General features: G+C 60.2%; 113 protein-coding genes and 2 pseudogenes (2 of these 115 only partly in view). 60 read left to right on the top strand and 55 right to left on the bottom strand.

The window, feature by feature from the left end; all coding sequences use genetic code 11:
* A protein-coding gene (locus HX818_RS02130) for an AraC family transcriptional regulator (RefSeq protein ID WP_003212986.1) crosses the window boundary here: on the top strand, positions 1 to 16 show its final stretch. Its footprint begins 1,040 nt before the window's first position; only the last 16 of its 1,056 coding nucleotides appear in the window; its start codon lies beyond the left edge, outside the window; it ends in the stop codon at positions 14 to 16.
* Here the strand turns inward: HX818_RS02130 and HX818_RS02125 are convergent.
* From HX818_RS02125 to HX818_RS02095, 7 genes are all read right to left on the bottom strand, one after another.
* Positions 1 to 1,427: the 5' portion of a TrkH family potassium uptake protein gene (locus HX818_RS02125; protein ID WP_177019398.1), read on the bottom strand. 28 nt of this gene lie to the left of the window's left edge; the window shows 1,427 of its 1,455 coding nt (coding positions 1-1,427); it begins with the start codon at positions 1,425 to 1,427; its stop codon lies beyond the left edge, outside the window. The two genes, HX818_RS02130 and HX818_RS02125, sit on opposite strands and share 44 nt — an antisense overlap.
* Positions 1,428 to 1,691: 264 nt before the next feature.
* Positions 1,692 to 3,029 (bottom strand): imelysin family protein, encoded by a 1,338-nt coding sequence (locus HX818_RS02120; protein WP_003212990.1) that lies wholly within the window; start codon positions 3,027 to 3,029, stop codon positions 1,692 to 1,694.
* Between the two features lie 162 nt (positions 3,030 to 3,191).
* Positions 3,192 to 5,243, bottom strand: a complete 2,052-nt coding sequence (locus tag HX818_RS02115) for a bifunctional diguanylate cyclase/phosphodiesterase (protein WP_003212994.1) — start codon at positions 5,241 to 5,243, stop codon at positions 3,192 to 3,194.
* Between the two features lie 270 nt (positions 5,244 to 5,513).
* Positions 5,514 to 5,711 carry a hypothetical protein gene (locus HX818_RS02110; protein ID WP_177019397.1) on the bottom strand — a complete coding sequence of 66 codons (198 nt, stop codon included), beginning with the start codon at positions 5,709 to 5,711 and terminating at the stop codon, positions 5,514 to 5,516.
* A gap of 158 nt (positions 5,712 to 5,869) precedes the next feature.
* Positions 5,870 to 6,466, bottom strand: coding sequence for a superoxide dismutase (locus HX818_RS02105; RefSeq protein WP_003212997.1), 597 nt, complete (start codon positions 6,464 to 6,466; stop codon positions 5,870 to 5,872).
* Positions 6,467 to 6,641: 175 nt separating this feature from the next.
* Positions 6,642 to 7,244 carry a LysE/ArgO family amino acid transporter gene (locus tag HX818_RS02100; protein WP_177019396.1) on the bottom strand — a complete coding sequence of 201 codons (603 nt, stop codon included), beginning with the start codon at positions 7,242 to 7,244 and terminating at the stop codon, positions 6,642 to 6,644.
* A 5-nt stretch (positions 7,245 to 7,249) separates the two neighbouring features.
* Complete coding sequence (locus tag HX818_RS02095; protein WP_003213000.1) at positions 7,250 to 7,651, bottom strand: ACT domain-containing protein; 402 nt, start codon at positions 7,649 to 7,651, stop codon at positions 7,250 to 7,252.
* A gap of 98 nt (positions 7,652 to 7,749) precedes the next feature.
* Between HX818_RS02095 and HX818_RS02090 the strand changes: the two genes are divergently transcribed.
* From HX818_RS02090 to HX818_RS02045, 10 genes are all read left to right on the top strand, one after another.
* Positions 7,750 to 8,643, top strand: a complete 894-nt coding sequence (locus HX818_RS02090; RefSeq protein WP_177019395.1) for a LysR family transcriptional regulator ArgP — start codon at positions 7,750 to 7,752, stop codon at positions 8,641 to 8,643.
* Positions 8,644 to 8,695: 52 nt separating this feature from the next.
* Positions 8,696 to 9,694: an NAD(P)-dependent oxidoreductase gene (locus tag HX818_RS02085; RefSeq protein WP_003213003.1), complete on the top strand. Its 999-nt coding sequence runs from the start codon at positions 8,696 to 8,698 to the stop codon at positions 9,692 to 9,694.
* Positions 9,695 to 9,812: 118 nt separating this feature from the next.
* Positions 9,813 to 10,640 carry an ATPase gene (locus tag HX818_RS02080; RefSeq protein WP_177019394.1) on the top strand — a complete coding sequence of 276 codons (828 nt, stop codon included), beginning with the start codon at positions 9,813 to 9,815 and terminating at the stop codon, positions 10,638 to 10,640.
* 156 nt (positions 10,641 to 10,796) lie between these two features.
* Positions 10,797 to 12,056 (top strand): AGE family epimerase/isomerase, encoded by a 1,260-nt coding sequence (locus HX818_RS02075; RefSeq protein ID WP_177019393.1) that lies wholly within the window; start codon positions 10,797 to 10,799, stop codon positions 12,054 to 12,056.
* A 106-nt stretch (positions 12,057 to 12,162) separates the two neighbouring features.
* Positions 12,163 to 13,449, top strand: a complete 1,287-nt coding sequence (locus HX818_RS02070; protein ID WP_177019392.1) for an ABC transporter substrate-binding protein — start codon at positions 12,163 to 12,165, stop codon at positions 13,447 to 13,449.
* A gap of 88 nt (positions 13,450 to 13,537) precedes the next feature.
* Positions 13,538 to 14,446: a carbohydrate ABC transporter permease gene (locus HX818_RS02065; RefSeq protein ID WP_003213011.1), complete on the top strand. Its 909-nt coding sequence runs from the start codon at positions 13,538 to 13,540 to the stop codon at positions 14,444 to 14,446.
* Positions 14,439 to 15,284 (top strand): carbohydrate ABC transporter permease, encoded by an 846-nt coding sequence (locus tag HX818_RS02060; RefSeq protein WP_003213012.1) that lies wholly within the window; start codon positions 14,439 to 14,441, stop codon positions 15,282 to 15,284. Before HX818_RS02065 ends, HX818_RS02060 begins: the two co-directional genes overlap by 8 nt.
* Positions 15,285 to 15,286: 2 nt before the next feature.
* On the top strand, positions 15,287 to 16,447 hold the full coding sequence (locus HX818_RS02055) for an ABC transporter ATP-binding protein (RefSeq protein ID WP_003213014.1): 1,161 nt from the start codon (positions 15,287 to 15,289) through the stop codon (positions 16,445 to 16,447).
* Between the two features lie 105 nt (positions 16,448 to 16,552).
* A complete protein-coding gene (locus tag HX818_RS02050) occupies positions 16,553 to 17,899 on the top strand; it encodes a carbohydrate porin (RefSeq protein WP_003213016.1) in 1,347 nt (448 codons plus the stop codon).
* 178 nt (positions 17,900 to 18,077) lie between these two features.
* Entirely contained in the window at positions 18,078 to 18,923 is an 846-nt protein-coding gene (locus HX818_RS02045; protein WP_003213018.1) for a D-hexose-6-phosphate mutarotase, read from the top strand.
* Positions 18,924 to 19,065: 142 nt separating this feature from the next.
* Here the strand turns inward: HX818_RS02045 and HX818_RS02040 are convergent, their stop codons facing one another.
* A complete protein-coding gene (locus tag HX818_RS02040) occupies positions 19,066 to 19,926 on the bottom strand; it encodes a MurR/RpiR family transcriptional regulator (RefSeq protein WP_173406104.1) in 861 nt (286 codons plus the stop codon).
* Positions 19,927 to 20,144: 218 nt separating this feature from the next.
* On the opposite strand from HX818_RS02040, the gene zwf reads away from it, so the two are divergent.
* From zwf to HX818_RS02025, 3 genes are read left to right on the top strand one after another with little or no spacing between them, the layout of a single operon-like run.
* Entirely contained in the window at positions 20,145 to 21,611 is a 1,467-nt protein-coding gene (zwf, locus tag HX818_RS02035) for a glucose-6-phosphate dehydrogenase (protein ID WP_177019391.1), read from the top strand.
* Entirely contained in the window at positions 21,598 to 22,311 is a 714-nt protein-coding gene (gene pgl, locus HX818_RS02030; protein ID WP_177019390.1) for a 6-phosphogluconolactonase, read from the top strand. Before zwf ends, pgl begins: the two co-directional genes overlap by 14 nt.
* Before the next feature lie 17 nt (positions 22,312 to 22,328).
* Entirely contained in the window at positions 22,329 to 22,994 is a 666-nt protein-coding gene (locus HX818_RS02025; protein WP_003213027.1) for a bifunctional 4-hydroxy-2-oxoglutarate aldolase/2-dehydro-3-deoxy-phosphogluconate aldolase, read from the top strand.
* A gap of 99 nt (positions 22,995 to 23,093) precedes the next feature.
* On the opposite strand, the pseudogene HX818_RS31110 reads toward HX818_RS02025, so the two are convergent.
* The 3 genes and pseudogenes from HX818_RS31110 to HX818_RS02015 form a co-directional block, all read right to left on the bottom strand.
* Positions 23,094 to 23,201, bottom strand: a pseudogene (locus tag HX818_RS31110) (outer membrane lipoprotein carrier protein LolA); the annotation flags it as partial.
* A complete protein-coding gene (locus tag HX818_RS02020) occupies positions 23,192 to 24,373 on the bottom strand; it encodes an aminotransferase class V-fold PLP-dependent enzyme (protein ID WP_177019389.1) in 1,182 nt (393 codons plus the stop codon). The gene HX818_RS02020 and the pseudogene HX818_RS31110, both read right to left, overlap by 10 nt.
* A 12-nt stretch (positions 24,374 to 24,385) precedes the next feature.
* On the bottom strand, positions 24,386 to 24,622 hold the full coding sequence (locus HX818_RS02015; RefSeq protein WP_177019388.1) for a DUF3820 family protein: 237 nt from the start codon (positions 24,620 to 24,622) through the stop codon (positions 24,386 to 24,388).
* A gap of 206 nt (positions 24,623 to 24,828) precedes the next feature.
* On the opposite strand from HX818_RS02015, the gene HX818_RS02010 reads away from it, so the two are divergent.
* Positions 24,829 to 25,296, top strand: a complete 468-nt coding sequence (locus HX818_RS02010) for a PA2169 family four-helix-bundle protein (protein ID WP_003213033.1) — start codon at positions 24,829 to 24,831, stop codon at positions 25,294 to 25,296.
* A 55-nt stretch (positions 25,297 to 25,351) separates the two neighbouring features.
* On the opposite strand, the gene HX818_RS02005 is transcribed toward HX818_RS02010, so the two are convergent.
* Together HX818_RS02005 and HX818_RS02000 are read right to left on the bottom strand one after the other, a co-directional pair.
* Positions 25,352 to 25,822 carry a MaoC family dehydratase gene (locus tag HX818_RS02005; RefSeq protein ID WP_003213034.1) on the bottom strand — a complete coding sequence of 157 codons (471 nt, stop codon included), beginning with the start codon at positions 25,820 to 25,822 and terminating at the stop codon, positions 25,352 to 25,354.
* 58 nt (positions 25,823 to 25,880) lie between these two features.
* Positions 25,881 to 26,825 (bottom strand): alpha/beta hydrolase, encoded by a 945-nt coding sequence (locus HX818_RS02000; protein WP_177019387.1) that lies wholly within the window; start codon positions 26,823 to 26,825, stop codon positions 25,881 to 25,883.
* A gap of 209 nt (positions 26,826 to 27,034) precedes the next feature.
* Here HX818_RS02000 and fadD2 point away from each other — a divergent pair, with 209 nt between their 5' ends.
* Together fadD2 and fadD1 are read left to right on the top strand one after the other, a co-directional pair.
* Positions 27,035 to 28,723: a long-chain-fatty-acid--CoA ligase FadD2 gene (fadD2, locus tag HX818_RS01995; RefSeq protein ID WP_177019386.1), complete on the top strand. Its 1,689-nt coding sequence runs from the start codon at positions 27,035 to 27,037 to the stop codon at positions 28,721 to 28,723.
* Positions 28,724 to 29,117: 394 nt separating this feature from the next.
* Positions 29,118 to 30,809 (top strand): long-chain-fatty-acid--CoA ligase FadD1, encoded by a 1,692-nt coding sequence (gene fadD1, locus HX818_RS01990; RefSeq protein ID WP_003213041.1) that lies wholly within the window; start codon positions 29,118 to 29,120, stop codon positions 30,807 to 30,809.
* A gap of 182 nt (positions 30,810 to 30,991) precedes the next feature.
* Here fadD1 and HX818_RS01985 read toward each other — a convergent pair whose 3' ends face one another.
* Positions 30,992 to 31,369 (bottom strand): hypothetical protein, encoded by a 378-nt coding sequence (locus tag HX818_RS01985; RefSeq protein ID WP_003213043.1) that lies wholly within the window; start codon positions 31,367 to 31,369, stop codon positions 30,992 to 30,994.
* A gap of 199 nt (positions 31,370 to 31,568) precedes the next feature.
* On the opposite strand from HX818_RS01985, the gene HX818_RS01980 reads away from it, so the two are divergent.
* The 3 genes from HX818_RS01980 to def all read left to right on the top strand — a co-directional run bounded on the left by HX818_RS01980 (position 31,569) and on the right by def (position 33,423).
* On the top strand, positions 31,569 to 31,754 hold the full coding sequence (locus tag HX818_RS01980) for a CsbD family protein (protein WP_177019385.1): 186 nt from the start codon (positions 31,569 to 31,571) through the stop codon (positions 31,752 to 31,754).
* A gap of 181 nt (positions 31,755 to 31,935) precedes the next feature.
* A complete protein-coding gene (locus HX818_RS01975; protein WP_003213047.1) occupies positions 31,936 to 32,880 on the top strand; it encodes a YihY/virulence factor BrkB family protein in 945 nt (314 codons plus the stop codon).
* A 3-nt stretch (positions 32,881 to 32,883) separates the two neighbouring features.
* Complete coding sequence (gene def / locus HX818_RS01970) at positions 32,884 to 33,423, top strand: peptide deformylase (RefSeq protein ID WP_003213049.1); 540 nt, start codon at positions 32,884 to 32,886, stop codon at positions 33,421 to 33,423.
* Between the two features lie 136 nt (positions 33,424 to 33,559).
* Here def and HX818_RS01965 read toward each other — a convergent pair whose 3' ends face one another.
* Together HX818_RS01965 and HX818_RS01960 are read right to left on the bottom strand one after the other, a co-directional pair.
* Positions 33,560 to 34,378, bottom strand: coding sequence for a class I SAM-dependent methyltransferase (locus tag HX818_RS01965; RefSeq protein ID WP_177019384.1), 819 nt, complete (start codon positions 34,376 to 34,378; stop codon positions 33,560 to 33,562).
* 60 nt (positions 34,379 to 34,438) lie between these two features.
* Positions 34,439 to 34,876, bottom strand: coding sequence for a GNAT family N-acetyltransferase (locus HX818_RS01960; RefSeq protein WP_087693187.1), 438 nt, complete (start codon positions 34,874 to 34,876; stop codon positions 34,439 to 34,441).
* Positions 34,877 to 35,210: 334 nt separating this feature from the next.
* Here HX818_RS01960 and HX818_RS01955 point away from each other — a divergent pair, with 334 nt between their 5' ends.
* The 9 genes from HX818_RS01955 (at position 35,211) to HX818_RS01915 (ending at position 46,324) form a co-directional block, all read left to right on the top strand.
* Complete coding sequence (locus HX818_RS01955; protein WP_003213058.1) at positions 35,211 to 36,152, top strand: fatty acid desaturase; 942 nt, start codon at positions 35,211 to 35,213, stop codon at positions 36,150 to 36,152.
* A 9-nt stretch (positions 36,153 to 36,161) separates the two neighbouring features.
* A complete protein-coding gene (locus HX818_RS01950) occupies positions 36,162 to 36,941 on the top strand; it encodes a phosphate/phosphite/phosphonate ABC transporter substrate-binding protein (protein ID WP_177019383.1) in 780 nt (259 codons plus the stop codon).
* 218 nt (positions 36,942 to 37,159) lie between these two features.
* Positions 37,160 to 37,669: a sigma-70 family RNA polymerase sigma factor gene (locus HX818_RS01945; RefSeq protein ID WP_003213062.1), complete on the top strand. Its 510-nt coding sequence runs from the start codon at positions 37,160 to 37,162 to the stop codon at positions 37,667 to 37,669.
* Positions 37,666 to 38,601 (top strand): FecR domain-containing protein, encoded by a 936-nt coding sequence (locus HX818_RS01940; RefSeq protein ID WP_177019382.1) that lies wholly within the window; start codon positions 37,666 to 37,668, stop codon positions 38,599 to 38,601. Before HX818_RS01945 ends, HX818_RS01940 begins: the two co-directional genes overlap by 4 nt.
* A gap of 253 nt (positions 38,602 to 38,854) precedes the next feature.
* Complete coding sequence (locus tag HX818_RS01935; RefSeq protein WP_177019381.1) at positions 38,855 to 41,494, top strand: TonB-dependent receptor; 2,640 nt, start codon at positions 38,855 to 38,857, stop codon at positions 41,492 to 41,494.
* Positions 41,495 to 41,659: 165 nt separating this feature from the next.
* Positions 41,660 to 42,673 carry an ABC transporter substrate-binding protein gene (locus tag HX818_RS01930; RefSeq protein ID WP_177019380.1) on the top strand — a complete coding sequence of 338 codons (1,014 nt, stop codon included), beginning with the start codon at positions 41,660 to 41,662 and terminating at the stop codon, positions 42,671 to 42,673.
* On the top strand, positions 42,673 to 43,599 hold the full coding sequence (locus HX818_RS01925; protein WP_008431606.1) for an aliphatic sulfonate ABC transporter substrate-binding protein: 927 nt from the start codon (positions 42,673 to 42,675) through the stop codon (positions 43,597 to 43,599). The genes HX818_RS01930 and HX818_RS01925 overlap by 1 nt, the downstream gene beginning before the upstream one ends.
* 329 nt (positions 43,600 to 43,928) lie before the next feature.
* A complete protein-coding gene (locus HX818_RS01920) occupies positions 43,929 to 44,933 on the top strand; it encodes an ornithine cyclodeaminase family protein (protein WP_177019379.1) in 1,005 nt (334 codons plus the stop codon).
* The gene (locus tag HX818_RS01915; RefSeq protein WP_177019378.1) at positions 44,930 to 46,324 is read left to right on the top strand and encodes an aromatic amino acid lyase; all 1,395 of its coding nucleotides are present in this window, start codon (positions 44,930 to 44,932) and stop codon (positions 46,322 to 46,324) included. The genes HX818_RS01920 and HX818_RS01915 overlap by 4 nt, the downstream gene beginning before the upstream one ends.
* A 106-nt stretch (positions 46,325 to 46,430) precedes the next feature.
* Here the strand turns inward: HX818_RS01915 and gstA are convergent, their stop codons facing one another.
* On the bottom strand, positions 46,431 to 47,033 hold the full coding sequence (gstA, locus tag HX818_RS01910; RefSeq protein ID WP_177019377.1) for a glutathione transferase GstA: 603 nt from the start codon (positions 47,031 to 47,033) through the stop codon (positions 46,431 to 46,433).
* A 98-nt stretch (positions 47,034 to 47,131) separates the two neighbouring features.
* Between gstA and HX818_RS01905 the strand changes: the two genes are divergently transcribed.
* The 3 genes and pseudogenes from HX818_RS01905 to HX818_RS31430 all read left to right on the top strand — a co-directional run bounded on the left by HX818_RS01905 (position 47,132) and on the right by HX818_RS31430 (position 49,488).
* Positions 47,132 to 48,001: a LysR family transcriptional regulator gene (locus HX818_RS01905; RefSeq protein WP_177008465.1), complete on the top strand. Its 870-nt coding sequence runs from the start codon at positions 47,132 to 47,134 to the stop codon at positions 47,999 to 48,001.
* Positions 48,002 to 48,168: 167 nt separating this feature from the next.
* Positions 48,169 to 48,897: pseudogene (locus HX818_RS31435) on the top strand (PAS domain-containing protein); the annotation flags it as partial.
* 18 nt (positions 48,898 to 48,915) lie between these two features.
* Positions 48,916 to 49,488 carry a methyl-accepting chemotaxis protein gene (locus tag HX818_RS31430; protein ID WP_371315685.1) on the top strand — a complete coding sequence of 191 codons (573 nt, stop codon included), beginning with the start codon at positions 48,916 to 48,918 and terminating at the stop codon, positions 49,486 to 49,488.
* A 137-nt stretch (positions 49,489 to 49,625) separates the two neighbouring features.
* Here the strand turns inward: HX818_RS31430 and HX818_RS01895 are convergent, their stop codons facing one another.
* The 6 genes from HX818_RS01895 to HX818_RS01870 all read right to left on the bottom strand — a co-directional run bounded on the left by HX818_RS01895 (position 49,626) and on the right by HX818_RS01870 (position 54,887).
* The gene (locus HX818_RS01895) at positions 49,626 to 50,135 is read right to left on the bottom strand and encodes a hypothetical protein (protein WP_008431614.1); all 510 of its coding nucleotides are present in this window, start codon (positions 50,133 to 50,135) and stop codon (positions 49,626 to 49,628) included.
* A 135-nt stretch (positions 50,136 to 50,270) separates the two neighbouring features.
* Positions 50,271 to 51,680, bottom strand: a complete 1,410-nt coding sequence (locus HX818_RS01890) for an MFS transporter (RefSeq protein ID WP_177019375.1) — start codon at positions 51,678 to 51,680, stop codon at positions 50,271 to 50,273.
* A gap of 11 nt (positions 51,681 to 51,691) precedes the next feature.
* The gene (locus tag HX818_RS01885; RefSeq protein ID WP_177019374.1) at positions 51,692 to 52,429 is read right to left on the bottom strand and encodes an NAD(P)-dependent oxidoreductase; all 738 of its coding nucleotides are present in this window, start codon (positions 52,427 to 52,429) and stop codon (positions 51,692 to 51,694) included.
* A 16-nt stretch (positions 52,430 to 52,445) separates the two neighbouring features.
* Positions 52,446 to 53,078: a glutathione S-transferase family protein gene (locus HX818_RS01880; RefSeq protein ID WP_177008461.1), complete on the bottom strand. Its 633-nt coding sequence runs from the start codon at positions 53,076 to 53,078 to the stop codon at positions 52,446 to 52,448.
* A gap of 199 nt (positions 53,079 to 53,277) precedes the next feature.
* A complete protein-coding gene (locus tag HX818_RS01875) occupies positions 53,278 to 53,514 on the bottom strand; it encodes a DUF6124 family protein (RefSeq protein ID WP_003213089.1) in 237 nt (78 codons plus the stop codon).
* 341 nt (positions 53,515 to 53,855) lie between these two features.
* Positions 53,856 to 54,887 carry a LacI family DNA-binding transcriptional regulator gene (locus tag HX818_RS01870; protein WP_167665540.1) on the bottom strand — a complete coding sequence of 344 codons (1,032 nt, stop codon included), beginning with the start codon at positions 54,885 to 54,887 and terminating at the stop codon, positions 53,856 to 53,858.
* 212 nt (positions 54,888 to 55,099) lie between these two features.
* On the opposite strand from HX818_RS01870, the gene HX818_RS01865 reads away from it, so the two are divergent.
* Together HX818_RS01865 and HX818_RS01860 are read left to right on the top strand one after the other, a co-directional pair.
* Positions 55,100 to 55,633 (top strand): gluconokinase, encoded by a 534-nt coding sequence (locus HX818_RS01865; RefSeq protein ID WP_008431624.1) that lies wholly within the window; start codon positions 55,100 to 55,102, stop codon positions 55,631 to 55,633.
* 84 nt (positions 55,634 to 55,717) lie between these two features.
* On the top strand, positions 55,718 to 57,073 hold the full coding sequence (locus HX818_RS01860) for a GntP family permease (RefSeq protein WP_008431626.1): 1,356 nt from the start codon (positions 55,718 to 55,720) through the stop codon (positions 57,071 to 57,073).
* A 134-nt stretch (positions 57,074 to 57,207) separates the two neighbouring features.
* On the opposite strand, the gene alaC is transcribed toward HX818_RS01860, so the two are convergent.
* On the bottom strand, positions 57,208 to 58,425 hold the full coding sequence (gene alaC / locus HX818_RS01855; protein ID WP_003213096.1) for an alanine transaminase: 1,218 nt from the start codon (positions 58,423 to 58,425) through the stop codon (positions 57,208 to 57,210).
* A gap of 196 nt (positions 58,426 to 58,621) precedes the next feature.
* Here alaC and HX818_RS01850 point away from each other — a divergent pair, with 196 nt between their 5' ends.
* Positions 58,622 to 59,107 (top strand): GyrI-like domain-containing protein, encoded by a 486-nt coding sequence (locus HX818_RS01850; protein WP_177019373.1) that lies wholly within the window; start codon positions 58,622 to 58,624, stop codon positions 59,105 to 59,107.
* 46 nt (positions 59,108 to 59,153) lie between these two features.
* Here HX818_RS01850 and HX818_RS01845 read toward each other — a convergent pair whose 3' ends face one another.
* Both HX818_RS01845 and HX818_RS01840 read right to left on the bottom strand, forming a co-directional pair.
* Positions 59,154 to 59,759, bottom strand: a complete 606-nt coding sequence (locus HX818_RS01845) for a pyridoxamine 5'-phosphate oxidase family protein (protein ID WP_063027754.1) — start codon at positions 59,757 to 59,759, stop codon at positions 59,154 to 59,156.
* 20 nt (positions 59,760 to 59,779) lie between these two features.
* Positions 59,780 to 60,265, bottom strand: a complete 486-nt coding sequence (locus HX818_RS01840) for an N-acetyltransferase (RefSeq protein ID WP_177008457.1) — start codon at positions 60,263 to 60,265, stop codon at positions 59,780 to 59,782.
* A gap of 146 nt (positions 60,266 to 60,411) precedes the next feature.
* On the opposite strand from HX818_RS01840, the gene HX818_RS01835 reads away from it, so the two are divergent.
* The 4 genes from HX818_RS01835 to HX818_RS01820 are packed head-to-tail and all read left to right on the top strand — an operon-like array spanning position 60,412 to position 62,944.
* The gene (locus HX818_RS01835) at positions 60,412 to 60,831 is read left to right on the top strand and encodes a nuclear transport factor 2 family protein (protein ID WP_003213104.1); all 420 of its coding nucleotides are present in this window, start codon (positions 60,412 to 60,414) and stop codon (positions 60,829 to 60,831) included.
* A 42-nt stretch (positions 60,832 to 60,873) separates the two neighbouring features.
* Complete coding sequence (locus tag HX818_RS01830; RefSeq protein ID WP_003213107.1) at positions 60,874 to 61,218, top strand: YciI family protein; 345 nt, start codon at positions 60,874 to 60,876, stop codon at positions 61,216 to 61,218.
* Between the two features lie 29 nt (positions 61,219 to 61,247).
* Complete coding sequence (locus tag HX818_RS01825) at positions 61,248 to 61,730, top strand: SRPBCC family protein (RefSeq protein WP_003213108.1); 483 nt, start codon at positions 61,248 to 61,250, stop codon at positions 61,728 to 61,730.
* Between the two features lie 2 nt (positions 61,731 to 61,732).
* Entirely contained in the window at positions 61,733 to 62,944 is a 1,212-nt protein-coding gene (locus HX818_RS01820) for an RNA polymerase sigma factor (RefSeq protein WP_032898801.1), read from the top strand.
* A 138-nt stretch (positions 62,945 to 63,082) separates the two neighbouring features.
* Here the strand turns inward: HX818_RS01820 and HX818_RS01815 are convergent, their stop codons facing one another.
* The gene (locus HX818_RS01815) at positions 63,083 to 63,808 is read right to left on the bottom strand and encodes an SDR family oxidoreductase (protein ID WP_177019372.1); all 726 of its coding nucleotides are present in this window, start codon (positions 63,806 to 63,808) and stop codon (positions 63,083 to 63,085) included.
* A 111-nt stretch (positions 63,809 to 63,919) separates the two neighbouring features.
* Between HX818_RS01815 and HX818_RS01810 the strand changes: the two genes are divergently transcribed.
* Complete coding sequence (locus tag HX818_RS01810) at positions 63,920 to 64,762, top strand: LysR family transcriptional regulator (RefSeq protein WP_003211429.1); 843 nt, start codon at positions 63,920 to 63,922, stop codon at positions 64,760 to 64,762.
* 137 nt (positions 64,763 to 64,899) lie between these two features.
* Here the strand turns inward: HX818_RS01810 and HX818_RS01805 are convergent, their stop codons facing one another.
* Positions 64,900 to 65,754 (bottom strand): LysR family transcriptional regulator, encoded by an 855-nt coding sequence (locus HX818_RS01805; protein ID WP_102369744.1) that lies wholly within the window; start codon positions 65,752 to 65,754, stop codon positions 64,900 to 64,902.
* Positions 65,755 to 65,843: 89 nt separating this feature from the next.
* Between HX818_RS01805 and HX818_RS01800 the strand changes: the two genes are divergently transcribed.
* A complete protein-coding gene (locus tag HX818_RS01800; RefSeq protein ID WP_177019371.1) occupies positions 65,844 to 66,281 on the top strand; it encodes a multidrug/biocide efflux PACE transporter in 438 nt (145 codons plus the stop codon).
* Positions 66,282 to 66,338: 57 nt separating this feature from the next.
* Here HX818_RS01800 and HX818_RS01795 read toward each other — a convergent pair whose 3' ends face one another.
* Entirely contained in the window at positions 66,339 to 67,247 is a 909-nt protein-coding gene (locus tag HX818_RS01795; protein WP_003211434.1) for a LysR family transcriptional regulator, read from the bottom strand.
* A 57-nt stretch (positions 67,248 to 67,304) separates the two neighbouring features.
* Positions 67,305 to 68,063 (bottom strand): SDR family NAD(P)-dependent oxidoreductase, encoded by a 759-nt coding sequence (locus tag HX818_RS01790; protein ID WP_003211435.1) that lies wholly within the window; start codon positions 68,061 to 68,063, stop codon positions 67,305 to 67,307.
* A gap of 112 nt (positions 68,064 to 68,175) precedes the next feature.
* Between HX818_RS01790 and HX818_RS01785 the strand changes: the two genes are divergently transcribed.
* The gene (locus tag HX818_RS01785) at positions 68,176 to 69,147 is read left to right on the top strand and encodes a LysR family transcriptional regulator (RefSeq protein WP_177019370.1); all 972 of its coding nucleotides are present in this window, start codon (positions 68,176 to 68,178) and stop codon (positions 69,145 to 69,147) included.
* On the opposite strand, the gene HX818_RS01780 is transcribed toward HX818_RS01785, so the two are convergent.
* On the bottom strand, positions 69,068 to 69,985 hold the full coding sequence (locus tag HX818_RS01780; RefSeq protein ID WP_177019369.1) for a LysR family transcriptional regulator: 918 nt from the start codon (positions 69,983 to 69,985) through the stop codon (positions 69,068 to 69,070). The two genes, HX818_RS01785 and HX818_RS01780, sit on opposite strands and share 80 nt — an antisense overlap.
* Before the next feature lie 232 nt (positions 69,986 to 70,217).
* On the opposite strand from HX818_RS01780, the gene HX818_RS01775 reads away from it, so the two are divergent.
* From HX818_RS01775 to HX818_RS01765, 3 genes are all read left to right on the top strand, one after another.
* On the top strand, positions 70,218 to 71,006 hold the full coding sequence (locus HX818_RS01775; protein ID WP_177019368.1) for a 5-oxoprolinase subunit PxpA: 789 nt from the start codon (positions 70,218 to 70,220) through the stop codon (positions 71,004 to 71,006).
* Between the two features lie 153 nt (positions 71,007 to 71,159).
* On the top strand, positions 71,160 to 72,038 hold the full coding sequence (locus HX818_RS01770) for an allophanate hydrolase subunit 1 (protein WP_008432967.1): 879 nt from the start codon (positions 71,160 to 71,162) through the stop codon (positions 72,036 to 72,038).
* A complete protein-coding gene (locus tag HX818_RS01765; RefSeq protein ID WP_003211445.1) occupies positions 72,035 to 73,009 on the top strand; it encodes a biotin-dependent carboxyltransferase family protein in 975 nt (324 codons plus the stop codon). The genes HX818_RS01770 and HX818_RS01765 overlap by 4 nt, the downstream gene beginning before the upstream one ends.
* Positions 73,010 to 73,132: 123 nt before the next feature.
* Here HX818_RS01765 and HX818_RS01760 read toward each other — a convergent pair whose 3' ends face one another.
* The 4 genes from HX818_RS01760 to HX818_RS01745 form a co-directional block, all read right to left on the bottom strand.
* On the bottom strand, positions 73,133 to 74,749 hold the full coding sequence (locus HX818_RS01760; protein ID WP_008432964.1) for an inorganic phosphate transporter: 1,617 nt from the start codon (positions 74,747 to 74,749) through the stop codon (positions 73,133 to 73,135).
* Between the two features lie 216 nt (positions 74,750 to 74,965).
* The gene (locus HX818_RS01755) at positions 74,966 to 75,988 is read right to left on the bottom strand and encodes a transporter (RefSeq protein ID WP_177019367.1); all 1,023 of its coding nucleotides are present in this window, start codon (positions 75,986 to 75,988) and stop codon (positions 74,966 to 74,968) included.
* Between the two features lie 100 nt (positions 75,989 to 76,088).
* Positions 76,089 to 77,264 carry a GAF domain-containing sensor histidine kinase gene (locus HX818_RS01750; protein ID WP_087693151.1) on the bottom strand — a complete coding sequence of 392 codons (1,176 nt, stop codon included), beginning with the start codon at positions 77,262 to 77,264 and terminating at the stop codon, positions 76,089 to 76,091.
* A 185-nt stretch (positions 77,265 to 77,449) separates the two neighbouring features.
* Positions 77,450 to 77,755 carry a PepSY domain-containing protein gene (locus HX818_RS01745; RefSeq protein ID WP_177019366.1) on the bottom strand — a complete coding sequence of 102 codons (306 nt, stop codon included), beginning with the start codon at positions 77,753 to 77,755 and terminating at the stop codon, positions 77,450 to 77,452.
* A gap of 140 nt (positions 77,756 to 77,895) precedes the next feature.
* On the opposite strand from HX818_RS01745, the gene HX818_RS01740 reads away from it, so the two are divergent.
* Positions 77,896 to 78,825, top strand: coding sequence for a sterol desaturase family protein (locus tag HX818_RS01740; RefSeq protein ID WP_177019365.1), 930 nt, complete (start codon positions 77,896 to 77,898; stop codon positions 78,823 to 78,825).
* On the opposite strand, the gene HX818_RS01735 is transcribed toward HX818_RS01740, so the two are convergent.
* Both HX818_RS01735 and HX818_RS01730 read right to left on the bottom strand, forming a co-directional pair.
* Positions 78,766 to 79,443 carry a helix-turn-helix domain-containing protein gene (locus tag HX818_RS01735; protein WP_177019364.1) on the bottom strand — a complete coding sequence of 226 codons (678 nt, stop codon included), beginning with the start codon at positions 79,441 to 79,443 and terminating at the stop codon, positions 78,766 to 78,768. The genes HX818_RS01740 and HX818_RS01735 overlap by 60 nt on opposite strands.
* On the bottom strand, positions 79,444 to 80,571 hold the full coding sequence (locus tag HX818_RS01730; RefSeq protein ID WP_008432958.1) for a glycerophosphodiester phosphodiesterase: 1,128 nt from the start codon (positions 80,569 to 80,571) through the stop codon (positions 79,444 to 79,446).
* Positions 80,572 to 80,803: 232 nt separating this feature from the next.
* Here HX818_RS01730 and HX818_RS01725 point away from each other — a divergent pair, with 232 nt between their 5' ends.
* Positions 80,804 to 81,127, top strand: a complete 324-nt coding sequence (locus HX818_RS01725) for a DUF2025 family protein (protein ID WP_008432956.1) — start codon at positions 80,804 to 80,806, stop codon at positions 81,125 to 81,127.
* A 293-nt stretch (positions 81,128 to 81,420) separates the two neighbouring features.
* Here the strand turns inward: HX818_RS01725 and HX818_RS01720 are convergent, their stop codons facing one another.
* Together HX818_RS01720 and HX818_RS01715 are read right to left on the bottom strand one after the other, a co-directional pair.
* Positions 81,421 to 81,744 carry an antibiotic biosynthesis monooxygenase gene (locus HX818_RS01720; RefSeq protein WP_087693147.1) on the bottom strand — a complete coding sequence of 108 codons (324 nt, stop codon included), beginning with the start codon at positions 81,742 to 81,744 and terminating at the stop codon, positions 81,421 to 81,423.
* The gene (locus HX818_RS01715; protein WP_177019363.1) at positions 81,741 to 82,436 is read right to left on the bottom strand and encodes a CTP synthase; all 696 of its coding nucleotides are present in this window, start codon (positions 82,434 to 82,436) and stop codon (positions 81,741 to 81,743) included. The genes HX818_RS01720 and HX818_RS01715 overlap by 4 nt, the downstream gene beginning before the upstream one ends.
* Before the next feature lie 79 nt (positions 82,437 to 82,515).
* Between HX818_RS01715 and HX818_RS01710 the strand changes: the two genes are divergently transcribed.
* A complete protein-coding gene (locus tag HX818_RS01710; RefSeq protein ID WP_177019362.1) occupies positions 82,516 to 83,400 on the top strand; it encodes a LysR family transcriptional regulator in 885 nt (294 codons plus the stop codon).
* 105 nt (positions 83,401 to 83,505) lie between these two features.
* Here HX818_RS01710 and HX818_RS01705 read toward each other — a convergent pair whose 3' ends face one another.
* The 4 genes from HX818_RS01705 to HX818_RS01690 form a co-directional block, all read right to left on the bottom strand.
* Positions 83,506 to 84,021, bottom strand: coding sequence for a DUF1003 domain-containing protein (locus HX818_RS01705; protein ID WP_003211469.1), 516 nt, complete (start codon positions 84,019 to 84,021; stop codon positions 83,506 to 83,508).
* 80 nt (positions 84,022 to 84,101) lie between these two features.
* The gene (locus HX818_RS01700; RefSeq protein WP_177019361.1) at positions 84,102 to 85,421 is read right to left on the bottom strand and encodes a PAS domain-containing methyl-accepting chemotaxis protein; all 1,320 of its coding nucleotides are present in this window, start codon (positions 85,419 to 85,421) and stop codon (positions 84,102 to 84,104) included.
* A gap of 239 nt (positions 85,422 to 85,660) precedes the next feature.
* Entirely contained in the window at positions 85,661 to 86,719 is a 1,059-nt protein-coding gene (locus HX818_RS01695; RefSeq protein WP_003211472.1) for a diguanylate cyclase, read from the bottom strand.
* 188 nt (positions 86,720 to 86,907) lie between these two features.
* Entirely contained in the window at positions 86,908 to 87,528 is a 621-nt protein-coding gene (locus HX818_RS01690; RefSeq protein ID WP_003211473.1) for a TetR/AcrR family transcriptional regulator, read from the bottom strand.
* 124 nt (positions 87,529 to 87,652) lie between these two features.
* Between HX818_RS01690 and HX818_RS01685 the strand changes: the two genes are divergently transcribed.
* From HX818_RS01685 to HX818_RS01675, 3 genes are all read left to right on the top strand, one after another.
* On the top strand, positions 87,653 to 88,711 hold the full coding sequence (locus tag HX818_RS01685; protein ID WP_177019360.1) for an MBL fold metallo-hydrolase: 1,059 nt from the start codon (positions 87,653 to 87,655) through the stop codon (positions 88,709 to 88,711).
* A 123-nt stretch (positions 88,712 to 88,834) separates the two neighbouring features.
* A complete protein-coding gene (locus tag HX818_RS01680) occupies positions 88,835 to 89,599 on the top strand; it encodes a hypothetical protein (RefSeq protein ID WP_177019359.1) in 765 nt (254 codons plus the stop codon).
* A 235-nt stretch (positions 89,600 to 89,834) separates the two neighbouring features.
* A complete protein-coding gene (locus HX818_RS01675; protein WP_256346392.1) occupies positions 89,835 to 91,217 on the top strand; it encodes an amidase family protein in 1,383 nt (460 codons plus the stop codon).
* 6 nt (positions 91,218 to 91,223) lie between these two features.
* On the opposite strand, the gene HX818_RS01670 is transcribed toward HX818_RS01675, so the two are convergent.
* On the bottom strand, positions 91,224 to 92,018 hold the full coding sequence (locus tag HX818_RS01670; RefSeq protein WP_008432939.1) for an SDR family oxidoreductase: 795 nt from the start codon (positions 92,016 to 92,018) through the stop codon (positions 91,224 to 91,226).
* Positions 92,019 to 92,134: 116 nt separating this feature from the next.
* Here HX818_RS01670 and HX818_RS01665 point away from each other — a divergent pair, with 116 nt between their 5' ends.
* Positions 92,135 to 93,073, top strand: a complete 939-nt coding sequence (locus HX818_RS01665; RefSeq protein ID WP_008432938.1) for a GlxA family transcriptional regulator — start codon at positions 92,135 to 92,137, stop codon at positions 93,071 to 93,073.
* Between the two features lie 17 nt (positions 93,074 to 93,090).
* Here HX818_RS01665 and HX818_RS01660 read toward each other — a convergent pair whose 3' ends face one another.
* Entirely contained in the window at positions 93,091 to 93,471 is a 381-nt protein-coding gene (locus tag HX818_RS01660; RefSeq protein WP_177008444.1) for a helix-turn-helix transcriptional regulator, read from the bottom strand.
* A gap of 104 nt (positions 93,472 to 93,575) precedes the next feature.
* Positions 93,576 to 94,346, bottom strand: coding sequence for a helix-turn-helix transcriptional regulator (locus HX818_RS01655; protein ID WP_177019358.1), 771 nt, complete (start codon positions 94,344 to 94,346; stop codon positions 93,576 to 93,578).
* Positions 94,347 to 94,461: 115 nt separating this feature from the next.
* On the opposite strand from HX818_RS01655, the gene HX818_RS01650 reads away from it, so the two are divergent.
* Positions 94,462 to 95,268, top strand: coding sequence for a sulfite exporter TauE/SafE family protein (locus HX818_RS01650; RefSeq protein ID WP_177019357.1), 807 nt, complete (start codon positions 94,462 to 94,464; stop codon positions 95,266 to 95,268).
* Here the strand turns inward: HX818_RS01650 and HX818_RS01645 are convergent.
* From HX818_RS01645 to argH, 6 genes are all read right to left on the bottom strand, one after another.
* Complete coding sequence (locus HX818_RS01645) at positions 95,265 to 96,212, bottom strand: hypothetical protein (protein ID WP_177019356.1); 948 nt, start codon at positions 96,210 to 96,212, stop codon at positions 95,265 to 95,267. The two genes, HX818_RS01650 and HX818_RS01645, sit on opposite strands and share 4 nt — an antisense overlap.
* A gap of 64 nt (positions 96,213 to 96,276) precedes the next feature.
* Positions 96,277 to 97,446 carry an MFS transporter gene (locus HX818_RS01640; RefSeq protein ID WP_003211499.1) on the bottom strand — a complete coding sequence of 390 codons (1,170 nt, stop codon included), beginning with the start codon at positions 97,444 to 97,446 and terminating at the stop codon, positions 96,277 to 96,279.
* A gap of 147 nt (positions 97,447 to 97,593) precedes the next feature.
* Entirely contained in the window at positions 97,594 to 98,415 is an 822-nt protein-coding gene (locus HX818_RS01635; RefSeq protein WP_177019355.1) for an ABC transporter substrate-binding protein, read from the bottom strand.
* 25 nt (positions 98,416 to 98,440) lie between these two features.
* Positions 98,441 to 99,205, bottom strand: coding sequence for an amino acid ABC transporter ATP-binding protein (locus HX818_RS01630; RefSeq protein WP_003211502.1), 765 nt, complete (start codon positions 99,203 to 99,205; stop codon positions 98,441 to 98,443).
* A gap of 24 nt (positions 99,206 to 99,229) precedes the next feature.
* Positions 99,230 to 100,108 (bottom strand): amino acid ABC transporter permease, encoded by an 879-nt coding sequence (locus tag HX818_RS01625; protein ID WP_177019354.1) that lies wholly within the window; start codon positions 100,106 to 100,108, stop codon positions 99,230 to 99,232.
* Between the two features lie 138 nt (positions 100,109 to 100,246).
* Complete coding sequence (argH, locus tag HX818_RS01620) at positions 100,247 to 101,674, bottom strand: argininosuccinate lyase (RefSeq protein WP_087693115.1); 1,428 nt, start codon at positions 101,672 to 101,674, stop codon at positions 100,247 to 100,249.
* A gap of 262 nt (positions 101,675 to 101,936) precedes the next feature.
* On the opposite strand from argH, the gene HX818_RS01615 reads away from it, so the two are divergent.
* From HX818_RS01615 to HX818_RS01605, 3 genes are all read left to right on the top strand, one after another.
* Positions 101,937 to 102,896 (top strand): LysR family transcriptional regulator, encoded by a 960-nt coding sequence (locus HX818_RS01615; protein ID WP_177019353.1) that lies wholly within the window; start codon positions 101,937 to 101,939, stop codon positions 102,894 to 102,896.
* Between the two features lie 284 nt (positions 102,897 to 103,180).
* Positions 103,181 to 103,420 (top strand): type II toxin-antitoxin system VapB family antitoxin, encoded by a 240-nt coding sequence (gene vapB / locus HX818_RS01610; RefSeq protein WP_008432930.1) that lies wholly within the window; start codon positions 103,181 to 103,183, stop codon positions 103,418 to 103,420.
* Positions 103,413 to 103,817, top strand: coding sequence for a type II toxin-antitoxin system VapC family toxin (locus tag HX818_RS01605; protein WP_008432929.1), 405 nt, complete (start codon positions 103,413 to 103,415; stop codon positions 103,815 to 103,817). Before vapB ends, HX818_RS01605 begins: the two co-directional genes overlap by 8 nt.
* 41 nt (positions 103,818 to 103,858) lie before the next feature.
* Here the strand turns inward: HX818_RS01605 and HX818_RS01600 are convergent, their stop codons facing one another.
* Both HX818_RS01600 and HX818_RS01595 read right to left on the bottom strand, forming a co-directional pair.
* Positions 103,859 to 104,500 carry an HAD-IB family hydrolase gene (locus HX818_RS01600; protein WP_087693117.1) on the bottom strand — a complete coding sequence of 214 codons (642 nt, stop codon included), beginning with the start codon at positions 104,498 to 104,500 and terminating at the stop codon, positions 103,859 to 103,861.
* A 275-nt stretch (positions 104,501 to 104,775) separates the two neighbouring features.
* Positions 104,776 to 105,309 carry a Bro-N domain-containing protein gene (locus HX818_RS01595; protein WP_177019352.1) on the bottom strand — a complete coding sequence of 178 codons (534 nt, stop codon included), beginning with the start codon at positions 105,307 to 105,309 and terminating at the stop codon, positions 104,776 to 104,778.
* 573 nt (positions 105,310 to 105,882) lie between these two features.
* Between HX818_RS01595 and dcm the strand changes: the two genes are divergently transcribed.
* The 4 genes from dcm to HX818_RS01575 all read left to right on the top strand — a co-directional run bounded on the left by dcm (position 105,883) and on the right by HX818_RS01575 (position 110,192).
* Positions 105,883 to 107,319 carry a DNA (cytosine-5-)-methyltransferase gene (gene dcm / locus HX818_RS01590; RefSeq protein WP_177019351.1) on the top strand — a complete coding sequence of 479 codons (1,437 nt, stop codon included), beginning with the start codon at positions 105,883 to 105,885 and terminating at the stop codon, positions 107,317 to 107,319.
* 162 nt (positions 107,320 to 107,481) lie between these two features.
* On the top strand, positions 107,482 to 108,693 hold the full coding sequence (locus HX818_RS01585; RefSeq protein WP_177019350.1) for a type II restriction endonuclease: 1,212 nt from the start codon (positions 107,482 to 107,484) through the stop codon (positions 108,691 to 108,693).
* A gap of 79 nt (positions 108,694 to 108,772) precedes the next feature.
* Entirely contained in the window at positions 108,773 to 109,231 is a 459-nt protein-coding gene (locus HX818_RS01580) for a very short patch repair endonuclease (RefSeq protein ID WP_371315684.1), read from the top strand.
* Between the two features lie 514 nt (positions 109,232 to 109,745).
* The gene (locus HX818_RS01575) at positions 109,746 to 110,192 is read left to right on the top strand and encodes a hypothetical protein (protein ID WP_218173968.1); all 447 of its coding nucleotides are present in this window, start codon (positions 109,746 to 109,748) and stop codon (positions 110,190 to 110,192) included.
* An 85-nt stretch (positions 110,193 to 110,277) separates the two neighbouring features.
* On the opposite strand, the gene HX818_RS01570 is transcribed toward HX818_RS01575, so the two are convergent.
* The coding region (locus HX818_RS01570) for a ribonucleotide-diphosphate reductase subunit beta (RefSeq protein ID WP_177019348.1) at positions 110,278 to 110,828 on the bottom strand (551 nt) is incomplete at its 5' end.

The following is a 110,828-nucleotide window of genomic DNA, read 5'->3' as shown; positions in this document are numbered from 1 at the left end:
AGCACAAACACCGTAATGATCTCCAGCCGGCCCAGCAGCATGCCGAATGACAGGATCCACTTGGCAGCGTCCGGCAGGGTGGAGAAGTTACCGGCCGGGCCGATGGTTTCCCCCAGGCCCGGGCCCACGCCGGACACGGTACTGGCGGCGCCGGTCAGTGCGGTCATCCAGTCCAGGCCCAGCAGTGACAGGGCCAGGGCGATGGCGCAGATGGTGATGGCGAAGAAAAACGAGAAGGTCAGGATCGACCGCACGATTTCTTCATCGAGGCGATGGCCGTTGTACTTCTGCTTGATCACCGCCCGTGGGTGAATCAGCTGGTTCAAGTTGGCCTTGAGCAGGATGTAGGCGACCTGGAAACGGAAGATCTTGATCCCGCCAGCCGTGGAGCCGGAGCAACCGCCCACAAAGCCCAGGTAGAAGAACAGCATCAGCGAGAAATTGCCCCAGATGCTGTAGTCCCCCAGCGCAAAACCTGTGGTAGTGACTACCGAAGTGACATTTACCGCCACGTGGCGCAGCGCGTCCAGCCAATGCAGGTTGGTGGTCCACCAATACCAGGTGCCGAGCACCAGCCAGGTCACCAGCAGCAAGCCGAGCATGCCTTGCACCTGCTGATCCTTGATCAGTGCCCGGCGGTTGCCACGCATCGTGGCCACATACAGGGTGAACGGCAGGCTGCCCATGATCATCACCACCACGGCCACCCAGTGCACCGCCGGCTGTTTCCAGTGGGCCAGGGATTCGTCGGAAGTGGAAAACCCGCCGGTGGAAATTGCCGACATCGCATGGTTGATCGCATCGAACAGCCCCATCCCGGCCCACCAGAACGCCAGGCTGCCGAGGATGGTGATGCCCACGTACGCCGCCACGATCAGGCGCGCCACCATGTGCGAGCGGGGCATGACCTTTTCCGAGCGGTCGGAGGATTCGGTCTGGAACAGGCGCATGCCACCGATGCGCAGCAGCGGCAGGATCGCGACCGCCATGCCGATAAAGCCGATGCCGCCGAGCCAGTGCAGCAGCGAGCGCCAGATGAGGATGCCCGGGGACATGGTGTCCAGGCCGCTGAGCACCGTGGAACCGGTGGCTGTGATACCGGACATGCTTTCGAAGAACGAGTCGGTGTAGCTGATGTGCTGGGTCAGCAGGAACGGCAGTGCGGCGAAGATGCACACCACCAGCCAGCTGGAGACGGTCAGCAGGTACATGTCCCGCGGGCGCAGGTGCACGTGTTCCGGGCGGCCGGGGATGACCAGTGCCAGGCCTGCGATAAAGGTAATCAGGCTGGCCCAGAGGAACGACGGCAGGTCGCTGGTGCGTTCAAAAAACACCAGGGTCGCCATGGGGATGACCATGGCGATCGCCAGCGTGATCAGGAAGATGCCGATAATGAAACCGATTATCCGTAAGGTCGGCAACGCCATGAGGTCCGCTCGGGGTGACAGGAAAGGCGCCATTCTACCTGCGGTGCAGGGCAAGTAAACCGGGGGGGCGTTGGAGACGTGGCAGATCAAGTGTGGGAGCGGGCTTGCTCGCGAAAGCGGTGTATCAGTCAACGGATGCATTGGCTGACCCACCGCTTTCGCGAGCAAGCCCGCTCCCACAGGAGATTTGTGCTGGTTGATGGAGCTTGGAGGGCAGGCACAAAAAAGGCGACCCGAAGGTCGCCTCATTCAACGCGGCACTGATCAGAACTCGTGATCAGCGTTATCCGGGTTCAAGTCACTGATGCCCAGCTTGCCAGCAGCCTGTTCGATCGAACCGGTCTGCTTCACCAATGCGGCGATGGCGTCACGTACGATCTGGTTGCCTTTGTCGTTACCGGCAGCAATCAACTGGTCGTAGTGTTCGCCGTTGTTGGCGTGGTCCACCATCACCTGGATCTTCGCTTCGGTGGAGGCCAGGTCAGCCTTCAACGCTTCATCGGCCGCCGGGTCGGCCTTGGCCACCAGGGAAGACAGGCTGGCGCCGGTCATCTTGGTACCGTCGGTGCGGGTGTACTCACCCAGGTAAACGTTACGAATACCCTTGGCGTCGTAGAAGTGCGAGTTGTGGGTGTTGTCGCTGAAGCAGTCCTGTTCGTCTTCCGGCGAGTTGGCTTCCAGGGAAACCTTCATGCGCTCACCGGCCAGCTCGCCCAGGGACAGGCTACCCATGCCGAACAGCATCTTGCGCAGGCCATCGGTCGCAGGTTCTGCTTCCAGCGTGGCGCGGTAGTTGTCTTCGACGTTGGGCTTCCAGTTGCCGACCATTTCTTCCAGGTCGCTGACCAGCAGCTGAGTCACGGCGCGCAGGTAGGTGCGGCGGCGCTCGTTGTGGCCGCCAGTGGCGCCATCACCGGTCATGTAGTCCGACGCTGGGCGGTTGCCGGCGCCCGGGCCGGTGCCGTTCAGGTCCTGGCCCCAGAGCAGGAATTCAATTGCGTGGTAGCCGGTGGCTACGTTGGCTTCGGAACCGCCCAGCTCATTCAGGCTGGCGAGTTTTTCCGGGGTGATGTCTTTTACATCGACCTTGTCTTCGCCGACCTGGATCTCGTTGTTGGCGATGATGTTGGCGGTGGCGCCAGGGTTGCCCAGGGCGTGTTCGTAGGTCTTGTCGACGTAGTCGATCAGGCCTTCGTCCAGCGGCCAGGCGTTCACCTGGCCTTCCCAGTCGTCAATGATGGTGTTGCCGAAGCGGAACACTTCACTCTGCAGGTACGGCACGCGCGAGGCGATCCAGGCGGTACGGGCCGCTTTCAGGGTGTCGTCGTTCGGGTTGGCAAGGAAAGTGTCGATCGCGGTTTGCAGGGTTTTCGCGGTGGACTCGGCATCGCTGTACACCGCGAACACCATGTCAGCGTAATGCGCGACCACGGCCTTGGCGGCGGCCTCGTCTACCTGGCCTGCCGGGGCAGCCGCCGGGGCGGTGGTGCTGGCGGCGGCCGGGGCTTGAGGCGCGGCGGCCTTGTCTTTGCCTTCACCGCAACCGGCGAGCGAAATGGCAATGGCGAGAAGGCTGGCGGTGGCCAGGGGCATACGAATCATGGCGAACATCCTGCTTCGGTTGTTGATGGGGCACGCGGGGGGCGCGCAAAACTGCGACATAATGCGAAAGATTTGCATTTTGTGTAAAGCGTTATAAGCAGGAAATATTTAGTATCGATTTGCCGGCCATCGGTGCGCGTGGCCCCGATGGCCGGCATCGCTTCAGAGGATGGCGGCGTTATTGCGCTGGGCCTGTTTCAAGTAGGCCACCAACTCCCGTGCCGGCAAGGGTTTGCTGTAGTGGTAGCCCTGACCCTCGTGGCAACCCTCGGAGATGATGTAGGCCTCCTGTTCGGCGGTCTCCACACCCTCGGCGATCACCTGCATGCCAAGGCTTTTGCCGAGCTGGATGATCGCCCGCACGATGGTCGCATCGTCGTCGTCATCCAGCAGGTCCTGGACGAAGCTCTTGTCGATCTTGATCTTGTCCAGCGGCAGGCTTTTCAGATAGCTCAGGGACGAATAGCCGGTGCCGAAGTCATCAATCGCAATCAGTGCCCCGGAGCGGCGCAGGCTCAGCAGGTGCTGGGCGGCGGTGCTGATGTCTTCCATCAGGCCGGTCTCGGTGACTTCCAGCTCCAGGCTACGCGGCGGCAAGCGGTAGATTTGCAGCAGGTTGTTGACCACCCGTGGCAGCTCGGCGTGGTGCAACTGTACGGTCGACAGGTTGACCGCCATGCGCAGCTCGGTGAAGCCCAGGTCATGCCATTCCCGCAGTTGCCGGCAGGCCTGGTCCAGTACCCATTCGCCGATGGCAATGATGGTGCCGTTCTGTTCGGCCAGGGGGATAAACAGGTCGGGCGGCACCAGGCCGTGCTCCGGGTGCTGCCAGCGGATCAACGCTTCGACACCCACCACACGGTGGTCGAGATAGCTGATCTGCGGCTGGTACACCAGGTGAAACTGCTCGCGGCTCAAGGCGTCGCGCAGATCCTTTTCCAGCTCGCGGCGGCGGCGCATTTCGCTGTCGACGCTGGCGATATAGAACTGGTAGCGGTTGCGCGAGCGGCTCTTGGCCAGGGTCATGGTCTGTTCGGCTTTTTGCAGCAGCTTCTCGGTGCTGTCGCCGTCTTCCGGGAACAGGGTAATGCCGATGGTGGCACGCAGGCGGATCTGTTCGTGATCGAGGGCGAATTCGGCTTCCAGGTCGTCGAGGATGCTTTGTGCCAATTCGGCGGCTTCGTAGGGCTGCTCGATATCGGCCTGCACCAGGGCGAACTGGTCGCCGCCGAGGCGGGCGAGGGCGCCGAGGCGGCCGCTGTGGGCGCGCAGGCGGTCGGCCAGGGCCAGCAGCAACTGGTCGCCGGCCTGGTAGGTGAACTGCTCGTTGACGCTTTTGAAGTCATCCAGCCCCACGCACAACACCGCGACCCGACGTTGCCGGCGGCCGGCGTCGATCAGGATCTTGTCCAGTTGCTCCTGCAGTTTCTGGCGGTTCGGCAGGCCGGTCAGGAAGTCGTACTGGGCCATGCGCAGCAGGCTGTTTTCCGCCTCATGGCGCAAGTGCGTATTGCGCTCGATGGATTCGAGCAACTGGTTGGCGGTGTTGATCCAGAGCCCCAGCTCGTTTTTCTCGTGGCCCTTGAGCTGCGGGATCTTGTGCTCGCTGGGGCGGTCGGGGTTGATCGAACTCAGGTGCTCGATGATGCGCGAGAGCGGCTTGGTCAGCAGCCAGTGATAGACCAGGTACAACACCAGCCCCATGGCCAGCGCCCGCAGCACCCCGGAGATGAAAATGATCACCGAACTGACAAGAAACCCTTTGCCATAGGTGGCGGTGTCGAGGGTGATGCTCAGGTCACCGTAGTACTCGCTGTAAGGCCCGCGCCCCACCAGCGGCGTGGTGAACGTGCGTTCCTGGCCCAGGATCAGGTCGGTCAGCCAGCGGCTCGGGGATTGTTGCAGGTCGCGGGTTTTTTCCGCGAGCATGGTTTCGTTGGGGTGGCCGATGGAGGCCATGCGCACGGCATCATCCTGGAATAGGCCTTCGATGACCTGCATGCCCATCTCCCGGTCCAGGCTGTAGACGGCCTGGGTGGACGGGTCGCGAAACATGTCGAGGATGCGCTGGGCATCACCGGCCACGGCCTGGCGCGTCTTGTACGCATCAAAGACGATCTGCGCCGCGCTCAGTACCACGCCCACGGCCAATGCCGAAAGCAGTACCACCCGTAGCAACTTCACCGACAAGCTGTTTTTGAGTTCCAGCTTCAAAGGGTTATTCCTTGTTCCATGCGGGTAGCCTCAATATGCCATGAGTATTGGCAATCCCGTGAGGGCAGTCAAAGGGACATTGCGGCCAGGGCAGGTTTTGCAGTTTAGATGAGCGCGTCCGGGGGTAAGACGTTGGGAGGGGGAATGGAAAGGCAGGCCTGGCATGGAGTGAAGTCGGCGGATCGTACGTGCCGACTTCTTGTACTGTCTTTTCAGGACGAGCGCGGGTTTTTCAGGCCAGCGAAACAAACCGTCGAGCGTCAGCGCCCATCAGGTAAACGGAATTTTCGGCGGTTGTGGCTGGTCTTGCGCCTGAGGGTCGATTTGCCCCAAGGCCTGTCGAGCTATGTCCACGGTCTTATCAAGGATGCCCAGGCTTTTGTCCAGGACGTCCAGGCCCTTATCTGTCACGTTATCGAACACGTTAAGTGCTTGAGGGCCCATGCCGATCAAAGATGCTAGATCCATATCAAGTTCTCCTGCAGTGAATCAGAGGGACATTCCTCTTACATGCTGCGTGGCGAAATCCTTTTGATGAGTTCCAGCGTTTTCCTGGCATTTTTCCATTTGTAATCGCCCACAAAAAAGCCCGGCAATCGCCGGGCTCTTTCTACTGCAAGCGGTACTTAAGCGGTGAAGGTCTTGCCTTCGAACTGCTCAGCCACGAACTTCCAGTTGACCAGGTTCCAGAACGCTTCCACATACTTTGGACGCACGTTGCGGTAGTCGATGTAGTAAGCGTGCTCCCAGACGTCGCAGGTCAGCAGCGGGGTGTCGCCGCTGGTCAGCGGGTTGCCGGCGCCGATGGTGCTGGCCAGGGCCAGGGAACCGTCAGCCTTTTTCACCAGCCAGCCCCAACCGGAACCGAAGGTGCCGACGGAAGTCTTGGTGAACTCTTCCTTGAACTTGTCGAACGAACCGAAGGCAGCGTTGATCGCCTCAGCCAGTGCGCCGGTAGGTTGGCCGCCAGCGTTTGGCGCCAGGCAGTTCCAGTAGAAAGTGTGGTTCCAGACCTGAGCGGCGTTGTTGAAGATGCCGCCCGAAGAAGACTTGACGATTTCTTCCAGGGTCTTGCCTTCGAACTCGGTGCCAGGCACCAGGTTGTTCAGGTTCACGACATAGGTGTTGTGGTGCTTGTCGTGGTGGTATTCCAAGGTTTCCTTGGAAATGTGCGGCTGCAGGGCATCGTGTGCGTAGGGCAGCGGCGGCAATTCGAAAGCCATGATGATTCTCCTAATCAGGTCAGTTGCGGTGAGCGCAAGGCCGATCACGGGCGGCCAAACAAGCGCCGGGGAGTTTGTACTCTTTGCGGCGCAGGGGCTGGATCATAGCACCGGGGGTGCGGCAAAACCACGCAACAACTGTGTGGGATAGAGGTTCCAGAGCGTTTTGGAATATCTACGCTGCGCTGATTAATTGATAGGCCACGCTGAACATCATGGCGGCTACCAGCAGGTCCAGAATCCGCCAGGTGGCGGGGCGCGCCAGCCACGGTGCCAGCCATGCGGCGCCCAGGGCCAGGGTCATGAACCACAGGAATGAAGCGCTGGCAGCCCCGGCCACGTAGGCGCCCGGTTCGGTTTGCTGAGCGCCGAGGGAGCCGATCAACAAGACGGTGTCCAGGTACACGTGGGGGTTGAGCAACGTCACTGCCAGGGCGCTGAGCATTACCGCCTTCAACGAGCGTACCTTGAGGTTTTCGCCCTCGCCCAGGCTCTGCTTCGAGCAGGCCCGGCGCAGGGCGAGGGTACCGTACCAGAGCAGGAACGCTGCGCCACCCCAGCGGGCAATCGCCAGCAATACCGGGTTATGCGCCAGCACGGTGGCCAGGCCGAACACGCCGGCGGCCACCAGGATCGCGTCGCATGCCACGCACAGCGCTGCCACCGGCAGGTGATGTTCGCGCCGCAGGCTTTGCGCCAAAACAAAGGCGTTCTGGGTGCCGATCGCCATGATCAAACCAAAGGCCACCAACAGGCCGTTCATATAGCTTTGCCACATAGGATTTACTCCGCGCCCGCCGCCAATTGCCGCAACACCGTCATGGCGCGCTCGGCATCGGCGCGGCCTACAAACAGGTGATCGTGGTAGTAGCCGGCAATCACGTTGCAACTGATCCCGGCCTGGCCCAGGGCCGTGGCGAACGCGGCGGTCAGGCCGACCGCTTCCAGGGCCGAATGCACGTTGAGGGTGATCCACGCAGCCACATAGTCGAAGGCCAGTCCGGCGCGCTCGGCCTGCTGGCGCTCGACGATCAACGTCAGGCCTTCCTGCTCGCGGAAGCTGCCGATCACCTCGCAACCTTCGGGGATTCGGCTGTCGGCCAGGGTGCAGAACACGTAGTCGCCGTCATTGAGCTGTGGGCTCATGCTGCGCAGCAGGGTTGCCAGGGCGGTTTCGCCAGCCATGTGGAGGTCCTTGAATAAGAAGAAGCGATGCTGGCTATTCTCCCGTCCAAGGCTGTATAAGAAAAACCAATATTGCTGATCGCTCATTAGGAAAACTGATGTTCGACTATAAATTGCTTTCCGCCCTGGCGGCGGTGGTGGAACAGGCCGGCTTCGAGCGGGGCGCGCAGGTACTGGGAATTTCCCAATCGGCGATTTCCCAGCGCATCAAGCTGTTGGAGGCGCGAATCGGCCAGCCGGTGCTGGTACGTGCCACGCCGCCGACGCCCACCGATATCGGCCGCCGCCTGCTTAACCACGTGCAACAGGTACGATTGCTGGAGCGCGACCTGCAAAGCCAGGTGCCTGCGCTGGATGAAGAGGGCATGCCCGAGCGCCTGCGCATCGCCTTGAATGCCGACAGCCTCGCCACGTGGTGGGCCGAGGCGGTGAGCGACTTCTGCGCCGAGCAGCATTTGCTGTTGGACCTGGTGGTAGAAGACCAGACCGTCGGCCTCAAGCGCATGCGCGCCGGCGAAGTAGCAGCCTGTATTTGCGCCAGCGAACGCCCGGTGGCCGGTGCCCGCAGCCTGTTGCTCGGCGCGATGCGGTATCGGGCGCTGGCCAGCCCGGCGTTTGTCGCCCGGCACTTTCCCGAGGGCGTGCGGGCCGATCAACTGGCCCGCACGCCGGCGCTGGTGTTCGGCCCGGATGATTTCCTGCAGCATCGCTACCTGGCGTCCCTGGGCGTCGACGGTGGTTTCGAACACCATCTATGCCCCTCGTCCGAAGGTTTTATTCGCCTGACGGAAGCCGGATTGGGCTGGGGCCTGGTGCCCGAACTGCAGGTGCGCGACCAGCTGGAAAAGGGCGTGTTGGTGGAGTTATTGCCAGATAAGCCGATCGATGTGCCGCTGTACTGGCATCATTGGCGCAGTGGTGGACAATTGCTGGGCCTGCTGACGGATCATCTGGCACACACAACGGGGCAATGGTTGGTGCCGTTGGAGTGATGGCCAGCGTCAAGGCAACAGCGATGAAAAACGAAAGAATGCGGAGTAAGTCATGAAAATTCTGGTCACCGGCGCAAGCGGCTTCATTGGCGGGCGCTTTGCGCGTTTCGCCCTGGAGCAGGGCCTGGACGTGCGGGTCAACGGGCGGCGGGCCGAAGGTGTGGAACACCTGGTACGGCGCGGCGCCGAGTTTATCCAGGGTGATTTGAATGATCCGGACCTGGTGCGCGAGCTGTGCCGCGACGTCGAGGCCGTGGTGCATTGCGCCGGGGCCGTGGGGCTGTGGGGGCGTTATCAGGACTTCCACCAGGGCAATGTGCTGGTTACCGAAAACGTGGTGGAGGCCTGCCTCAAGCAGCGGGTCGGGCGCCTGGTGCACCTGTCTTCGCCGTCGATCTACTTCGACGGCCGTGACCACCTGGGCTTGACCGAAGAACAAGTGCCCAAGCGTTTCAAGCATCCGTATGCAGCCACCAAATACCTGGCGGAGCAAAAGGTGTTTGGCGCCCAGGAGTTTGGCCTCGAAGTGCTGGCCCTGCGCCCGCGCTTTGTCACGGGGGCCGGCGACATGAGCATCTTCCCGCGCCTGTTGAAGATGCAGCGCAAGAACCGCCTGGCGATTGTCGGCGATGGCCTGAACAAGGTCGATTTCACCAGCGTGCACAACCTCAATGAAGCCCTGCTCAGCAGTTTGCTGGCGACGGGCTCGGCGTTGGGCAAGGTCTACAACATCAGCAACGGCGCCCCGGTGCCGGTGTGGGATGTGGTGAACTACGTGATGCGACAGATGGACATGCCTCAGGTCACCCGTTATCGGTCCTACGGCTTGTCTTACAGCGTTGCGGCGCTCAATGAAGCCTTCTGTGCCATGTGGCCAGGGCGCCCGGAACCGTCTTTGTCACGGCTGGGCATGCAGGTGATGAACAAAGATTTCACCCTCGACATCACCCGCGCACGGCATTATCTCGACTACCAGCCCAAGGTCAGCCTGTGGGCGGCCCTCGACGAGTTCTGTAGCTGGTGGAAGGCCCAGGACGTGGGACTTAAATAACCGGCAACACACCGGGAACCGAATTTGCGAACCCGGGTCGATCAGTGCGGCAGGTCGGGGGTTTATACTCCGACGCCTGGCTATCCATATGCCACCTCAAAGGATTTAAGGTTGATTCATGCGTAACGATGCTAACGACGACTTCGACAACGTTCCCAGCCTGCGGGCCGACACCTCGGACGACGATGATTTCGAGCCCACGCCGGCTACCTCCGTGCGCTCCCGGCCTGCGCCGGTCGTCAAGGTCAAGAGCGCCAGTACCGGGCCGCTGTGGGCATTGGTCGGTGCGCTGCTGTTCGCCTTCGCCGGCCTAGCCTGGTGGAGCTTCCAGCAGATTTCCCTGATGGGCCAGCAACTGGTGGCGACCCAGGAAAGCTTCGCGCGCATCAGCGAGGAAGCGGCGGGGCGCCTGCAGGATATTTCCGGCAAGGTGGTGGCCAGCGAAGCCAATGTGAATAATGGCAGCGAGGCCCTGAAACTGCAGATCAAGCAGCTGGAGACCCAGTTGCTGGAGCAGGGCAAGCAGCAGATGGGCGTGGCCGGCCAGGCGACTGACCTGGACAAGCGCCTGGAGCAGATGACCGCCAGCACGACCCAACTGTCCAGTGCCAACGCGCAATTGCAGGGCCAGGTCCAGGCGCTGACGGATGCGGTGGCTACCCTCAAGTCCCGGGATGCCGAGTTCAAGGACCTCTCCGCCGACGTCGCAGCCCTGAAAAAACAGGGCAACCCCACGGCCGCCATCGCCCGCCTGGAGCAGGACCTTGTGGTCCTCAAGAGCGAACTGGACAACCGCGCCGCGGCTTCCGACGGTCCGTCCACCAAGGAGTTCGACGTGTTCCGCATCCAGACCACGCGTAACGTCACTGCCTTGCAAAGCCAGGTGCAGAACCTGCAGCAGCAGATCAACCAGCCTGCCCGGATCACCCCTCTCGGGCAGCAGTGATGTGAGGTGCTGCAGGCGTCATTACACATGACGCCTGCAGGCCCTGGCACAATCAATGTCACCAATCGGTGACATTTCCCGTCTCCTTCGTTACTTGCCCTCGCGCCGCCCTTGTTTAGACTCCCGTCATCCCGCACATAATAAAAAGGGCTAATCATGACCACGCAACCACTGCCTGCCAGTAGTTGGCTGAACGCGCCTGCCCATCACGCCTGGCTTGCCACTGAAGGCCAGCGCCTGCTGTCATTCGCCAAGGCTTCCAGGCTGCCTGACGGCTTCGGCAACCTCGACGATCAAGGCGTCCTGCCGCCCGATGCCGTCGCCGAAACCATGAACACCGCCCGCATGACCCATAGCTTTGCCATGGCCCATGGCCTGGGCCTGCCAGGTTATGCCGACCTGGTGGAACACGGCGTCATGGCCCTCAGCGGCCCGCTGCGCGATGCCCGGCACGGCGGTTGGTTCGCCACGCCCGACGCCCGCGACGGCAACACCGGCAAGGCCGCCTACCTGCACGCCTTTGTCGCCCTGGCCGCCAGCTCCGCAGTAGTGGCCGGCGCTCCCGGCGCGCAAACCTTGCTCAACGACGCGATCCACATCATCGACCAGTACTTCTGGAACGAAGAGGAGGGCGCGATGCTCGAGTCCTTTGCCCAGGACTGGAGCGGGGTAGAAGCCTATCGCGGCGCCAACAGCAACATGCACGCCACCGAAGCCTTCCTGGCCCTGGCCGATGTCACCGGTGAAACCCGCTGGCTGGACCGGGCACTGCGCATCGTCGAGCGGATTATTCATACCCATGCGGCGCAAAACCGGGACATGGTGATCGAGCATTTCGACAGCCATTGGCAACCCCTGCGTGGTTACAACGAAGACAACCCGGCCGATGGTTTTCGTCCCTACGGCATCACCCCCGGCCACGGCTTCGAATGGGCGCGACTGGTGTTGCACCTTGAGGCTGCGCGCCTGGATGCCGGGCTCGTCACCCCTGAGTGGCTAGTGACCGACGCCAAGGGCCTGTTCGCCAGCGCCTGTGAATACGCCTGGGCCGTCGACGGCGCCCCCGGCATTGTCTACACCCTCGACTGGAGCCAGCGCCCCGTGGTGCACGAGCGCCTGCACTGGACCCATTGTGAAGCCAGCGCCGCTGCCCAGGCGCTGCTCAAACGCACGGGGGAGCTGCATTACGAAACCTGGTACCGGCGCTTCTGGGAGTTCTGTGAAACCCGTTTCATTGACCGCACCCACGGCAGCTGGCACCACGAACTGAGCCCGAAAAACCAGCCCAGCGCGAAAATCTGGGGTGGCAAACCGGACCTCTACCACACCTGGCAGTCTGTCTTGCTGCCGGGGCTACCCTTGTCACCGAGCATGGCCAGTGCCGTGGCCACCGGGCGCTATGTCACCAAGTGGTGACATTTTGGCGTCCCTTTGTTACCTGCACCTGAAAAATCCCTGTTTAAACTCGTTTGCAGCGCAAGCACCGACTTGCATGCATAACAACAAGAAAAAAGGTACTCAGATGAAAGCGATCAGTCGCCTCGCCGTAGCTATTTCCGTTGCCTCGTTGTTTCCCCTCAGTGCTTTTGCCGCCGACTCGAAAGGGACGGTTGAAGTTGTGCATTGGTGGACCTCGGGTGGCGAGAAAGCGGCAGTAGATGTCCTGAAGGCCCAAGTTGAAAAAGACGGTTTCACCTGGAAAGACGGTGCCGTCGCCGGCGGTGGCGGTTCCACTGCCATGACCGTACTGAAAAGCCGCGCCGTTGCTGGCAACCCGCCAGGCATGGCCCAGATCAAAGGCCCCGACATCCAGGAATGGGCGTCCACCGGGCTGCTCGACACCGACGTCCTGAAGGTTCCCGCCAAAGAAGAGAAGTGGGATTCGCTGCTGGACAAGAAAGTCTCCGATACCGTGAAGTACGAAGGTGATTACGTGGCCGTGCCGGTGAACATTCACCGCGTGAACTGGCTGTGGATCAACCCGGAAGTGTTCAAGAAAGCCGGTATCGAAAAACCGCCTACCACCCTCGAAGAATTCTACGCCGCTGGCGACAAGCTGAAAAAAGCCGGCTTCATTGCGCTCGCCCACGGTGGCCAGCCTTGGCAGGACAGCACCGTCTTCGAAGCGGTCGTGCTCTCGGTCATGGGGGCTGACGGTTACAAGAAAGCCCTGGTGGACCTCGACGAAAAAGCCCTGACCGGCCCTGAAATGATCAAGTCCCTGACCGAGCTGAAGAAAGTCGCGACCTACATGGACGCCGACGGCAAGGGCCAGGACTGGAACCTGGAAGCCGCCAAGGTCATCAATGGCAAAGCCGGCATGCAGATCATGGGTGACTGGGCCAAGAGTGAATGGACCGCCGCCAAGAAAGTCGCCGGCAAAGACTACGAGTGCGTAGCCTTCCCGGGCACCGACAAGGCCTTCACCTACAACATCGACTCCCTCGCAGCCTTCAAGCAGAAAGACAAAGGCACTGCTGCCGGTCAGCAGGACATCGCCAAGGTCGTGCTGAGCGAAAACTTCCAGAAAGTCTTCAGCATCAACAAGGGCTCGATCCCGGTTCGTATCGACATGTTGCAAGACATGGGCAAATACGGCTTCGACTCCTGCGCCCAGACTGCTGCCAAGGACTTCCTGGCGGATGCCAAGACTGGCGGCCTGCAACCAAGCATGGCCCACAACATGGCAACCACGCTGGCGGTACAAGGCGCGTTCTTTGATGTCGTGACCAACTACATCAATGACCCGAAAGCTGACCCTGCCGATACCGCGAAGAAACTCGCGGCAGCGATCAAGTCGGCCAAGTAACGGTTAGTACCGAATGGCCTTGTGGGGGGACCCCTAACCCCCACAAGGCATGTTCCTGTAGTCCTTTTTCCCTGTACTGGATTTTCCCATGAGTTCTGTTGCTGTGTTCAGCAAAGCCTCGCCGTTCGATGCACTGCAGCGCTGGCTACCCAAACTGGTGCTGGCGCCGAGCATGTTCATCGTTCTGGTGGGCTTCTATGGCTACATCCTGTGGACGTTCGTGCTGTCGTTCACTAACTCGACTTTCCTGCCGACCTACAAGTTCGTAGGCCTGGCGCAATACGTGCGCTTGTTCGACAACGACCGCTGGTGGGTCGCGAGCAAGAACCTCGCGGTGTTCGGGGGCATGTTCATCGGCATCACCCTGGTGATCGGCGTGACCCTGGCGATTTTCCTCGACCAGAAAATCCGTCGCGAAGGTTTTATCCGCACCATTTACCTGTACCCGATGGCGCTCTCGATGATCGTCACCGGTACCGCCTGGAAATGGCTGCTCAACCCAGGCATGGGCCTGGACAAACTGCTGCGTGACTGGGGCTGGGAAGGCTTTCGCCTGGACTGGCTGATCGACCCGGACCGTGTGGTGTATTGCCTAGTGATCGCTGCTGTGTGGCAAGCCTCCGGCTTCATCATGGCGATGTTCCTTGCCGGCCTGCGCGGTGTTGATCAATCGATCATCCGTGCCGCACAGATCGACGGCGCGAGCATGCCGCGCATCTACTGGAAAGTGGTGCTGCCAAGCCTGCGCCCGGTGTTCTTCAGTGCGGTAATGATCCTGGCGCACATCGCGATCAAGAGCTTCGACCTGGTGGCGGCCATGACGGCGGGTGGTCCGGGTTACTCCTCCGACCTGCCGGCGATGTTCATGTACTCCTTCACCTTCAGCCGCGGCCAGATGGGCATGGGTTCGGCCAGTGCGATTCTGATGCTCGGTGCGATTCTCGCGATCATCGTGCCTTACCTGTACTCCGAGCTGAGGACCAAGCGCAATGACTAGTCTTGCTGGCAAACCTGCCATCAGCCTGAGCCGCGTCGCGATCTACGCGGTGCTGATTCTCGCTGTCCTGCTGTACCTGGTGCCGTTGGTGGTCATGTTGCTCACCAGCTTCAAGACCCCGGAAGACATCAGCACCGGCAACCTGCTGAGCTGGCCCACCGTGATCACCGGCATCGGCTGGGTGAAAGCCTGGGCCACGGTTGACGGCTACTTCTGGAACTCGATCAAGATCACCGTTCCGGCGGTACTGATCTCCACCGCCATCGGTGCGTTGAACGGCTACGTGCTGTCGATGTGGCGCTTCCGTGGTTCGCAGTTGTTCTTCGGCCTGTTGCTGTTCGGCTGCTTCCTGCCGTTCCAGACCGTGCTGCTGCCAGCCTCGTTCACCCTCGGCAAGATGGGCCTGGCCAGTACCACCACGGGCCTGGTGTTCGTGCACATCGTCTACGGACTGGCGTTTACTACACTGTTCTTCCGTAACTACTACGTCAGCATTCCCGATGCACTGGTGAAGGCGGCTCGCCTGGATGGCGCGGGGTTCTTCACGATCTTCCGCCTGATCATCCTGCCGATGTCGACACCCATCATCATGGTGTGCCTGATCTGGCAGTTCACGCAGATCTGGAACGACTTCCTGTTCGGCGTGGTGTTCTCCAGCGGTGATTCGCAGCCCATCACGGTGGCGCTGAACAACCTGGTCAACACCAGTACCGGGGTCAAGGAATATAACGTTGATATGGCGGCGGCGATGATCGCCGGGCTGCCGACCCTGCTGGTCTATGTGGTCGCAGGCAAGTATTTCGTGCGCGGCCTGACGGCCGGCGCGGTCAAGGGGTAATCATGGCAACGCTCGAACTTCGTAACGTAAACAAGACCTACGGTACCGGCCTGCCGGACACCCTGAAGAACATCGAACTGTCGATCAAGGAAGGTGAGTTCCTGATCCTGGTCGGTCCTTCGGGTTGCGGCAAATCGACCTTGATGAATTGCATTGCCGGCCTGGAAAACATCACCGGTGGCGCGATCATGATCGGCGACCAGGACGTCAGCGGCATGAGCCCCAAGGATCGTGACATCGCCATGGTGTTCCAGTCCTACGCGCTGTACCCGACCATGAGCGTGCGCGAGAACATCGAATTCGGCCTGAAGATTCGCAAGATGCCCCAGGCGGCGATCGATGAAGAAGTGGCGCGAGTGGCCAAGCTGCTGCAGATCGAGCACCTGCTCAATCGCAAGCCGGGCCAGCTCTCCGGTGGCCAGCAACAACGCGTGGCCATGGGCCGTGCACTGGCGCGTCGCCCGAAGATCTACCTGTTCGACGAACCGCTGTCCAACCTCGACGCCAAGCTGCGGGTCGAGATGCGTACCGAAATGAAACTGATGCACCAGCGTCTGAAAACCACCACCGTCTACGTCACCCACGATCAGATCGAAGCGATGACCCTGGGCGACAAAGTGGCGGTCATGAAGGACGGCATCATCCAGCAGTTCGGCACGCCGAAAGAGATCTACAACGACCCGGCCAATCTGTTCGTGGCGAGCTTCATCGGTTCGCCGCCGATGAACTTCATTCCACTGCGCCTGCAACGCAAGGACGGCCGCCTGGTGGCGCTGCTGGACAGCGGCCAGGCCCGCTGTGAATTGCCGTTGAACATGAACGATGCCGGTCTTGAAGACCGCGAAGTGATCCTGGGCCTGCGCCCGGAGCAGATCGTACTGGCTGCCGCTGAAGCCACCGGCGCGCCGACCATTCGGGCCGAGGTGCAAGTCACCGAGCCGACCGGTCCGGACACCCTGGTGTTCGTGCAAATCAATGACACCAAGGTCTGCTGCCGCCTGGCGCCCGATGTGGCGCCGCAAGTGGGCGAGACCCTGACCTTGCAGTTCGACCCGGCCAAGGTGTTGCTGTTCGACGCCAAGACCGGCGAGCGCCTGGGCACTGCCACCTCGTTGCCGGCACAGGATCGTGCGGACAACGTTGCTCAATTCAAGGGACGCTGAAGTTTCAAATGATGTGTAGGGGCTTTTGTGAGAGTCCTGCTCTCACAAAGAAGTAAACCGCGTTAGATAAAAACAGTTAATAACAATAAAGACGAGGATGTAGGGATGAAAAAGCACCACAACAACACCCGGCTGATCTGCCAACTGTCAGCAGCAGCCGCCCTGGTACTGTCCGCCAATGCGATGGCGGACGACGCGTTCAGCGCCGATTCCAAGTGGATGACCGGCGATTGGGGCGGCGAGCGTACCAAGCTGATCGAGCAAGGTATCGACATCAAGGCGGATTACGTCGGTGAAGTCGGTGGCAACCTCAGCGGTGGCTACAACAACGACAAGACTGCCCGTTACGCTGACCAGTTCGGTCTGGGCGTGGCACTGGACCTGCAAAAGCTGTGGGGCTGGGACAACACCCAGGCCAAGATCCAGTTGACCAATCGTAATGGCGCAAACATTTCCAACGACCGTATTGGCGACCCGCGTGCCGGCACCTTGAGTTCGTCTCAAGAAGTCGACGGCCGAGGCCACATGGTGCGTCTGACCCAGTTCTGGATTCAGCACCAGATGTTCGACAACAAACTGGACGTGAAACTCGGTTACTTCGGTGAAGGCGAAGACTTCAACACCTTCCCGTGCGACTTCCAGAACCTGTCGTTCTGTGGCTCGCAGGTCGGTAACTATGTAAACACCTGGTACAACTGGCCCGTCAGCCAGGCGGCTATCCGCGTGAAGTACAACATCACGCCTGAGCTGTATGCGCAAATCGGTGCGTACAACCAGAACCCGTCGCAACTGGAGCACGGCAACGGCTTCAAGCTCAGCGGCAGCGGCACCAAGGGCACCGTATTGCCGGTTGAATTGGTCTGGTCGCCGAAGGTCAATGGCCTGCCGGGCGAATACCGTGTGGGTTACTACAAGAGCACCGCCGACGCTACCGACGTACGTGAAGACGTCAACGGTAACGATGCTGGCACCACGGGCGCAGCCTTCCGCGTTCGCAGCAGCAAAAGCGGTTACTGGGGCGTTCTGCAACAGCAACTCACCACCCACAATGGCGATGCTTCCCGCGGCTTGAACATTGCGGCCAACGTCACCTTCCACGACAAAGACACCAACCTGGTCGACAACTACCAGTCGCTGATGCTTGTGTATAAAGGTCCATTCGACGCACGTACAAAAGATGACGTGGGTATCGGTGTATCCCGTATCCATGCCAACAGTGACGTGAAGAAAAATGCTGAGTTGCTCAACGCGGCCGGCGGTTTCACGGATTACGACCAATCGGGTTACGCACCGCTGCGTAACACGGAGTACAACGTCGAACTCAACTACGGCATCCACGTCACCAACTGGCTGACCGTGCGTCCCAACCTGCAATACATCGCCAACCCAGGTGGTGTTAAGCAAGTCGACAACGCGGTGGTAGCGGGCCTGAAAATTCAGTCTACGTTCTAACGTTGTTGCGATAAGCTCCTTCTCTCTGTGCGCATTTTGCGGGTAGCCATGGCTATCCGCTTTTTTTTGTGTGGGAGCTGGCTTGCCTGCGATGCGAGCCCCGCGGTGTATCTGCCACACCGAGGCGATGCCATCGCAGGCAAGCCAGCGCCTGCAAAGATATTCAGGACCGTGGCACATGCATGAGCATCCGCTGCAACGCTTTTTCAAATCCCTGCGCGAGCGGCCGGTATTCGCCTGGGAACGCTTCCAGATGCGCGATGTGCTGGTGATCGATCACCCGCTCTGCCAGGCGGTGTTCAGTCGCCAGGGCGCGCAATTGCTGCACTTTCAGCCCACGGGCCAGAAGCCCTGGCTGTGGTGCGCGGCCAAGTGGCCGCAGGTCGGCGCCATCCGTGGCGGCGTGCCGGTGTGTTGGCCGTGGTATGGCCGCCATCCCAGCGAAAACGCCTGGCCGTCCCATGGCTGGGCACGGCTGATCGACTGGAAATTGCTGGACAGCAGCACCGACGACGACGGCGTGCGTTTGCACTGGCAATTGCAGCTATGCGACTGGCAGGTGGACCTGCATGCACACCTGGGGGAAACCCTGGAGCTGCGCCTGGCCACCGAGCACCAGGACGAGCTGCCGTGCCAATTGAGCCATGCTTTGCACGCTTATTGGCGGATTGGCAACGTTGGTGAGATAGCGCTGTCTGGGCTCGATGGCGCGCAGGGCTACGACCAGCTGAATCGTCAGGCGTGCCAGCAGGAAGGCGAGTTGCGTGTCGATGGTGGGTGTCAGCGGGTGTTCCAGCACGACGGTGAACTGCACCTCAAGGACCATGCCTGGCAGCGCGAATTGTGCATCGACACCGGCGAGAGTGCCGACACGGTGGTGTGGCACCCGGGGAGTCGACCGTTGCTGGGGGTGAGCTTCAACGAGGCTGCGGGGTTTGTGTGTGTGGAGTCGGCGATGGCTGCTGCGAGCCTGGCGCCGGGGGAGAGGGCGCATTTGAGTTTGCAGGCGCGGGCGGGGGCTTGATCCGGATGTTCCGGTGTTGCTGATGCCGCTTTCGCGAGCAAGCCCGCTCCCACATTAGACCGAGTTCCACTTTTGGAATGCAGTCGAATGTGGGAGCGGGCTTGCTCGCGAAGAGGCCGGCACATTCACAGTAGATTCGGGCCTAGTTGAATTCATCCCCAACCGGATACCGGCTGTCGTTCAAGCTCTCTTTGATCTTGCGCAAGTGCGGCTGGAAATCCACTCCGCGACGCAAGGTCATGCCCGTCGCCAGTACATCCAGCACCGTCAACTGAATGATCCGCGAGGTCATCGGCATGTAGATGTCGGTGTCTTCCGGCAACGGAATGTTCAGGCTCACCGTACTGGCCTTGGCCAGCGGCGAATTTTCGGCGGTCACGCCCAGCACCGAGGCGCCGTTTTCCCGCGCAATACGTGCTACTTCCACCAGTTCACGGGTACGCCCGGTGTAGGAAATGATCACGAACAACTCCCCGGTGTGGGCCACCGAGGCGATCATCCGCTGCATCAGCACATCGGCGTGGGCCGTGACCGACAGGTTGAAACGGAAAAACTTGTGCAGCGCGTCCATGGCCACCGGCGCCGAAGCACCCAGGCCGAAGAAGTGGATCTGCCGAGCCTGGATCAGCAGGTCGACGGCCTTGCTGATCAGGTTCGGGTCCAGGGCCTGGCAGGCGCTGTCGAGGGACGCGATGGCACTGCCGAAGATCTTCTGGGTGTAGGCCTCCGGGTTATCATCGGCCTCCACCGCGCGGCTGACATACGCCGCGCCACTGGCCAGGCTTTGCGCCAGCTGCAATTTAAGTTCAGGGTAACCACTCACGCCGAACGAGCGGCAGAAGCGGTTCACTGTAGGTTCGCTGACCGAAGCGGCCTGGGCGAGGGCGGCGATAGAGAAGCGGGTCGCCTGCTGCGGGTTGAGCAGGATGACCTCGGCGACTTTACGTTCAGCCTTGTTCAGTTCTTCGAGGCGTTTCTGGATCTGTTCCAGTAGATTTCGCACGCGGTCCATTCATGTTTCCTTAGGGCGACGATGCAAATAAGGGTCGTCAACCAATCGACGAGCGGCCCTTTGCGGTGGCCTATCCTACTGAGGGTAGTTGAACACCACCACTCGGAATACGTTTTTCGGGAAAATGTTGTGGTTATTACTACATTTTTCCTTGAGTGATGCCTTAAAAAAAGGTATTTGTAGCTTAACTTGATAAAAGAACAAACATCATGCCTTCGATAACCGTAGAACCCTGCACCTTTGCCCTGTTTGGCGCCTTGGGTGATCTGGCGCTGCGCAAGTTATTTCCTGCCCTCTATCAACTCGATGGTGCGGGCCTGCTGCACGAAGACACGCGCATCCTGGCCCTGGCCCGTGAGGCCGGTTCCGAGCAACAGCACCTGGTCCACATCGAAAAAGAATTGCGTGGTTACGTTGGCAAGGAACTGGACGAAACCGTCGCCCAGCGTTTCCTGGCCCGCCTGACGTACCTGCATGTCGACTTCCTGAAGGCCGATGACTACGTCGCCCTGGCAGAGAACGCCGGCACTGAACAACGCCTGATTGCCTACTTCGCCACCCCGGCGGCGGTGTATGGCGCGATCTGCGAGAACCTGTCCAAGGTCGGCCTGGCGGAAAATACCCGCGTGGTCCTGGAAAAACCCATCGGTTCGGACCTGGATTCCTCGCGCAAGGTCAACGACGCCGTGGCGCAGTTTTTCCCGGAAAACCGCACCTACCGCATCGACCACTACCTGGGCAAAGAGACCGTCCAGAACCTGATCGCCCTGCGTTTTGCCAACAGCCTGTTTGAAACCCAGTGGAACCAGAACTACATCTCCCACGTGGAAATCACCGTGGCCGAGCAAGTAGGCATCGAAGGTCGCTGGGGCTATTTCGACAAGGCCGGGCAGCTGCGGGACATGATCCAGAATCACCTGCTGCAGCTGCTGTGCCTGATCGCCATGGACCCGCCGGCCGACCTGTCTGCCGACAGTATTCGGGACGAGAAGGTCAAGGTGCTCAAGGCCCTGGCGCCCATCAGCCCGGACGGCCTGACCACCCAGGTGGTGCGTGGCCAATACATCGCCGGCTACAGCGCCGGCAAGCCGGTACCGGGTTACCTGGAAGAAGAGAACTCCAACACCCAGAGCGACACCGAGACCTTCGTCGCCCTGCGTGCCGATATCCGTAACTGGCGTTGGGCCGGGGTGCCGTTCTACCTGCGTACCGGCAAGCGCATGCCGCAAAAACTGTCGCAGATCGTCATCCACTTCAAGGAACCGTCCCACTACATCTTCGCCCCCGAGCAGCGCTTGCAGATCAGCAACAAACTGATCATCCGCCTGCAACCGGACGAAGGGATTTCCTTGCGCGTGATGACCAAGGAGCAGGGCCTGGACAAGGGCATGCAACTGCGCAGCGGCCCGCTGCAACTGAATTTTTCCGACACCTATCGCAGCGCACGGATTCCCGATGCCTACGAGCGGCTGTTGCTGGAAGTAATGCGTGGCAACCAGAACCTGTTTGTGCGCAAAGATGAAATCGAAGCTGCGTGGAAGTGGTGTGACCAGTTGATCGCCGGATGGAAAAAATCCGGTGATGCGCCCAAGCCGTACGCGGCGGGGTCCTGGGGGCCAATGAGCTCGATTGCACTGATCACGCGGGACGGGAGGTCTTGGTATGGCGATATCTGATTTGAAACTGCCTCAGGGCGTGACTGCCCATGAGTACCGCAACCCGGTGCTGCTGGCGGATGGCTTGGCCAATGACGTGGCCGAACAACTGCGCGCGGCCATCAGTGCCCGTGGCGAGGCGACCCTGGTGGTGTCCGGCGGCCGCAGCCCGGTGGCGTTCTTCCAGAACCTCGCCAAGCAAGGCCTGGACTGGTCCAAGGTGACCATCACCCTGGCCGACGAGCGCTGGGTGCCGGTGGAACATGCCGACAGCAATGCCGGCCTGTTGAAGAAGTATTTGCTGCAAGGCCCGGCGGCCAAGGCCAAGTTCCTGAGCCTGTACAGCGTCGCCGCCACCCTTGACGACGCTGCCGAGCAAGCCGATCGCCTGCTGGCCGAGTTGTCGGCAATTGATGTGCTGGTGCTGGGCATGGGCGACGACGGTCACACCGCGTCGCTGTTCCCCAACAGCCCGAACCTGGCTGAAGCACTGAAGCCCGATGGCAGTCGTCGTTGCTGGCCGATGCTGGCGCCGACCGTGCCGCACCAGCGCCTGACCATGAGTCGCGCGTTGCTGGCTACCGCCCACTACACCGTGCTGTCGATTTCCGGCAGCTCGAAATTGACCACCTTGAGCGCCGCGCTGGCCAGTGACGACGTTGCTGCCATGCCGATACGCGCGTTTTTGCAACCTACTTTAGAGATTTACTGGTGCCCATGAGCCAAGGATCAGCCGCGATGAACAGCCCTCAACCTACCGTTTCCATGGCGGACAAAGTTGCCTTGATCGACAGCCTCTGCGCCAAGGCGCGGATCCTGCCGGTGATCACCATTGCCCGTGAACAGGACATCCTGCCGCTGGCCGATGCCCTGGCAGCCGGTGGTTTGACCGCACTGGAAGTGACCCTGCGCTCGCAGTTCGGCCTCAAGGCCATCCAGGTACTGCGTGAGCAGCGTCCGGAGCTGTGCACCGGTGCCGGTACCGTGCTGGATCGTCATATGCTGGAAGCGGCCGAAGTGGCCGGTTCGCAATTTATCGTCACCCCCGGGATTACCCGTGACCTGCTGGAAGCCTCGGTACACAGCTCGATTCCGCTGTTGCCGGGCATCAGCAATGCCTCCGGGATCATGGAAGGTTATGGCCTGGGTTATCGCCGTTTCAAGCTGTTCCCGGCTGAAGTCAGCGGTGGCGTGGCGGCGATCAAGGCCCTGGGCGGCCCGTTTGGCGAAGTGAAATTCTGCCCGACTGGTGGTGTTGGCCCGGCCAACATCAAGAGCTACATGGCGTTGAAAAATGTGATGTGCGTGGGCGGTAGCTGGATGCTTGATCCGGAATGGGTCAAGAATGGCGACTGGGCACGCATCCAGGAAACCACCGCCGAGGCGCTGGCCCTGCTGGACTGATTGGATTTACCGAATCGTTGTTGCTGTGTTCTACGGCATTTTTGCGGTGCACTTGGTCGGTGTGCCGCTTTTTTTTGCCTGCGGAAAATGGCCCACTCCCACTGTAGGAGCGAGCTTGCTCGCGAAAAAACCGAGAGCACCGCTGGGTGTCAGGTTTCCCGTGTCATCGTTAACGACCTTCGCGAGCAAGCTCGCTCCTACAGTGATATCGCGCTCAGTTCGGTGATGGCTTTGATCAGCGCATGAATGTCCGCCGCTGACGTCAAAAAGCCTGGTGTCACCCGAATACAACTGCCGAACGAGGCCCCGCTGCGGGTTGTGGTGAAGAGGTTGTATTCCTTGAGCAGTCGGTCCGCCATCACCTGTTGATCCGGCTGATGAGTGAACTTGAACGACGTAATCGCGCAATACAGCCGTGGGTCGTCCGGCGTCAGCACTTCAATTCCCGGCAACTGCCGCACCTCACTCACCCACAAATCCCGCAGGTAATTAAGGCGGGCGCCCTTGACCCTGGATCCACCCAGCAAACGATGCTCTTCGAACACCAGCGGCAAGGTCATCAACGCCGGGAAATTCGGCGTGCTGTACGGCGTGCGGGCACGTACATCGGTCACCGGATAGTGAAACTCACCCATGTCCGGATCAATGTCCGCCAACCGTTGCGGGTCGATATAAATAAAGCCCAGGGTCAACGGCGCACCGATCCACTTGTGCAGGTTGAAACCGGCAAACGCGATACCCAACTGTGCCAGGTTGAACTCGATCTGCCCCAGCGCATGGGCGCCATCGAGGATCACATCAATTCCATGTTCCCTGGCAGCGCCGGCAATCGCCTCCACCGGCATCACCAGCCCGGTGCGGTGGGTCACGTAGGTCAGTGCCAGCAGTTTCAGGCGGGGATAGCGCAGGAACGCATCGCGATACGTCTGCACCAGGCTGTCGAAACTGGCCGGGTGTTCGTGGGCAATTTCGATCACTTCTACGCCGCGATTCTGCGCCAGCCAGCGCATGGCGCCCTTGACGGTGTCGTACTCCAGGTCGCTGATCAGCACCTGGTCGCCGGGCTGCAAGCGGTTGTAGTTGCGGATCAGCGACTGCAACGCATCCGAGGCGCAGCGGGTGAGGGCGATGGCTTCAGGATCGGCGTCCATCAACTGCGCCAACTGGTTACGGATCTCGACGTTTTCGCCCTGCTCGAAACGCTGGCGCACATGGATCGAGTTGCTGCGGTTGATGAAGGCGACGTTGTCCTGATACTGCTCAAGTACCGCGCGGCTCATGCGCCCGAAGTAACCGTTTTCGAGGTTGATCGGGCCGGGCTCCAGGTCGTAGCGCTGGGCGATGGCGTGCCAGTGTTGTTCGTCGCGGGTACTGTCCATGTGCGTGCTCTATTAATAACGAGGGGCGGGCTTGCCGTGCTTGGCGCGTAGGGGTTCCAGCAGTTCGGATAAACCGTTGTGGTCGATTTCCTGCATCAGGGCCAGCAACCCGCCCAGTTCGCCGTGGGGGAAACCTTCACGGGCGAACCAGTTCAGGTAGGGGCCGGGCAAGTCGGCAATGATCCGGCCCTTGTACTTGCCGAAGGGCATTTCGCGGGTGATCAGCAGTTCAAGTTTTTCAGGGTTCATTGCGGCTTCAGGTGTTTGAGTCGATGCCTTGGAAAATACAGGCATTCTGCATGGAGGCCAAATGACAGATCATGCAAATAAAGCGGATACAGATTTTTGTGTATTGGCTAACTTATTGAAATTTAAGTAATAAATTGTTTTTCAAAAGCTGGCACGGGCGCTGCAATTACTAATACACGTTTCTTAACCCGCGAAGGAATTGAAAAATGACTGATATCAACAAAGAATCGATCTCTGTACTCAACGACCTGATCGAGACCAGCAAAGACGGCCAGGAAGGCTTCAAGACCTGCGCAGAAGACATCAAGCACCCAGAACTCAAAGCCCTGTTTGCCAAACGTTCCGTTGATTGCGGTACCGCCGCTGCCGAACTGCAGACCGCAGTAAGAGCGCTGGGTGGCGATCCGGAAGATTCCGGTAGCGTCGCCGGTGCCTTGCACCGTGGTTGGGTCGACGTGAAGTCGATGGTGACCGGTAAAGACGAAGAAGCCGTGCTGAACGAAGCCGAGCGCGGTGAAGACCACGCACTGAAGGCTTACAAAGAAGCGATCGAGAAGATCAACAAGCACAACCTGCTGGGCATTCGTGACCTGGTAGAGCGTCAGTTCCACGGCGCGCAACGCAACCACGACCAGGTGAAAGCCCTGCGTAACCAGGCTCGCGCTCAGTCTTGAGCCCCGCCTGAATAAAAAAGCCCCGCAGATGCGGGGCTTTTTCATGGGCATTCGTTCAACCGATGCTGATGGCCGGCAGTTCGGTCAGGGTCACGGTCTGCTGCTTGCGTGGCGCGAGGATCTCGGCTTCGCCGTCTACCACCAGTTCATCGCGCTGGTTGAATACGCGGGTGGCGATGCGCACGCGGAATTTCGGCAGCTTCTCGAGGATTTCCAGACGCACGGTCAGGGTGTCGCCGATTTTGACCGGCTTCTGGAAGGTCATTTGCTGGCCGATGTATATCGTGCCGGGCCCAGGCAACTCGCACGCAACCGCCGCGCTGATCAGGGCGCCGCTGAACATGCCGTGGGCAATGCGCTCCTTGAACATGGTCGCCTTGGCGAATTCGGCGTCCAGATGCACCGGGTTGTGGTCGCCGGACATTGCCGCGAACAACTGGATATCGCGCTCTTCGACGGTTTTGCTGTAGCTGGCGGTCTGGCCGACTTCGAGGGCTTCGTAAGGCGTGTTGGTAACCTGGGTCATCAGTTGGTGCATCCTGTGGCTAATCAGAAATCTTAATATATTGATTTTAAACGAAAAATCATTCGCAGCGAGTAGGGCGGCGCAGCACTGCTGCCTGGGCCAGCCACGTCAGCACGTCGGCTGTGACCGCATCACGGTTGGTTTCGTTGAATAATTCGTGGCGCGCCTGTGGGTAAATGTTCAGTTCCAGGTGCTGGCAGCCGGCTTCACGCAACGCATTGGCCAGACTTTTGAGACGCTTGCCTTCACTGACCGGATCACATTCACCGCCCATTATCAGGATGGGCAGCCCCGGGTCTATCTGAGCGAGATTGGACGCTTTGCTGATTTGCTGCAAGCCGCCCAGCAGGTCGATCCACAGCTGGTTGGTGCAACGGAAGCCGCAAAGCGGGTCGCTGACGTACTTGTCGACCTCGGCCGCGTCACGGCTGAGCCAGTCGAAAGCGGTGCGATTGGGTTTGAACGCCTTGTTGAACGATCCAAATGACAGGAAATCAATCAGCGCACTGCGCCCGCGCAACCCCTGGCGCAGGCGTTCGACATGGGCAATCACCTTGGCCGCGCCGTACAGCGCCACCGGCTGGAAATTCGAGCCGCTGAGAATCGCCCCGTTAAGGCTCGCGCTGTGGTGCAGCAAGTACGCCTGGGCAATGTAGCTGCCCATGCTGTGGCCCAGCAGGATGATCGGCACCCCCGGCGCTTGCTGGCCGATATGCTGGTTGAGGCTCGCCAGGTCGCCCACCACCTTGTTCCAGCCGTCTTTCTCGGCGAACAGCCCCAGGGTGCCCTCGTCGGCGGTACGCCCGTGGCCGCGCTGGTCGGGGGCGTACAGGCCGTAGCCGGCATCGCACAACGCCTGGGCCAGGCGGGCATAGCGGCCACTGTGCTCGGCCATGCCGTGGGCCAGCATGATCAGCGCCTTGGGCGGCCCGTCCGGCAGCCACTGGTTGACGTACACCCGACCGCGGTCATTCGCGGTCAGCCAGAAAGTGGTGTGGTTCATGGCGCTTCCTTTGCTCAGGGTCGTTGCAGTGTATAGCTCATTCACCGCAGGCCGCTGGATCAGCGCTGGCCTTGGCGGGGAGATTCACACAATCAATGACGCATCTTGTTGTATTTGCCTGATTGACCATAGCTGCTAACGTCCCCAAAGCTCCGCTTTCATCGCAACATCAAAAGCGGCCGGACCACTCAGGTAAGAGGACAAGAATAATGCAACCTGATTTCTGGAATGACAAACGCGCAGCCGGGGTTCCCAACGAGATCGACCTCACAGCCTATAAATCGGTGATCGAAGTCTTCGAGCGTTCCTGCAAGACCTTTGCCGATCGTCCGGCGTTCAGCAACATGGGGATCACCCTGACCTACGCCGAGCTGGATCGGCGCAGCGCCGCGTTCGCCGGTTACCTGCAGTGGCACACCGACCTCAAGCCGGGTGACCGCATTGCCGTGCAGATGCCCAACGTCCTGCATTATCCGATTGCCGTGTTCGGCGCCCTGCGCGCCGGGCTGATCGTGGTCAACACCAACCCGTTGTACACCCCGCGGGAAATGCGTCACCAATTCAAGGATGCCGGCATTCGTGCGCTGGTGTACCTGAACCTGTTTGGCTCGCGGGTTGAAGAAGTCAGCAAGGACACCGAGATCGAATACCTGATCGAAGCGAAGATGGGCGACTTCATGCCCGCCGCCAAGGGCTGGCTGATCAACACCGTGGTCGACAAGGTGAAGAAGATGGTCCCGGCCTATAACCTGCCGCAAGCCATCTCCTTCAAGCGCGCCCTGCGCATGGGCGCCGGCCAGGCACTCAACCGCCATCCGGTGACCCTCGACGACATCGCGGTGCTGCAATACACCGGCGGCACCACCGGCCTGGCCAAGGGCGCAATGCTTACCCACGGCAACCTGGTGGCCAACATGCAGCAAGTGCGGGCGTGCATGTCGCAACTGGGAGACGACGGCCATCCGCTGATCAAGGAAGGCCAGGAGGTGATGGTGGCGCCGCTGCCGCTGTACCACATCTATGCCTTCACCGCGAATTGCATGTGCATGATGGTGTCGGGCAACCACAACGTACTGATCACCAATCCCCGGGACATCGGCGGCTTTATCAAGGAGCTGAAAAAGTGGCGCTTCACCGGGCTGCTGGGGCTCAACACCCTGTTTGTGGCCTTGATGGACCACCCGGACTTCAAGAGCCTGGATTTCTCCCACCTCAAGCTCACCAACTCCGGCGGCACCGCACTGGTCAAGGCCACGGCCGAGCGCTGGCAGCAACTGACCGGCTGCGCGATTGGTGAAGGCTACGGCTTGACCGAAACCTCACCGGTGGCCAGCACCAACCCCTATGGCGGCAAATCGAAGCTGGGCACCGTGGGCATTCCGGTGCCGTGCACGGCGATGAAGATCATCGACGACAACGGCGCGGAGCTGCCGCTGGGCGAGCGGGGCGAGCTGTGCATCAAGGGCCCGCAAGTGATGAAGGGCTACTGGCAGCAACCGGTGGCCACTGCCGAGACCCTGGACGCCGAAGGCTGGCTCAAGACCGGCGATATCGCGGTGATCGACCCGGACGGCTTTGTGCGCATCGTTGATCGCAAGAAGGATCTGATCATCGTCTCGGGGTTCAACGTGTACCCCAACGAGATCGAAGACGTGGTGATGGCGCACCCGGCGGTGGCCAGCTGCGCGGTGATCGGCGTACCGGACGAGCGTACCGGCGAGGCGGTGAAGCTGTTTGTGGTGGCCCGTGCCCAGGGCGTGAGCCTTGAAGAGCTGAAGACCTACTGCAAGGCCAACTTCACCGGCTACAAGGTGCCCAAGCATATTGTGCTGCGTGAGTCGTTGCCGATGACGCCGGTGGGCAAGATCCTGCGGCGCGAATTGCGCGACATCGCCTGATTTGAAATAAGGTCAAAAAATGTGGGAGCGGGCTTGCTCGCGAAAGCGGTGTACCAGTCGACATATCCTGTGACTGACACTGCGCTTTCGCGAGCAAGCCCGCTCCCACATTTGGTTTTTATTCATTCAGTTTAAATGCGTAGAAGCCCATTCCAGAGCCCTTTTTTGGCTTATAGAATCTTTGCTCTAAAAATGACCATTAGATATTCTTGAGTCATGTTTATGACCGTAGGGGCCTCTTTTGGCTCTAGGCGGCCCTTGGCAAAGCTGCTACTCTCGGCGCGCTTTGTGACCTCTTGGCCTGCTTTTAACCGCCAGACTCACCCAAAAACAAACAAATAATAATCGCATCAAATGCGATGAATGAATTCGCGTCGCTGAGGAGTGGGCTTCCATGATCGAAGACTTTTGGAAGGATAAGTACCCCGCCGGGATTGCTGCAGAAATCAATCCAGACGAGTATCCGAATATTCAGGCGGTACTGAAGCAGTCCTGCCAACGCTTCGCCAACAAACCGGCTTTCAGCAACCTGGGCAAGACAATCACCTACGGTGAACTGTACGAACTGTCCGGCGCCTTCGCCGCTTACCTGCAACAGCATACCGACTTGCAGCCCGGTGATCGAATCGCCGTGCAACTGCCCAACGTCCTGCAATACCCGGTCGCCGTGTTCGGTGCCATCCGTGCCGGCTTGATCGTGGTCAACACCAACCCGCTGTACACCGCGCGGGAAATGGAACACCAATTCAACGACTCCGGTGCCAAGGCCCTGGTCTGCCTGGCCAACATGGCGCACCTGGCTGAAAAAGTCGTGCCCAAGACTTCCGTCCGGCACGTGATCGTCACCGAAGTCGCCGACCTGTTGCCGCCGCTCAAGCGCCTGCTGATCAACAGCGTCATCAAGTACGTGAAGAAGATGGTCCCGGCCTATCACTTGCCCAAGGCGATCAAGTTCAACGACGTATTGGCCAAGGGCCACGGCCAGCCGGTGAACGAAGTCAGCCCCGCCAGCGACGAAGTCGCCGTGCTGCAATACACCGGCGGCACCACGGGCGTGGCCAAGGGCGCGATGCTGACCCACCGCAACCTCGTCGCCAACATGCTGCAGTGCAAGGCGCTGATGGGCTCCAACCTGAATGAAGGTTGCGAGATCCTGATTACCCCGCTGCCGCTGTACCACATCTATGCCTTCACCTTTCATTGCATGGCGATGATGCTGATCGGCAACCACAACATCCTGATCAGCAACCCGCGCGACCTGTCGGCGATGGTCAAGGAACTGTCGAAGTGGAAGTTCAGCGGCTTTGTCGGCCTGAACACCCTGTTTGTTGCCCTGTGCAACAACGACGCCTTCCGCAAGCTGGATTTCTCGGCGCTGAAGGTCACCCTGTCAGGCGGCATGGCCCTGCAACTGGCGGCGGCCGAGCGCTGGAAAGCGGTCACCGGCTGCTCCATCTGCGAAGGTTACGGCATGACCGAAACCAGCCCGGTGGCCACCGTGAACCCGATCCAGAACATCCAGATCGGCACCATCGGTATTCCGGTGCCGTCGACCCTGTGCAAGGTCATCACCGATGACGGCGTCGAGCTGGCGCTGGGTGAAGTGGGCGAGTTGTGCGTCAAGGGCCCGCAAGTGATGAAGGGCTACTGGCAACGCGAAGACGCCACCGCCGAGATCCTCGACAGCGAAGGCTGGCTGAAGACCGGTGACATCGCGATCATCCAGCCGGATGGCTACATGCGCATTGTCGACCGCAAGAAGGACATGATTCTGGTCTCCGGTTTCAACGTCTACCCCAACGAGCTGGAAGACGTGCTGGCGACCCTGCCGGGCGTGCTGCAATGCGCGGCCATTGGTGTGCCGGACGAGAAGTCCGGGGAACACATCAAGATCTTCATCGTGGTCAAGCCGGGTGCCAGCCTGACCAAAGACCAGGTGATGGAGCACATGCGCGCCAACGTCACCGGCTACAAGGTGCCCAAGGCCGTGGAATTCCGCGATGCGCTGCCGACCACCAACGTGGGCAAGATCCTGCGCCGCGAACTGCGGGATGAAGAACTGAAAAAGCTGGGTTTGAAGAAGTAAATCGGCCCCAACAAAAAGCCCCGCAGATGCGTGGCTTTTTATTGAACGCTGATTTTCCCGCATTGAAATGCAATCCAAATGTGGGAGCGGGCTTGCTCGCGAAAGCGGTGTGCCAGTGATATACCGGTTACTGACACACCGCATTCGCGAGCAAGCCCGCTCCCACAGGTTTTACCGTATTCCTACAGTGCGAACTGCGCGAAGCTCACACCGGCACCGGCCGGGCGTACGTCCTTGAGGAACGAGTCCTTGTCGGCACTCAGCTCCAGGGTAATCTCCGGCTTGCGCTTGCCGGCATTGCGCACCACCAGGCCTTCCAGCTTCTCGCGCAGAAACACCGTTGGCACCTTCAGGTGCAGCAACTGGTCGCTTTCGGCGTTGTGCATCAACAAGTGAATCCACTCGTACTGGCCCACGGCAATCCGGCCCACCGGCAGGTCGAACCACCAGATGTTGCGTTTGCGGTCCAGGTCGGTGAAGTGGCAGTTGTTGACGCCGAGTACGGCACCGCCCAGTTCCTGGTTTCTGCGGGCAATGGCCTGTGCTTTATTGAGTTTCATAACCTTCCTACGGGATCTGTTACCCAGCGCTTGCGCCTGGATGTGCCCGGCATTCTCGTGGGTTGGCCGCAAAACATAAAGCCAAACCTGTACGGCGCGATGAAATGCCGCTGAAAAAATAATTGAAACTCTCTGGAAAGGCCAAGGGTCAACGTTTACGTAGTGACCAAAATCCTTGATTGTTCCCAGGAGAAATACCATGAGTAGCACATCGGATAAGGCAAAAGGTTTGGCGAACGAAGCCGTAGGCAACATCAAGCAAGGTGTTGGCAAAGTCACCGGCGACGACAAGTTGCGGGCTGAAGGCGTGGTTCAGGAAAAGAAAGGTGAAGTGCAAAAAGCAGTCGGCGACACCAAGGACGCAGTAAAGAAAGCGGTCAAATAGTCCCGACCTGGCTGCCTGCACTCCAGCAGCCCGACGGCCATCCACGGATGGCCGTTTTTGTGTCACCTGCAGTGATTAAAGTTTGGAAATTGTTTCAAGGTCGCCAAATAAGCTACCTTGATGTAGAAAACGGCCCCTGAGTCGCCCACGAACTCAACTTTTTGCGGCGAAAGGAGACGCTATGATTTTTCCGGTATTACAAGGCTTGCCCCTGCACAAAGTGCTGGTGCGCACTGTCACAGAGTTCCTCGATGACGAGATGCCTACGTACGCCTCGGCGCTGGCCTACCAGATGCTGTTCTCGCTGTTTCCCTTCCTGCTGTTCCTGATTGCCCTGATCGGTTTCCTGCACCTGCCGGACTTCTTCACCTGGCTGCGCATGCAATCGGAACTGGTATTGCCGCCCCAGGCCCTGGAGCAGGTCAACCCGGTGATCGACCAGTTGCAGCAATCCAAGGGTGGCCTGTTGTCGGTGGGTATCGTGATCGCGCTGTACACCGCCTCGGCGGGTGTGCGCCTGATGATGAGTGCGATGAATGCCGCCTATGACGTGGTGGAAGGCCGACCGATCTGGAAGCGCTTCCCGCTGTCGATTTTCTACACCGTAGGCTTCGCCGGCATGCTGTTGGCCGCCGCCGCCTTGATGGTGCTCGGGCCCCAGGTAATGGAATGGCTGGCGGGGCAGATCGGCATGCAGGAATTCGTGGTCACCCTGTGGACCATCCTGCGTTGGCCGCTGATCGTCATCCTGTTGATGTTCTCCGTGGCGTTGATGTACTACGTGATGCCTGACGTGAAGCAGAAGTTTCGCTTCATCACACCGGGGTCGGTGCTGGCGGTGGTGGTCTGGATCGTCGCTTCCCTGGGTTTTGGCTACTACGTCAAAACCTTTGCCGACTACAACGCCATGTATGGCAGTATCGGCGCGATCATTGTGCTGCTGTTGTACTTCTACATCTCGGCTGCCGTGCTGTTGCTGGGGGCGGAGATGAACGCGGTGATCGAACACATGTCGGCCGAAGGCAAGGATCCTGGTGAAAAGGACTTTGGCGAGCACGACGAAAAAAAGCATGTCTCAGGCCTTGGCCGCGACCCTTCCCTCAAGCCCACTACCGATGAAGTCTGATCGATGATCCGTGAAATCCTGAAAATGGGCGATGAGCGCCTGCTGCGCATTGCCCCGCCGGTTCCGCCGGAAATGTTCGACAGCCCCGAGCTGTGGCAGTTGATTGATGACATGTTCCAGACCATGGAACACGTCGGTGGCGTCGGCCTGGCCGCGCCGCAGATTGGAGTGGACCTGCAACTGGTGATCTTCGGTTTCGAGAGCAGCGAACGCTACCCGGACGCGCCCGCGGTGCCCCAGACCATCCTGATCAACCCGCTGATCACGCCGCTCAGCCCGGTGCTGGAAGAAGGCTATGAAGGGTGCCTGTCGGTGCCTGGTTTGCGTGGGGCCGTGGACCGTTACCAGCAGATTCGCTACGAAGGGTTTGACCCCAAGGGCGAGCCGATTGTGCGGATTGCCGAAGGCTTTCACGCGCGGGTGGTACAGCACGAGTGCGATCACCTGATCGGCCGGCTGTACCCATCGCGGATTACCGATTTCAGCAAGTTCGGGTTTATCGAAGTGATGTTCCCGGATATGGATCCCACCGCAGACGAATAACCCTCAGGCAAAACACACCTCAAACTGTGGGAGCGGGCTTGCTCGCGAAAGCGGAGTGCCAGTCACCGAAGATATAGACTGATCCACCGCATTCGCGAGCAAGCCCGCTCCCACATTTGTTCTGCGTGCATTCAGCTTATTTTGCGGGCTTCACAAACCGCAACGTCATCCGGTCCGACTCACCAATCGCCACATACTTCGCCTTGTCCTTTTCCCCCAACGTCAACGCCGGCGGCAAGGTCCAGACCCCATCCGGGTAGTCCTTGGTATCTTTCGGGTTGGCATTCACCTCGCTCTGCCCCTCAAGCTTGAACCCCGCATCCGTCGCCAGTTTCACCACATACGCGGTGGTCAGGTAACCGCTGTGCTTGATGTCTTCCAGCGATGCCCCGTCCTTGGCCCGGTGATCCACCACCCCCAGCACGCCGCCCGGTTTCAACACCTTGAAGAACGCCTCGAACATCGCCGGCGCCGTATCCGCCATCACCCAGTTATGCACGTTGCGAAAGGTCAGCACGGTGTCGGCCGAGCCAGGCTTGCCCAGCACTGGAGCCTTGGGGTCGAACTCGGCGAAGCCGGCCTTGGAATAATGCACCGGGTCTGCGGCGAATTTCTTTTTCAGGTTTTCTTCTGATGTACGCGCGTAGGCACTGCTGTTCGGCGCCTGCACGGCAGCGATGTAGTGGCCGTTATCCTTGAGCAGCGGCGCCAGCAGCTCGCTGTACCAGCCACCACCGGGGGTGATTTCGATCAGGGTCTGGTCGGCCCGCAGGCCAAAGAATTCCAGGGTCTGCTGCGGGTGGCGATAAATATCGCGCGCGCTGTTGGCAGGCACGCGCCAACTGCCGGCGAGCACGGTTGCATACTGCTCGGCGGAAACCGGCGCTTCGGCTGCCTGGCTCAAGGCCGGGGCGAGGAGGGCTGCAAGGGATAAGGCTGCAAGGGTCGCTTTCATGATCATCCTGTAATAGGCCGCTGGTGCCGCCGAGGCTAGCATGGGGCCCACAACGGCTGATCACACTTTATTGAAGGTCGACCTCACCAACGGTTCTAAGCCCATGGCGATCATCGGCTTGTTGCGTTTGTAGCGCACCAGGCGCTCCGACAAGGACTGCGGCAGCAACGTGTCCTGGGTAAAACCCTGGCGTTGATAAAAGCCTTCCAGGTCCGGATGGCACAGCAGCCACACCGTGCCTTCAACGCTTGCGACCGAGGCGCGAATCAATTGCGCCGCCAGCCCCTGGCCACGCAGCGCCGGGTCGACAAACAGCCCGGTCAACCACTGCCCACCCACCACCGGCGTCAGGCACAGGCCCGCGACAATCTCGCTGCCCCTGGCCACCCACAACTGGCCACCCTTGAGGGCCTTCATCGGTGAGTTATGGCTGCGATAGAACTTGTTCAGCAGCGGCCACAACGGCTCTGCCAGTCGGTCAATGTGCAACTCGGGCATGGTTTTCAAACACGCGAATCCAGGGGGCGCAGATTATAAGTCGGGCAAAGCGCCTTCTGTTGGGCAATCGGTGTTATACCCAGTGTTACATCCCCTGTACGTGGAGCACGCATCATGGCCAAAGGTCTGAATTCCAAGAAAGCTGACAAGAAGAAACCGGCAAAGACCGCCGATGAAAAACGCGCCGAGAAAAAGGCCAAGAAAACCGACAGCAACCTGTTCGGTCATTAAGTTCTAAGCTAAGCACCAAACGATCTGCAAGATTTTCCCGCCCCATTGCACAGAGCAGGATGAAGCCGACTTTTTCGTCGGCCACGCCTGCCCTGAGCTGCCGATGTCCAACTACCTTGATGAAACCCAGCGCCGGGAAATCGAAGCCCTGGCCCAGACCTTTACCGCCCGCACCGAGTGGCCGACCTGGCTGCTGTTGATCGGCGTCTATGCCGGCTGGTTTGCCGTGATCCTCGCCAGCCACTGGCTTGGCCTGTGGCTGAGTACCGCACTGTTGATCCCGCTCGTGACGCTGTGGATGTCCCTGCAACACGAACTGCTGCACGGCCATCCCACCCGCTTCACTGCTTTGAACAAACTCCTCGGCTACGCACCGTTTGCCGTCTGGTACCCCTACACCCTGTACCGCAACTGCCACCTGGTGCACCACAACGACGAAGACCTGACGGTGCCCGGTGTCGACCCGGAAAGCCGCTACCTGAATCAGCGGCAGTGGGACGACAGTTCGCTGTTCGAGCGCACCTTGCATTGGCTGACCAAGACCGTCCTGGGGCGCTTCCTGTTGGGTTCGCCGCTGGCGCTGTGGAAGCTGGCGCGCAACGAGGTCAGGCGCCTGCGCGAAGGCCAGCGCCAGGCGTGGCTGATGTGGCTGAGCCATGGCACCGTGACCGTGCTGATGCTGACCTTCATCGCCCACTACAGCGTGCTGCCGGTGTGGCACTACGTGGCGCTGGTCAGCGTGCCGGCCTTGTCGGTGGCGGCGATCCGTTCCTACTATGAGCATCGCCCGCACCCACAACCGGAACAGCGCACGGTGCTTAACGAAGCCGCCTGGCCGTGGACCTGGCTGTTCCTCAACAACAACCTGCACCTGGTGCATCACGACTTGCCGAAGCTGCCGTGGTATTTGCTGCCCACCGTGTACCGCGCACGGCGTGAACAATGGGTGGCGCGCAGCGGCGGGTTCCTGGTGCAGGGTTACGGCCAGTTGATCGGCCGTCACGGGCTCAAGGCCATCGACAGCCCACGGCACCCCTTTGCTTGAGAGACGACCATGAGTGACCGCTACGCCGAACTGCTGATGTACGTGGCGCCGCAGCAGGTGCAACAGGCCAATGAGCGCTGGCTTTCGCGCATCCTTGAGCGCCTGGGCGCGACCCGCCGCAAGGCTGATCATCTCGACCTGCGCAGCCTGTGGCGTGCCCCGCAATTGCTGCTGACGCAAACTTGCGGCTACCCGCTGATGACCGAGCTGCGCGGGCAAGTCCAGGTGATTGGCCGCCCGCGCTACGAACTGCCCCACAGCAGCGGCGGCCAGCATTGCAGCCTGCTGCTGACCCGCGACGACAGTCCCCGCGTTGCCTTGGCGGACTTCCAAGACAGCCGCGGCGTGATCAACGGCCATGACTCCAACAGCGGCATGAACCTGCTGCGCGAACGCCTGGCGCCGCTGCAGCAGGGCGGTCGGTTCTTTGCCGAAGTCGGCATCAGCGGCGCCCATCGCGAAAGCCTGCGCTGGCTGCGGGAAAACCGCGCCGACCTTGCCGCCATCGACAGCGTGACCTACGACTACCTCGCCCGTTTTGCGCCAGAGGAAGTGGCCGGGCTGAGGATCGTCACCCGCAGCGCGCCCAGCCCGACGCTGCCTTACATCAGCGCGCCGGGCTCAAGTGAACACCTGCGGGAGGTCATGAACCTGGCCTTGCAGGATCTGCCCGAAGTGGTGCAAACCCTCGGCGTACACGAAGTGCTGCCCGCCACCGAAGCGGATTACCAGGTGCTGCTGGATTACCGGCAGCAGGCTGAAGCCTTGGGTTATCCACGCCTCCAATGATCGTTCCCACGCTCCGCGTGGGAACGCATCCTGTGACGCTCTGCGTCACCATTTCAAAGCAGACGCAGAGCGTCCAAGGCGGCATTCCCACGCAGAGCGTGTGAACGATCGGTTATATAAAAATACCTTTTAAATATTATTAAAGAATAAGCAGCCTTGCTAGGATCGCTCCACCGGAACACCGGACATAACGCGCAACCTACTCAGATGGAGCCACTATGTCCGGCGCCGACACTTCTCACAGCGATTACGTGGGCGGATTATTCCGCAGTCATTACGACTGGCTGTGCGGCCGTTTGCACCGCCATCTCGATTCCCGTGCCCACGCCGAAGACATCGCCGCCGACACCTTCGTCCAACTGTTGAGTTCCCCGGGCGTGGCGCCGATCCGCCAGCCACGCGCCTTGCTCACCACCATTGCCCAACGCCTGATGTACCAGCTGTGGCGTCGCCGTGACCTGGAGCGCGCCTACCTCGACGCCCTCGACCAGGACGAAACCTCGCCCGCGCCATCCCCTGAGGATTTGGCGCAGATGCTCGAAGCCCTGCAGGCCATCGACCAGTTGCTCGACGGCTTGCCGGCCAAGGTCAAGGCGACCTTTCTGCTGTCGCAACTCAATGGCCTGACCTACCCGGAAATTGCGGCCGAGCTGGGCATTTCCCAACGCTCGGTCAGCGACTACATGACCCGTGCCGTCAACCGCTGCCTGCGGCTGTGCCTGGAATGAGCGACGACCTGATCGACAGCGCCACTCGCTGGGTGGTGTTGCTGCGCTCCGGCGAGGCGAGTGCCGCCGACTGGCAGCGTTACCATCAGTGGCGCGCCGCAGACCCGCGTCACGAAGCCTTGTGCCAACAACTGGAAACCCGCCTCGGTGTGTTTCAAATTCCGCAGGCCCAAGGCGTCAGCGGCAAGGTATTGCAGCAGGCACTGGACGCGCCATCCAGCCGCCGCACCGTATTGCGCGGTGCCCTGGCGGGCGCTGGCCTGATGCTGGGCGCCGGTTGGCTGGCCCGGCCGGTGGTGGAGGATTTGACCGCCGATATCCGCACCGGCACCGGCGAACGGCGCACTGTAGCGCTGGCGGATGGCAGCGAGTTACTGCTCAACGCCCGCAGTGCCGCCGACATCCAGTTCGACCCGCAACACCGCGTGGTGCGCCTGCGCGATGGCGAGTTGCTGGTGAAGATTGCCAGGGACAGCAACCGACCGTTTTTCATCCAGACCGATCAAGCTCGACTGCATGCCTTGGGCGTTCGCCTGTTGCTGCGCGAGCGCGAAGGGCAGGGCCATGTGGTGGCGCTCAACGGTGCCCTGGAGATCGACGGCCAGAACGGTGAACGCCTGCAACTGGAGGCCGGGCACGAGGTGACTTATGACCGCTTCGGCTTCGGCCCGGTGCTGGCCAGTTCCTCGGGGGCGACGGCGTGGATCGACGGTTTCCTGCAAGTGCGCGACCGCCCGCTGGTGGAGGTGATCGATGCACTGCGCCCGTATCACAACGGTGTGCTGCGCCTCGATCCGGCGGTGGCAGGGTTGCGGGTCAGCGGCCTGTACCGCCTCGACAATCCCGACCAGATCCTCGACACCCTGGCACGCACCCTGCCGATCCACATCACCCGCCGGACCGGGTTGTGGGTGACCGTCAGTGCCACCTGAAAACGGTTCACCTCGGTCAATGTGGGAGCTGGCTTGCCTGCGATGCGAGCACCTCGGCCTCTCAGATGTACCGCAGCGATACCATCGCAGCCTCGCTAAAGCTCGACAGCTCCCACAGTTGACCGCGTCGTTTCCGAATGTCGGTTCTAACGACATAACCAAACGATCTGCAAGTTTTCCCCCGGCCATCCCACATCACTCCCGTAAGCGCTGCGGGGAGCAGCGCTCAGGAGTTTCCTTGGGGGGAGCCAACGTGAGCCCATTCAACCGTACACCGCTTCGAACCTTTGCCCTGGTGCCGTTGGCCAGTCTGTTCCTGTCCTTCGCCGCCAGCGCCGAAGACACGCGGCAGGTCTACCACATCGCGCCCGGCCCGCTGGACGAAGTGCTGCTGAACATCAGCCGCCAGAGCGGCCAGGTGATTTCCTTCACGCCGCAGCTGGGCAATTATTCCTCGGCGCGGGTCGACGGTTCGCTGTCGGCGCAACAGGCGATAGACGCCGCGCTCAAGGGCACCGGCCTGCAAGTCCAGGTCAGCCCGGACGGTGCATTCATCATCAAGGAAGGCGCCAAAGTCGCGCCTGCCAGCAACAGCATCAAGGCGCAAACCGCCGAAGCCCAGGCGCCGACCCTCGACCGTGTGGTCGCCATCGGTACCCGTCGCAGCGACGCCACGGCCCTCACCAGCAGCGCCCCGGTGGATGTGATCAACGCCGAAGAACTCAAGCAAACCGGCGCCACCAGCCTCAACCAGGCGCTGTTCCAACTGCTGCCCTCGTTCAACTTTCCGCAGAACAACAGCGCCACCCGCGGCCAGGACCCGAAAGGCGCCTCCCTGCGCGGCTTGTCCCCGGACCAGACCCTGGTGCTGATCAACGGCAAGCGCCGGCACACCTCGGCGGTGGTGAACATTTCCGGTGGCGTGCCGTTCATTGGCGCGCAGCCGGTGGACCTCGACATGATCCCCATCAGCGCCATCGACCACGTCGAAGTGCTGCGCGACGGTGCCTCGGCGCAATACGGTTCGGACGCGGTGGCGGGGGTGGTCAACATCGTGCTCAAGGAGCGCGACAGCGGTGGCGGCATCAACACCCAACTGGGCAAATACGCCCAGGGCGACGGCTTCAGCAAAACCACCGATGGCTGGTACGGCATCGGCTTGCCGGGGGATGGTTTCCTGACCCTGAGCTTCAACACCCTGAACAACAAACCCGATGACATCGGCGACAAATACGTCGCCGACGGCCAGGTACAAGACCCGCGCTGGGGCGGTGCCGGGCGCGACAAATACAACCTGGCGGCCAACGCCGAAATCGGCCTGAACGACCAATGGCGCCTCTACAGTTTCGCCACCTTCGGCCAGGACACTTCGGTGAACAACACGCCGCCGCTGCTGGCCAGCAGCCCGAACAACGTGGCCGGGATCTACCCCAACGGCACCATCCCGAAATACCGCTATCGCTATGAAGACGGCGCCGTCACCGTCGGCACCCGCTATGAAGACGAGAGCATCGGCCGCTTCGATTTGAGCGCCACCTATGGCCGCGACGAGCACGACGAACTGGCTTTCAACACCGTCAACCCGAGCTACGGGATCAACAGCCCGACCAAGTTCAACGTCGCCACCCTGGTCAACGACCAGACCAACATCACCCTGGATTACGCCAAGGATCTGAACGTCGACTGGTCGAGCCATCCACTCACCGTGTCGGCGGGCGTCGCCTACCGCCATGAGCAATACCGGCTGGAGGCCGGCGACTACGATTCCTATTCCTACGGTGGCATCGACGGCGTGCAGGTTGGCGCGGTGCAGGCTTCGGGCCTGACCCCGGATGACGCCGGCACCTTCAAGCGTGATGTGGGCGGCGTGTATTTCGGCCTGGAAAACCAGGTCACCGACAAGCTCCAGGTGGGCATTGCCGGGCGTACCGAGCACTACTCGGACTTCGGTTCAGCCACCACCGGCAAACTCTCGGCGCGCTATGACTTCACCCCGAAAGTCGGCCTGCGGGCCACGGTCAACAATGCCTACCACGCGCCCAGCCTGGGCCAGATCGGCACCTCCTGGACCACCACCACCAACCTCGACGCCAACGGCAACCCGGTGCTGACCCGCATGCTGCCGGCCGACAACCCGGCCGCCCGTGCCCTCGGTGCGCAGCCGCTGAAGCCCGAGAAGTCCACCAACTTCTCCCTGGGCCTGGTGCTGCGCCCAACCGACCAGGCCTCGCTGACCATCGACGCCTACCAGATTTCGATTCGTGACCGCCTGCTGTTCAGCGGTGGTATTTCCGGGCCGCTGGCCGAGCAGATCCTCAAGGACGCCGGCTACGGCCAGTACTCCTGGGCGCAGTTCATGACCAACGCCGCCGACACCCGCACCCGCGGCGTCGACATCGTGGGCAAGTACAACCTGGACCTTGAGCAGTTCGGCAACCTGAACCTGTCGGCGGGCTACACCAAGGCCCGCACCACTATCGAAAAGGTCCACGAAAACCCCAACGGCTTCGAAGTGCTGACCCGTGAATCCCGTGGCTTCCTGGAGCACGGTTACCCGGAAGACAAGCTGGTGTTTGGCGCGGTCCACAAACTCAACCAATGGACCATCGCCCTCAACGAAACCCGTTACGGCAAGTACCGCAAATACGCCTCCAGCGAAGCCAACGCCCAGTACGACCAGACCTTCAGCGCGCAATGGACCACCGACCTGGACGTGAACTACGCCTTCACCAAACAACTGCGGGTGTCGGTGGGCGTCAACAACCTGTTCGACAGCAAGCCTGACGACTACAACACCCGTTTGCGCCAGACCCCGGGCCAGCAATACAGCTACCTGTCGCCGACGGCGCCGGAAGGGGCGTTTTACTACACGCGGCTCAGTTATGACTTTTAAACCCTGATCTTGAAGGGTGTGGAGATCAACTGTGGGAGCTGGCTTGCCTGCGATTGCATCACCTCGGTCTTCCTGGAAAACCGAGGTGTCTGCATCGCAGGCAAGCCAGCTCCCACACTGACACTGCCCACTCTGGATCTGTCTTGAATCTCCAAGAGGCTACTCATGAGAACACTAAAAAACCTGCTCGGTGGCTCGCTATTGGCACTCACCGTCCTGGCACAATCAGCCACGGCCGCCGAACCTGCCAAACCGATCCACTTCGGTGACATCACCTGGGAAAGCGGCAGCCTGATCACCGAAGTGCTGCGCCTGATCGTCGAGAAAGGCTATGGCCTGCCCACCGACACCTTGCCCGGCAGCACCGTGAGCCTGGAGGCCGCCCTGGCCAAGGACGATATCCAGGTGATCGGCGAAGAGTGGGCCGGGCGCAGTCCGGCGTGGGTCAAGGCCGAAAGCGAAGGCAAGGTGTTCGGCCTGGGCGACACCGTCAAAGGCGCCACCGAAGGCTGGTGGGTGCCGGAGTACGTGATCAAGGGCGACGCCGAACGGGGCATCAAACCCCTGGCCCCGGAGCTTAAATCCGTCGCCGACCTGGCCCGCTACAAGGACGTGTTCCGCGACCCCGAAGACCCGACCCGTGGGCGCTTCCTCAACAGCCCCACCGGCTGGACCTCGGAGATCGTCAACAGCCAGAAACTCAAGGCCTATGGCCTGACCGACAGCTACGTCAACTTCCGTACCGGCTCCGGCGCGGCGCTGGATGCCGAGGTTGCATCCTCGATCCGTCGCGGCAAGCCGGTGCTGTTCTACTACTGGTCGCCGACGCCACTGCTGGGGCGCTTCAAGTTGATCAAACTGGAAGAACCACCGTTCAACGCCGAAGCCTGGAAGACCCTGGCCGACGCCAACAACCCGCACCCCATCGGTACTCGTTCGATGCCAGCGCACCTGGCGATTGGCGTGTCGGCGCCGTTCAAGGCGCAGTACCCGCAACTGGTGACGTTCTTTGAAAAAGTCGACCTGCCGATTGACCTGCTCAACGGCATCCTCGCGCAAATGGCCGAGAAACGTAGCGCGCCGCGCCAGGTGGCCGAAGCGTTCCTGAAAGAACAGCCGCAGGTCTGGCAGCAATGGGTGCCGGCGGACGTCGCGGCCAAGGTCAAGGAGAGTCTCTGATGCGCAAGCTCATCGCAGCCACACTGCTGGCACTGTGCGCCGGGCCGCTGCTGGCGGCAGAACCGGCCACCCTGCGCGTCGGCTACCAGAAAAGCTCGGTGAGCATGGTGCTCGCCCGTGAGCATCACCTGTTCGAGCAAGGGTTGCCGGGCACCAAGGTCGAGTGGATCGAATTCCTCGGCGGCCCGCCGCTGATCGAAGCCTTGAATGGCGGCAGCATCGACATCGGCAATATCGGCGACATCCCGCCGATCTTCGCCCAGGCTGCCGGCATCGACATTCGCTACATCGGCGTCGAGCCCAATGACGGGCGCACCGAAGCCATCCTGCTGCCCAAGGACAGCACCGTGCAAAGCGTGGCCGAACTCAAGGGCAAGCGCGTGGCGTTGCTCAAGGGTTCCAGCGCCCACAACCTGTTCCTCAAAAGTTTGCTGCGTGCCGGCTTGCAGTGGAAGGACGTGAACGTGGTGTACCTGTCGCCCTCCGACGGCCGTGCCGCGTTTGAACAAGGCAAGGTCGACGCCTGGGTGGTGTGGGACCCGTACTACTCGGCGGCCGTGGTGGACGGTTCGGCGAAGGTGCTGGGGGATGGCCAGGGGCTGAACCCGGCGGGCAGTTTCTTCATCGCCAGCGGGCCGTTTGCCAAGCAGCACCCGCAGGCGATTGCGGCGATTCTCAAGGTGTTTGCCCAGGCGCAGCGGTTGTCGCTGGACCAGCATGACGAAAGCGTCGCGCTGATGGCCAAGACATTGGGCTTGCAGCCGGCGGTGGTGGAGAGTTACTTCCAGCACCGCTCGCCGACGCCGAGCCGGCCATTGGAAGCGGTGGATATCGCCAACCAGCAACGTACGGCCGACGCGTTTTTTGCCAACGGCCTGATCCCGAAAAAGGTCGATGTGCAGCAGGTTGTGTTCAAGGCCCCTTAACTTGATCCCTGTGGCAAGGGAGCTTGCTGTAGGGAGGGCGCTTGCTGTGGCAGGGGAGCTTGCTTTAGGGAAAGAGCTGTTGTGGCGAGGGAGCTTGCTCCCGCTGGGCTGCGTAGCGGCCCCAAAAAAAGCGGGAGCGCTGCGCACTCCAGCGGGAGCAAGCTCCCTCGCCACAGCAAGCTCCCTCTCTACAACAAGCTCCTCACCACAACAAGCTCCTCACCACAACAAGCTCCTTCACCACAACAAGCTCCCTCCCCACAGCAATCTCCCTCACCCCATAAAAGCATCTTCAGCATCGACCTTCGCAACCCATCAGTGAGCAGACCATGCAACCGATCTACATCGACTTCCTCAACGGCCTGGACATCGACGAACTGGCCCTGACCAACGACGAAATCCTCAACGCCATCGAATCCAGCCTGGCGATCCAGGGCCGCAGCGAGGCGGTGATCGAGCCGCGTATGCACCTGATTCCCGGCGGTGAAATCAATGGCCACTTCAACGTGCTGCGCGGTGTATTGGGCGGCGCAATCGGCTACGCCGGGGTCAAGGTGGTGGGCGACTTTGTCGATAACTACCGCAAGGGCCTGCCCTCGGAACTGGCGATTCTCAACCTGCTGGACCCGGCCACTGGCATCCCCAAGGCCATCCTCGACGCCTCGGCGATCACCGACATGCGCACCGGCGCCGTCACCGCCATCGGTGCCAAATACCTGGCCCGTCCCGACAGTAAAATCCTCGCGCACATCGGTGCCCGTGGCACGGCGTATTGGAACGTGCGGCTGCTGGACCACCTGTTCGACTTCGACGAAATCCGCGTGCACTCGCGCCGCAGTGAAAGCCGCGAAGCCTTCGCCGAACGCCTGCGCCGCGACCTCGGCAAGCCGGTGATTGTCACGGACGATTGGGAGTCCACGGTGCGCGGCGCCGACATCGTGGTGGAAGCTTCACGCCTGGATCAGCCGCAACCGTTGCTGCACACCGAGTGGATCAAGCCCGGTGCCTTCGTCGTGCCCTACGGCACCATGAGCGCGGTGGAACTGTCGTTGACCGACATCATGCACAAGCTGGTGGTGGACGATTGGGGCCAGTGCAAGGGCGGGATGTTCGGCGCATTGCGCGCCCATGTCGACGCCGGAAAACTCAGCGCCGAAACCTTGCATGCCGAGTTGGGGCAGATCGTCGCCGGCTTGAAAACCGGCCGGGAAACCCCCGAGGAAACCATCCTGTTCTGGCACCGTGGCTTGAGCCTCAGCGATATCGCCCTGGGCCACGCACTGCTGGAAAAATCCAAACGCCTGGGGATCGGCCAGCGGTTGCGCTGGGCATGATTCACTTCGATCCCGCCGGTTTGACGATTGAGGATTTGCTGTCGATTGCCCGCCAAGACGCACCGGCTGACTTCAGCGATGCGGCCCGCCAACGTATCGACGAAGGGCATCGACTGTTGCTGCGCCTGGTGGCTGAAGGCTCTTCGATTTACGGGGTGACCACCGGCCTCGGTGCGGCGGTGGATACGCAGGTTGCGCCGGTGCAGGCAAACATTCCTTTGGGGCGTGCGGTGGGCGTTGGCCGCCTGGCCACGCGTGAGGAATTACGCGCGATCACCGCAGCCCGCCTGGCCGGATTGGCCCAGGGGCGTTCGGGTATTTCGCCGGGTGCGGCGCAGGCGCTGTTGGCGTTACTCAACTGTGGCATGGAGCCCGCGGTGCCGTTGCTCGGCTCGCTGGGCGAGAGCGACCTGGCGCCGTTGGCGCATTTGAGTCTGGCGCTGAACGTGCCATTGACGGGCAAGGATGGCCTGGCGCTGGTGTCGGCCAACTCCGCGAGTATCGGCCTTGGCGCGTTGCTGGTGGCCGAGGCCGAACAGGCATTGCAGGCCGTGTTGGCGGGGCTGGCGTTGTCGTGTGAAGGCTATCGGGCCAACCTCAGTCCTTTCCAGCCGTGGGCTTCGCGGTTGCGCCCGGCGCCGGGGCAAAGCGGGCAATCAGCGGCGTTGCTGGAATTGCTGGCGGGCGGCGAATTGGCCGACAACCCGCGTCGGCTACAGGACCCGCTGAGCTTTCGCTGTGCCACGGTGGTTCAAGGCGCGGCGCATCAAGCGATGCTGCAACTGCGTGAAGTGGTTGAGCTGGAGCTTGCCAGCGGTGCGGACAATCCGGCGTTGATCAGCGAAGACGCGTTGGTGCTGGCCACGGCCAATTTCGACAGCACCCATCTCGCGCTGGCGGCCGAAGGCTTGGGCCTGGCGTTGAGCCGTGTGGCGGTGTGCAGCGCCGAGCGGATTGCCAAGTTGCTGTCGCCGGCCTCCAGTGAACTGCCGCGCTTTCTGATCAACCAGCCTGGGCACGTGGGCATGGCCGCCTTGCAGCGCACCGGTGCGGCGTTGGTGGCGGAGATCGGGCACTTGGCCAATCCGATCCCGGCGGTGAGCGTGCCGGTGGCGGATCGCGTGGAAGATTATGCGGGGCAGGCGCTGGCGGTGGTCGAGAAAACCCGGCAACTGGTGCAGCGCGTGGTGTGGCTGGGCAGCATTGAGTTGATCGTGGCGGCGCAGGCTGTGGACCTGCGCGGCACGGTTCAACTGGGGCAGGGCACCCGGCGTATTCATCAGGCGGTGCGTCGCCAGGTGGCGCACCTGGATCAGGATCGTTCGGGGTCGGTGGATGTGTTGGCGTTAAGCGCATTCATCGAAAACGATGGCTTGAAACCCATTCTCTAAACCAATGAAGACCCAATGTGGGAGCTGGCTTGCCTGCGATAGCGGTGTTGGATTCACCATCGCTATCGCAGGCAAGCCAGCTCCTACAGGTTGATCGCATTTCAGGTCATGGATTTTCAGCGGCCAAGGCAGCAATCACTGCCGGGCGTTCACCGACCCGCTGCTGAAACTTCGCCAACGCCGGCCACTGCTGCAAGTCGATATCAAACAACCCCGCCCAGCGCAGCACCACAAACAGGTACGCATCCGCCACCGAGTACTGCACGCCCAGCAGGTAATCCTGGCGCTCCAGGGTCTGTACCAGAATCGCAAAACGCTTGAACAGCGTGGCCTTGAACAGCGCCTTCACCTCATCGGGAATCGCGTCCTTGAACAACACTCCCAGCCCGCCATGAATCTCGCTGGAGACAAAGTTCAGCCACTCCTGCAAACGCACCCGCTCCCAGCTGCCATTGGCCGGCGCCAGGCCCGCTGCGGGTACCCGGTCGGCCAGGTATTGCAGGATGGCGGCGCCTTCGGTCAGTACCTCGCCGTTGTCCAGTTGCAGTGCGGCCACATAGCCCTTGGGGTTGATCTGCAGGAAATCATCACCGTCAGCCGTGAGCTTTTTCTGGTTGTCGACGCGAATCAATTCAAACGGCAGGGCCAATTCCCGCAGCGCGATATGGGAGGCGAGGGAACAGGCATTCGGGGAAAAATACAGCTTCATCGGGGCAACTCCGCAGGACAGTTGCCTTCAGTCTCGTGGGCATGGCACCTTGGGTAAAATTAATCTTTCAGAATCCTGCCATAAGGACAGCTACTGCCATGATGAACCTGATGCACTGGCGCCTGCTGGTGGCCGTGGCGGACAACGGCAGCATCACTGCGGCCTCCGAACGAGTGGGCATGACTCAGTCCGCCGCCAGCCAGGCGATGGCGGCCATGGAGGCCAACCTCGGTGCGCAGTTGTTTGTGCGTGAGGCGCGTCAGACCGTGCCTACCGCCCTGGGCCTGCAAGTGATCGAGCAGGCGCGGGTGATGTTGGAAGCGTTGCAGGCGATTCGCACCACCGTGGACGAAGCGCGGCCGATGCTGCGTGGGACGATTCGCATCGCGAGTTTCCCCATGGTGCTGGCGGTGTTCCTGCCGCCGCTGCTGCGTCGGTTCAACCAGCTTTATCCCGGCATCGAGGTCACGGCCCTGGAAGTGACCGACGATGAAGTGAACACCTTGCTCGACGCGAATCTGATCGACCTGGGCGTGGTGCTCAACCCGCCGTCCGAGCGCAATGCCGCCGTGCTGGGGCGCGATAACTGGGTGGCGGTGCTGCCGATGGCCCACGGGTTTTCCCGGCGCCCGGCGCAGGCAACGGTCACGCTGGAAGAGTTGGTGGAGCAACCGTTCGTGCTTGCCACCGGCGGCTGCACCGTCAACGCCCGCAGCCTGGCGCAGGAAGCCGGCCTGGTGCTGCGCGAGGTGCGGGTGGAGGTGCGCGAGTGGAACAGCGCTTTCAGCCTGGTGCGTGAAGGCGTGGGTGTGACGCTGGTGCCCGAGATGACCCTGCCGGCCCAGCGCCAAGGCTTGCGCATCATGCCCCTGGCGGAGCCGGTGCATCGCGAGTTTGCGTTGGTGACATCACGCCACCAACCGCCTTCAGCAGTGGTTAATGCTTTGTTGCAAATGCTGGCTGACTAGTGGCCTTGCATAGCGCCAACGCCTGTCTATGCTCACCCAGAACCGTTGATGACGCTCGGCATATAAAGCGTTTCGGATAGGTTTCCCCATAAAGGTCTTCGATCAAGATTCAAACCGTGAATGGAATGCGCCCGCGTGGGCGTCGGGAAAATAAAGGGTGATCTGACATGTTCAACCGCCAACACAAATCCGACCTGCTGGAAATCGAACGTTTCTCCTGCGCCCTTACCGAAGCCAAAGCCAAATTGGCCGCCATCAGCCGTTCCATGGCAATGATCGAGTTTGATCGCGACGGCATCGTGCTGGATGCCAATGAAAATTTCTGCAAGACCATGGGCTACCGCGCCGAAGAAATTCGCGGCAAGCATCACCGGATTTTCTGCGAAGAGGCCTACACCCACACCGACGCCTACGCCAAGCTCTGGCGCGACCTGGCGCGGGGCGAGCCCCTCAGTGGCACCTTCATGCGGTTGAACAAGCATGGTCAGGAAGTGTGGCTGGAGGCCAGTTACATGCCGGTAATCGGTGCCGACAACCAGGTGCAGAGCGTGATCAAGGTGGCCTCGGACATCTCGGCGCGGATTCACCGCGAGCATGAAAACCAGAGCCTGATCGACGCCATCGGCCGCTCCATGGCGGTCATTGAATTCACCCCGCAAGGCCAGATCCTGAATGCCAACGACAACTTCCTGAAGACGGTGAAGTATTCCCTCAGTGAAATCGTCGGCCAGCACCACAGTCTGTTTTGTCATCGCGGTGAGACCGATTCGCCGGCCTACAAGGCATTCTGGGCCTCGCTCAATCGCGGCGAATATCACTCCCACCGGTTTGAGCGCAAAGACAAATTCGGCCAAACGCTGTTCCTGGAAGCCTCCTACAACCCGATCTTCGATGCCAACGGGCGCCTGTACAAAGTGGTGAAGTTCGCCAGTGACATCACCGACCAGGTCACCACCTTGCGCACGGCTGCCGACTCGGCTCACGCCACCTCGGTGCAAAACGACACCTGCGCCCGCAAGGGTTCGGAAGTGGTGCAGCAGACCGTGCAGATCATCGAAGAAATTTCCCGTGACCTTAACGAAGCGGCCGTGAGCATCGACGCAGTGAGCAAGCAGTCGGACATCATCGGCACCATCGTCCAGACCATCCGCGGCATCGCCGACCAGACCAACCTGCTGGCGCTGAACGCGGCGATCGAAGCGGCCCGGGCGGGCGAGCATGGGCGCGGGTTTGCGGTGGTGGCGGATGAGGTGCGCAGTTTGGCGGCGCGAACCAGCCAGGCGACGATCGAGATTGTGGATGTGGTGCGCAAGAACCACGACCTGTCGATCAGCGCGGTGTCGAGCATGCAGTCGAGCCTGAGCCGCACGGGGCTTGGGGTGGAGCTGGCGAATGAGGCGGGGCAGGTGATCCTGGAGATTCAGGAAGGGTCACGGCATGTGGTGGATGCGATCAGTCAGTTCAACTCGACACTGCAATTGCAGTAACACCGCAGATCAAATGTGGAATGAGCTTGTGTGGGAGCGGGCTTGCTCGCGAATGCGGTGTGTCAGTCAGCACATGGATTGACTGACACACCGCATTCGCGAGCAAGCCCGCTCCCACATTTGGTTTGTGGTGTGGCTTAGATCGCAGCCAGGGTTTCTTTCACGTTCTGCGCCTGCGGGTCAGCCGTCTTCGCCGCTACCTGCTGCGCCTGCTGCTCCTTCAGGCGTTCTGCAACTTCCTTGGAAATAGCATCCTGCTTGTCCTGAGGCATGTTCTTCACATCGTCCTCGGTCAAACCCTGTTCCTTGAGCAGTTGCTCGCGGATGCGCTCAGCCGGGCTTTTTTTCATGTAGTCGGTGAAGTCACTGCGGGCCGACGTGGTGGAGTCAGTCTTGGCCGTATCGGTGGTCGAGGCGGTTGCGGTGGTGGCTTGCAACTGCACACGGGTCTTGGCGAAGGCGGCATTGATGTTGTCGGCAGTGGCGTCGGCCGCTGCCTGTGTGGTCGATACAGTGGTAGTGCCCTGTTGCACGTTTTGCGCGGCACCGCTGTACAGCGCGCTGGCCGCGGCGTTGGCCGGGTCCATGTCTGCGCGCTTGATGCGTTGGATCGTCGACTGAGCCTGGGGGTTGTTGTTGATCAGCATGATCAGGACACCTGTGGATGTGGGCGGTGCCACAGGTGGAGCAATTAGCGTGCCCAGTGGTATGGCCCCGTGTTTACGGGGCTTTGGGCCGCTACCGTCGGCAAGCGTTGGCGTGCCGACGGCCATTGTTTGCCGCTAGTGGGCAATGTTCTCCAGCGCCAGGTTGCGGGTGCGCGGGCCGAACCAACTGATGGTGATCATCACGATCAACATGCTGCTGGCGATAAACGCCAACACGCCGGGCGTGCCGAGGTGTTCGAGGATCACGCCGATCAACAGGCTGCTGAACACCGTCGACAACCGGCTGAACGAATAGCAGAAACCCACCGCCCGGGCGCGGATGTTGGTGGGGAACAGTTCGCTCTGGTAGGAGTGATAACTGAAACTCAGCCAGGCGTTGCAGAAGGTGATCATCACCCCGCAGATCACCAGGCCCACGGCGGTGGTTTGCAGCGCGAACAAACTGCCGAAGATCACCGCGCCGAGCGCCGAGCCGACAATCTGCCATTTGTTCTCAAACCGGTTCGCCACCTTCACAAACAGCAGCGGCCCCAGCGGGTAGGCGAGGGTGATGATGAAGGCATAGCCCAGGCTGTGAGTGACGCTCACGCCCTGGCCCGAGAGCAGCGCCGGCAGCCAGTTGCCGAAGCCAAAAAAGCCGATGGCCTGGAACACATGAAACACAATCAGCATCAACGCCCGGCGCCGGTACGGCGGTTGCCAGATATCGGCGAAGCGCCCTTGGCCCTGCACGCTGACGGCTTGCGGTTCCGGCTCATCGAGTGGCTTGCCGTGGTCTTTCCGGCAGCGCGCTTCGAGGCTGTCCATGATCTGCCCGGCTTCCTCGAAACGGCCTTTTTGTGCGAGCCAGCGCGGCGATTCCGGCAGGCGCTTGCGCAGTTGCCAGATAAACAGCGCAAATACCGCACTGCTCACCACTACCCAGCGCCAGCCGGAAATCCCGAACGGTGCCTGGGGTACCAGCCACCACGACATCAACGCCACCGCCGGCACCGACAGGAACTGGATGAAAAACGCAAAGGCAAACGCCGAGCTGCGCATGCGCTTGGGCACCAGTTCCGAGAGGTAGGCGTCGATGGTCACCAGCTCGATGCCCAAACCAATGCCCACCAGGAAGCGCATGCAGATGATGCCCAGGGCGGAGGTCTGGATACCCATCAACACGGTGGCGACGGTGTACCAGATCAACGCAAAGGTGAAGATCGCCCGGCGCCCGTAGCGGTCGGCAATCGGGCTGAGCAGGCTGGCGCCGAGGAACAGGCCGAGAAAGGTCGCCGAGGCAAAGGCCGCCTGGTCGGAGAAGCCGAATACGCCCTGGCTGCCGGTGTGGAAAATTCCGTCACTGATCAGGCCGGGGCTGATATAGGCAGTCTGGAACAAGTCATACAGCTCGAAAAAGCCGCCAATCGACAGCAGCGCCACCAGGCGCCAGACAGTGGCGACGGCGGGCAACCGATCAATGCGCGCGCTGATGTGCGCGGCGCGGATCGGGTCGATACCGTCTGCAAGAGAGGGTGAAGACATGGGCAGAAGACTCAGTAAGTGATCGGGATCTCGAATTCCTGGAACGCATCATCCACCGGTTGGTAACCCAGCACACGGGTTGTTTCGCTGAGGTCCAGGCGTTTGAAACGGTTATTGGAAATGCCATGGGCGATCAGGTGTTTCACCCCGATGGTTTCCACCGAGCGTTGCAGCAGTTGCACGGCGTCGCGGGGGCTGAGCCAGGCGCTGAGATCGCGGGCGTTGTTCAGGTCGTGGGTTTCGGGGAATTCAAACGCACCGATGCGCAGGGCGATGGTGGAGAGCGGGGTTTTGGCCGCGTAAAAACCGCACAGGGCTTCGCCGTAGCATTTGCTCACGCCGTACAGGTTGGCGGGCAATACAGGCATGCCCGGCGTGATCTGCCGGTCTACCGGGTAGCCTTCGATGGTCTGGGCGCTGCTGGCGAACACCAGGCGCTTCACACCTGCGGCCACGGCGGCTTCGAACAGGTAGGTGGTGGCCAGGATATTGTTGGGCAACAACTCGTCGAAGGTCGCGCTGGCATGGGGGATGCCCGACAGGTGCACGATCACGTCAATCCCGTCGAGCAGAGCGGCGAGGGCGGTTTTGTCGCTCAGGTCGGCGGGGATGAAACGGTGCTCGCCGAGGGCGAAATCCGGCTCGATGCGGTCGGTGAGGGTGAAGCGGTAGCGGTCTTTCGAGGCTTCGAAAAACGTCTTGCCGATGCGGCCGCAGGCGCCGGTGAGCAGTACGTTGAGTCCGTTCATTGGGTAGTCCTTGTTTTTAGTTGTGGCCGTCGAGGGCGAAGGTTTTGAAGCCGGGGCGTTGGCTGAGGGTTTCGTAGTAGGCGCTGACCGCCGGGTAGGACGGATGCTCCATGGGCGTCATCCACCAGCGGTGCACCGACAGGCCGATGAGGATGTCGGCGAGTGTGAAGTCGTTACCGGCGACGTAGGCGCCGGTTTTGATCAGTTGCTCTTCAAGCAGGCCCATCTTGTCGTTCCAGCTTTTTACCCCGGCTTTGATGCGTTGCGGGTCCTGGTAGTCCGGGTTCTTGCGTACCAGAGCGTGGAAGGCGTAGCCCCACGACGGGTTGAGTTCGGTGGCTTGCCAGTCCATCCATTGCTCGACCCTCGCACGGGCGACCGGCTCGGTGGGCAACAGGTCGTGGCGTTGGTGCAGGCTCACGAGGTAGCGGCAGATGGTGTTGGATTCCCACAGCACGCCGTTGTCGTCGATGATCACCGGGACTTGGGCGTTGGGGTTCAGGGCCAGGAATTCGGGGGACTGGGTGGAGGCGAAGCCGATGCCCCAGTCTTCGCGGTCGTAGGGGATATCCAGTTCCTGGCAGGTCCACAGGACTTTTCGCACGTTGATGGAAGAAGTGCGACCGAGGATTTTCAGCGAATGGCCCATGGTGCTTTCCTGACGAGGGTGAGAAGGCAGGGGGCAATTTAGCAGGGGCCAGAAGGCACGGCGAGGTTGTTAAGTGGGCAGGATCAAAAATGTGGGAGCGGGCTTGCTCGCGAATGCGGTGTATCAGTGATGGAAAGCTCGGCTGACACACCGCATTCGCGAGCAAGCCCGCTCCCACAGTTTGACCGCGTGCGGTCTGTTAGATCAGTGGTGATTCCTGGTCCATCAGCTTGCCCATCAGCAATACGCCCAACTCACTCAACTGGTGAATCGCCAATGCGGTGTCGCGGTCTTTGCCGGTGAGTTCATCAGACAGGTCGAGCAATAACGTGCTGACCGAGGAAAACGTCTCGTAGCTGTTGGCGATCAGGCTTTCGCTGCTGGCGTCGGGGCTGACGGTGAATAACGCGGGAGGATTTGGGGTTGCTTTGAACATAGGTGAGTTCTCTAACTGGGCCACCACCTGATCGCTACTAAACGAAAGGGTGGCGGCTGCACGCAGGTTAGTAGACCGGTAGACCCTCACAAAACCCGGCGCGCCACGAGGGCGCCCTGCGCACAGCCACCATCAAGCACAGACAGGTAAGTCCGATAGATGAAGCTCATGCACATTTGTGAGGGGTTGCTCGGGCTACTAAACCCGATCACTGAGAAATTCAGCGACCGGGCAACCTTAGAGAGCCCCACCCAGGCACACAAGCCGGCGGATTCTGACGTACCTGTAGGTAACGGAGCAAGGCGCTGCCATCAACACCAGCCACTTCCTACAGCTACCGCCTAGGTACTCTCGCGCACCTTCAACTCAAACCCCATGTCCACCACCGGCCGGGCGATCTTGTTGCCCGCCATCACCGTCAACAAATGCTCTGCCGCCCGCCGGCCAATGGCTTCGCGCGGCGTACTGATGCTGCTCAAACGCGGCACCATGAACGAGGAAGACGGCAGGTCGTTGAAGCCCAGCACCGAGATCTGCTCCGGCACCTTGATGCCATGGCGCAGCGCTTCCAGCAGCGCACCTTGAGCCAGGTCGTCGTTGCCAAAGAAGATCGCGTCCACATCCGGATGGCTGGCCAGCAACTGCAGGAACAGCTCACCACCCAGGCCCAGCGACGATGGCCTTGGCGTCAACACTTCCAGCGCAGGGTCATACAACCCCGCCTGTTGCAACGCCCGGCGAAAGCCTTCGCCGCGCAGCAAAGTCCGCTGGTCCAATTGCGCGCCAATGTAGGCCAACCGCTTGCGCCCCCGTGAGATCAAATGCGCCGCCGCTGTTTCCCCGGCGTTCAATTGCGAAAATCCTACGCAGTTCAGTCCGGCGCCCGGGTCCAGGTCCATCATGTACACACACGGCACATTGCTCGATTCCACCATGCGCCGGGCACTTTCCGTACGGTCAAACCCGGTCAGCAGCAAACCCCGTGGCTGGTAGGCCATGTAGTTGCGCAGCAGGTCTTCTTCTTCGTCACGGGAATAGTGGGTGTTGCCGATCAGCACTTCAAAGCCCTTGGGCCGCAGCACCTGGTGGATGGCTTCCAGGGTTTCGATAAACAGCAGGTTGGACAGTGACGGCACCAACACCACCACCGACTGGCTCTGGGCAGATGCCAGGGCACGGGCGGCCGGGTTGACCACGTAGCTCAGTTCGGCGGCGGCTTTTTGCACTTTTTCCACCAGTTCGGTGGCCACGGTGCTGATGCCGCGCAAGGCCCGGGAGGCGGTAATCGGGCTCACGCCAGCCAGGCGGGCCACTTCATTGAGGGTAGGGCGGCCCGTGGTGCGGGTATTTTTATCGTTCTTGGGAGTCATCAGGCGGCTTGCCAAACAAAAATCGAGGCACTAAGGTAGCGCTGTCTCCAAGACCCTGCAAATTCTTGAACGTCGGGATGCCTGTTCCCGTTCAAACCTTTGGAGCAGATGCACGCGTCACTCCATAAAAATGACAAGACGGCGCGGGAAAAGCCTGTTTTTGCACTAGCCTTACTGCGTGCAAAGGTAGCGCTATCTGCGTCTTGAGGTGTTTCATGAGTCAACCTGTTACTGCCCTCGTGATCATGGGTGTTTCCGGCTGTGGCAAGTCCAGCGTCAGCGAGGCCCTGTGCCTGCTGAACGGCGCCACTGCCATCGAAGGCGACAGCTTTCACCCCGCCGCGAACATCGAAAAGATGAGCGCCGGCCATCCCCTTAACGACGAAGACCGCGCCGGCTGGCTCGACATCCTGTGCGATGAGCTGCGCCGCTCGCTCAAGGCCGGCGAGCATCCGGTGCTCACCTGTTCGGCCCTGAAGAAGAAATACCGCGACCACCTGCGCGAAGCCGCGCCGGGCCTGGGGTTTGTGTTTCTGGAGCTGACCCGCGAAGTCGCCGCCGACCGTGTATCCCATCGCCCCGGCCATTTCATGCCGGCCAGCCTTATAGACAGCCAGTTCGCCACTCTTGAATCGCCGGTGGGCGAGCCGTTGACCCTGGCCCTCAACGCCAGCGTAGACAGCGTCGAGGAACTGGCCGAGCAAACCAATGCCTGGTGGCTCGAACACGGCTTTGAACCAAACAAATAATTTTTTGCCGGACAAGATAGCGCTGTCCGCCTGCACTGAATTTTTTACCGGCTTTAATAACAACAACAAACAGGAGAGACCCCCATGTTTGGCTTGTCCCACGATACCTATCTGCTGCTCGATGCAGTGGTGACCATCATCGGCCTGATCGTGTTGATCACCCGGTTCAAAGTCCACCCGTTCATTGCGCTGATCATCGCCGCAGGCTTTCTCGGCCTGACCTCGGGCATGCCCGTGGACAAGATCATCAAGGCCTTCCAGGACGGCTTCGGCGGGGTGCTCGGCTTTGTCGGGATTATCCTCGCGCTGGGTACGATGCTCGGCAAGATGATGGCCGATTCCGGCGGTGCCGATCAGATCGCGCAAACCCTGGTGCGGGCCTTCGGCAAGGAGAAGGTGCAGTGGGCAATGATGTTCGCCGCGTTCCTGGTGGGCATTCCGTTGTTCTTCGAGATCGGTTTTGTGTTGCTGATCCCGCTGGTGTTTATCGTTGCGCGCCGTACCGGTGTGTCGCTGATCAAGATCGGCATTCCGCTGCTGGCCGGCCTGTCGGCGGTGCACGGCCTGGTGCCACCGCACCCGGGCCCGCTGCTGGCGATCGGCGTGTTCGGTGCCGACATCGGCAAGACCATTCTCTACGGCCTGATCGTCGCGCTGCCTACGGCGATCATCGCCGGCCCGCTCTACGGTTCGTTTATCGCCAAGTACATTCCGGGCAACCCGTCCCAGGAACTGGTAGACCAACTGGCCAGTGAGCAACCGGAATCCAAGACCCTGCCGAGCTTCAGCATCACCCTGATCACCGTGCTGCTGCCGGTGTTCCTGATGCTGCTGAAAACCTTCGCCGACGTCGCCCTGCCGGACGGCCACGTGATCCGCAACTGGATGGACATGATCGGTCACCCGATCACCGCCTTGCTGCTGGCCTTGCTGTTGTCGTTGTACACCTTTGGTCATCGCCAGGGCATCGGCTCCAAGCAAATCCTCAAGCTGCTCGACGCCAGCCTGGCGCCGACGGCTGCGATCATCCTGATCATCGGTGCCGGTGGTGGTTTCAAGCAGATGCTGGTGACCAGCGGCGTAGGTGATGTGATCGGCCATATGGCGGTGACCGCGCAGATCAACCCGATCCTGCTGGCCTGGCTGGTGGCGGCGGTGATTCGTGTGGCTACCGGTTCTGCGACGGTGGCGACCATTACCGGTGCCGGCATTGTAGTGCCGGTGGTAGGGATGATTCCGGGGGTGAACCGCGAGTTGCTGGTATTGGCGACGGGGGCGGGCTCGCTGGTGCTGTCTCACGTCAACGATGCGGGGTTCTGGCTGGTGAAGCAGTACTTCAATATGACCGTGGCCGAGACGTTCAAGACCTGGACGGCGATGGAGACCATCCTGTCGGTGGTGGCGTTGGGCTTTATCATGTTGCTGTCGCTGGTGGTCTAGGCGGTAAGTGATCGTTCCCACGCTCCGCGTGGGAACGCATCCTGTGACGCTCCGCGTAACAAGCGGACGCAGAGCGTCCAAGGCGGCATTCCCACGCAGAGCGTGGGAACGATCATTCCTGCCGTTGGATCGGGTCAGGCGTCAGCTTTCTTGACCAGCCCATCCGCCCGGAACATCGCCCGGATGCCCCGCACCGCCTGGCGAATCCGGTCCTGGTTTTCGATCAGTGCAAAGCGCACGTGGTCGTCGCCATACTCACCAAAGCCAATCCCCGGCGACACACACACCTTCGCCTCAAGCAGCAGCTTCTTGGCAAACTCCAGCGAACCCATCGCGGCATACGCCTCGGGGATCTTCGCCCAGACGTACATCGACGCCTTCGGGTTCTCGACCATCCAGCCCAGCTCATGCAGGCCTTTCACCAGCACGTTACGGCGCTGGCGGTACTGCTCGGCAATGTCTTTCACGCACTGCTGATCGCCTTCCAGCGCCGCAATCGCTGCGACTTGCAGCGGGGTGAAGGTGCCGTAGTCGTGGTAGCTCTTGATCCGCGCCAGGGCGTTGACCAGTTCCGGGTTGCCCACCATGAAACCAATGCGCCAGCCGGCCATGTTGTAGCTCTTGGACAGGGTGAAAAACTCCACCGCGATGTCCTTGGCGCCCGGCACTTGCATGATCGACGGAGCTTTCCAGCCGTCGTAGACGATGTCGGCGTAGGCCAGGTCATGCACCACCAGCACGTCGTACTGCTTGGCCAGGGCGATCACCCGTTCGAAGAAGTCCAGCTCCACGCACTGTGCGGTGGGGTTGGACGGGAAGCCGAGGATCATCATCTTCGGCTTGGGGATCGAGCCACGAATCGCACGTTCCAGTTCAGCGAAGAAGTCCACCCCCGGAATCAGCGGCACCGAACGCACCTGGGCGCCGGCAATCACGGCACCGTAGATGTGAATCGGGTAGCTGGGGTTGGGCACCAGCACCGTGTCGCCCTGGTCCAGGGTGGCCAGCATCAAATGCGCCAGGCCTTCCTTGGAACCGATGGTCACGATGGCTTCGGTTTCCGGGTCGATGTCCACTTCGTAGCGGTCTTTGTACCAGCGCGAAATCGCCCGGCGCAGCCGCGGAATGCCTTTGGAAGTGGAGTAACCGTGGGTGTCTTCGCGTTGGGCGACGGTGACCATTTTTTCCACGATGTGCGGTGGAGTGGCGCCGTCCGGGTTACCCATGCTCAAGTCGATGATGTCTTCGCCGCGCCGACGCGCAGCCATCTTCAACTCGGCAGTGATATTGAACACGTAAGGGGGGAGTCGATCTATGCGCGCAAAGCGGCGCGGCGAACGGGGTTCGGCCATTGTTGCCTCGAAATACGTAAGCGCCCGGAACCGTCCGAGCGACGTCGGCCACTGCGGTGGCCTGCGGGGCAGACAATACGGTCGGTGATGGCCAATTGTCCAGATGCTGCAGGAAAAATTTCTGCTTGGAGTGCAACGGGGATATGCCCCTATACTCGACGCGGGTTTGTTCCCTCATAAGAAGGAGACTGTTCAGATGGATCAACAGACAAAACTGCCGTTACAGCCGCGCATGGAAGAGGGCAAGGCCCTGGTGATCGCGGGTGTGCAAGGGCGTTATTCAAAGGCCACGATTGGCGATATTCCCAAGTTGTGGGAGCTGTTCGACAGCTGCTTCAAAGAGATCAAGAAACGCGTCGGCGGCGTGACCTATGGCGTGTGCCACAACGCCAAACACGATGAATTTGACTACCTGGCCGGCGTTGAAGTACCGGCCAAGGGCGATGTACCGAGCAACTTCCAGTCGATTGAAATCCCGGCCCATCGCTATGCCGTGTTCCCGCATTTTGGCCCGGTGCAGGCGCTGGCGCAGACCTATGAACGCATCATGTTCGAATGGCTGCCGGCCTCCGGGTACAAGGTGGTCGGGGCTGATTTTGAGCGCTACAGCGCCGATTTCGATGTGGGTAAAGGCACGGGCTCCGTGGAAATCTGGATCCCCATCAACGCCGAATCCGCCTGACCGCGCCACTGGCAGGAGCGAGCACGTTCGCTCCTGCAATGGCCTCTCAATACAGCGTGGCCTTGACCCGCTCCGGCATCTCGCGGTCATAGGCTTCGGCGTCGAACGCCCCATCATTCAAGCGCTTGTGAAACGCCCCGGCGGAGGGCAGCGCCGAGCGATCCAAGTGCTTTTCCGGGTTCCAGCAATCGGAGCGCACAAAGGCTTTGGAGCAATGGAAATACGCCGCCTCTACCTGCACCAGAATCACCGAACGGGCCGCTTTGCCATTTACTGCAAAGCTCTCCAGCAACTCAGGCTCGATGGAAATCTGCGCCCGGCCATTGACCCGCAACGTCTCGCCAATGCCCGGGATGATGAACAGCAACGCTATACGCGGGTCCACCACCAGATTGCGCAGGGTGTCGAGGCGGTTATTCCCCGGCCGATCCGGAATCGCCAACGTGCGCTCGTCGATAATTCGTACAAAACCTGGCACGTCGCCACGGGGCGAACCGTCGATGCCGTCCGGGCCGGATGAACTCACCACCACCAAGGGTGACGCGCGGACCATGGCCTGGTAATCCTCGTTGAGAAACGGGATTTCCTTGCGCACGGCCCGTTCGTGGGGCAGGCCGTAGAGGGATTCGAGTTGTTCCAGGGTTGTTAGCATCTTCACCAGCTCCTTATTGTTTAAAACACCCACGCCAACCGGCGCTCATACCCAATCCGCCCCTTATACGCCTCCCCGCTGTCCACCCAGCCCTGCTGCAAATACAGCCCCATCGCCGCCACATTGTCCGTGTCCACCGACAGCTCCAGTGCCTTGATCTGCGGCCAAACCAGGCGCGCGGCGGCGGGGAGGGCTTGCAGGCAGGCTTTGCCAAACCCCAGGCCTTGCTGATGGCGATCGACTTGCAACGCATGCAGCGTGGCGCTGTGTTCATCCGCCCAATGGGGCAGGCAGGGTGGGCGTTTGAGCAGCAGGAAGGCCACGGGAATGTCGTCGGCGAGTAACGCAAAGCCTGCCACGCCGGGATTCGGATTGACCAGCAGGGTGTTCAGCGCACAGTAGATATCGCCGGAAAAACCCAGTTGTTCGGGATGCACTTCCAGGGCGTTGAGTTGCTGTTGTTGCAGGGCAGTCAACGTCTGATAGGCGACGAGGCGGGTTTCCATCGGCGTAGCATCCGAAATCCTACATAGAAGCGCGGATTCTAGCGGGTTTGCGGTAGTCGCAATTATTTTTTGCGGGACTGTCGATTGGCCCGGGGCTCAGTCGACTAAGGGTGTCTTCCGTGATTTTTCCCGCAAGGAGTATCGCCATGAGCACCGCAATCAGCAGCTTGATCGAACAATGGAAACAGGCGGTCACCGCCAAGGATGTCGAGAAAATAGTCAGCTTTTACGCAGACGATATCGTCGCGTTCGACGCCGTTAGCGCCCTGCAGTTCAAGGGCAAGGCCGCCTATCAGGCGCACTGGAAGGCGTGCATGGAGTTCTGCCCGGGCCCTGGGGTCTTTGACTTCCATGAGATGCGTATCGTCGCCGGCGATAACAGCGCCTTTGCCCACTGGCTCGCGCACTGTGGCGGCACCGGGCCCGACGGCGTACTCAAGACCTGCTGGATGCGCGTCAGCGCCGGCTACCAGCGCGTTGGCGGCGAGTGGAAAGTGGTGCATGAACATTGGTCGGCACCGTTCGACATGGAAACCGGCGCCGGTCTGTTCGACCTGAAACCTTGAGCGCCGCGAACTATAGTCAGTTGTCCGAAAACGGAGAATCCCATGAAATACCTCTGCCTGATCTATAGCAACGAACAGGTGCTGCACGATTCGCCCGACAGCCCCAAGGACCCGGAATGTTTCGCCTATGGCCAGTCCGTGCAGGCCAGCGGGCGCATGCTCGCCGCCGAACCGCTGGAGTCGGTGAGCACCGCCACCACCGTGCGCATGCGCAATGGCAAGTTGTCGATCACCGACGGGCCGTTTGCCGAAACCAAGGAGCAGCTCGCCGGGTTTTATCTGATCGAAGCCAAGGACCTGAATGAAGCGATCCAGGTGGCCGGCGGCATACCGGCCGCCCGGGTCGGCAGTGTGGAAGTGCGCCCCGTGCGTGAATTGAATCTCTGATCACAACAATAAAACCCAGGAGGTTTCCCATGAGCATTCAACCCAAACCCGCCGAATTTGAACTGTCCATCAGTCGCTTGATTGATGCCCCTCGCAGCCGCGTGTTTCGCGCCTGGACCGAGCCGGCCTTGTTGCAGCAGTGGTGGGGCCCACACGGCATGACCACTCCCGAGTGCGAAATGGACCTTTGGGTGGGTGGGCAATTTCGCACGCTGATGCGCGCGCCGGACGGCAGCGAATACCCAACCCAGGGCGTATTCCTGGAGATTACCGCCCCCAGTCGGCTGGTGTTTACCGACGCCTTCACCCCCGGCTGGATCCCTTCGGGCCAGCCATTCATGACCGCAGAAGTTACCTTTGAAGACGTCGACGGCAAAACCCTCTATACCGCCCGCGCCATGCACTGGAGCGCCGAAACCAAGCAGGCCCACGAAGCCATGGGCTTTCACGAGGGCTGGGGACAGAGCCTCGACCGGCTGGTGACGCTGGTGACCGAAGGCCTGCGCGATTGACGGTGCAGGCCCGGGTTGAAGCGGTTTATCGCAGCGAATCGCGGCGCATCCTGGCGACCCTGATTCGCTTGCTTGGCGATTTCGACCTGGCTGAAGAAGCCTTGCACGAGGCGTTCTTCGTCGCAGTCGAGCGCTGGGGGCAGGATGGTGTGCCGGATAACCCCCGGGCCTGGCTGGTCTCGACCGGGCGCTTCAAGGCCATCGACCGTTTACGTCGCCAGGCGCGTTTTACCCCGTTGTTGCAGGCGCAAGCCGATGCGCTGGAAGCGGCAGACTGGAGCGTTGAAGACGTGGAAGACGACCGCTTGCGCCTGATCTTCACCTGCTGCCACCCGGCGCTGGCGGCGGATGCCCAGGCGGCGCTGACCTTGCGTGAGATCTGCGACCTCACCACCGAGGAAATCGCCCGGGCGTTTCTCGCCACGCCCACTAGCATCGCCCAGCGCATCGTGCGGGCCAAGGGCAAGATCCGCGAAGCGAAGATCCCCTATCAGGTGCCATCCCTGGCGGAGTTGCCCGAGCGCCTGGACAGTGTGCTGCGGGTGATTTACCTGGTGTTCAACGAAGGCTATTCGGCGTCCATGGGCGCCGACCTGACCCGTGAAGACCTGACCCGCGAAGCGATTCGCCTGGGCCGTTTGCTGATGGAGTTGTTGCCGGAACCGGAAGTGATGGGCTTGCTGGCGCTGATGTTGCTCCACGAGTCCCGGCGCCCGGCACGCACCTCGGCGGGCGGCGAATTGGTGCTGCTGGATGAGCAGGAGCGTTCGCTGTGGGATGCGTCGTTGATTGCTGAAGGATGCGCCCTGGTGGAGAAATCCCTGACCACACGCCGCTTCGGGCCCTACAGCCTGCAGGCAGCGATTGCGGCGGTACACGCTGAAGCCGTGAGCGCCGATGAGACTGATTGGCCGCAGATCGTCGGGCTGTATGACGTGTTGCTTGGAGCGATGCCATCGCCGGTGATCGAGCTGAATCGCGCGGTGGCCGTTGCGATGCGCGATGGAGCGCAGGCCGGTTTGCAATTGGTGGACGGCATTCTGGCGCGGGGGGAGTTGGTGGACTATCACCTGGCGTACTCGGCGCGTGGCGAGTTTTGTCGGCGATTGGGGCGAGTGGAGGACGCGCGGCGAGCGTTTGAACGGGCGCTGGCATTGACCCAGCAAGTGCCCGAAAAGCGCTTTATCGAGCGGCGTCTGGCCGAACTCAAATAGTGCAGGTGCCGGAGATCCAAATGTGGGAGCGGGCTTGCTCGCGAATGCGGTGTGTCAGTCAACATTTCAGTGACTGATCCACCGCATTCGCGAGCAAGCCCGCTCCCACATTTGTTCGATGTTGTCTTGATGAATGAGTTACGGCTGCTGACGCGTCGCCGCCAACACGATCTCGCGAATGCACACATGCTGCGGCTGCTGGTAGGCATAGGCAATCGCCGAAGCCACATCATCGGCGCTCAGCACGGTGCCGCCCATGTCCTGTTTCCACGCCTGGTAGCCGGTCTTGATGGCTTCGTCGGTGGTGTGGCTCAGCAGTTCGGTTTCCACCGCGCCCGGCGCAATGGTGATCACACGCACATTGTGCGGCGACATTTCTTCCCGCAGGTTTTCCGAAATTCCATGCACGGCGAACTTGGTGCCTACATAGACGACGTGGTTGGGGAAGGTCTTGCGCCCGGCCACCGAGCTGACGTTGATGATGGTGCCACCCTTGCGCTCGACCATGCTGCCGGCCACTGCATGAATGCCGTTCAGCAAGCCTTTCACGTTGACGTCGAGCATCTGCTCCCACTGCGCCGGGTCCTGTTCGCTGACCGCGCCCAGCAGCATCACGCCGGCATTGTTGATCAGCGCGTCGGCCGGGCCGAATTGCGCTTCAGCTTCCTTCACCGCCGCCACCAGCGCAGCGCGGTCGGTGATGTCGACAACGCGACACAAGGTGTTCGGCAACTCCAGCGCATTCAGCCGGTCGATGCGGCGGGCCAGCAGCAACAGCGGGTGGCCGGCGGCCGACAGCAAGCGCGCGGTGGCTTCGCCAATGCCCGAACTGGCGCCGGTGATGATGATCAATGGCTTGTTCATGGTGGAACTCCTGAAATAAGAAAAACAAATAACTGAACGTGGCGCGCAGTATATTTAGCCCTCGGTTGGCTGAAAAATGCCTTATTCCTCTGTCTGTCATCGGTATTAACTATGGATGTGCGTCATCTCAAGGCGTTTCTCGCGGTATTCGAGGAACGCAATATCACCGCCGCCGCCCAGCGCCTGTTCATCAGCCAGCCGACGTTGTCGGTGACTATCAAGCAACTGGAAGAAGAACTGGGCGTGGCGCTGTTTCTGCGCCAGCCTCGTGGGGTCGAGGTCAGTGACGAGGCGCGGGTGCTGTACCCGCAAGCCCGGCGCATGGTGGCCGAGGCCGATGCGTTGAGCCGCTTGTTTCGCGGGCGCGAAAACCGCATCGCCCTGGAGCTGGGGGTGGAAGGCGATATTGCCGACAGCCAGATCGAAACCTTCCTGCGCATGGCGCACCAGGGCCTGCCGGGTTTGCTGCTGACCTTGCAGGAAGGCTGCGAAGGAGAGGGGCGCCTGGCGGTAGAGGAAATGTGCTGCGAGGACGAATTATTCCTGCCGCTTTGGGAAGAGTCCTACGTGATGGCACTGCCGATTGCGCACCCGATGGCGGCGGGCGGCAAGGAGCAGGCCTGGGCGCCGATCGAAGACTGGATCACCTGCCCGCAGCATGATTCCCACCAACGGCTGATGGCCTTGTACGGCCGCTCGCCCCAGGCGGTGGCCGGGCATGCCGGTTCGTTGACCCAGGCATTGCACATGGTGGCGGCCGGTGTCGGCGTGGCGATGTTGCCGCAGTCGCTGGCGGCGGAACGGGCCGGAGTGGTGATTCGCCCCTGGCACCTGCCGGCACCCACGCGCCGGGTGGGCTTGTGCTTTGCCGCCCAGGCCCTGGAGTTGCCGGCGTTGCGGGCCTTGCATGAGTATTTCCAGAACAACCGCCCGCCGCAGATTGAAGCCGCCTGACGGCGCCTTTGAATTCACCGCAAATTCAATGTAGGAGCTGGCTTGCCTGCGATAGCGGTGGTAACTGACACACCGCTATCGCAGGCAAGCCAGCTCCCACATTTGATCTTCATTGTTGCGAATAGTGTGTTCCGCCGTTATTCCAGCATCTTGCCCAGCAGCCAACTGCCGGCCGGGCCGGGCGGATGCTGGCGTGACCACAACGCGTCCACCGCCACCGAGCGCGGCCAGCCCCGGGCCTTGATTTCACACAGGTGGTCGCCGCCAAACCGCTCCACCAGCCAGCGCGGCAGCGGTGCCCAGCCAAAACCCAGCTGCGCCATTTCCATCAGCATCAGGTAACTGGGCGCTGACCACACTCGGCCCAGGCCGCGGGTTTCATTCGGGTTGATGATGCTCGCCAGGCGCAGTTCGCGGTGTTGTTCCAGGGTGTGCTGGTCGATGTCCGCAAGGTTCGCCAGCGGATGTCTGGGTGAGACAAACAGCGCGATTTCCGTGCGCTCTTCCACGGTGGTGCTGGTGAGGTCCGGCGGGTAAACCTCCTGCATCTCGATAAACGCAATCTGCGCCCGGCCACTTTGCACCAGGGCGATCAAGTCCTCGCATTCGGCGATCAGGCATTCCAGCTCCAGGTCCGGGTAGCGCTGCTCGAAGGCGCTGAGGGCGGTTTCGAAACGGTCCGACTGGTACGTATCGGACATCGCGATACTCAGCTTCGGCTCCAACCCCTGGGATAACTGACTGGCCGCCAACTCCAGGCGGCTGCTGGCTTCCAACACCTGCTCGGCGCGTTGCAGCAGCACATGCCCGGCCGGGGTCAGCGTCGGCTTGCGGCTGCTGCGATCAAACAGCACCACATCCAGGTCAATCTCCAGGCTGGCCACCGCCGCGCTGACGGTGGACTGGCTCTTGCCCAACTTGCGCGCCGCCGCTGAAAACGAACCGTGGGTCGCCGCCTGCACAAACGCCTGAAGCACTTCGTGGGATGCCATGACTATCGCCTTGATCGATGGTTACTGGTTATGAAGTATCGAGTCAAAGGGTAATGATGGCAACCATCGTCACTCACGGAGAACGGGTCATGACACCCACCAAGTCGATTACTGAACGCGTTTGGCAGGCCATTGGTTTTGAAGGATTGGCCTTGTTGATCTGTACACCGCTGCTGGCGTGGATCATGGATAAACCGGCCCTGGAGATGGGCGTCGTGACCTTGGCCATCAGCCTTATGGCACTGGCCTGGAACGTGATTTTCAACGGCCTGTTCGACCGTCTCAAGGCGCGCCTGCAACTGTCCGGCGGGGTGTGGACCCGCGTGGTGCATGCGTTGATGTTTGAAGGCGGCCTGGTGGCGATCTGTGTGCCGTTGATTGCCTGGTGGCTGAACATCAGCCTGATGCAGGCGTTTATCCTCGACATTGGCGTGTTGTTGTTTTTCCTGCCGTACACCTATGTGTATCACTGGGCGTATGACGCCGCGCGGGAGCGGATTATGCAGAAACGGATGCGCACCGCGTAGGAGTCCGGCTTGCCGGCGATGGCGATTTTGGATACGTCATCGCCGGCAAGCCAGCTCCTACAGGGGTTGTAGGGCGGCCACAAAATCGAGGAATGCCCGCACCTTGGCCGCCGGCAAATGCCGCGACGGGTAGAAGGCATACAACGGGAAGCGCTCGTCGGGCCAGTCGGGAAACAACTCGATCAACGCGCCGGATTTCAGCGCCGGTGCCAGCCCAAGGTCGAGCATTTGCGCCACTGCATGGCCGTGTTCGCACACGCTGTACAAGGTCCCGGCATCGTTGACCACCAGCCGCCCGCTGGTGGCGATGTTGACCTGCTCGCCCGGCCGGTGGAATTCCCAGCCAAACGGCCGGCCGGTCTGGGAGTCGCGAAAGTCGATGCACACGTGCTGGCCGTCTTCCAGGTCCTTGGGGTGTGAAGGGCGACCATGCCGCTCGAGATAAGCTGGCGAGGCCAACGTCAGCACCCGCACTTCCATCAGCTTGCGGGCGATCAACGAGGACGATTGCGGAATGCCAAAACGGATGGCCAAATCAAAGCCATCCGCCACCAGGTCCCCGAGTTGATCCCGCGTGTGCAGGTCCAACTGCAACTGCGGGTACTGACTCATGAATTCACCCAGCACCGGCCCCAGCACCAGCCGCGAAAAGTACGGGTCGATGTTCACCCGCAACCGCCCGCGCACCGTCAGGGCGCTGTCGGCCGCCGAGCTGGCGGCTTCTTCCAGGCCGGCCAGCAGCGGGGCGATTTCCTGGTAGAAACGCCGACCTTCGTCGGTCAATTGCACCGAGCGGGTAGTGCGGTCGAACAGGCGGATTCCCAGGCGTTTTTCCAGCCGCGAAATAGCCCGGCTGACCCCCGAAGGCGTCATCTCCAGGCTGTCGGCGGCGCGGGCGAAACTGCCGCTGTCGACCACGGCGGCCAGTACGCCCATGCCGCCGGCCAGTCCAGGATCAAAACTCATGGGTGATTGCCTGTCAGGTATCCGAAAGCATTGATGCTAGCGGAGAATCCGAGCGCGTTACAGAAACATCCCGCCCGAGGCCTCGACCCGTTGCCCGGTGATCCAGTTGCTGCCGTCGGCCAGCAGGGTGGAAATCGCCCCGCCGATATCATCCGGCAAGCCTGCGCGACCGAGGGCGGTGTTGTTGGCGACCATCGCGTTCACGTCCGGATTGTCGCGCACCACGCCGCCGCTGAAGTCGGTGGCAATCGCGCCGGGGGCCAGGGTGTTGACGGTGATGCCACGGGCACCCAGTTCCTTGGCCTGGTAGCGGGTCAGCACTTCCACCGCGCCTTTCATCGAGGCGTAGGCCGAATAACCCGGCAGGCTGAAGCGCGCCAGGCCGCTGGAGATATTGATGATGCGGCCACCGTCACTGATCAGCGGCAGCAGTTTCTGGGTCAGGAAAAACGGGCCCTTGAAGTGGATCGCCACCAGTTGGTCGAACTGCGCTTCGGTGGTGTCGGCGAAGCTGGCGTGGGCGCCGATCCCGGCGTTGTTGATCAGGAAGTTGAAGTGCGCCTGGCCGAACACGTCCTTCAATACCGAGCCGACCTGGGCGGTGAACGCCTCGAAGGTGGAACTCTGGCTGACGTCCAGTTGCAGCATGGCCGCCTTGCCGCCAAGCGCTTCGACTTGGGCGACCACGGCCTGGGCTTCGTCCGCTGCGCTGTTGTAGGTACCGATAATGTCGACGCCTTGTGCCGCCAGGTGCAGCGCAGCGCTTTTGCCCAGGCCGCGGCTGGCGCCGGTGATGAGTGCGATTTTACGGGTCATGGTGAAGTCCTCGGGGCGTGTGATGGTTCGTGGGACTGAGTGTATTTGTCCGGCCATAACGTGATAAACAGAGCTATGCCGGAATCACTGGCCGGATAAGGCGAACAATCCCATGAACAAACTAGAGTTGCTGCGTACCTTCGTGCGCGTCACCGAACTGTCGAGTTTCACCCAGGCGGGCGAGAGCCTGGGCTTGCCGCGCTCCACGGTTTCCGAGCATGTGCAGGCGCTGGAAGAGTTGCTGGGCGCGCGCCTGTTGCAGCGCACCACGCGCAAGGTCCAGGCGACCCAGGACGGGCGCGTGCTGTATGAGCGCAGCAAGGATTTGCTGTCGCACATGGAAGAGCTGGAAGGCTTGTTTCGCCAGGATGAAGCGCAGCTGGCGGGGCGCATTCGGGTGGACATGCCCAATGTCATGGCCCGGGAATTGATCCTGCCGCGCCTGCCCGAGTTCATGGACCTGCACCCGCTGATCGAGCTGGAAATCAGCAGCACCGACCGCCAGGTTGATTTGCTGGCGGAAGGTTTCGACTGCGTCTTGCGCGTCGGTGCGCAGCCGGACCAGTCGGTGGTAGCCCGCTTGTTGTGCAGCATGCCGATGATCAACTGCGCCAGTGCTGCGTACCTGAAGCGTTACGGCGTACCCAGGACGCTCGCTGATTTGGCTCACCATCAACTGGTGCATTACGTACGCCCGCTGGGCTCACGTTCCCCAGGGTTTGAATACGTACAAGGCAACAAGGTGCAGCGGATTCCCATGGCCGGGCGCGTCACGGTCAACAGCACCGACGCTTACCGGGCGGCGTGCATCGGTGGCTTTGGCCTGACCCAGGTGCCCGCCCTGGGCATTCACGATCAACTGGCCAGCGGCGAGTTGGTGGCGGTGCTGCCGGACTATCCGGCGCCGGCACTGGACGTGTCCCTGCTGTACGCCGGCCAACGGCATTTGCCGCTGCGGGTGCGGGTGTTCATGGATTGGCTGGCCGCCACCTTGCAGGCTGCTTTCAACGCCGGGCAGACAACTGCTGCGGCGCCAGGAATGCATCATGGAAGTAATCCCGAAACGCCTGCATCGCCGGCGTGAAATCGCGCTCGCGGTGCCAGGCCAGGCCGACGCTCATGGGCGTGACCTTGTCGGTGACGCTCACGGTTTCGATGCGTTTGCCTTCCAGTGACCACGGGCGATGCACCAGGTCTGACAAGATCGCCACGCCGCTGCCGTTGGCGACCATGCTGCGCACTGCCTCCACCGAACTGGTGCGCAGCCGCACCGTGGGGGTTTGCCCGGCCTGTTCCCAGTAGCGCATGGCGCTTTGTTCGGCTTCGTCGACGGTGAGGAAAATGTACGGCTCCCTGGCCACATCGGCGAGGCTCACGGCGGGGCGTTCGCACAACGGGTGATGGCTGGGCAGCCACAGGCGGCGTTCGGAGTTGAAGAGGATTTCCGAGACGATATCCGCGTGGGTAAGGTTGGCGGTGAGCACCACAGCCATGTCGAACTGGCCGTTGAGCAGGCCGTGTTCGATGGCCTGGCGTTCCTGTTCGAAGACCTCGATGGTCACGTCCGGGTGCCAGTGTTCCATGCGCTGCAAGTGGTGCGGCAGGAAGTAACCGAGCACGGTGTAGCTGGCGGCCACCCGCAATACGCCGCTGGCGCGGTAGTCCGGCAGCGGGCTGTTCAGGGCATCGTCGACGCTGCGCACAATCACATACGCCCGGTTGAGGAAATGCCGCCCGGCGTCGGTCAGGCTCATGCCCTGGGCCGAGCGCACGAATAGCTGCGCGCCGAGCATCGCTTCCAGCTCCTTGATCGCGGTGGTCACCGCCGATTGGGAGATGTTCAGGTGAATCGCCGCCTGGGAGATCTGGCCGATTTCGGCGGTGGCGACGAAGTAGCGGATTTGGCGCAGGGTCAGGGACATTGGTTTCTCCGCTCGTTCCCACGCTCTGCGTGGGAATGCATCCTGTGACGCTCCGCGTCACGATTTCAAGGGCGGACGCAGAGCGTCCAGGGCGGCATTCCCACGCGGAGCGTGGGAACGATCAGTATCGGGTATCTGATTTTCAGAAGATGGGCCATCTGATAATAGATCTTCCCAAGGGGTCAAGGGGCAGCCTAATTTCCATCGCAAGAACTTCAACGGAGCGACCCCGATGCAGGCAGTGGATTTCAATTCGGACATGGGCGAAGGCTTCGGCCCCTGGACCATCGGCGACGGCGTCGACAGCGAACTGATGGCCTACATCAGCTCGGCCAACATCGCCACCGGCTTTCACGCCGGCGACCCGGGCACCATGCGCCGCACCGTCGAACGCGCCAAGCAGTTGGGCGTGGCGATTGGCGCGCACCCGGGTTTTCGCGACCTCGTAGGTTTCGGCCGACGCCATATCAACGCCCCGGCCCAGGAGCTGGTGGACGACATGCTCTATCAACTCGGCGCCCTGCGGGAAATCGCCCGGGTGCAGGGCCTCACGCTGCAACACATCAAGCCCCACGGCGCGCTGTATATGCACCTGGCGCGGGATGAAGAAGCGGCGCGGTTGCTCGTGGAAAACCTGCAACGGCTGGAGCCCACGCTGCTGCTGTATTGCATGCCGAATTCGGTGATCTGGCGTATCGCCAAGGAACTCGGCCAGCCGGTGGTGCGGGAGTTTTATGCCGACCGTGAGTACGATCTCACTGGCTCCATCGTGTTTACCCGCAATGTGCGGGCGCTGGATCCGGCGACGGTTGCGGCGCGTGTCCTGCGTGCCTGCCAGACCGGCCTGGTGCGCACGGTTGAAGGCGAAGACCTGTTTATCGAATTCGATTCCATTTGCCTGCACAGCGACACCCCCGGCGCCCTTGAACTGGTGGAAGCGACGCGTGAAGCGCTGGACCAGGCGGGGATTGTTGTGGCGAGCGGGCTTGCCCCGCGTTGGGCTGCGCAGCAGCCCCTATAAGCTCACGGAGTTTCCCCGGGCAGCATTCAAGGTCAGGTTTTGGGGCTGCTACGCAGCCCAACGGGGGACAAGCCCCCTCGCCACAATGACTACCTCTGCCAACACTCATGATTTTTTGCCTGCCTTTCTACAATGATTCCAAGAGGAACAGACATGGCTGAATCTTCCCCGATCCGCTACAGCTTTGGCGGTGATGAACACCTGTTTGCCGAGGTCAGCGAGAGCATGTCCCTGGAGGCTTTCTTCAAGGGCATGGCCGTCACCCGTGCGGTGGAACGCCTGGCCCTGGACGGTGTGCTGGACGTCTGCCTGGCAAATGCCTCGTTCCAGATTCGTTTCGACCCGGACCGCATCGCGCCCCACGTGCTGCTCGACGCGGTACAAAGCGCCGAAGCCCAGGCCGTGGCCGAACGCACCTTGCACACCCGCATCATCGAAATCCCGGTGCTGTACAACGACCCCTGGACCCATGAAACCCTGATGCGCTTTCGCGACCGTCATCAGGACCCGACCGGTACCGACCTGGAATACGCAGCGCGGATCAACGGCCTGGCGGATGTGGACGCGTTTATCGCGGCCCACAGTGGCGCGCCGTGGTTTGTCTCGATGGTGGGGTTTGTGGCGGGCTTGCCGTTCATGTTCCAGATGGTGGAACGCGAGCGGCAGTTGCAGGTGCCCAAGTACCTGCGCCCACGCACCGACACGCCGAAATTGACCCTCGGCCACGGCGGCTGCTTCGGCTGTATCTATTCGGTACGCGGCGCCGGCGGTTACCAGATGTTCGGCGTCACCCCGGCGCCGATCTACGACCCGCAACAGCAACTGGCTTACCTGAAAGAGCACATGGTGTTCTTCCGCCCCGGCGACATCGTGCAGTTCAAACCCATGGACCGCGACGCCTATGACCTGGCCGTGGCAGAAGTGGACGCAGGGCGCTTCGACCTGCGCATCCGCCCGGTGGAGTTTTCCCTCGACGCCTTTCTCGCCGACCCCATCGGCTACCCGAAAACCTTGCAGGAGGCGCTGGCATGATCAAGGTACTCAAACCCGGCCTCGCCACCTCCGTGCAGGATCTTGGCCGCGAAGGTTATTACCACCTCGGCATCCCGCCATCCGGCGCCCTGGACCAATACGCGTTGAGCGCGGCCAACCACCTGGTGGGCAACCCCATCGGCGCTGCCGGGCTGGAATGCACGTTGATCGGGCCGGAGCTGGAGTTTCAGCAGGATGCCCTGGTGGCGTTGTGCGGGGCGCTGATGTCGCCGCGCCTGGACGGCGTAGTGGTGCATCAGGACACCGCGTTTGAAGTGCGGGCCGGGCAAGTGCTGCGCTTTGAATTTCCCAGGGCCGGCGCGCGGACTTACCTCGCGGTGGCTGGTGGTATTGACGTGCCGCTGGTATTGGGCAGCCGGTCCACTTACACCCTGGGTGCGTTGGGCGGGTTTCACGGGCGGCGGCTGGTGGAGGGTGATGAACTGCCCGTGGGCGAAGCCAGCGGCAAAGGCCGGGCGGGGAACAGTTTGCCCATGGCGTTGCGCCAATCGGTGGGTGGGGACGTGACCCTGCGGGTGGTGCCAGGGCTGTATTACGAGCGCCTGACGCCCGCCGCCAAGAGCAGCTTTTTTGCCGAGCCCTGGACGGTAGGGTCGGAGGCCGACCGCATCGGCTATCGCTTCAAGGGCGGCAATGCCTTGAGCTTTCAGCCACGGGAACAGCCGTTTGGCGCCGGGTCCGATCCGTCGAACATCGTCGACAGTTGCTACCCCATCGGTTCGATCCAGGTGCCGGCGGGCCTGGAGCCGATCGTGCTGCACCGGGACGCGGTGTCGGGCGGGGGCTACGCGATGATTGGCACGGTGATCAGTGCCGACCTGGATCTGATCGGGCAGATGCAACCGAACCAGCGGGCGGGGTTTGTGGCGGTGACGCTGGAGGAAGCGTTGGAGGCGCGGCGGGTGTACAAGAAGCGGTTGAAGCTGATGGGTGGGTTGTTTAGCACCTGAACTCACCACTGAACCCAATGTGGGAGCGGGCTTGCTCGCGAAAGCGGAGTGTCAGTCAATAAGTCTGTGACTGAGCCACCGCATTCGCGAGCAAGCCCGCTCCCACATTTTTATCGGGTTGTGTCAGAACAATTGGGTGAATAGCCAGTACAGGCTACCCGATAACAGAATCGCCGCCGGTAACGTCAGCACCCAGGCCATCAGCAAGTTGCGGATGGTCTTCATCTGCAAGCCACCGCCGTTCGCCACCATGGTCCCGGCCACACCCGACGACAACACATGGGTGGTGGACACCGGCAAGCCATACATGTCTGCCGCGCCGATGGTCAGCATCGCCACCATCTCGGCGGATGCGCCCTGGGCGTAGGTCAGGTGGGTCTTGCCGATCTTCTCGCCCACGGTCACCACGATACGTTTCCAGCCGACCATGGTGCCGAGCCCGAGGGCGATGGCCACGGCGATCTTGACCCACAGCGGGATAAACCGTGTGGCGTTGTCGATCTGTTGCTTGAACAGTTGCAGCTTGTTCTGGGTGTCGGCATCGAAGTTGCCGACCTTGCCCTTGTCCATCAGGCGGATGGTTTCGCTGGTCAGGTACATGTCGTTACGCACGTTGCCCACGGCCTCGGCCGGAACGGCGGCGAGGGAGCCGTAGCTCTTCACTTCCTCACCGATATGCCCGGTGATGGCCGCCAGGGCGGGCACCAGTTCCGGGGTGGCTTCCTTGGTGCGTACGTAGGTCGACAAGGTGCCGCGAGAGTCGGCGGGGGCCAGTTGCGGCGCCGCTTTTACCAGGGCGGCCTGGGTGACTTCGGCCACCGCGGCAAACTGCAACGACTCACCGGCCGGCATGGTGCGGTTCAACGCGTAGGCCATCGGCAGGGTGCCCACCAGGATCAACATGATCAGGCCCATGCCCTTCTGGCCATCGTTGGAGCCATGGGCGAACGACACACCGGTGCAGGTGGCGATCAGCATGCCGCGAATCCACCAAGGCGGCGGGGTATCGCCTTTTGGCGCTTTGTACAGCGAGCGATTTTTCACGAAGGCCCGCAGCGCCAGCAACAGCAGGGCGGCGAAGGCGAAGCCGATCAGCGGCGACAGCAGCAACGCATAACCGATCTTGATCGCCTGGCCCCAGTCCACACCGCTGGTGCCGTCGCGGCCATGCATCAGGGCGTTGGCCACGCCCACGCCGATGATCGAGCCGATCAAGGTGTGGGACGACGACGCCGGCAACCCCAGCCACCAGGTGCCGAGGTTCCACAGGATCGCGGCGATCAACAGCGCGAAGATCATCGCAAAGCCGGCGGAGGAGCCGACCTGCAAAATCAGCTCTACCGGCAGCAGGGCGATGATGCCGAACGCCACCGCGCCGCTGGATAGCAGCACGCCGAGGAAGTTGAAAAAGCCCGACCACACCACCGCGAAATGCGGTGGCAATGAGTTGGTGTAAATCACCGTGGCCACCGCGTTGGCGGTGTCGTGGAAGCCGTTGACGAACTCGAAGCCCAGGGCGATCAACAGCGCCACGCCCAGCAGCAGGAACGGCGTCCAGGTGGTGACCACCGTGCCCAGCTCGTGCATGTCGTGCATCAGGCTGTAGGCGGTGAACAACAGGCCCATGGCGAGTACGGCGAAGAAAATGATCACCGTCACCAGGCCCGGTTTTTTGTCCAGGCGCGGTTTGGGATCGTTGGTGACGGAGGCGGTGGAGGCGGTCAGCGAAGGGGTTGCCATGCCGGAACATCCAGTGTTGAGGGAGGATATCCGTCATGATCGTTGCAGAATGTTACAGAGATGCTGCGGTAAATCAGTGTTTAGGGAATTGAAGTTGCCGCCGGTCTATAAAACACCGCCGATAAAATGTGGGAGCTGGCTTGCCTGCGATAGCGGTGATCAGTCACCACCGCTATCGCAGGCAAGCCAGCTCCCACACTTGATCGCATTTCAAATTCAATAATCCTTGCGCTTGCGAAACGCCCAGCGTCCGGCAATCAGGGTGAATGTCGCCACCAGCGCCACCAGAATCCAGAAGCCTTCCGGGTCTGTGGAGAGCGGCACGCCACCAACGTTCATGCCAAAAAAACCGGCAATGATGTTGATCGGCAACGCCAGCACCGTGACCACGGTCAGGGTGAACAACGTGCGGTTGCTCTGTTCGTTGAGGTTGGCGGCGATCTCTTCCTGCAGCAGCTTGATGCGCTCACCCAACGCCATCAGGTCGTTGATGATCAGCGCAAACTCCTCGGTGGATTTGCGCAGCTCTTTCACGTCTTCCTTCTGCAGCCACTGGGGCGGGCGATTGAGCAGTCGCAGCAACGAGCCCGGCTCCAGCGCCAGCAACCGTTGCAGGCGCACCAGCACCCGGCGCGCGGCACCCAGTTCGGCGCGGTTGGTGGACAGGCGTGACGACAGCAACTGGTCCTCGATCTGGTCGACGCTGAGGCTGGTCTTGCGCACGATCTGTGTCAGCACCTCGCCCTGGTCCCGCAGCAAATGCACCAGCAGTTCCAGCGGCGAGCGAAAGTGTTCACCGGCCTTCACCGACGAGCGCAACTTGTCCACCGAATGCAGCGGTTGCAGGCGCGCGCTGATCAGCAGCCGGCTGCGGGCGCACACCCATAGGGTGGAAATGTCTGAAGACACCATGCTGCTGAAGTTGAACACCACTTCGTTGACCACCGCCAGCAAGGCCGAGTCCACGTGTTCGATGCGGGTGGAGCGTGAGCCTTCGTGCAAGGCTTCGAAGAATTCTTCCGGCAGGTTCAGGTGCGCCTGCATCCAGCGCTCGCACGCGGCGTGGGCCAGGTTCAAATGCAGCCAGAGGAATTCGTCGGGGTCACCGGGTTGCTGCAAGGCCGCAAGGGCAGTGGCTGAATCAATCTGTTCGCCCTTTTCACCGGGGCGGAAACGAAAACCGTAGAGCAAGCCAAACAGGTCTGAGTCCTGGTGGCTGTGGTCGATGCTGTGGTTCATGGAGGCTCGCAGGGAAAGTGCCTGTAGGAAATTTCACAGGTTCACCTGAGCGCATCATGGCAACTGAATTTGACGCTTTTGTGACGGTTTGAGGTGGCCGTCAATCGCCCGCGGGCAAACTGAAGCTGAACACCGTGCCGTCCTGCTCGCTGGAAGACACTTCCAGCCGCCCGCCATGGGCGTCGGCAATCTGCTTGACGATGTACAACCCCAGGCCCAACCCGGCCTGGGGCAGGGCGCCCGTCGGTCGGGAGTAGGGCTGGAACAGCAGCGGCATGGCTTGCTCACTGATCAGCCCAAGGTTTTTCACCGTTAACTCAAACGTGCCGGCGTTGACCTGCGCACTGACTTCAACCGGCCCTTGCGGGTTGCCGTGGCTGATGGCGTTGGCCACCAGGTTGGAGAGCAATTGCGCGAGCCGCTCGCGGTCGCCTTTCACACCCTTGAGATTGCCGATGCTGGCGTGAATCAGCCGCTTTGGATGGACGTGCTGCACCTCTTCCACCACATGCTGCAAAGTGTCTTCAAGCCCAGTGCATTCACTGATGTTCACCGGGATGCCGCTGCCCATTCGCCCGCGGGCAAAGTCCAGTACGTCTTCCACCAGTTGCGAGGCCCGGCGGCCGCTGGCCAGCATGTGCCGCACCAGGGTGTCGGTGGCCGGGTCCGGGTGTTTGCGCAGCAGACGTTCGGCGCCGACGTTGATGGCGAACAGCGGGTTGCGCAGGTCGTGGCCGAGCACGGCGATGAATTGTTCGCGCAGTTCGGCGGTTTCGCGCTCCTGCTGCAGGTCGGCTTCGGTCTGCTGGAGGCTTTCTTCGGCTTCGATCTGCAGCGACAGCACCCGGGCAAACGACTCCATGGTCGACTGGATGGTGCTGCTGCGCAGTTGCGCCGGGTTCGGGTCCAGGGCACAGATGGTGCCGAAGAAACGCCCGTCGGTGCGGAACACCGGCACCGAGATGTAGCTTTCAAAGTGGTAGATACGCGGCGTGTGGTGGTCGCGGTACAGCGGGTCTTCGCTGGCTTTGTCGATCACGATCGAGACGTGGGAGTCGCGTATTTCGTGGCACAGGGTGGTGGTCAGGTCCAGCTCGCCACCCACGGGCAGGCCGAAGTCCAGTTGGTCGCGCACGGCGCAGGCGGTCCAGGAATCGTCGGTGACCCGGGCCACGGCCGCAAAACGCAAGCCGGTCATCTCGCTGACTACCTGGAGAATCGCCGGGACGGCGCTGATTCTGCCAATGGTGGCAATGTCGACGGCTTTTTGCCCCATGGCGAACGGTTCCGGTCCTGATGCTGCTGGCGTTGTGCCTTGGCTGATGGTTGGGATTCTAGCGAGCTTGGCGGCGTAAGGTACAAATTCGTTCACGCTAATTAGACTAATTGCTCTTCTGGGCGACGAGCGCGCATAAAAAAGCCGCGCGGCCCGAAGGCGGCGCGGCGTTTTTGCGGTTCAACTCAAGTGTCTTGCTTGTTTTCCAGGACTTCGCCGGTCTTGGCATCCAGCTTCACGTCCCACTTCACGTTGCTGGTGTCACGCAGTTCGGTCTCGTAGACCAGGCGGCCGGCGTTGTCTTCCAGTTCGGTGTCAACGATTGTGGCGCCTTTGTGCTGGGCCACGGCCTTGGTGTTGAGCTTTTCAAAATCCATCACGGCACCGGACTTGAGCAGGCCCGGAATATGGTCCGGGCGAACGTCGGCCTGGGCCAAGCCAGCGGTAAGGGTCAAGGCGGCAGCAGCGAACAGAGCGGTCAGGTTTTTCATGATGTGATCCTTTGGGGTGAGCTGTTTAAGTGGGATCAGGTTAACCAGCGCAACTTAACTCACCCTTAAGATTGCGCCGTTTGTTCAATCGGCGGCGAGTGCGGGGTTTCATGCTGGCGTCTCACTTACGGGAGGCACAGATGAAACAGTTAATGGCCTGGGTGTATGCGCCCTTGTTTTGGGCGGGGTTTATCGGGTGGGCGCTGTGGCTGGTGCAGAGGGATGTGCTGCAGTGGCTGGGGCTGGTATTTGTTCTGGCGGTGGCGGTGTCGTTTATCGCCGAGTGGTGGTTGCCCTATGAGCCGCAGTGGAATCGCAACCAGGGTGATCGTCGTCGCGACTTGATTCACGCGTTGGTCAATGAGGGCCTCAATGCGGCGGGCTTGTTGATCTTGCCGGTGCTGACCGCGCTGTTGGCCGTCGACGGTATATGGCCGCGGGCGTGGCCGCTCTGGGCGCAATTGCTGCTGGCGATCTTCATTGCCGATGCGGGCATCACCCTGATGCATTACGCCAGCCACCGAGTCGCTGCCTTGTGGCGCCTGCACGCGGTGCACCACAGCGTGCAACGGCTGTATGGCTTCAATGGCTTGATGAAGCATCCGTTGCACCAGATGCTGGAAGCCACGGCCGGGTTGACGCCGTTGATCCTGCTGGGCATTCCCACGGAGGTGGCGCTGCTGCTGGCCCTGGCGATTGCCGTGCAGCTGCTGTTGCAGCATTCCAATGTCGACATGCGCCTGGGGCCGCTGCGCTGGGTGTTCGCCTGGGCGCCGGTGCATCGTTTTCATCACATGAAATATGGCCGGGCTGGGGATGTGAATTTCGGCTTGTTTTTCAATCTGTGGGATTGGCTCTTGGGCACGGCGTTTTACAGCCATGACTATCGAATGGGGCAGGGCGACTTGGGGATTGGCAGCCGGCCGGATTTTCCGCGGGAGTATGTGGCGCAGTTGCGCGATCCGTTCAGGACGGTGCAATTGAGCAAGGAGCCGCCGGTTCCCGTCGGTCTAGTCGAGGATTCGTACGTGCAGGTTGCGCAACGACGCCCCGGCCGTGACGCCGAATAGTTGCTTCATGGTCCGGGAAAAATGCGCCGAATCGGCGAACCCGGCGCCATGTGCAGCCTCGGTCAAGGTGCTGCCGCCGAGCGCCAGTCCCAGCGCCACTCGCAAGCGCCGCCACAACACCAGGCGACGTACCGGCAAACCCAGTTGGTTGGCGAACAAACGTTCCAGCTGGCTTAACGAAACGTGCGCCGCCTGCGCCAGGGCTTGGGCCGAGACCTTGCCACTCAGTTGCTGATCCAGCGCCGACAGCGCGCGCTCCACCCTGGCATCTTCCAGTGCGCGTCTCGGCAATTGGCGCAGCGTGCGCTCGAGTGCTTCCAGGGACCGTTCACTGTCGGCCAGGGCGGCCTGCAAAGAGTCGAAGTCAAAGGCGCCGGGTTCGGCATACACCATCAATACCTCACCATGGGTGTGGAGGATGGCGTGGGGCATTCTGGACGGGATAAACAGGCGATGGGCCGTGATGGCACGGCCATCGAGGCTGGCCGTGACCGGCCCGCCCGCGGAGAACATCAGCTGATGGGCATAGTGTGCATGGGGCGCGGTGCGCCCCGGTGTGCCCTGGATCAGCCCGTAGTCAGGCCCCAGCCACAGGCGACCTGACCATTCGGGGCTCACTCAGTAACCGTTGTCCTGCAGCAGGTCGGCCACACTCGAGGACGGCCAGCGCTTGTAGTACTTCAGCAGTTCGGCAGCGCGGTTGGTGAAGATGCCATCGACGCCGGCTTTCATGACCTTGTCGAAGTCCACCGGCTCATCCACGGTGTACACGTGCACCAGCAAGCCCTTGTCGTGGGTCAACTGGTTCATCTCGGGTTTGACCAGGTCGGAATAGCTCTGGTCGCCCAGGTTGGTCAGTTGTGCCGAAGGGCCGGTACCGATGGCGCCCAGGCTCTTGGCCTCGTCGATCCATTTTTCGAACTCGGCGGCGTCCTTCGGCTCCTGCTTGGCGTAGTAGGCGGCTTTGCTCGGCTCGCCGGACTCGGCGAAGGGCACCTTGGATTTCGGTTCGATGCTGCCTTCACCTACCCACAACAGCAGGATTTTCGGGGTGTTGGGCATCTCTTTTTGCAGTTCTTTCAGGCTGTCTTTCTCAAAGGTTTGCAGCACCACGCGGCCCTTGCCCTGGCCGACGCCGATGTTTTTCTGGGCCTGGTTGGAGCCGGTGGAGCTCAACCAGCCTTTATCCAGCAGCTTGTTCTTCAGGTCGGCCTCGATGCCCGGGAATTGCTTCGGCTCCTTGGTTTCGATGTACAGGCCGGGTTTGTGCTGCGGATTGCCTTCGGCGATCTTGATGATTTCGTCCAGGCTGAGGATTTTCAGGCCGACGAAGCCCGGGCGGGCACGATCCGGGTAGGCGGCGTTGAACCAGCTGCCGGCGTCCAGGGTTTTAAGCTCGGCCCAGGTGAATTCGTTGGCCGGGCTGTCCTTGCGCTCGGGGAACTTGGTGGCGACGTCGGTGGTGCGTTGCAGGTTGTTGTCATGCAGGGCGAATAGCACGCCGTCCTTGCTGCGTTGCAGGTCCATTTCCAGGTAGTCGGCACCCAGGTCGCGCGCGACTTTGTAGGCGGCGGCGGTGGATTCCGGTGCATCGAAGGAGGCGCCACGGTGGGCAATCACGGCGGGGTGCGGAATGCCTTCGTTGGTGGCCAATTCGGTAGGGCTGATCGGGCTTGCCGCCTGTGCGTGGCCAAGGCCCAGCATCAGGGCCAGCAGCAGGGCACTCTTGGTAAACGTGACAGGCATATGCGAAGTCCTTTCGTGGAGGTAACTTTGAGAAGGGCTCCTTTTTAACAATTGCTTGCGAATGGCGCTATCACCAAACCGACATTAACGTGTTCACCGGCCATTTTTCTGCACTTTTGTGCGGTGCGATGCAGTACTCTTGCCTTGAATTGCCCCATCAGAGGGCAGATTTTCCTGCCACGCGTGTAAACCATCTTTCCAGTCCAAGTAGGACTTTTCAGTGAGGTTTACCATGCGCATCACCTCCGAGCTTATCTGCCAGGCCGCCGACCAACTCCAGGGTTTTGTCGGCCTGAACCGCAAGACTGGCCAGTACATCGTCCGTTTCAGCGAAGACTCCTTCGGCATGGACGTGGCCGATGACGGCATTATCCCGACCGCCGAGTTTGTCTGGCTGCCGGTCGACGGGCAGGCCATGACCTTGTCCCGCGAGCGGATCCAGTTGTTGCTGGACCAGAACATCGACGATCGCATCAACATCACGGAACCGCTGCGGGTGTACATGCGTCGGGTGGAGATTCCACAGATCAGTGCGGTGCGCAGTCTGGTCAGTTGAGTGCAGCATAGCCCTGCGGCTGGAGCGCTTTTTGTGGCTAGGGAGCTTGCTGTGGCAGGGAGCTTGCTGTGGTGAGGGAGTTTGCTGTGGCAGGGAGCTTGCTGTGGCGAGGGAGCTTGCTCCCGCTGGGCTGCGAAGCGGCCCCAAAATCTTGGGAGCGCTGCGCACTCCAGCGGGAGCAAGCTCCCTCGCCACAGCAAGCTCCCTCACCACACAAGCTCCCTCACTACAGCAAGCGCCCTCACCACAGAGCCTCCCTTGTCCACATTAAGTGTTTTACACGGGCTGATGTTTCAGCGCTCGAACGCGTAAGACCGCTCCACCTTGCACACCCGCGTATGGCACGCCGAGTACCAGGTGGCGCGGCCCTGTTCGCGCACCTCAGTGTGTTCGGCGTGCTGCTTCCAGGCCAGGATCTCCGCTTCGCTGCTCCAGTAGGACACCGTGATGCCCAGCCCGTCGTCCCCGCGCGCCGATTCCACGCCGAGAAAACCGGGTTGTTGCCGGGCCAGTTCCAGCATGCGGTCGGCGGCTTGTCCGTAACCGTTGTCACCTTCAGTGCGCAATGAACTGAACACCACGGCGTAGTACGGCGGTTTGGGTGTCTTGGCGATCATGCGCAGGCCTTCAGCAGCGCAATGGCCAGCGGCGGGGTGACGCCTTTAAGCGCCGCACGTTCCGGCTGGAACAGGGTGGCGACAAAAAACGGATGGCCCAGCAACTCCACCGCCCGCAGGTCGCCCGCCGAGTCCTGGCCGCTGGCAATCAGGTCGGCTTCCAGCAATGCACTTTCGAACGCTGGATTGATGCCATAGCGGCAACGGTAGCCTTCATGGATATCGAGGGTGGCGTAGGCCTCGGCGATGCGGGTATAGGCCATCAAGCGGATGGTGTCGGTCGCTTCCACCAGCGCGCAGGTCAACGGTGTCAGCACTGCACGCGGCGAGTCGGGGGCCAGTTCGCCATGCTCGGCGTCGGCCCAGCCCAGCACGTTGCGGGCATATTCCAGCACCGCGTGTTGAAAACCGCCGCAGGTGCCGAGGAACGGGCGCTTTTGTTCACGGGCATACCGGATGGCCAGCAGCGCGCCGTCAAGGTCTCGGTAGGGGCTGGCGGGGACGCACCAGAAGCCGTCGTAGTGCTGCAGTTGTTCGGTGGATTTGATCGTGTCGGTGGCCAGCCAGTCGAACCGCACCGTCAGGCCCAGCGCCGCGCCGGCCTGTTGCAACGCCAGGGGAATGGCCTGGTGGGCGGTGACCTGTGCATCGTAGTCGCCGATCAGGGCCAGGTGCAGGGTGGTTTTATTCATCGAGGGTATCCGTGGCTTGTTGAGTCCTGGCGCTCACTATAGATTGGCGCTCACGCAATCAATATTGGCGTCAACACACATGCTCAATGCAGCGGTGCACTATCAGATCGACTACCCCGACCTTTCCCTGATCCTCGCCCTGGTGCGCGGCGGCACGCTCGCGCGGGCGGCGGCGTTGCTGCGGGTGGATGTGTCTACGGTGTTTCGCGCGGTGCGGCGGCTGGAGACGGCGCTGGGCCAGACGCTGTTCGAAAAGAGCCGCGCCGGCTACCTGCCCACCACCTTGGCCACCACCCTCGCCGAGCAGGCCGAACGTGCCGAACAGGCGCTGGAGGCAGCACGGGTGGGAGTGGAGCAGGGCGGTGAAGTGATCAGCGGTACGGTGCGCCTGACGTGCACGGACTCGGTATTGCAGTCACTGTTGCTGCCGGCCCTGGCGCAGTTCATGCCGGGTTACCCGGCGTTGACCCTGGAGCTGAGCACGTCCAATGACTTCGCCAACCTCAGTCGCCGCGATGCGGATATTGCCCTGCGCCTGACCAAGGCACCGCCCGAGCATCTGGTAGGACGTTGCCTGGGCACGGTGTCGTATCGGGTGTGCGCCAGTGCCGACTATGCCCGCCAGCATGCGGGGGAGGAACTGGCGGCCCTGAACTGGATCGCGCCGGATGACTTCCTGCCGGATCACCCCACCGTCACCTGGCGGCGCCAGCACTTGCCGGGAGTGATGCCGGCCTATCGCTGCAACAGCATGGTTTCGGTAACCGAGTTGGTGCGCGCGGGACTCGGCGTGGCCGCGTTGCCGGATTACCTGCTGGGCGCGGACCTGCAACCGTTGAGCCCGCCGCTGGTGGGGCACGACACCGCCCTGTGGCTGCTGACGCGCCCCGATTGCCGGGCCTTGCGCTCGGTGGTGACGTTATTTGATCAGTTGGGCCAGCATGTGCGTTTGCCGGTGAGATAACTGTGGGAGCTGGCTTGCCTGCGATACAGGCGCTGTGGTGCATCAGGCATACCGCGGTGATGCAATCGCAGGCAAGCCAGCTCCCACACGGGATGCGTGGGAGGGTCAGGTCTTGCGCACGAATTGGTCGTGCATTTCGCTGGTCAGCCCTTCGATGCGTTCGGTCAGTTGTTTGGTCATCTCGGTGAGCTTGGTGTTCTGCTCCAACAGTTCCAGGAGTTGCTTGGTGGTCTGCGCCGCCTGGGCCTGGCGTTCGGTGTTGGCCACGGCCAGGGCTTCGCGGTGCTGGGCGTCGGCGTCGGATTGGGCCTTGTCCCGTGCGGCCTGGCGGGTCTGGGCGAGCAAAATCAAGGGGGCGGCATAGGCCGATTGCAGGCTGAACGCCAGGTTCAAGAGGATGAACGGGTAGACGTCAAAGTGCGTGATGCCGGTCATGTTGAGCACGACCCACAGAATCACGATTGCCGTTTGCGCCCCCAGGAACGTCGGCGTACCAAAGAAGCGTGCGAAGGCTTCGGCTTTCAACGCAAAGGTGTCGTTGCCAAAGGTCGGCGCGAGATGGGCGTGTTTACGATGAAAGCGCAGGTGGTCAACGTTGGCTTCAGGTTTATCCGGGGTCATGGCGGGCTCGAATCCGTGGCGTAAGACAAGCCACCACTATAGACCGAGCCCTCGGCCTGGCACATGAAGAAGCCTGTCGCTTACCTGTTGCCCCGTTCATTGGCAAACGCACTCACAGCCTGCACCGCCTCGCTGGCGCCTTCGCGAATCTGCAGGATCACGGTGCCGGCCTGGTTGGCGAGGTCCACGCCCTGGGCGGCGCGGTCGCGGGTACCGTCCATGCTGTCGATGGCCTGGCGGGTTTCGGTCTGGATCATCTCGATCATCGACGAAATCTCTGCGGTTGAACCGCTGGTGCGCGCCGCCAATTGCCGCACTTCATCGGCCACCACCGCAAAGCCACGCCCTTGTTCGCCGGCGCGTGCGGCTTCGATGGCAGCGTTCAATGCCAGCAGGTTGGTCTGGTCGGCAATCCCGCGAATGGTGTTGACGATGGCGGTGATCTGCTGCGAACGCTCGCCCAGCTTGGCGATCAGCGCGGAAGAACCGTCGATATTGGCGGCAATCTCACGCATGCCGGTGGCGGTCTGCTGGATCACCTCGGCGCCTTTTTCGGCGATGTCCCGGGTTTGCAGCGAGATGTGATAAGCCTGGGTGGCGCTTTGCGCGTCGGCCGCGTGTTTCTCCACCATGGCCGTGACGTCGGAGGCGTATTTCACCACCTTGCACAGGCGCCCGCTGGCGTCGTACACCGGGTTGTAGTTGGCTTCCAGCCACACCACCTGGCCGTTTTTGTCGATGCGTTCGAACTGGCCGTTGAACAGCTCACCCTGGTTCAGCCGTCGCCAGAAATCGCTGTAGGCGCTGCTGTTGGCCAGCTCCGGTGTGCAGAACATGCGGTGATGCTTGCCCTGCACCTGCGCCAGGTTGTAGCCCATGCGCTGCAGGAAATTCTGGTTGGCGCTGATGATGGTGCCGTCGAGGTTGAACTCGATCACCGCCATGGCGCGGTCGATGGCCTGCAACTTGGCGTTGGCTTCACTCTCGGCCTGCATTTTCGGGGTGACGTCCATGGCGTACTTCACCACTTTCACCACGCTGCCGGACTCGTCGCGCACCGGGTTGTAGCTGGCCTCCAGCCAGATCGGCTGGCCGTCGCTGGTCACGCGCTCAAAGGTGCCGGACTGGAATTGGCCGTTGCGCAGTTGCGTCCATAGCTGGCCGTACTCGGCGCTGCGGGCAAAGGCCGGGGTGCAGAACAGGCGGTGGGACTGGCCCACGACTTGGTCGGCGGTGTAGCCCATGGCCTTGAGGAAATTCTCGTTGGCCCGCAGGACCGTGCCTTGCAGATCAAATTCAATCACCGCCATGGAGCGGTCGATGGCGTCGAGAAGGCTGGCTTGCTGGGCAATGGTGGCTTGCAGGGTACTGATGGTTTTTTTATGGGCGTTGAATAGCATGGTCGTGTGCTCGGGGGAAGCAAGCGTCAGGGGTATCCATGGGGTCGCCTGCCACCGTAAGGCCTGGCCATACGGCAAACGTGCTCATTGCCAGCTTCCTTGTGCTGGCAGCGGGGTGGAACAGCGGGTTCTGAGTCGTATGGCCGGCAAGAAGTTCTATGCCAGTCGACCAATGGCGGCATTATGCTATCGGTCGGCGACGGGCGCGTTTAATTCAGACGAGATGCAGAGGGCGGGATTCAGGCGGAATGGGCGACCACGTAGTCGCTGATATTGACTCGGTTACGGCCGGTGTCCTTGGCCGCGTACAGCGCGCGGTCCGCTGCGTTGAGCCACATGGCCGCGTCGGTGAAGGTGCTCTGGAAAGACGCCAGGCCAATGCTCAGGCTGACCCGCAGCTCGGGGATTTCCGGGTTGCGGTAATTGCTGAACACCTCGCGCATGCGTTCCATGACTTGTGCGGCCTGTTCCATGGGCATGTCCGGAAGAATCACACAGAACTCGTCGCCGCCGTATCGCCCGGCCAGGTCGTTTGCCCGCAGGTTGCGTCGAAGTTCCAGGCTTAGTTGGCGCAGAACCTGGTCACCGATGATGTGCCCATAGCTGTCGTTGATCTGCTTGAAATGGTCAATGTCGATCAGTGCGATGGTGGCGTTCCCATGTTGTTGCTGGCACTTGTGAAACTTCAGGTGCAGCAGGTCTTTCCACGAACCGTGGTTGAGCAGGCCGGTGAGGCTGTCGGTGCGGCTCAAGGCGCTCAGGGCGCGTTTGTGTTCCGACAATTTGATCGCCAGGCGGTAGCAGACCATGCCCAGCGCCATGGGATACAGGGTCAGCATCGGCAGGCAGGCGTAGACCTGGACCAGGCTGACGTCGGGATTGAAGTGGATGCCAAACAGCAGCCAGGACACGCCGATACCTGCCAGTTGCGCCACGATGCCGTGGAGGAACAGGCGTTTGCCGCCGGCGGCGACGTTGTTCATGGTCATCATCGACAGGATGGTCACGGCCGTCAGTGGCGTGAACTGTGTAGTCGCCGCCCAGAACCCGCCGAGCAGCGAGTCGTAGAGCAGGTTTCGCCGTTCCGCCTTGTAGGGGAAATCGGAGCGGGTCGAAAGTTGATAGGCCAGGTGCGCCCAGCCAAAACCATTGAACAGCAGCAACGCCCAGACCCAGCCTGGCATTTGCAGTGGGTAGAGCGCGGCGATGACGCTGATGCAGCCGATGCCCAGGCCGATGATCCTTGGCCTGTAGATACGTCTGGCAAATGACAGCCCTTTGCCTCGTTGGTTTTCCATAGATTCCTGGGTCGATTCTTTTTTTGCAGGTACGACGGCACACGTGATCGGGAAAACCACTGGTCGGATAATACGTGTGAATATTGTCAGTTATTCGCGTGGGAATAATCAGTGTCCTTCCAGGCCATTTGCAAAGGACACGCGGCGAATCAGATAAAAACGACCTTGGATGTCGTTCCTGCAACAGGTCAGTGCTGCGGCACGACCTCATAGCCTGCGAGGAACAGGTCGATGGCCGACTCGATGACGTTCGCTTGGGCGTCGGCGTCCAGGGTCGGCTGGCCGAGGGTGATCTGTGGCCAGAAGGCAAAGGCCTTGAGCAGGCTTTGCACCTGGTGGGCGGCGAAGCATGGGTCGGTGCAGCTCAGCCGGCCGTCTTCCTGGGCGGCGCGCACCCATTGGGTGAAGCCTTCTTCACGCTTGCTCAGGCGGTTGACCATGTCCTGGGCACGTTCCGGCGAGTGGATGGTGGCGGCAATCGCGACCCGGGCCAGGTCGAGGAAGTTGGCGTCCGACATCATCGTCATCTTGGCCTGCAGCAACCCGCGCAGTTGCTCCCGCAGCGGGCGGTCGCTGGCGTAGCTGACGTCCAGTTGCGCAACACTGCTGGCCCACAGTTGATGCAGGATCTCGGCGAACAGCTCTTCCTTGCTCGGGAAGTGGTTGTACACCGTGCGCTTGGAAACCCCCGCCGTGGCGGCAATCTTGTCCATGCTGGTGACCTCGAACCCGTTGTCACGAAACTCGGCAATGGCGGCTGCCACGATGGCTTCGCGTTTACGGTCGGTGAGGCGCAGGGGTACAGTCATGGTGGGAGTTCGGCTCTGAAGGGAAACTTACACTCGGTAGTTTACTTGCTCCCGGTTTTGTTGCAATCTAGAAACTACACTGTGCAGTGTAATTTTTAGAGCAGTCTGCAGGAGTTCCTCGGTAATGGCCACGATCTCAACCCGTCTCGACAGTTCTTCTACAGCGCCCAAGTCTTCCGAACAGCATCAAGGTCACTTCACCAATCAGAAGCCCATCCAGCATGGCGGCTTGGGCAAGACCCTGGGCATCATGTGGAAGATGCTCTTCCAGAAGCCCCGCAGCACGCGCCCGGTGGGTGAGATCCCGGTGCAGCCGCTGACTCGCGAGCAACTGTTTGGCGCCCCGGACCATAGCGTTTTCCGCCTCGGCCATTCCACCGTGCTGCTGAAAATGCGCGGCAAGTTCTGGCTGACCGACCCGGTGTTCGCCGAGCGTGCTTCGCCGTTCAGTTGGGCGGGCCCCAAGCGTTTCCATCAGCCGCCGATCAGCCTTGAGGACCTGCCGCCGATCGAGGCGGTGATTCTTTCCCACAACCACTACGACCATCTGGACCACAAGGCGGTGGTGCAACTGGCGGACAAGACCCGCTATTTCCTCGCGCCGCTGGGTGTGGGCGATACGCTGGTCAAGTGGGGCGTGGATGCCAGCAAGGTGCGGCAGCTGGATTGGTGGCAGGGCACTGAAGTGGACGGGATTCGTTTTGTGTCCACGCCGGCCCAGCACTTTTCCGGGCGCGGCCTGTTCGATGGCAACCAGACGCTGTGGTGTTCGTGGGTGATGATCGACGGCTCACGGCGAATTTTCTTCAGCGGTGATACCGGCTATTTCGAGGGCTTCAAGCGTATCGGCGAGCAGTACGGCCCGTTTGACCTGACCCTGATGGAGACGGGTGCCTACAACGTCGACTGGCCCCACGTGCACATGCAACCGGAAGAAACCCTGCAGGCGCACATCGACTTGAAGGGCCGCTGGCTGCTGCCGATCCATAACGGCACGTTCGACCTGGCGTTTCATGCATGGCACGAACCCTTCGACCGCATCATGGCGCTGGCATGGGAGCGTAACGTGTCGATCACCACACCGGCGATGGGGCAGGCGTTCATGCTCAACCAGCCGGAGCGCGGGCAGGCCTGGTGGCTGGACGTCGAGCATCAGGGCAGTGAAGCGCACGTCAGCGGATAATCACCGTCTGATCGCGCTTTCAGGGCTTTTGAACGAGCCAAAACCAGCCATTTCCGACAGACATCCACCTCGCTGAAGGGATGCAATCACGCCTCGAAACTTTATTCCGGGGCGTGGGAGTGTATGGACGATAAGAGTAGGAAGGTCACGGGGCCGGGCGTGCGCTGCCTGTTCAAGCCTTCAGGGGCGGGGGACAGTTGTACTCCCCAGCCTTGCGCCCCCACTGCCAGCCAGGGTGTTGTGTTTGGCAGTCATGCGGCCGGTACGATCGTCAATTCGGCCACTCGCCAGGGCGGCCTGGAGTTTGGCTCCACGGGCGGTTACGGCCCCAGGCTCGACCTCCCTGGCCCCATGATGCACAGCGTGCGCGATCCCGCGTTATCACTGATTGCCCTCAGCGGTGTCGACCCCGAGGGGCGGGTGATGGTGGAGATTCCACCCGTCGCTGATCCGGGTCATCTGATCAACACACCGCCCCTGGCTGGCAGCCGTATTGGTTTTGCCAGCGAGTACGTTACCGGTGATGTGCGCAAACCCGCCAAACACAGCCCGCACTTTGCCCGGGTACTGGACGTACTGCGTGCAGCCGGTGCGCAATTGGTGCCTGTGACGGCGCGGGTGACCGATGACACACGTCACTTCACCCTGGACCCCGGCAATGAGATTAACGACCGGGTCACGGAAAACCGCCTGGATGGGGTGGTGGCGGATGCGCAAGGTGTTGCTTTCCACAAAGCAGCGACTGCCGATAACCCACGCTTCAGCGTGCCCGCGGGCACCGACGTCGACGGGGTGTCGAGGGTCGTCTGGTTCTATGGTGCGCACTGGTCCAGAGATCGTCTGGCGGCGTTGGTGCGAGGTTGTCAGCAGGTTCTAGGGCGGCTTTAAGGGCCTACACCATGGGGAGAGTGATCGTACGCCGCGGTAAGAGTTGCCCCCGAGTCATCGAGTATTTCGCTTCTTAGACTGAGGCAGGGATATCGAACGGTATTCCCAACATTCAGGCAGGCGGGGAGTATTTATGATTGGACCAGGTTTGGGCGCGGGATGGGCAGCGGGGCTTTTCGATGCAGTGGTGAACCCGCCACAGGCCTACAGGAGTGCCGACGATTTGGCAGCGGCCATGACCCGGCCCAATGGGGCCAGTTCCGATTCGGTGGTGAGGGATTCGCTGAAGCTGATCGCCAACATGGACAAGGGCTTGCAGGGCGGCAATGCGTTCATTGAAATCAATCCTGACGCTCGTGTGAAAGCCCGTGCGCTGGATCTGGAGCGGGCCGAAGGCAAAGTGCGCGGGCCTTTGCATGGCGTTCCGATAGCGCTCAAGGATGTGTTCGAAACCGGCGACAAGATGCAGACCAGCGGTGGCTCCATGGCGCTGGTGGGCAGGCCCGCTTCAAGGAACGCCAAGGTGGTGGACAACCTGCTGAAGGCTGGCGTTGTGATTATTGGAAAAACCAACATGAGCGAATTGTCCAATTTTCGCTCTGAGGCGCCGATTGATGGCTGGAGCTCCAGGGGCGGCTTGACCCTCAACCCGCATCGGCTGGATGGCCAGGCGGCGGGCTCGAGTACGGGCTCTGCGGTAGCCGTTGCACAAGGGATTGTGCCCTTGGCATTGGGGGTCGAAACCAATGGTTCAATCATTACGCCGGCGGCTTACAACGGTGTTATTGGTTTCAAACCGACCGAAGGGTTAGTGAGCACTGAAGGGGTGATGACCAGTTCCCGCCAGGACACGGTGGGCACCTTCACCCGTAACGTGCGTGATGCGGCGCAAGCACTGGATGCGATGACGGATACCAACCGCTACACCCAGGGAATCAAGCCTGACGCCTTGGTGGGCAAGCGCATCGGCTATACGCCGTTGCCTGAGTTATCAGCAGAAGATGCCAACGACCCGGCGAAAATAGCCGACAGGCAGCACTTCGAGGATGCCATTACGTTGCTGCGGGGCAAGGGCGCGACATTGGTACCCGTGGGTCAACTGGGTGAGGGCGTCCCGTACGAAACCCATGAACAATATAACGACGCGTTGTTATCGGACGTTAAACACCAGCTTGAAGCCTACCTGGCCGGACGGGCAGGCTTGCCGGTGAAGTCGCTGGCTGAGCTGATTGAATTCAACGAGCGCAACAGCGGTCCGGGTGTGCCGGATCAACAGATGCTCACCATGATCAACGGGATGGATATCAGTGATCAGGCGCGCAATGAGTTATGGGCTGCCATCGGCCCGATTTTCAAAAGCACCATCGATAAGCCACTGGCCGAGCATAAGCTTGACGCAATAGTGTCCAATTTTCACTCGTACAGTTACTACTACTCGGCAGTGGCCGGTTATCCCGGTATCTCCATGCCATCGGGAATGGATGATGAAGGGATGCCAACGGCCGTTCACTTTTATGGCGCAAATTTGAGCGAAGCCACGTTGCTGTCGGTCGCCTACGGGTATGAGCAGGCCTCCCATGCAATCAGGAAGCCTGCGTTTACACCCGGCCTGCGCTAGTCCGGATTACTTCAACCCATAACGAGCGGCGGGTTCACGGTGCGACAGGTTCGGGCCCAGGGCCAGCCGTGCGCTTTCGTAGGTGTCCCAATCGGCGCTGTCCGGCAGGGACGGAATCGTCACGGCTTCGCCCTGGGCAAGGCCTGCCAGGGCGGCGTCCACCAGGTTTTCGGTGGTCATCACCATGGCTTCCGGCAGGTTGTTCACAGGCAGGCCGGCGATGTCCCAGAACTCCGTGGCGGTAGCGCCTGGCAGCACCACTTGGACCACCACGCCCTTGTCACTCAGCTCATGCTGCAGCGATTCGCTGAACGCCTGCACGAACGCTTTGGTACCGCCATACACGCCATTCAGCACTTTGGGAGCGAGAGCGACAATCGAGCCGATGTTGATAATCGTGCCACGCCCCTGGGCGACAAAGTTGGTTGCCGCAGCTTTGGCCAGGCGGGTCAGCGCCAGTACGTTCAGCAGAATCATCGCGTCCATTTTGTCGGCATCCGACTCCAGCAGCGAAGCCGTGGCGCCCACACCGGCGTTATTCACCAGCAGGCTGATACGGCTGTCTTCGTGCGCGATCCGGGCGATTCGCGCCAAGTCGGCTGGCAGATTGAGATCGGCCGCTATCACCTGCACGTCACGCTGGGTATTGGCTTTCAAGCGTGTTGCCAACTGCTCCAGACGTTGCTGGTTGCGGGCCACCAGAATCAGATCGTAGCCGGCACGGGCCAGGCGGTCGGCATACACCGCACCAATTCCTGACGAAGCACCGGTAATCAGGGCATAACCTTTGTGTTGCGACATGGCAGTTGCTCCAAATGGGCCGGGGAGGGGATCGGCCTTGTTGGAACCAAGATTATGGGTGTAATGTGGTGGCTGCAATGTCATATATCCCTCCTTTAGAGACATGAGGTTTGGCCATGGTGTCCGTCGGTATCCTGCTTTTTCCCGGTTTCCAGGTGCTCAGCCTGTCCACCAGCAGCGTGTTCGAGTTTGCCAACTTCGTGGTGGGGCGACCGTTCTACCGCGTGGACTTGTTGTCGGAGCATGGCGGGCCGATAAAAAGCTCCATGGGCTTTGCCATTGATAGCCTGGCGTTCGGGCAGCAGGTCTACGACACGATCCTGGTGCTGGGGGACAACGAACTACTTGAGCCCACTCCTGGCATGGTGGAGTACCTGCAAGCGTCATTGACGGCGTCGCGCCGGGTTACGTCGGCCTGCACCGGGTCGTTCCACCTGGCGGCGGCCGGCCTGTTGGAAGGGCGCAAGGCAACCACCCACTGGTACCACGCCATGACGTTTCGCCAGCGCTACCCCAACGTGAAGCTGGAGGAAGACCGGATCTTCACCGTCGATGGCCCGCTCTGGACCTCTGCCGGGATGACCGCCTGCATCGACCTGGCCCTGGCCCTGGTCGAGCACGATTTGGGCGTGGAAGTGGCTCGCGACGTGGCGAAAAAACTGGTGGTTTACCATCGCCGTGCCGGTGGCCAGTCGCAGTTCTCGGCGTTGCTGGAACTGGACCCAAAGTCCGACCGCGTACAAACCGCCCTGGCGTGGGCCAAAGGGCACTTGCACGAGGACCTCTCGGTAGAACAACTGGCGCAAGCGGCACACCTCAGCCCGCGTCAGTTCAGCCGACTGTTCCGCGCCGAAACCGGGCAATCCCCGGCCAAGGCGGTAGAACACCTGCGCATTGAAGCGGCGAGGTTGATGCTCGAATCCGGCAGCCACTCCATCGACGTCGTCGCCCGGGAGACGGGCTTCGGTGACCCGGAGCGCATGCGTCGAGCCTTCCTGCGAGCGTTTGGCCAACCGCCACAAATGATCCGTCGGGCGCTGCAGTTGCAGGCGTGAGTTGATGGCCTTGCGCGCTATGCACCATTGGGCTGAGGTGTTGTTGGGTCAATGGACGCCGCTGTTGAATCCAGAAACCTTGAGATGATCCCTTTGGCGGCCGGTTGTGCCGGAGTGCTGGCGCGGCCCCGCACATTCATCCCCCAACCCGGCGCAAAGCCCGGGAAAAACACCAACCCTTCAGCCTCCAGGCGAAACGCCACACTCAGGCGGACTTCATCGTCCACATCGCCATGGCTTTCAAAACGTTGAAGGGCGTCCACTTCCACATCCGCTTCCCGGGCCAGGTCTTCCCGGCTCCAGCCCAGCATCAGGCGGGCCTGGACGCTGTGCCGTGGGGTGAATTGATGAAGGACGATCTGCTGTTCTACGGTGCTGCTCATTGCCAGAGAGGACATGGACTTTCTCCAGGTTCGACGGGGGGAGGGCAAACTATACTGTGTTTTTGTACAGTTGTTTTGACCGCTCATCAACTGGATTTTCCGATAGCGCTGCCGCCGCTCTATTTCGCCCCTTCCAGGTAGGTGCTCGGTGACTGCCCAAGCACCCGGCGGAACATGCTGGAAAATTCCGCCGGGTTTTCATAGCCCAGGTCCAGGGCGATCCGGGTGACGCTTGCACCGCTGGCCAACCGCGCCAAGGCCTGCACAACACAGGCTCGCTGGCGCCACTGCACGAAGCTCAGGCCGGTTTGTTGGCGGAAATGCCGGCTGAAGGTGCGCAGGCTCAGGTGCGATTGTTGCGCCCATTGAACCGGTGACTGGTGCACGTCCGGCCGCTGCAGAAACGTCAGGCACAGAGCAAGCAGGCGAGGGTCCTCCGGCAGCGGGATATGCAGGGGCAAGTGCGTGGCGCGTGCCAGTTCATGCAACAGCAGGCTGACCAGCGCACCGTCGCGCCCGGCCTCGTCGTATTCCAGCGGCAGCTCCACCGCCTCCATCAGCAGCTGGCGCATCAGGGGGGAAACGTTGATGACGTGGCAGTCGGTGCCCAAGTCGGTGACGGCGTGCGGTTCGATATACAGGCTGCGCGTCGACACGCCGAGCATCAGCACTTCATGGGGCACTTGGGCGGGAATCCACACCGCGCGCTGGGGCGGCACAACCCAGTTGCCTTGCTGGGTGCTGACTTGCATCACCCCGGTGGCGCCATACAGCAACTGGCCGCGCCGATGGCTGTGGCGCTTGAGCAGATAGCCGTGGGGATAGTCGGTGCCGATTGCCACGACCGTTCGCGGGGTCAGGTCGAGCTGAGCAATGGAAACGTTGCGCATGGAGCTGATCCCGGAAGTGGCAATATCTCGCACATTATTGGCCGACATGCGCAAGCGGGCCAAGCCTTGAATCTCTATCGTCGACAGCTCTCCCTGATACTGAAGGCGATTCTCGATGTTCTATCTATTACTGGCACTGTTCGGCTGCATGACCGGCGTGACCGCTGTGCTGTTCGGCTTCGGTGGCGGGTTCGTGGTGGTGCCGTTGCTGTACGGCATGCTCAAGCTCAGCCGCGACGCGGGCGTGAGTGAATCAGCGATGCATATCGCGGTCGCCACCTCCACCTGCGTGATGATCGTCAACGCGCTGCTTGCTACCGGAAAACACCAGCGCAAAGGTAATCTGATTCGCCACTACCTGTGGCCGTTGGGCGGGTACATCGGGGTCGGCGCCGTGCTGGGCGCAGGGGCCGCAATGTTCGCCAGCGGTGATTTCATGCGGTACGCCTTTATCGCCTACCTGGCCGTCACCATTGTCGATTGCCTGTTGCGCAGGGGCTTTCTCAGCCAGGACGACAGGCTCCAGCCACGACGCCTGAGCGGAGCGGAAGTGACGGGCGGCGGCATCGCCATTGGCCTGATCGCGACCTTCCTGGGGGTGGGCGGCAGCGTGATGACCGTGCCGCTGTTGCGCCGTTGTGGCTTGAGCATGTCCCAGTCCACGTCCATGGCTAATCCGCTGAGCGTGCCGGTGGCGCTGGCCGGTACATTTACCTACATGCTCATGGCGGGATTCGCCAAGGTGCAATTGGGCGCGTGGTTTGTCGGCTATGTCGATTTGCTGGCGTTTGCCATCCTCACCCTGGGTTCGCTGCTGGGCATTCGCCTGGCCACACCGTGGATCGGCCGCATCCCGGATGCACTGCATGCGCGGGTGTATATCGGGTTGTTGGGCGTGGTGATGGTGAGCATGCTGCTTTAGCTTTCCAACCCCGGCGCCTCGCGAATAATCAGGTGATCGAGGTTCTCGATATTGGCACTGAACACCCCGAACGTCTGCTCGGGGTTTTTCTTGCTTGGCACCTGTTTCAGCTCCGGTGTCACCCCGTAGAAGAAGCAATACAGCGCTCGATCACTGTCCACCGCGGCCTTGATCTGCTCCAGGAACGCCTTGCGCTTGCGGTAGTTCTCGATCAGTTTTTTGCTCAGGTAAACGTTGATGGAATAGGGCTTTTTGTCGAGCCAGGCTTTCTTTTCGAAGTCGATGCGAAAGCTGCTGGTGTAGTCCTTGATCTCCTTGATCCTGCCCCAGTAGATCAGGCCTTTATTGTCTTGCAGGTATTCGATCTTCTTGAAAAACGTCCAGTAGGTCGCGGTGTGATCGCCGATCTTCAAGGGCATGCTTTTCAGCTTTTCCTTATCGCCGATATTGGACACGTAGCATTCCACCGGGTGGGCAAAGACGCTGGTCTTGTCCGGGGTGGTGTCGCTTGAGCTGTGAGACAAGGCGTTGCGGGTTGCCGGCGTTTTCGGTGGTTCTTGTGGGGTGCCAGCCTCAGCACCGATGACCGGCGTTTTGCGTTCGTACTGGCGCCGCGTCAGGACAAATTCCGACGGGAAATTTTCTTCCGGCCCGTCTTCAGCTTCGCCTTTTCCGGCATGGCGACTGGCGTACCGGCAACCTTCAATATGCCGGGTGCTGGGGATGTTCTTGAAGTGGGGCGTACGCAGGTAATTGACGTTTTTTGCATTGAACGTGCCCAACACATTGCCCGCCGCAAACGCCGCCCGGCATTCGTCGTTGGGGCACAGGAAACTGTCCTTGTCGGAATCGAAGGCGGCGGTTTCGTCGAAATTCAGGTCGCGCACGTCATAGATCGACAGCTTGTCGTCGAGACTCAGGCTGTAGGCCGTGTCGAATTTCATGGGGCTCGGGTCCGTGAGAGGTTTCGCTATTAATAGCGGGATATCGAGTAAATATCAGTAGAAATTACGCACGGACCACCACACGCCGGCCACTCAGGAAACACAAGGTGCCACCCACCGCCGTCAGCCCGCTGAGTACATAGAACATAGAGGCGGGGGATGCGTTGATCAGCAGGTAGCCGCAGATCACCGGGCTCAGCGCCCCGCCAAATGCCGCCAGGTTTTGTGCGCCGTAATAACTGCCGCGCAGGGCGTCCGGGGCGATGGTGTCGATAAACAGGAACTCGGACGGGTAGATGATCATCTCCCCGAGGGTGAACACAAACATCGCGACACACCACGACACCAGGCCGTCCGCCATGCTGAAGCCGATCAACCCGGCAATAAACAGCGAGGTGCCAAGCACGATCCAGTAGCGCAGTTGTTCACGCTTGAGGAAGCGGCCGATCTGGTATTGCATCAGGATCACCGTGATGGCGTTGCACGCCAGCACCGCAGAGAGAATTTTCAGCGCGTTCTCCGGCTTGTAGGCCACCAGCAGAAACTGCGACAGATAGAGGGTGTAGCGCCCGTGGACAATGGTGCTCAACAGGCTGCCGCTGGTAAACAGGATCAAGGTGCGATCGCTGCGCAGGGTCCTCAGGGTGCTGAGAAAACTTAAGGGTTTGTTGCTGTCGTCGCGCTGGGTCGGTGGGATGCCGATCATCAGGAACAGGCTGCCAAAGGCAATCGCGCTGGCGATCAGGAACGGTGCCAGGGGCATCTGCCCGGCAATCACCACGCCGAGCATCGGGCCGGTGGCGTAGCCGACATTGGTCAGGGTGTAGCGCAGGGAAAACACCTTGGCCCGCTGGCCCACCGGCAGGTTCTCGCTGATGATCGCCTTGGAGCCGATCAGGAACAGCGCCGAAGCGGCTTCGGTGATCACCAGGGTCAGGGTGGTCAGGTACAGGTTGCTGGCAAAGGTCAGCAACAAAAAACCGATGGAGCTGGAAAGCATCGCCAGGATCAGCAGCTTGCGCTTTTCCAGGCGGTCGATGATGTAGCCACCGTAGAGGCCCAGCAGGGTGGCGATGAACACGGCGATGCCCATCAGCAAGCCGATGTCTTGCTGGTTGAGGCCCAGGCGGGTGCTCAGCAACAGGGCGAGCAATGGGCTGGTCATGGCGCGGCTGACGACGATGGTCACCGAGCAGATCATCAGGCGGCGGATTACCAGGGAGTACGTGGCCACGGTGGGGCGGATGTCCTTATTCTTTTTTCAAGGCGATGAAGATCCAGTGTGGGAGCGGGCTTGCTCGCGAATGCGGTGTGTCAGTGCCAACTGTACTGGCTGATCCACCGCATTCGCGAGCAAGCCCGCTCCCACATTTAGATCGAGTTACTGGCCAGCATTGATGCTGATTTTTTCCACCGCACCTTGCTCCAGATCCCACTTCTGCAGAATCTTGCCGTAGGTCCCATCATCAATCATGCCCTGCAACGCCTCACTGATGGCCGTGACCAACTCGGTATTGCTCTTCTCAATCCCAAGCCCGGTGAACTGCTTGGAAATCGCCAGGCCCACCGGCTTGTATTTACCTTTGTCCAGCGACATCAGGTAAGGAATGGTTTCACTGCCTTGCATCGCCGCATCCAGACGGTTCTGCTGCAACTGTGCCCGCGCATCCGCCGAACCCTCAGTGCCAATCACTACGATGGCTGGCTTACCGGCCTTCTCGCAGTTTTCCTTGCTCCATGCGGCAATTTCCGACGGCCAGGTCGTACGTCGGCTGGTGCCGACTTTTTTACCGCACAGGTCAGTCAATTCCTTGAGGTCTTCACGCTTGGCCAGGGTGTACAACTGCGGGCCGCTGGTGAAGTAGTCGATAAAGGTCACCGCCTTCTGACGCTCGGCAGTGTCGGTCATGCCCGACAGCACAATGTCCACGCGCTTGGTGGTCAGGCCGCTGAGCATTTGTTCGAAGCCGGTTTCCTGCCACTTGATCTTCACCCCCAAACGCTCGGCCAGGGCGTTGCCCAGGTCAAAGTCCAGGCCGGTGAGCTTGTTGGTGGCGGTGTCCTTGAAATCCATCGGCGGGTAGTTCGGCACGATGGCCGCGCTGATCTCACCCTTGTCCTTGATCGCTGCCGGCAATGCCGCCAAAACCGAACTGGAGGCCATCAGGCCTACGAGCAAACTTGGAAGAAACAGATTTTTCATGGGGGCGTTCTCGTTAGTTTTTTAGTTAAGTGCGAACGGCAGAAATAAAGCTTTGGGTACGCGGGTTTTGTGGGCTTATTAGAATTTCTTCCGGGCTGCCGGCTTCCACAATCTGGCCGGCATCCATAAACACCATGCGGTTGGACACTTCGCGGGCGAAGCCCAACTCATGGGTGACCACAATCATGGTCATGCCGGTGGTGGCCAAATCGCGCATCACCGACAGCACTTCTCCTACCAGCTCCGGGTCGAGGGCTGACGTGGGTTCGTCAAACAACATCAGCTTGGGGCGCATCGCCAACGCACGGGCAATTGCCACACGTTGTTGCTGGCCGCCGGACAACTCCACCGGGTAGGCATTGCGTTTGTCCGCCAGGCCGACGCGGGCCAGCAACTCCAGCGCGTCCTCGGTGGCTTCTTTGGGCGAGCGCTTGAGCACCTGGCACGGGCCTTCGATGATGTTCTGCAACACGGTCATGTGCGGGAACAGATTGAAGCGCTGAAACACCATGCCGGTGGCCAACCGCTGACGGGCGATCTGTGATTCATTCAATTCGTGCAGCTTGTTGCCGACGACCCGGTAACCCACCAGTTCGCCGTCGACCCACAGGCCGCCCTTGTCGATTTTTTCCAGCTGATTGACGCAGCGCAGCAGGGTACTTTTGCCGGAACCGGACGGGCCGATGATGCACAGCACTTCGCCTTGTTCGACTTCCAGGTTGATGTCCTGCAACGCGTGATACTGGTCGTAATACTTGTTCAGGTTCACGGCCTTGACGATGCTTCTCATGGGGCAAATCTCCTCAGTCAGGGCTTACGAACGCTTGCCGGCGCCGCGGGCAAAACGACGCTCGAGGCGGCTCTGACCGAATGAAAGAACAGTCACCACCGCCAGGTACCAGATGCCTGCAACAATCAGCAGCTCCATGACCCGGGCGTTGGCGTAGTAGATGTTTTGCGCGTTGTGCAGCAGCTCCGAGTACTGGATCACACTCGCCAGGCTGGTCATTTTCACCATGCTGATGAACTCGTTGCCTACAGGCGGAATGATCACCCGCATCGCCTGGGGCAGAATCACCCTACGCAGCGCCTGAAGGCTCGGCATGCCGATCGACTTGGCGGCTTCGTACTGGCCGGTGTCCACCGACAACAGGCCGGCGCGCACCACTTCAGCGGTGTAGGCACCCTGGTTGATGCTCAGGCCGAGGAGGGCGGCCACGAACGGCGTCATCAGGTCCACGGTGTCGATGCTGAACAGGCCGGGAATCGCGATCACCGGGAAAATCAGCGCCAGGTTGAACCACAACAGCAGTTGCAGAATCAGCGGCGTACCCCGGAACAGCCAGGTGTAGGTGATGGCCACGTAGCGCAGGATCGGGTTGGCCGACATGCGCATGATCGCCGTGATCACCCCGATCACCACCCCCAGCGCCATCGCCAGGATCGACATGATGATGGTGTTCACCAGGCCCCAGATGATCGCCTCGGACGTGAGGAACTGACCGATGTAGGACCATTCGATCTGGCCGTTGGCGAATGCACGCAGCAAGGCAGCCAGTGCGATCACGATCAACGTGGCAAAAAACATCCGCCCGTAATAGCGACGCGGCACGTGCTCGTACTGGGTGATATCGAACTGGCTCTCGGTCTGCTGGCGCTCGGCTTGCAAGCGCTCTGCCGGGGTTTGTTTCATGGTGACTCTCCAAAACAACTGAATACACTGATCGTTCCCACGCTCTGCGTGGGAATGCAGCAAGGGATGCTCTGCGTCCCCAAAGCGTGACGCGGATCGTCACAAGAGGCATTCCCACGCAGAGCGTGGGAACGATCTTTAAATTCGAAAGCCGGTGTAGTTTTCTGCCCACTTCTGTTGCGCAGCCAGAGCCACCTTCAACCGCCCAATCTGCTCCCGCACCCGATCCGGCGCCGTACCGCCCCAACCACTGCGCGCCGCAATCGCCGCTTCCAGGGTCAGGCACTCACGCACTTGCGGCGTCAGCCGCGTATCCACCTCCGCCAACAACGCCGGCGAGGCTTCCCACAATTCAATTTCATGCTTCTCACAGGCCTGCACCAAGGCACCGGTAATCTCATGGGCCTCCTTGAACGGCACACCACGAGTGGCCAGCCAATCCGCCACCTCAGTTGCCAATGTGAAACCCATCGGCGCCTGACGCCGCAGCTCTTCCACCTGCACCTTCATCGTCGCGACCATCCCGGCCATCGCCGGCAGCACCAGCAGCAACGTATCCACGCTGTCCAACACACTGTGCTTGTCTTCACTCAAATCGCGGTTGTACGACAGCGGCAAGGATTTGAGCGTGGACATCAACCCGGTCAGGTTGCCAATCAAGCGCCCCGCTTTACCCCGTGCCAATTCGGCAATGTCCGGGTTCTTCTTCTGCGGCATGATCGAGCTACCGGTGGCGTAGGCATCGTCCAACTGCACCCAGCGAAACTGCCGCGACGACCACAGGCAAAACTCCTCCGAAAGCCGCGAAATATTCACCCCGAGCATGCCTGCCACAAACAGAAACTCCGCCACGTGGTCGCGACTGGCTACAGCATCAATCGAGTTTTCGCACGGCCCGGTGTAACCCATCTCCTTGGCCGAATACTCCGGCTGGCGCGCAATTGCCGAGCCCGCCATCGCCGCAGCACCCAACGGCGACAACGCCGTACGCGCATCCCAATCCACCAGGCGCTGCACATCCCGCAGCATCGATTGCGCATGGGCCAGCAAGTGATGGGCGAACACAATCGGCTGCGCCTGCTGCAAGTGGGTGAAGCCCGGGCAGATACTCTCGATATGCTGCTCGGCCTGGTCCACCAGCGCCTGCTGCAACCCCAACACCTCGGTGGTGATGGTGCGCGCGTGGTCCCGCAGGAACAGGCGCAAATCGTTGGCCGTCTGGTCATTGCGCGAACGCCCCGCGCGCAACTTGCCGCCCAGGGCGCCCAAACGCTCGGTCAACACCCGCTCGATGAAGGTGTGCACATCCTCGTCATCCAGCGTCGGGTGCAGTCGGCCAGCGGCAAAGTCCTCACCAATCCGGTCCAGCGCTTCCAGGGTGCGCAAGGTTTCCGACTCATCCAGCAACCCGGCGCGCTGCAACTCACGGGCATGGGCCCGGGAGCCGGCCAGGTCGTAGGGCGTCAGGCGAAAATAGCGCTCGGGGCAACGGGACAGCGCCGCCAAAGCAGCAGACGGGCCGGACTTGAAACGAGCACCCCATAGGCGATCGGTGGGCTGAGACATGGTGTTCCTCACGCTTGTTTTTAGAAGTGACAAGCCCGATGGACGTGGCTTGGCCTTATGGATTCGGAGGGCAGTAGCAAAACGAAAAGTCCTGATCGTAGTGTCAGGTTTTTATGGGCGTTAAATCAGCCGGTAAAAGCTGTTCAACCCGCTATATTCAAGGTTGCCAAGGGCGGTTAAGTATGTTCATTATTGCCGCCCGGCGATGTTCATGGAGTAGGTCAAAGCCTGTTGAATATGGCACTTGAGGTCAACACGTATTATGGAAACCCCACTTTCCAATTCTGGAAACATACCGCCAAAACCCGGCACAAGACCGCCCCTGCAACTCAGCGGCCTGGACTTCAAATTGCTGCGGGTGTTCAAGGCTGTGGTCGAAGCGGGCGGCTTCAGCGCGGCGCAGAACGAGCTGAATGTGGGCTTGGCGGCGATCAGCAAGCAGATTTCCGACCTGGAAATCCGCATCGGCATGCGCCTGTGTACGCGAGGGCGGGAAGGATTTGGCCTGACCGAAGAAGGCAAATTAGTCTATCAAGCGTCCATTGAATTATTTGCCTCGGTAGACAGTTTCAGGGACAAGCTTAGTTCGGCACAGAACGAACTGATCGGCGACCTTAGTGTGGGCGTTATTGATAACACCGTCTCCGACGTTAATTCACCGTTGATTAACGCGCTGGGAAGATTACATACAGAGTCGCCAAAAATAAGATTACGCCTACATGCCTCGCAACTGGACGAAGTTGAACGGGGCGTGGTGGAAGGGCGGCTGATTGTCGGCATCGTCCCGGTGTACCAGCGGCGGGAAGAATTCGATTATTTCCCGCTGTACGAAGAAAAGTCCCACGCGTACTGCGCCGTCGGACATCCGCTGTTTGAAACGAGTGACATCAACGCAGATGTGTTGCGCCAGCATGAAGTGGTCAACCATCGTTACGCGATCCACAGCGACAAGGCCAACTTCGTCAGCTACGACAGCCAGTCCGCCTCGGCCTCACAGGTAGAAGCCGTCGCCATCCTCATCCTCACCGGCCGCTTCCTGGGCTTCCTCCCCGAACACTACGCCGCGCCGCTGGTGAAGGAAGGGCGCCTGCGCGTGTTATGCCCGGAGCAGATCCACCTGAGCACAGCGTTCAACCTCATCCTGCGCCACAACGCCCCACGAAGCCCGCTGGTCAAAGCCTTCGCAACGGCATTGGACGTGGATCTGAAAGCGCCAATCTAATCCGCTCATCCAACCCTGAGGACATACAGAGACCCCCTGTGGGAGCTGTCGAGCCCCAGCGAGTCTGTGATGGGATCAACTCGGTCTACCCGCAGACCCTATCCACCCGCATCACCGCCGCAACTTGCCCAACTTCTTCTTCGCATGAAAATGCGCCTCCTGCGCCGCCACCAACAGCTACCTGTTCGGCTACGCTTGTCGGGTAGCTGCTATAGAGCTATGCAATAGAGCATCTGCAAACTATCATTCTTACCTGTCTTCCCATGCCTAGAGAGGTGTTCCTTATGTCTACTGGAACGATCTTCACCAATAACCGTACACAAAATATCCGCATCCCTGCTGATATGCGTTTTCCCGCTGGGGTGAAAACTGTAGAGGTGCGTGCCGTGGGGCGCGAACTGATTATTTCGCCGGTTGAAAACACTTGGGACAGCTTTTTCCTTGCAAGCGAATCGGTATCTGATGATTTTATGGAGGAGCGCGCCGACCAAACCCAGCAAGAGCGAGAGTCCTTTGATGATTAAGTACATGCTTGATACGAACATCGTGATCTACATCATCAAGCGTCGGCCTATGGAAATACTGGAAAAATTCAATGCGAATGTAGGTCGTATGGTGATCTCTTCGATCACCCTTGCGGAACTGATGCACGGGGCCGAAAAAAGCCAGTTTGTTGAGAGAAATACTCGGGCGGTGGAGGACTTCATCTCCCGGCTTGACGTCATTCACTACGATGACAAGGCCGCTTTTCACTACGGCTCGATCCGCTCCGATCTCGAAAAGAAGGGCACTCCAATCGGCGTAAATGACCTGCACATCGCGGGCCACGCCAGAAGCTCAGGATTGGTCTTGGTGACTAACAACGAAGGTGAGTTCAAGCGAGTGAATGGCTTGATCGTGGAAAACTGGATCGCCGCCTAAGGCAGTCAATCCAGCGCACACAGATAGGTCGTCCAGGCGATTCAGCGTTGCTTGATTCGTTTCTTCTTCGCATGAAAATGCCGAAAATGCGCATCCTGCGCCGCCGCCAACAACTCCCGATCCCCGCGCGTATCACCCCAGGCCCTGAGCCGATACTCCCCCAGATCCCCATAAACCGCCTCAAGCCGAAGCACCTTATTCTCACACCGGCAATTATTCCCGGTGAGCTTGCCCGTCAATACTCCGTCAACCACCTCAAGCTCAGTGCCTATCAACTTGATCCCAAGCCGATCCGCAAACGGCTGCAATACCAACGCTGGCGATGCCGAACACAGCGTCACCACGGCCCCGGACTTCACCTCATCGGCCACCGATTGCAGCCCGGTTGGGCGCATCAGCTTGTTCCAATACGCCTGGCAATACGCTTCCGCTTTCTGCTGAACCCACGCCTTGTCCACGCCGGTCATAAAGGTGCGGATCAACTGCGCCTTGAGCTCATCACGGCTAATCACGCGCAACAGAAACTGCGCGCCAGGCACCGCCAGCTTCACCATCCTGCGCACGAACTCGCCTTTACCAAAGGCGAACTTCAGGAACGGCACGAAGCTGTCGTGGTGGGTCAGGGTGCCGTCGAAGTCAAAGACGGAGAGTACTTTGGCATCCAAGGGGCCGGATTCGAGCATGTCTGGGTTCACGGGTGGTCCTTGATCATGTGGAGCGGTTTCTCATAACGTTGTGACTGGCACCCAATGGCTGGGTTCAGGTAAAAAACGGTTATGCATTTAAGATTGGCTAGGGGCAACGCTCTTATTCTTCTTCTGGCAATGATCGAGAGAGTTTACCCGGTCAGGCCTGGGAATGAACGTAGTAAGGCATCCGGCAATGTTACAGAGCGGATTAAGAATGCGCGGTTGATGATCCATCCGCGTATCAGCGCGGATGGATCATCCTTGAGATTTCAGCCTGCGGAGTGGCCCGAAGAATGGAAGTACTCAGCCACCTTCTGCAACCAGGTTCTGCTCACCGGCGCCCGGCGACGAGTCCTGTTGAGCAACAGATAGGGCATATCCCGCAGCCGGATCCAGCCTTCGTCTTGCCAATGCAGAAGACTCAACGACATTTCAGGCCAATCCAGCAAGCTCAACATCGGACGGTCTGCGGACATTGATTGATGTTCATCGCGCAAAGTCGGAACCACTTGATGAGTCAGCCATTCCCGCAGCAGGCGATGCCCGGGCGTGTAGTGGTACACCAGCAATGCATACACGCCGGACTCACTGAGCATCAGCATATTTTCAGGCTGGCCGTGATATCGAATTTCCAGGGTTTGGCGCTGATCCTCATCGAGCTTGCTTACTTTGCGCTCATCCAGATGCAGCCCCATCAGACGACCGAGGTCGCGAGCACAGAACCATGGCTGGTTCTCAAGGAGTAGAGCGTGCAGGTGCAGGTTATGGCGGGTGAAGACAGTAGGCAGGAATGGTTCATGCATGAAACATCTCCGAGCCGGAGCGTGTTTGAGAGATGGTGCAGGTACAGCTAACGTTCTTCGCAGGGACCGCAAAGTATCCAGGCATTTCCGTTACCTCTGGTTGCTTTCTTAGGGCATGCGTTATGGGTGTCGGGAGCTAAGAAACCCACCAGAGACGGGCCGGACATATTCCCCTTTCGGGTCTTGTATTCGCCCACTCCCGACATAACGGGGATTTTTCCACAGGCGTAGAGAAACCGCTGGCGAAAAAAAGCCGCATGGCTGTCGGGTGCGGAGGACCGCTCTGGTTTTTAGAGTTTCTTAGGCTCGGAGCCGAGGTTAGGGAGATTCGGGATGCTGGTCAACCAGCGACTTTTCCTATTCTCGGAAACAAAACGAAATCTGGACAACGGCGCCGAGTAAATTATGCTGTTTTTATATCCAGTGTTTGGTCGCTGATAATCTTCCTTGTTCCCCAAGCCATGTCGGTAAGACTCGTCTCATGGATTTCAGGAAATTTCATTTACTTTGAAATTTACAGGGATAGAATGGTGATCATTCGTCACAGCTTTGACCCAGAGGAATTTCGGGCTCATGAATCTTTTTGAAACAGCATCTTTTGAATCCTTGGGCGAAACGACCTCTGGCTCCCATGAATCTGATACTCATCCTGTGACTGACTTGGCACTGCTGCACAAGCTGCTGGAGATCTACGATCAAGGGCAGCTTGCCGAAATTCTTAACGACGTCAGCCCCACGCATTGGTGCCGTGAAACGATAAATCGCTGGGTAAAAGGTAAGGCCTCGCCAAAGCTCTCCCATATTGAGTTCACTCGTCTGGAGGAGCTGTTACCCAAGCGCTTGAACCACAAACCTTCCTTTACCTTTATCGATCTTTTCGCGGGTATCGGCGGTATCAGAAAAGGGTTCGAAGCTATCGGTGGCGAATGTCTGTTCACGTCCGAATGGAACAAGTACGCAGTCAAAACCTACAAGGCCAACCACTTCTGTGATCCGGTTCGTCATCGCTTCAATCTTGATATCCGTTCGGTCACGCTTTCTGACAAGCCTGAAATCAGTGATGAGGAAGCTTACAAGAATATTAATCGCGAAATCCCTGATCACGATGTCCTATTGGCAGGTTTTCCATGCCAACCGTTCTCGCTTGCAGGTGTTTCCAAGAAAAACTCCTTGGGGCGCAAACACGGTTTTGAATGTGAGACTCAAGGGACTCTGTTTTTCGATGTGGCGCGGATCATTGCCGCCAAGCGACCGGCCGCGTTTCTGCTTGAAAACGTAAAAAACCTGAAGAGCCATGACAAGGGTAATACCTTCCGAATCATTTGCGAAGCGCTGGATGAACTGGGCTACGAGGTTGCAGATGTAAATGCGCCGAAGGGTTCAGACCCGAAGGTCATCGATGCCAAGCACTTTGTGCCGCAACATCGTGAGCGGATCGTTCTGGTAGGTTTCCGTCGTGATCTCAATGTTCACCAAGGATTCACATTGCGTGACATCAGCAAGCACATACCGAAGCAGCGACCTAGCTTCGGTGATCTGCTTGATAAAGAAGTAGACGAAAAATACATTCTTACGCCGAAACTTTGGAATTACCTCTATCGATATGCCGAGAAACACCGTGAAAAGGGCAATGGTTTTGGTTTTGGTCTGACGCGTCCTAACGATGTAGCCCGTACGCTTTCCGCCAGATATCACAAGGACGGTTCGGAAATCTTGGTTGATCGCGGATTTGTGGATAGCCTGGATTTCAACAGTGAGCTAAATCAACTCAATCGTCCGCGTCGATTGACTCCACATGAGTGCTCGCGACTCATGGGATTCGACAAGCCGGGAGAAAGCAAATTTGTGATTCCTGTGTCCGATACTCAGGCTTATCGTCAGTTTGGTAACTCGGTGGCCGTCCCCGTTTTTGAGGCCGTGGCTCGGCTGATGAAAGATCGCATTCTGGCTGCAAAGGAAAAAGCTGCTGACGAGGAGCGTCCACAACTGGAATTTTCTCTTCCTGAATGATGAGTCGCGTCACTTTCGCTCTCTCGACGAGTTGATGAATAAAGACCTGAGCAATGTGGCAGGTCTTTTTTTATCCCCCTCCACTGAGGCTTTTCTCAGAAAGGCAATTCTGCGAATCTGTCGGAAATATTTTCATTCGACAATTTTTCAGTGGCCTACCCCATGACAAACCTCTCCCAATGGATTGAAGACAAGAATCAAGATGAATGGTGGATATTCATCAAGCGGCTTTCAGCAAACGACACAGGACTTACAGGGGGGAACGGAGTCGGTATTTATGTGCCCAAAGCTGTTGTGGCTACCGCATTACCGTCCATTTCGAGCACCTGTTGTCTGAATCCTGACTGCAGTCTCACGGCACAGATCACCTCACATAGTCTTCCGGAGCAGACGCTAAGAGGTATTTACTACAACAACCGCCATTTCGATGGGGTGGGTAAACGAAACGAACATCGATTGACGAGATGGAATACAGACTTCAGAAATAGTCCCGTGCAAGATCCCGAGAATACGGGAGCATTAGCAATCTTTGCATTTCACGTGCCCCATCTGGGTCAGGATTCCGAGTTTCTGGATATTTGGATATGCAAGGGTTTGGAGGAGGAAGAATTTGTTGAAAATAAGATTGGCGAAGTAATTCCTGGTAGCTCGCTTTTTGACAGAGGGGACAGACTGTTCGCTGGTTTCGCTGTTAGGTCAGATAAAGAACCTAGCCATGTTGTAATTCCCCCACTCTGGGAGGATAGATTTCCAAGTGGCGAGGAGATTATTGCCTATCTTTCCTCAGTATTTTGTTTTAATAAGACGACGCCGGATGAACTAATCCTCGAGCGGCGTGATCACGAATACAAGTTGTTCCGTCAAATTGAGGAGCTTCATACTCTGCATCGGGTTCAGAAGGGATTCAGTTCCGTTGACGATTTCATGCAGGTAGCAAACTCGGTCAGTAATCGACGTAAGTCGAGGTCTGGAAGATCGCTGGAGATACATCTTGAGCATGTTTTTAGAGAGTTCGGGATTCAAGCCTTTAGCACGCAGTGTAGAACTGAAGGTAACAAACGGCCCGATTTTATTTTTCCTTCATGCGCCGACTATCATGACCTGAAATTTCCTCGGCAGAGTCTGCGCATGTTGGCTGTAAAAACTACATGCAAAGACCGCTGGCGCCAAGTTTTAAATGAAGCCAATAGAGTAGAAGTAATTCATCTATTTACGCTTCAGGAGGGCGTTTCTCCTCATCAGTTTTCGGAGATGAAGGAAGCGAAAGTCAAACTGGTGGTTCCGAAGCCATTGCATACGAAATACCCTGACGAGGTGCGGGATAAGCTTATGACGTTGAACGATTTCATAGTGGAGACCAGAACAGGCCGCTGAGGTAGCTAAGCTTGGATTACTGCAAGAACAGCGTCGCATATATTAGCGTAGATATCACTGATGAAGTAGGTGCTGAATGATAGATATTGTAGACGGTGTGACAAGATCTCGAATGATGGCTGGTATTCTTGGAAGGAATACGAAGCCGGAATTAATCGTTCGGCGTTATCTCCACGCTTGTGGTTACCGATACAGACTTCACCGTAAGGATTTGCCTGGTAAGCCTGACTTGGTATTTTCTAAGTATAAATTGGTTATATTTGTTCATGGGTGTTTTTGGCATCGTCATGCAAACTGTGTGTACGCAACCTCTCCTGGTAGTCGTCGTGATTTTTGGGAGGAGAAGTTAAATGGGAATGTCTCAAGGGATCAGAAGCAAATCTCCCTTTTAAATGCGAAGGGTTGGAGGGTTGTTGTTGTTTGGGAGTGTGGTTTGAAGCATTTGTTAAATGAATTGAGTTTTTTGAATGAAATGATATTAAATTTAGACGAGGCTTTACAAGAGTGGCCAGAAAGTCCCCCTAAATCAGCTCGTTAGCTATAAGGTGTAAATTGATGTTGTATGTTTGGGTTTTTATGATGCGAGTACGTGATTTGTTTTGTGTCTGGCCGTGAGTCTATAAAATGCGTGGGGCTAATATCTTTCATTGCCGCTAATGCTGTGAGTAGATGGTTCGTTAATTTTGTGCAGCCAGAAAATGTGAACTCAAATAATTTATGTAGATAGCTTAAGCAAGCTCTTGTGAAAAAAAGTACACTATTTTCGAATTTATTTACTTGTTGTTTGCTGCTTAAATTCACGCACGCCGCGCCTGCCAAGTTTTGTTTGAAGTATCTTATCCCTTTTCAGTCAGAACGTACCGTATGGGCTGAGCGTGCGTGACGCTATGAATGTCGTTGAACTCTGGACGGAACTCTCATTAATTCATTTTGTAAATAATACACTTTTTGAGTCGGCGTTGATTGCGGTCTAGGGATTGGCGTGGTAGCTATATAGTGGCGTTTCTTCTCGGCTCATGGTAGTCTTGGTTTTAGCGCTATTGGAAGGATGTTTGGCAGCTCTTTTTTTCTCCAGTGTTTTTTATAAAAATTGCAAAGGGGCGATTATGAATTTTGGTGCTGTTAGGTTTAAAGTATCATGCCTTAAAACACTCACTGCAGTCGAAGCTGATCCTGATAGGTCTAATCAGCATGAGTTTAATGGTGTAAAGGAGCTAAAGTATTTATTCGGAGAAAAGAGATTTTCCGCGGCGGCTACCTTTTCTGTAAGAGGTTCCGCTACAAGTTGCGAAACTAGCATAACTTGGTACGACGCTCGCGAGGCTCATCCTTCTCGCACGGAGCATAGACTCTATTTCAAAACTAATATAGTTATGGAGCAGGCTGAGGAGGGTGATAATATTGTCGTAGGTTATGATACTAACGATAGACTTAATTTTGTTTTGCTTAAAAAGCAAGCACCCGATCATGTTGTTCATAATTCTTGGGCAAGGCTTTAATGTGTAAGTGTCTTTGTCTGTTTGTTTCTGGCTTTAAGCTCTCAATAAAAAAGCCACCCGTTTTAGGTGGCTTTTTTACTCTCTATCAATCCCAGCTCAACGCCCCACCAGTCTGATACTCAATAACCCGAGTCTCAAAGAAATTCTTCTCTTTCTTCAAGTCCATGATTTCGCTCATCCACGGGAACGGGTTGGTGGTGCCTGGGTATTCTTCTTTCAACCCAATCTGCGACAAACGACGGTTAGCGATGAACTTGAGATAATCCTCCATCATCGCCGCATTCATCCCCAGCACCCCACGTGGCATGGTGTCACGCGCGTATTCAATCTCCAGCTGAGTCCCTTGCAGGATCATCTGGGTCGCTTCTTCCTTCATCTCGGCATCCCACAAGTGCGGGTTTTCGATTTTGATCTGGTTGATCACATCGATGCCGAAGTTCAGGTGCATCGACTCATCCCGCAGGATGTACTGGAACTGTTCCGCCACGCCGGTCATTTTGTTGCGACGGCCCATGGACAGGATCTGGGTGAAGCCGCAGTAGAAGAAGATACCTTCCAGTACGCAGTAGTACGCCACCAGGTTGCGCAGCAGCTCTTTATCAGTCTCAACGGTGCCGGTTTCGAACTTCGGATCGG

Source organism: Pseudomonas sp. F9001, from assembly GCF_013385435.1.
In the GTDB taxonomy this organism is placed as follows: Bacteria; Pseudomonadota; Gammaproteobacteria; order Pseudomonadales; family Pseudomonadaceae; genus Aquipseudomonas.
This window is presented reverse-complemented; position numbering and strand designations above follow the sequence as displayed.

Coding starts and splice junctions, on each gene's coding strand:
- HX818_RS01660 (WP_177008444.1), bottom strand. CDS start 93,471: ATGTCCTCTCTGGCAATGAGCAGCACCGTAGAACAGCAGATCGTCCTT.
- HX818_RS01955 (WP_003213058.1), top strand. CDS start 35,211: ATGTCCAACTACCTTGATGAAACCCAGCGCCGGGAAATCGAAGCCCTG.
- HX818_RS01890 (WP_177019375.1), bottom strand. CDS start 51,680: ATGTCTTCACCCTCTCTTGCAGACGGTATCGACCCGATCCGCGCCGCG.
- HX818_RS02000 (WP_177019387.1), bottom strand. CDS start 26,825: ATGAACCACACCACTTTCTGGCTGACCGCGAATGACCGCGGTCGGGTG.
- HX818_RS01740 (WP_177019365.1), top strand. CDS start 77,896: ATGAAACAGTTAATGGCCTGGGTGTATGCGCCCTTGTTTTGGGCGGGG.
- HX818_RS01745 (WP_177019366.1), bottom strand. CDS start 77,755: ATGAAAAACCTGACCGCTCTGTTCGCTGCTGCCGCCTTGACCCTTACC.
- HX818_RS01850 (WP_177019373.1), top strand. CDS start 58,622: ATGGATCAACAGACAAAACTGCCGTTACAGCCGCGCATGGAAGAGGGC.
- HX818_RS01785 (WP_177019370.1), top strand. CDS start 68,176: ATGAACAAACTAGAGTTGCTGCGTACCTTCGTGCGCGTCACCGAACTG.
- HX818_RS01700 (WP_177019361.1), bottom strand. CDS start 85,421: ATGCTATTCAACGCCCATAAAAAAACCATCAGTACCCTGCAAGCCACC.
- HX818_RS01600 (WP_087693117.1), bottom strand. CDS start 104,500: ATGCTCGAATCCGGCCCCTTGGATGCCAAAGTACTCTCCGTCTTTGAC.
- HX818_RS01980 (WP_177019385.1), top strand. CDS start 31,569: ATGAGTAGCACATCGGATAAGGCAAAAGGTTTGGCGAACGAAGCCGTA.
- HX818_RS01915 (WP_177019378.1), top strand. CDS start 44,930: ATGATTCACTTCGATCCCGCCGGTTTGACGATTGAGGATTTGCTGTCG.
- HX818_RS01720 (WP_087693147.1), bottom strand. CDS start 81,744: ATGATCGCCAAGACACCCAAACCGCCGTACTACGCCGTGGTGTTCAGT.
- HX818_RS01605 (WP_008432929.1), top strand. CDS start 103,413: ATGATTAAGTACATGCTTGATACGAACATCGTGATCTACATCATCAAG.
- HX818_RS02100 (WP_177019396.1), bottom strand. CDS start 7,244: ATGTGGCAAAGCTATATGAACGGCCTGTTGGTGGCCTTTGGTTTGATC.
- HX818_RS01650 (WP_177019357.1), top strand. CDS start 94,462: ATGTTCTATCTATTACTGGCACTGTTCGGCTGCATGACCGGCGTGACC.
- zwf (WP_177019391.1), top strand. CDS start 20,145: ATGCCTTCGATAACCGTAGAACCCTGCACCTTTGCCCTGTTTGGCGCC.
- HX818_RS01795 (WP_003211434.1), bottom strand. CDS start 67,247: ATGAGTTTTGATCCTGGACTGGCCGGCGGCATGGGCGTACTGGCCGCC.
- HX818_RS02090 (WP_177019395.1), top strand. CDS start 7,750: ATGTTCGACTATAAATTGCTTTCCGCCCTGGCGGCGGTGGTGGAACAG.
- HX818_RS02075 (WP_177019393.1), top strand. CDS start 10,797: ATGACCACGCAACCACTGCCTGCCAGTAGTTGGCTGAACGCGCCTGCC.
- HX818_RS01835 (WP_003213104.1), top strand. CDS start 60,412: ATGAGCACCGCAATCAGCAGCTTGATCGAACAATGGAAACAGGCGGTC.
- HX818_RS01705 (WP_003211469.1), bottom strand. CDS start 84,021: ATGACCCCGGATAAACCTGAAGCCAACGTTGACCACCTGCGCTTTCAT.
- HX818_RS01880 (WP_177008461.1), bottom strand. CDS start 53,078: ATGGGCCATTCGCTGAAAATCCTCGGTCGCACTTCTTCCATCAACGTG.
- HX818_RS01905 (WP_177008465.1), top strand. CDS start 47,132: ATGATGAACCTGATGCACTGGCGCCTGCTGGTGGCCGTGGCGGACAAC.
- fadD1 (WP_003213041.1), top strand. CDS start 29,118: ATGATCGAAGACTTTTGGAAGGATAAGTACCCCGCCGGGATTGCTGCA.
- HX818_RS02020 (WP_177019389.1), bottom strand. CDS start 24,373: ATGGACAGTACCCGCGACGAACAACACTGGCACGCCATCGCCCAGCGC.
- HX818_RS01665 (WP_008432938.1), top strand. CDS start 92,135: ATGGTGTCCGTCGGTATCCTGCTTTTTCCCGGTTTCCAGGTGCTCAGC.
- HX818_RS01780 (WP_177019369.1), bottom strand. CDS start 69,985: ATGTCCCTGACCCTGCGCCAAATCCGCTACTTCGTCGCCACCGCCGAA.
- HX818_RS01775 (WP_177019368.1), top strand. CDS start 70,218: ATGCAGGCAGTGGATTTCAATTCGGACATGGGCGAAGGCTTCGGCCCC.
- HX818_RS01730 (WP_008432958.1), bottom strand. CDS start 80,571: ATGCCTGTCACGTTTACCAAGAGTGCCCTGCTGCTGGCCCTGATGCTG.
- HX818_RS01965 (WP_177019384.1), bottom strand. CDS start 34,378: ATGAAAGCGACCCTTGCAGCCTTATCCCTTGCAGCCCTCCTCGCCCCG.
- HX818_RS01975 (WP_003213047.1), top strand. CDS start 31,936: ATGATTTTTCCGGTATTACAAGGCTTGCCCCTGCACAAAGTGCTGGTG.
- HX818_RS01805 (WP_102369744.1), bottom strand. CDS start 65,754: ATGGCATCCCACGAAGTGCTTCAGGCGTTTGTGCAGGCGGCGACCCAC.
- HX818_RS01725 (WP_008432956.1), top strand. CDS start 80,804: ATGCGCATCACCTCCGAGCTTATCTGCCAGGCCGCCGACCAACTCCAG.
- HX818_RS01680 (WP_177019359.1), top strand. CDS start 88,835: ATGGACGATAAGAGTAGGAAGGTCACGGGGCCGGGCGTGCGCTGCCTG.
- HX818_RS02080 (WP_177019394.1), top strand. CDS start 9,813: ATGCGTAACGATGCTAACGACGACTTCGACAACGTTCCCAGCCTGCGG.
- HX818_RS01645 (WP_177019356.1), bottom strand. CDS start 96,212: ATGAAATTCGACACGGCCTACAGCCTGAGTCTCGACGACAAGCTGTCG.
- HX818_RS02055 (WP_003213014.1), top strand. CDS start 15,287: ATGGCAACGCTCGAACTTCGTAACGTAAACAAGACCTACGGTACCGGC.
- def (WP_003213049.1), top strand. CDS start 32,884: ATGATCCGTGAAATCCTGAAAATGGGCGATGAGCGCCTGCTGCGCATT.
- HX818_RS01925 (WP_008431606.1), top strand. CDS start 42,673: ATGCGCAAGCTCATCGCAGCCACACTGCTGGCACTGTGCGCCGGGCCG.
- HX818_RS01670 (WP_008432939.1), bottom strand. CDS start 92,018: ATGTCGCAACACAAAGGTTATGCCCTGATTACCGGTGCTTCGTCAGGA.
- HX818_RS01950 (WP_177019383.1), top strand. CDS start 36,162: ATGAGTGACCGCTACGCCGAACTGCTGATGTACGTGGCGCCGCAGCAG.
- HX818_RS01840 (WP_177008457.1), bottom strand. CDS start 60,265: ATGGAAACCCGCCTCGTCGCCTATCAGACGTTGACTGCCCTGCAACAA.
- HX818_RS01940 (WP_177019382.1), top strand. CDS start 37,666: ATGAGCGACGACCTGATCGACAGCGCCACTCGCTGGGTGGTGTTGCTG.
- vapB (WP_008432930.1), top strand. CDS start 103,181: ATGTCTACTGGAACGATCTTCACCAATAACCGTACACAAAATATCCGC.
- HX818_RS01765 (WP_003211445.1), top strand. CDS start 72,035: ATGATCAAGGTACTCAAACCCGGCCTCGCCACCTCCGTGCAGGATCTT.
- HX818_RS02045 (WP_003213018.1), top strand. CDS start 18,078: ATGCATGAGCATCCGCTGCAACGCTTTTTCAAATCCCTGCGCGAGCGG.
- HX818_RS01685 (WP_177019360.1), top strand. CDS start 87,653: ATGGCCACGATCTCAACCCGTCTCGACAGTTCTTCTACAGCGCCCAAG.
- HX818_RS02105 (WP_003212997.1), bottom strand. CDS start 6,466: ATGGCTTTCGAATTGCCGCCGCTGCCCTACGCACACGATGCCCTGCAG.
- HX818_RS02010 (WP_003213033.1), top strand. CDS start 24,829: ATGACTGATATCAACAAAGAATCGATCTCTGTACTCAACGACCTGATC.
- HX818_RS01885 (WP_177019374.1), bottom strand. CDS start 52,429: ATGAACGGACTCAACGTACTGCTCACCGGCGCCTGCGGCCGCATCGGC.
- HX818_RS01690 (WP_003211473.1), bottom strand. CDS start 87,528: ATGACTGTACCCCTGCGCCTCACCGACCGTAAACGCGAAGCCATCGTG.
- HX818_RS02110 (WP_177019397.1), bottom strand. CDS start 5,711: ATGGATCTAGCATCTTTGATCGGCATGGGCCCTCAAGCACTTAACGTG.
- HX818_RS02060 (WP_003213012.1), top strand. CDS start 14,439: ATGACTAGTCTTGCTGGCAAACCTGCCATCAGCCTGAGCCGCGTCGCG.
- HX818_RS01695 (WP_003211472.1), bottom strand. CDS start 86,719: ATGGAAAACCAACGAGGCAAAGGGCTGTCATTTGCCAGACGTATCTAC.
- HX818_RS01710 (WP_177019362.1), top strand. CDS start 82,516: ATGCTCAATGCAGCGGTGCACTATCAGATCGACTACCCCGACCTTTCC.
- HX818_RS02070 (WP_177019392.1), top strand. CDS start 12,163: ATGAAAGCGATCAGTCGCCTCGCCGTAGCTATTTCCGTTGCCTCGTTG.
- HX818_RS01825 (WP_003213108.1), top strand. CDS start 61,248: ATGAGCATTCAACCCAAACCCGCCGAATTTGAACTGTCCATCAGTCGC.
- HX818_RS01830 (WP_003213107.1), top strand. CDS start 60,874: ATGAAATACCTCTGCCTGATCTATAGCAACGAACAGGTGCTGCACGAT.
- HX818_RS01750 (WP_087693151.1), bottom strand. CDS start 77,264: ATGGGGCAAAAAGCCGTCGACATTGCCACCATTGGCAGAATCAGCGCC.
- HX818_RS01845 (WP_063027754.1), bottom strand. CDS start 59,759: ATGCTAACAACCCTGGAACAACTCGAATCCCTCTACGGCCTGCCCCAC.
- pgl (WP_177019390.1), top strand. CDS start 21,598: ATGGCGATATCTGATTTGAAACTGCCTCAGGGCGTGACTGCCCATGAG.
- fadD2 (WP_177019386.1), top strand. CDS start 27,035: ATGCAACCTGATTTCTGGAATGACAAACGCGCAGCCGGGGTTCCCAAC.
- HX818_RS01945 (WP_003213062.1), top strand. CDS start 37,160: ATGTCCGGCGCCGACACTTCTCACAGCGATTACGTGGGCGGATTATTC.
- HX818_RS01635 (WP_177019355.1), bottom strand. CDS start 98,415: ATGAAAAATCTGTTTCTTCCAAGTTTGCTCGTAGGCCTGATGGCCTCC.
- HX818_RS01595 (WP_177019352.1), bottom strand. CDS start 105,309: ATGCATGAACCATTCCTGCCTACTGTCTTCACCCGCCATAACCTGCAC.
- HX818_RS02050 (WP_003213016.1), top strand. CDS start 16,553: ATGAAAAAGCACCACAACAACACCCGGCTGATCTGCCAACTGTCAGCA.
- HX818_RS01755 (WP_177019367.1), bottom strand. CDS start 75,988: ATGAACCACAGCATCGACCACAGCCACCAGGACTCAGACCTGTTTGGC.
- HX818_RS01810 (WP_003211429.1), top strand. CDS start 63,920: ATGGATGTGCGTCATCTCAAGGCGTTTCTCGCGGTATTCGAGGAACGC.
- HX818_RS02005 (WP_003213034.1), bottom strand. CDS start 25,822: ATGACCCAGGTTACCAACACGCCTTACGAAGCCCTCGAAGTCGGCCAG.
- HX818_RS01790 (WP_003211435.1), bottom strand. CDS start 68,063: ATGACCCGTAAAATCGCACTCATCACCGGCGCCAGCCGCGGCCTGGGC.
- HX818_RS02095 (WP_003213000.1), bottom strand. CDS start 7,651: ATGGCTGGCGAAACCGCCCTGGCAACCCTGCTGCGCAGCATGAGCCCA.
- HX818_RS01875 (WP_003213089.1), bottom strand. CDS start 53,514: ATGTTCAAAGCAACCCCAAATCCTCCCGCGTTATTCACCGTCAGCCCC.
- gstA (WP_177019377.1), bottom strand. CDS start 47,033: ATGAAGCTGTATTTTTCCCCGAATGCCTGTTCCCTCGCCTCCCATATC.
- HX818_RS01960 (WP_087693187.1), bottom strand. CDS start 34,876: ATGCCCGAGTTGCACATTGACCGACTGGCAGAGCCGTTGTGGCCGCTG.
- dcm (WP_177019351.1), top strand. CDS start 105,883: ATGAATCTTTTTGAAACAGCATCTTTTGAATCCTTGGGCGAAACGACC.
- HX818_RS01815 (WP_177019372.1), bottom strand. CDS start 63,808: ATGAACAAGCCATTGATCATCATCACCGGCGCCAGTTCGGGCATTGGC.
- HX818_RS01760 (WP_008432964.1), bottom strand. CDS start 74,749: ATGGCAACCCCTTCGCTGACCGCCTCCACCGCCTCCGTCACCAACGAT.
- HX818_RS01930 (WP_177019380.1), top strand. CDS start 41,660: ATGAGAACACTAAAAAACCTGCTCGGTGGCTCGCTATTGGCACTCACC.
- HX818_RS02015 (WP_177019388.1), bottom strand. CDS start 24,622: ATGAACCCTGAAAAACTTGAACTGCTGATCACCCGCGAAATGCCCTTC.
- HX818_RS01615 (WP_177019353.1), top strand. CDS start 101,937: ATGGAAACCCCACTTTCCAATTCTGGAAACATACCGCCAAAACCCGGC.
- HX818_RS02085 (WP_003213003.1), top strand. CDS start 8,696: ATGAAAATTCTGGTCACCGGCGCAAGCGGCTTCATTGGCGGGCGCTTT.
- HX818_RS01895 (WP_008431614.1), bottom strand. CDS start 50,135: ATGCTGATCAACAACAACCCCCAGGCTCAGTCGACGATCCAACGCATC.
- HX818_RS01770 (WP_008432967.1), top strand. CDS start 71,160: ATGGCTGAATCTTCCCCGATCCGCTACAGCTTTGGCGGTGATGAACAC.
- HX818_RS02025 (WP_003213027.1), top strand. CDS start 22,329: ATGAACAGCCCTCAACCTACCGTTTCCATGGCGGACAAAGTTGCCTTG.
- HX818_RS01655 (WP_177019358.1), bottom strand. CDS start 94,346: ATGCGCAACGTTTCCATTGCTCAGCTCGACCTGACCCCGCGAACGGTC.
- HX818_RS01630 (WP_003211502.1), bottom strand. CDS start 99,205: ATGAGAAGCATCGTCAAGGCCGTGAACCTGAACAAGTATTACGACCAG.
- HX818_RS01985 (WP_003213043.1), bottom strand. CDS start 31,369: ATGAAACTCAATAAAGCACAGGCCATTGCCCGCAGAAACCAGGAACTG.
- HX818_RS01585 (WP_177019350.1), top strand. CDS start 107,482: ATGACAAACCTCTCCCAATGGATTGAAGACAAGAATCAAGATGAATGG.
- HX818_RS02065 (WP_003213011.1), top strand. CDS start 13,538: ATGAGTTCTGTTGCTGTGTTCAGCAAAGCCTCGCCGTTCGATGCACTG.
- HX818_RS01860 (WP_008431626.1), top strand. CDS start 55,718: ATGTTTGGCTTGTCCCACGATACCTATCTGCTGCTCGATGCAGTGGTG.
- argH (WP_087693115.1), bottom strand. CDS start 101,674: ATGTCTCAGCCCACCGATCGCCTATGGGGTGCTCGTTTCAAGTCCGGC.
- HX818_RS01625 (WP_177019354.1), bottom strand. CDS start 100,108: ATGAAACAAACCCCGGCAGAGCGCTTGCAAGCCGAGCGCCAGCAGACC.
- HX818_RS02120 (WP_003212990.1), bottom strand. CDS start 3,029: ATGATTCGTATGCCCCTGGCCACCGCCAGCCTTCTCGCCATTGCCATT.
- HX818_RS01800 (WP_177019371.1), top strand. CDS start 65,844: ATGACACCCACCAAGTCGATTACTGAACGCGTTTGGCAGGCCATTGGT.
- alaC (WP_003213096.1), bottom strand. CDS start 58,425: ATGGCCGAACCCCGTTCGCCGCGCCGCTTTGCGCGCATAGATCGACTC.
- HX818_RS01715 (WP_177019363.1), bottom strand. CDS start 82,436: ATGAATAAAACCACCCTGCACCTGGCCCTGATCGGCGACTACGATGCA.
- HX818_RS01675 (WP_256346392.1), top strand. CDS start 89,835: ATGACCCGGCCCAATGGGGCCAGTTCCGATTCGGTGGTGAGGGATTCG.
- HX818_RS01920 (WP_177019379.1), top strand. CDS start 43,929: ATGCAACCGATCTACATCGACTTCCTCAACGGCCTGGACATCGACGAA.
- HX818_RS01865 (WP_008431624.1), top strand. CDS start 55,100: ATGAGTCAACCTGTTACTGCCCTCGTGATCATGGGTGTTTCCGGCTGT.